Source organism: Paraburkholderia caffeinilytica, from assembly GCF_046030355.1.
GTDB classification, from domain to species: Bacteria; Pseudomonadota; Gammaproteobacteria; order Burkholderiales; family Burkholderiaceae; genus Paraburkholderia; species Paraburkholderia caffeinilytica_B.
In genome coordinates this window covers 173,015-279,419 of the sequence record NZ_JAQQCQ010000008.1, presented here as the reverse complement: position 1 = coordinate 279,419, position 106,405 = coordinate 173,015, and the positions used below count along the sequence as shown (strand labels likewise).

The 106,405-nt window shown below is 60.9% G+C and carries 85 protein-coding genes (1 of these 85 only partly in view); 35 read left to right on the top strand and 50 right to left on the bottom strand.

Annotated elements, in window-relative coordinates; all coding sequences use genetic code 11:
* Positions 1 to 88: 88 nt before the first annotated feature.
* Entirely contained in the window at positions 89 to 610 is a 522-nt protein-coding gene (gene uraD, locus PQQ95_RS15270) for a 2-oxo-4-hydroxy-4-carboxy-5-ureidoimidazoline decarboxylase (protein WP_408438226.1), read from the top strand.
* Between the two features lie 167 nt (positions 611 to 777).
* On the opposite strand, the gene PQQ95_RS15265 is transcribed toward uraD, so the two are convergent.
* From PQQ95_RS15265 to gcl, 13 genes are all read right to left on the bottom strand, one after another.
* On the bottom strand, positions 778 to 3,015 hold the full coding sequence (locus tag PQQ95_RS15265; protein WP_408438218.1) for an NADP-dependent isocitrate dehydrogenase: 2,238 nt from the start codon (positions 3,013 to 3,015) through the stop codon (positions 778 to 780).
* Between the two features lie 239 nt (positions 3,016 to 3,254).
* Positions 3,255 to 4,847, bottom strand: coding sequence for a malate synthase A (aceB, locus tag PQQ95_RS15260; RefSeq protein WP_408438217.1), 1,593 nt, complete (start codon positions 4,845 to 4,847; stop codon positions 3,255 to 3,257).
* 133 nt (positions 4,848 to 4,980) lie between these two features.
* Entirely contained in the window at positions 4,981 to 6,258 is a 1,278-nt protein-coding gene (locus PQQ95_RS15255; RefSeq protein WP_408438216.1) for a polyhydroxyalkanoate depolymerase, read from the bottom strand.
* Between the two features lie 183 nt (positions 6,259 to 6,441).
* Positions 6,442 to 7,185 carry an acetoacetyl-CoA reductase gene (gene phbB, locus PQQ95_RS15250; RefSeq protein WP_408438215.1) on the bottom strand — a complete coding sequence of 248 codons (744 nt, stop codon included), beginning with the start codon at positions 7,183 to 7,185 and terminating at the stop codon, positions 6,442 to 6,444.
* Between the two features lie 155 nt (positions 7,186 to 7,340).
* Positions 7,341 to 7,844, bottom strand: a complete 504-nt coding sequence (locus PQQ95_RS15245) for an ureidoglycolate lyase (protein ID WP_408438214.1) — start codon at positions 7,842 to 7,844, stop codon at positions 7,341 to 7,343.
* A gap of 20 nt (positions 7,845 to 7,864) precedes the next feature.
* The gene (gene alc / locus PQQ95_RS15240; RefSeq protein ID WP_408438213.1) at positions 7,865 to 8,866 is read right to left on the bottom strand and encodes an allantoicase; all 1,002 of its coding nucleotides are present in this window, start codon (positions 8,864 to 8,866) and stop codon (positions 7,865 to 7,867) included.
* 40 nt (positions 8,867 to 8,906) lie between these two features.
* Positions 8,907 to 10,085 carry an acetyl-CoA C-acetyltransferase gene (locus tag PQQ95_RS15235; protein WP_408438212.1) on the bottom strand — a complete coding sequence of 393 codons (1,179 nt, stop codon included), beginning with the start codon at positions 10,083 to 10,085 and terminating at the stop codon, positions 8,907 to 8,909.
* A gap of 131 nt (positions 10,086 to 10,216) precedes the next feature.
* A complete protein-coding gene (locus PQQ95_RS15230; protein WP_408438211.1) occupies positions 10,217 to 11,536 on the bottom strand; it encodes a C4-dicarboxylate transporter DctA in 1,320 nt (439 codons plus the stop codon).
* A 95-nt stretch (positions 11,537 to 11,631) separates the two neighbouring features.
* On the bottom strand, positions 11,632 to 12,915 hold the full coding sequence (gene eno / locus PQQ95_RS15225; RefSeq protein WP_408438210.1) for a phosphopyruvate hydratase: 1,284 nt from the start codon (positions 12,913 to 12,915) through the stop codon (positions 11,632 to 11,634).
* A gap of 47 nt (positions 12,916 to 12,962) precedes the next feature.
* Entirely contained in the window at positions 12,963 to 14,390 is a 1,428-nt protein-coding gene (gene pyk / locus PQQ95_RS15220) for a pyruvate kinase (protein ID WP_408438209.1), read from the bottom strand.
* A gap of 1 nt (position 14,391) precedes the next feature.
* Positions 14,392 to 15,675, bottom strand: coding sequence for a glycerate kinase type-2 family protein (locus tag PQQ95_RS15215; RefSeq protein WP_408438208.1), 1,284 nt, complete (start codon positions 15,673 to 15,675; stop codon positions 14,392 to 14,394).
* Between the two features lie 61 nt (positions 15,676 to 15,736).
* A complete protein-coding gene (gene glxR, locus PQQ95_RS15210; RefSeq protein WP_408438207.1) occupies positions 15,737 to 16,615 on the bottom strand; it encodes a 2-hydroxy-3-oxopropionate reductase in 879 nt (292 codons plus the stop codon).
* A gap of 51 nt (positions 16,616 to 16,666) precedes the next feature.
* Positions 16,667 to 18,445 (bottom strand): glyoxylate carboligase, encoded by a 1,779-nt coding sequence (gene gcl / locus PQQ95_RS15205; protein ID WP_408438206.1) that lies wholly within the window; start codon positions 18,443 to 18,445, stop codon positions 16,667 to 16,669.
* A gap of 173 nt (positions 18,446 to 18,618) precedes the next feature.
* On the opposite strand from gcl, the gene PQQ95_RS15200 reads away from it, so the two are divergent.
* The 7 genes from PQQ95_RS15200 to PQQ95_RS15170 all read left to right on the top strand — a co-directional run bounded on the left by PQQ95_RS15200 (position 18,619) and on the right by PQQ95_RS15170 (position 29,604).
* A complete protein-coding gene (locus tag PQQ95_RS15200) occupies positions 18,619 to 19,587 on the top strand; it encodes a LysR family transcriptional regulator (RefSeq protein ID WP_408438205.1) in 969 nt (322 codons plus the stop codon).
* Positions 19,588 to 19,744: 157 nt separating this feature from the next.
* The gene (aceE, locus tag PQQ95_RS15195; RefSeq protein WP_408438204.1) at positions 19,745 to 22,411 is read left to right on the top strand and encodes a pyruvate dehydrogenase (acetyl-transferring), homodimeric type; all 2,667 of its coding nucleotides are present in this window, start codon (positions 19,745 to 19,747) and stop codon (positions 22,409 to 22,411) included.
* A 100-nt stretch (positions 22,412 to 22,511) separates the two neighbouring features.
* Positions 22,512 to 24,110: a dihydrolipoyllysine-residue acetyltransferase gene (gene aceF / locus PQQ95_RS15190; protein ID WP_408438203.1), complete on the top strand. Its 1,599-nt coding sequence runs from the start codon at positions 22,512 to 22,514 to the stop codon at positions 24,108 to 24,110.
* A gap of 9 nt (positions 24,111 to 24,119) precedes the next feature.
* Positions 24,120 to 25,928, top strand: coding sequence for a dihydrolipoyl dehydrogenase (lpdA, locus tag PQQ95_RS15185; RefSeq protein WP_408438202.1), 1,809 nt, complete (start codon positions 24,120 to 24,122; stop codon positions 25,926 to 25,928).
* Between the two features lie 61 nt (positions 25,929 to 25,989).
* Entirely contained in the window at positions 25,990 to 26,520 is a 531-nt protein-coding gene (locus PQQ95_RS15180) for a phasin family protein (protein WP_408438201.1), read from the top strand.
* 136 nt (positions 26,521 to 26,656) lie between these two features.
* Positions 26,657 to 28,939 carry an NADP-dependent malic enzyme gene (locus tag PQQ95_RS15175; protein WP_408438200.1) on the top strand — a complete coding sequence of 761 codons (2,283 nt, stop codon included), beginning with the start codon at positions 26,657 to 26,659 and terminating at the stop codon, positions 28,937 to 28,939.
* A gap of 32 nt (positions 28,940 to 28,971) precedes the next feature.
* Positions 28,972 to 29,604, top strand: a complete 633-nt coding sequence (locus PQQ95_RS15170; protein WP_408438199.1) for a trimeric intracellular cation channel family protein — start codon at positions 28,972 to 28,974, stop codon at positions 29,602 to 29,604.
* A gap of 549 nt (positions 29,605 to 30,153) precedes the next feature.
* Here PQQ95_RS15170 and PQQ95_RS15165 read toward each other — a convergent pair.
* The 5 genes from PQQ95_RS15165 to PQQ95_RS15145 all read right to left on the bottom strand — a co-directional run bounded on the left by PQQ95_RS15165 (position 30,154) and on the right by PQQ95_RS15145 (position 37,082).
* Positions 30,154 to 31,329 (bottom strand): alcohol dehydrogenase catalytic domain-containing protein, encoded by a 1,176-nt coding sequence (locus PQQ95_RS15165; protein ID WP_408438198.1) that lies wholly within the window; start codon positions 31,327 to 31,329, stop codon positions 30,154 to 30,156.
* 33 nt (positions 31,330 to 31,362) lie between these two features.
* Complete coding sequence (locus PQQ95_RS15160; RefSeq protein ID WP_408438197.1) at positions 31,363 to 32,343, bottom strand: ABC transporter permease; 981 nt, start codon at positions 32,341 to 32,343, stop codon at positions 31,363 to 31,365.
* The gene (locus PQQ95_RS15155) at positions 32,340 to 33,851 is read right to left on the bottom strand and encodes a sugar ABC transporter ATP-binding protein (protein ID WP_408438196.1); all 1,512 of its coding nucleotides are present in this window, start codon (positions 33,849 to 33,851) and stop codon (positions 32,340 to 32,342) included. Before PQQ95_RS15155 ends, PQQ95_RS15160 begins: the two co-directional genes overlap by 4 nt.
* 66 nt (positions 33,852 to 33,917) lie before the next feature.
* Positions 33,918 to 34,838 (bottom strand): ABC transporter substrate-binding protein, encoded by a 921-nt coding sequence (locus PQQ95_RS15150; RefSeq protein WP_408438225.1) that lies wholly within the window; start codon positions 34,836 to 34,838, stop codon positions 33,918 to 33,920.
* A gap of 123 nt (positions 34,839 to 34,961) precedes the next feature.
* Complete coding sequence (locus PQQ95_RS15145) at positions 34,962 to 37,082, bottom strand: bifunctional rhamnulose-1-phosphate aldolase/short-chain dehydrogenase (RefSeq protein WP_408438195.1); 2,121 nt, start codon at positions 37,080 to 37,082, stop codon at positions 34,962 to 34,964.
* A 181-nt stretch (positions 37,083 to 37,263) separates the two neighbouring features.
* On the opposite strand from PQQ95_RS15145, the gene PQQ95_RS15140 reads away from it, so the two are divergent.
* Entirely contained in the window at positions 37,264 to 38,055 is a 792-nt protein-coding gene (locus PQQ95_RS15140) for a DeoR/GlpR family DNA-binding transcription regulator (RefSeq protein WP_408438194.1), read from the top strand.
* On the top strand, positions 38,052 to 39,437 hold the full coding sequence (locus PQQ95_RS15135; protein WP_408438193.1) for an FGGY-family carbohydrate kinase: 1,386 nt from the start codon (positions 38,052 to 38,054) through the stop codon (positions 39,435 to 39,437). The genes PQQ95_RS15140 and PQQ95_RS15135 overlap by 4 nt, the downstream gene beginning before the upstream one ends.
* Before the next feature lie 16 nt (positions 39,438 to 39,453).
* Here PQQ95_RS15135 and pmbA read toward each other — a convergent pair whose 3' ends face one another.
* From pmbA to PQQ95_RS15085, 10 genes are all read right to left on the bottom strand, one after another.
* Positions 39,454 to 40,824: a metalloprotease PmbA gene (gene pmbA / locus PQQ95_RS15130; protein ID WP_408438192.1), complete on the bottom strand. Its 1,371-nt coding sequence runs from the start codon at positions 40,822 to 40,824 to the stop codon at positions 39,454 to 39,456.
* Between the two features lie 45 nt (positions 40,825 to 40,869).
* Entirely contained in the window at positions 40,870 to 42,636 is a 1,767-nt protein-coding gene (locus PQQ95_RS15125) for an ABC transporter ATP-binding protein/permease (RefSeq protein ID WP_408438191.1), read from the bottom strand.
* 18 nt (positions 42,637 to 42,654) lie between these two features.
* Positions 42,655 to 44,088: a metalloprotease TldD gene (gene tldD, locus PQQ95_RS15120; protein WP_408438190.1), complete on the bottom strand. Its 1,434-nt coding sequence runs from the start codon at positions 44,086 to 44,088 to the stop codon at positions 42,655 to 42,657.
* A 68-nt stretch (positions 44,089 to 44,156) separates the two neighbouring features.
* Positions 44,157 to 45,452 carry a thioredoxin family protein gene (locus PQQ95_RS15115; protein WP_408438189.1) on the bottom strand — a complete coding sequence of 432 codons (1,296 nt, stop codon included), beginning with the start codon at positions 45,450 to 45,452 and terminating at the stop codon, positions 44,157 to 44,159.
* The gene (locus tag PQQ95_RS15110; protein WP_408438188.1) at positions 45,449 to 45,877 is read right to left on the bottom strand and encodes an ExbD/TolR family protein; all 429 of its coding nucleotides are present in this window, start codon (positions 45,875 to 45,877) and stop codon (positions 45,449 to 45,451) included. Before PQQ95_RS15110 ends, PQQ95_RS15115 begins: the two co-directional genes overlap by 4 nt.
* 1 nt (position 45,878) lies before the next feature.
* The gene (locus PQQ95_RS15105) at positions 45,879 to 46,613 is read right to left on the bottom strand and encodes a MotA/TolQ/ExbB proton channel family protein (RefSeq protein WP_408438187.1); all 735 of its coding nucleotides are present in this window, start codon (positions 46,611 to 46,613) and stop codon (positions 45,879 to 45,881) included.
* 31 nt (positions 46,614 to 46,644) lie between these two features.
* The gene (locus PQQ95_RS15100) at positions 46,645 to 47,382 is read right to left on the bottom strand and encodes an energy transducer TonB (RefSeq protein ID WP_408438186.1); all 738 of its coding nucleotides are present in this window, start codon (positions 47,380 to 47,382) and stop codon (positions 46,645 to 46,647) included.
* A 7-nt stretch (positions 47,383 to 47,389) separates the two neighbouring features.
* Entirely contained in the window at positions 47,390 to 49,918 is a 2,529-nt protein-coding gene (locus PQQ95_RS15095; protein ID WP_408438185.1) for a TonB-dependent siderophore receptor, read from the bottom strand.
* Positions 49,919 to 50,391: 473 nt separating this feature from the next.
* On the bottom strand, positions 50,392 to 51,369 hold the full coding sequence (locus tag PQQ95_RS15090; protein ID WP_408438184.1) for a FecR family protein: 978 nt from the start codon (positions 51,367 to 51,369) through the stop codon (positions 50,392 to 50,394).
* A 30-nt stretch (positions 51,370 to 51,399) separates the two neighbouring features.
* A complete protein-coding gene (locus PQQ95_RS15085) occupies positions 51,400 to 51,873 on the bottom strand; it encodes an RNA polymerase sigma factor (protein WP_408438183.1) in 474 nt (157 codons plus the stop codon).
* Positions 51,874 to 52,974: 1,101 nt separating this feature from the next.
* Between PQQ95_RS15085 and PQQ95_RS15080 the strand changes: the two genes are divergently transcribed.
* Positions 52,975 to 53,688, top strand: a complete 714-nt coding sequence (locus tag PQQ95_RS15080; RefSeq protein ID WP_408438182.1) for a TetR/AcrR family transcriptional regulator — start codon at positions 52,975 to 52,977, stop codon at positions 53,686 to 53,688.
* Positions 53,689 to 53,919: 231 nt separating this feature from the next.
* Here the strand turns inward: PQQ95_RS15080 and maiA are convergent, their stop codons facing one another.
* From maiA to PQQ95_RS15055, 5 genes are read right to left on the bottom strand one after another with little or no spacing between them, the layout of a single operon-like run.
* Entirely contained in the window at positions 53,920 to 54,552 is a 633-nt protein-coding gene (maiA, locus tag PQQ95_RS15075; RefSeq protein ID WP_408438181.1) for a maleylacetoacetate isomerase, read from the bottom strand.
* Entirely contained in the window at positions 54,549 to 55,700 is a 1,152-nt protein-coding gene (locus PQQ95_RS15070) for an alpha/beta hydrolase family protein (RefSeq protein WP_408438180.1), read from the bottom strand. Before PQQ95_RS15070 ends, maiA begins: the two co-directional genes overlap by 4 nt.
* A complete protein-coding gene (locus tag PQQ95_RS15065; protein WP_408438179.1) occupies positions 55,697 to 56,866 on the bottom strand; it encodes a hypothetical protein in 1,170 nt (389 codons plus the stop codon). The genes PQQ95_RS15070 and PQQ95_RS15065 overlap by 4 nt, the downstream gene beginning before the upstream one ends.
* A 43-nt stretch (positions 56,867 to 56,909) precedes the next feature.
* The gene (locus tag PQQ95_RS15060) at positions 56,910 to 57,827 is read right to left on the bottom strand and encodes an alpha/beta hydrolase (RefSeq protein WP_408438178.1); all 918 of its coding nucleotides are present in this window, start codon (positions 57,825 to 57,827) and stop codon (positions 56,910 to 56,912) included.
* Complete coding sequence (locus tag PQQ95_RS15055; protein ID WP_408438177.1) at positions 57,827 to 59,263, bottom strand: aldehyde dehydrogenase family protein; 1,437 nt, start codon at positions 59,261 to 59,263, stop codon at positions 57,827 to 57,829. Before PQQ95_RS15055 ends, PQQ95_RS15060 begins: the two co-directional genes overlap by 1 nt.
* 387 nt (positions 59,264 to 59,650) lie before the next feature.
* Here PQQ95_RS15055 and PQQ95_RS15050 point away from each other — a divergent pair, with 387 nt between their 5' ends.
* The 7 genes from PQQ95_RS15050 (at position 59,651) to PQQ95_RS15020 (ending at position 66,618) form a co-directional block, all read left to right on the top strand.
* Positions 59,651 to 60,754 (top strand): porin, encoded by a 1,104-nt coding sequence (locus PQQ95_RS15050; RefSeq protein ID WP_408438224.1) that lies wholly within the window; start codon positions 59,651 to 59,653, stop codon positions 60,752 to 60,754.
* Between the two features lie 58 nt (positions 60,755 to 60,812).
* A complete protein-coding gene (locus PQQ95_RS15045) occupies positions 60,813 to 61,223 on the top strand; it encodes a DoxX family protein (RefSeq protein ID WP_408438176.1) in 411 nt (136 codons plus the stop codon).
* Positions 61,224 to 61,280: 57 nt separating this feature from the next.
* Complete coding sequence (locus PQQ95_RS15040) at positions 61,281 to 61,823, top strand: cupin domain-containing protein (RefSeq protein ID WP_408438175.1); 543 nt, start codon at positions 61,281 to 61,283, stop codon at positions 61,821 to 61,823.
* Positions 61,820 to 62,602, top strand: coding sequence for an aspartate dehydrogenase (nadX, locus tag PQQ95_RS15035; RefSeq protein WP_408438174.1), 783 nt, complete (start codon positions 61,820 to 61,822; stop codon positions 62,600 to 62,602). The genes PQQ95_RS15040 and nadX overlap by 4 nt, the downstream gene beginning before the upstream one ends.
* Positions 62,603 to 62,652: 50 nt before the next feature.
* On the top strand, positions 62,653 to 64,062 hold the full coding sequence (locus PQQ95_RS15030; RefSeq protein ID WP_408438173.1) for an MFS transporter: 1,410 nt from the start codon (positions 62,653 to 62,655) through the stop codon (positions 64,060 to 64,062).
* A 397-nt stretch (positions 64,063 to 64,459) separates the two neighbouring features.
* The gene (locus tag PQQ95_RS15025) at positions 64,460 to 65,674 is read left to right on the top strand and encodes a cyanate transporter (RefSeq protein ID WP_408438172.1); all 1,215 of its coding nucleotides are present in this window, start codon (positions 64,460 to 64,462) and stop codon (positions 65,672 to 65,674) included.
* A gap of 173 nt (positions 65,675 to 65,847) precedes the next feature.
* Positions 65,848 to 66,618 carry an ABC transporter substrate-binding protein gene (locus tag PQQ95_RS15020; protein ID WP_408438171.1) on the top strand — a complete coding sequence of 257 codons (771 nt, stop codon included), beginning with the start codon at positions 65,848 to 65,850 and terminating at the stop codon, positions 66,616 to 66,618.
* A gap of 438 nt (positions 66,619 to 67,056) precedes the next feature.
* Here PQQ95_RS15020 and PQQ95_RS15015 read toward each other — a convergent pair whose 3' ends face one another.
* Entirely contained in the window at positions 67,057 to 68,169 is a 1,113-nt protein-coding gene (locus tag PQQ95_RS15015) for a porin (RefSeq protein ID WP_408438170.1), read from the bottom strand.
* A 378-nt stretch (positions 68,170 to 68,547) separates the two neighbouring features.
* On the opposite strand from PQQ95_RS15015, the gene PQQ95_RS15010 reads away from it, so the two are divergent.
* Positions 68,548 to 69,429 (top strand): LysR family transcriptional regulator, encoded by an 882-nt coding sequence (locus tag PQQ95_RS15010; protein WP_408438169.1) that lies wholly within the window; start codon positions 68,548 to 68,550, stop codon positions 69,427 to 69,429.
* A 93-nt stretch (positions 69,430 to 69,522) separates the two neighbouring features.
* Here PQQ95_RS15010 and PQQ95_RS15005 read toward each other — a convergent pair whose 3' ends face one another.
* A complete protein-coding gene (locus PQQ95_RS15005; RefSeq protein WP_408438168.1) occupies positions 69,523 to 70,929 on the bottom strand; it encodes a sodium:solute symporter family protein in 1,407 nt (468 codons plus the stop codon).
* Between the two features lie 677 nt (positions 70,930 to 71,606).
* Between PQQ95_RS15005 and PQQ95_RS15000 the strand changes: the two genes are divergently transcribed.
* The 7 genes from PQQ95_RS15000 to PQQ95_RS14970 all read left to right on the top strand — a co-directional run bounded on the left by PQQ95_RS15000 (position 71,607) and on the right by PQQ95_RS14970 (position 79,136).
* Positions 71,607 to 71,828 (top strand): hypothetical protein, encoded by a 222-nt coding sequence (locus PQQ95_RS15000; protein WP_408438167.1) that lies wholly within the window; start codon positions 71,607 to 71,609, stop codon positions 71,826 to 71,828.
* A gap of 62 nt (positions 71,829 to 71,890) precedes the next feature.
* Positions 71,891 to 73,468, top strand: coding sequence for an ABC transporter substrate-binding protein (locus tag PQQ95_RS14995; RefSeq protein WP_408438166.1), 1,578 nt, complete (start codon positions 71,891 to 71,893; stop codon positions 73,466 to 73,468).
* A gap of 139 nt (positions 73,469 to 73,607) precedes the next feature.
* The gene (locus PQQ95_RS14990; RefSeq protein WP_408438165.1) at positions 73,608 to 74,573 is read left to right on the top strand and encodes an ABC transporter permease; all 966 of its coding nucleotides are present in this window, start codon (positions 73,608 to 73,610) and stop codon (positions 74,571 to 74,573) included.
* On the top strand, positions 74,570 to 75,523 hold the full coding sequence (locus PQQ95_RS14985; RefSeq protein ID WP_408438164.1) for an ABC transporter permease: 954 nt from the start codon (positions 74,570 to 74,572) through the stop codon (positions 75,521 to 75,523). The genes PQQ95_RS14990 and PQQ95_RS14985 overlap by 4 nt, the downstream gene beginning before the upstream one ends.
* Positions 75,524 to 75,539: 16 nt before the next feature.
* Complete coding sequence (locus tag PQQ95_RS14980) at positions 75,540 to 76,529, top strand: ABC transporter ATP-binding protein (protein WP_408438163.1); 990 nt, start codon at positions 75,540 to 75,542, stop codon at positions 76,527 to 76,529.
* Positions 76,526 to 77,530: an ABC transporter ATP-binding protein gene (locus tag PQQ95_RS14975; RefSeq protein WP_408438162.1), complete on the top strand. Its 1,005-nt coding sequence runs from the start codon at positions 76,526 to 76,528 to the stop codon at positions 77,528 to 77,530. Before PQQ95_RS14980 ends, PQQ95_RS14975 begins: the two co-directional genes overlap by 4 nt.
* Before the next feature lie 136 nt (positions 77,531 to 77,666).
* Positions 77,667 to 79,136, top strand: a complete 1,470-nt coding sequence (locus PQQ95_RS14970; protein WP_408438161.1) for an amidohydrolase family protein — start codon at positions 77,667 to 77,669, stop codon at positions 79,134 to 79,136.
* Positions 79,137 to 79,236: 100 nt separating this feature from the next.
* Here the strand turns inward: PQQ95_RS14970 and PQQ95_RS14965 are convergent, their stop codons facing one another.
* Both PQQ95_RS14965 and PQQ95_RS14960 read right to left on the bottom strand, forming a co-directional pair.
* Positions 79,237 to 80,538 (bottom strand): chloride channel protein, encoded by a 1,302-nt coding sequence (locus PQQ95_RS14965; protein WP_408438160.1) that lies wholly within the window; start codon positions 80,536 to 80,538, stop codon positions 79,237 to 79,239.
* A gap of 224 nt (positions 80,539 to 80,762) precedes the next feature.
* Positions 80,763 to 81,137: an MAPEG family protein gene (locus tag PQQ95_RS14960; protein WP_408438159.1), complete on the bottom strand. Its 375-nt coding sequence runs from the start codon at positions 81,135 to 81,137 to the stop codon at positions 80,763 to 80,765.
* Between the two features lie 419 nt (positions 81,138 to 81,556).
* Between PQQ95_RS14960 and PQQ95_RS14955 the strand changes: the two genes are divergently transcribed.
* The 8 genes from PQQ95_RS14955 (at position 81,557) to PQQ95_RS14920 (ending at position 93,902) form a co-directional block, all read left to right on the top strand.
* On the top strand, positions 81,557 to 82,777 hold the full coding sequence (locus PQQ95_RS14955) for an MFS transporter (protein ID WP_408438158.1): 1,221 nt from the start codon (positions 81,557 to 81,559) through the stop codon (positions 82,775 to 82,777).
* Between the two features lie 409 nt (positions 82,778 to 83,186).
* Positions 83,187 to 84,053 carry a TetR/AcrR family transcriptional regulator gene (locus PQQ95_RS14950; protein WP_408438157.1) on the top strand — a complete coding sequence of 289 codons (867 nt, stop codon included), beginning with the start codon at positions 83,187 to 83,189 and terminating at the stop codon, positions 84,051 to 84,053.
* Positions 84,054 to 84,382: 329 nt separating this feature from the next.
* Positions 84,383 to 86,881, top strand: a complete 2,499-nt coding sequence (locus PQQ95_RS14945) for an acyl-CoA dehydrogenase (protein WP_408438156.1) — start codon at positions 84,383 to 84,385, stop codon at positions 86,879 to 86,881.
* Between the two features lie 121 nt (positions 86,882 to 87,002).
* A complete protein-coding gene (locus PQQ95_RS14940) occupies positions 87,003 to 88,415 on the top strand; it encodes a 3-oxoacyl-ACP reductase (RefSeq protein ID WP_408438155.1) in 1,413 nt (470 codons plus the stop codon).
* Positions 88,416 to 88,417: 2 nt separating this feature from the next.
* Entirely contained in the window at positions 88,418 to 89,338 is a 921-nt protein-coding gene (locus PQQ95_RS14935; RefSeq protein WP_408438154.1) for a MaoC/PaaZ C-terminal domain-containing protein, read from the top strand.
* Between the two features lie 181 nt (positions 89,339 to 89,519).
* Positions 89,520 to 90,821, top strand: coding sequence for an acetyl-CoA C-acetyltransferase (locus PQQ95_RS14930; RefSeq protein ID WP_408438153.1), 1,302 nt, complete (start codon positions 89,520 to 89,522; stop codon positions 90,819 to 90,821).
* 166 nt (positions 90,822 to 90,987) lie between these two features.
* Entirely contained in the window at positions 90,988 to 92,793 is a 1,806-nt protein-coding gene (locus tag PQQ95_RS14925; protein ID WP_408438152.1) for an AMP-binding protein, read from the top strand.
* Positions 92,794 to 92,843: 50 nt separating this feature from the next.
* Complete coding sequence (locus tag PQQ95_RS14920) at positions 92,844 to 93,902, top strand: DUF1571 domain-containing protein (RefSeq protein WP_408438151.1); 1,059 nt, start codon at positions 92,844 to 92,846, stop codon at positions 93,900 to 93,902.
* Between the two features lie 4 nt (positions 93,903 to 93,906).
* On the opposite strand, the gene PQQ95_RS14915 is transcribed toward PQQ95_RS14920, so the two are convergent.
* From PQQ95_RS14915 to PQQ95_RS14890, 6 genes are all read right to left on the bottom strand, one after another.
* A complete protein-coding gene (locus tag PQQ95_RS14915; RefSeq protein ID WP_408438150.1) occupies positions 93,907 to 94,326 on the bottom strand; it encodes a hypothetical protein in 420 nt (139 codons plus the stop codon).
* A gap of 103 nt (positions 94,327 to 94,429) precedes the next feature.
* Entirely contained in the window at positions 94,430 to 96,007 is a 1,578-nt protein-coding gene (locus PQQ95_RS14910) for an FAD-binding oxidoreductase (protein ID WP_408438149.1), read from the bottom strand.
* A gap of 39 nt (positions 96,008 to 96,046) precedes the next feature.
* Positions 96,047 to 96,529, bottom strand: a complete 483-nt coding sequence (locus PQQ95_RS14905; RefSeq protein WP_408438148.1) for a hypothetical protein — start codon at positions 96,527 to 96,529, stop codon at positions 96,047 to 96,049.
* 279 nt (positions 96,530 to 96,808) lie between these two features.
* Entirely contained in the window at positions 96,809 to 97,666 is an 858-nt protein-coding gene (locus PQQ95_RS14900) for an anti-sigma factor (RefSeq protein ID WP_408438147.1), read from the bottom strand.
* Entirely contained in the window at positions 97,666 to 98,208 is a 543-nt protein-coding gene (locus tag PQQ95_RS14895; RefSeq protein WP_408438146.1) for an RNA polymerase sigma factor, read from the bottom strand. Before PQQ95_RS14895 ends, PQQ95_RS14900 begins: the two co-directional genes overlap by 1 nt.
* Positions 98,209 to 98,223: 15 nt before the next feature.
* Positions 98,224 to 98,367, bottom strand: coding sequence for a hypothetical protein (locus tag PQQ95_RS14890; RefSeq protein WP_408438145.1), 144 nt, complete (start codon positions 98,365 to 98,367; stop codon positions 98,224 to 98,226).
* A 352-nt stretch (positions 98,368 to 98,719) separates the two neighbouring features.
* Between PQQ95_RS14890 and hfq the strand changes: the two genes are divergently transcribed.
* Positions 98,720 to 99,205 carry an RNA chaperone Hfq gene (gene hfq / locus PQQ95_RS14885; protein ID WP_408438144.1) on the top strand — a complete coding sequence of 162 codons (486 nt, stop codon included), beginning with the start codon at positions 98,720 to 98,722 and terminating at the stop codon, positions 99,203 to 99,205.
* A 20-nt stretch (positions 99,206 to 99,225) separates the two neighbouring features.
* Here hfq and PQQ95_RS14880 read toward each other — a convergent pair whose 3' ends face one another.
* The 7 genes from PQQ95_RS14880 to PQQ95_RS14850 form a co-directional block, all read right to left on the bottom strand.
* Positions 99,226 to 99,453 (bottom strand): hypothetical protein, encoded by a 228-nt coding sequence (locus tag PQQ95_RS14880; protein ID WP_408438223.1) that lies wholly within the window; start codon positions 99,451 to 99,453, stop codon positions 99,226 to 99,228.
* Between the two features lie 1,059 nt (positions 99,454 to 100,512).
* Positions 100,513 to 101,229, bottom strand: coding sequence for a DUF2968 domain-containing protein (locus PQQ95_RS14875; protein ID WP_408438143.1), 717 nt, complete (start codon positions 101,227 to 101,229; stop codon positions 100,513 to 100,515).
* Between the two features lie 47 nt (positions 101,230 to 101,276).
* Positions 101,277 to 102,668, bottom strand: a complete 1,392-nt coding sequence (locus PQQ95_RS14870; protein ID WP_408438142.1) for a sigma 54-interacting transcriptional regulator — start codon at positions 102,666 to 102,668, stop codon at positions 101,277 to 101,279.
* Between the two features lie 15 nt (positions 102,669 to 102,683).
* Complete coding sequence (locus PQQ95_RS14865; RefSeq protein WP_408438141.1) at positions 102,684 to 104,546, bottom strand: TadG family pilus assembly protein; 1,863 nt, start codon at positions 104,544 to 104,546, stop codon at positions 102,684 to 102,686.
* 1 nt (position 104,547) lies between these two features.
* Positions 104,548 to 104,925, bottom strand: a complete 378-nt coding sequence (locus PQQ95_RS14860; RefSeq protein WP_408438140.1) for a DUF3613 domain-containing protein — start codon at positions 104,923 to 104,925, stop codon at positions 104,548 to 104,550.
* Positions 104,926 to 104,962: 37 nt separating this feature from the next.
* Positions 104,963 to 105,814, bottom strand: coding sequence for a tetratricopeptide repeat protein (locus PQQ95_RS14855; protein WP_408438222.1), 852 nt, complete (start codon positions 105,812 to 105,814; stop codon positions 104,963 to 104,965).
* A 43-nt stretch (positions 105,815 to 105,857) separates the two neighbouring features.
* Positions 105,858 to 106,405, bottom strand: the 3' portion of a protein-coding gene (locus PQQ95_RS14850; protein ID WP_408438139.1) for a type II secretion system F family protein. The gene runs 466 nt beyond the window's last position; the window shows 548 of its 1,014 coding nt (coding positions 467-1,014); its start codon lies beyond the right edge, outside the window — the gene reads right to left on this strand; its stop codon occupies positions 105,858 to 105,860.

Sequence of the window (106,405 nt, the reverse complement as noted above, 5' to 3'; positions counted from 1 at the left end):
GTGAAGTAGCCGAGGCGTCATGCATGCCTACCGTATTGCCTGACTTTCACTCTCCCTTTCCACAACCAACAGGCGGCGGCAATACGCCCTGACGACCATGCGATACACTCTGGATCAATTGAACACCATGCCTGCCGACGCATTTATTGCAACGCTGTCAGGCATCTTCGAGCACTCGCCGTGGGTAGCGGAAATTGCCTCAAATCAGCGGCCTTTCGCCAGCGTCGAGGCACTGCATCGCACCATGTCTGGATCGGTGGAAACCGCAAGCATAGTGCGGCAACTCGCGCTCATCAATGCTCACCCGGAACTCGCGGGTAAAGCGGCGGTGCGCGGCGAACTGACTGCTGAGTCAACCCGCGAACAAAGCGGCGCGGGTCTCGATCAATGCACTCAGGATGAATTCGAAACGCTGCTGCGACTAAACGCGGCTTATCGCGAGAAATTCGGTTTCCCGTTCATTCTTGCGGTGCGCGGCCATGACCGGCACGGCATCATCGCCAGTTTCGAGGCACGCATGAACAACAATCGCGCCGAAGAATTGCGCACGAGCCTGGATCAGATCTACAAGATAGCGCGGCTGCGGCTTGACGATCTGATCGGTGGATGACCGCTGCAGGGGCGCGCTTTACTTCGGCGCGTACATCCCCCATACCGTGACACGATAGGCGTGCAACCGGCCAGACACAATGGAACCGTTGCACGAGATGCCGAAAGACACCGGTCTACGAGCGACAGAGCACAGGCTGCCCTGATTCACAGGGCAGCCGCAATGTCTTAAGACTGAGCCGCCGACAGCGCCGCATTCAACGTCTTGCTCGGACGCATTACGGCATCCAGCTTTTCGGTGTCGGGCTTGTAGTAACCGCCAATGTCTACCGGCTGGCCTTGCACGGCCGAAAATTCGGCCACGATAGCCTGCTCGTTCTCAGTCAGTTGCTTCGCCAACGGCCCAAAATGCGCGGCAAGCTCGGCGTCTTCGGTTTGCTCGGCCAATCCCTGAGCCCAGTACATGGCGAGATAAAACTGGCTGCCGCGGTTGTCCAGTTGCCCTGTCTTCGGCGACGGGTTCCGGTTGTTTTCCAGCAGCTTGCCCGTGGCAGCATCCAGTGTCTTTGCCAATATTTTGGCCTTGGCATTACCGGTCTTGATGCCCAGTTCCTCCAGCGACACCGCCAGTGCCAGGAATTCACCGAGGGAATCCCAGCGCAAGTGGTTTTCTTCCACCAGTTGCTTCACGTGCTTGGGCGCCGAGCCGCCCGCCCCGGTTTCGTACATGCCGCCGCCGGCCATCAGCGGCACGATGGACAGCATCTTGGCGCTGGTGCCCAGCTCCATGATGGGAAACAGATCGGTCAGGTAGTCGCGCAGGATATTGCCCGTAACCGAGATCGTGTCCAGCCCGCGGATGACGCGCTCCAGCGTGTAACGCATGGCTCGCACCTGCGACATGATCTGGATGTCGAGGCCGGTAGTGTCGTGATCCTTGAGGTAGGTCTCGACTTTCTTGATCATCTCCGCTTCATGCGGGCGATACGGGTCCAGCCAGAAGATGGCCGGCATGCCGGAGTTGCGGGCGCGTGTGACAGCCAGCTTGACCCAGTCGCGAATGGGCGCGTCCTTGACCTGACACATGCGCCAGATGTCCCCTTCTTCCACATTCTGCGTGAGAAGGACTTCGCCGGTGGCAAGGTCGACGATGCGGGCTTCGCCTGCTTCGTGTACTTCAAAGGTTTTGTCGTGCGAGCCGTATTCCTCGGCCTGCTGGGCCATCAGCCCGACGTTGGGCACGGTGCCCATGGTGACCGGGTCGAAGTTGCCGTTGGTTTTGCAGAAGTTGATGATCTCCTGGTAGATGCGGGCGAACGTGCTTTCCGGGATCACGGCCTTGGTGTCCTTCGGACGGCCGTCGGCGCCCCACATCTTGCCGCCGATGCGGATCATGGCCGGCATCGAGGCATCCACGATCACGTCGTTGGGCGCATGCAGGTTGGAGATGCCCTTGGCCGAGTCCACCATCGCCAGTTCGGGGCGGTGCTCGTGGCAGGCGTGCAGATCGCGGATGATTTCTTCGCGCTTGGAAGTGGGCAATGTTTCCAGCTTGTCGTACAGGTTGACGAGGCCATTGTTGACGTTCACACCCAGCTCGTCGAACAGCTTGCCGTGCTTCTCGAAGGCTTCCTTGTAGAAAATCTTCACTGCGTGACCGAAGACGATGGGGTGCGAAACCTTCATCATCGTGGCCTTGACGTGCAGCGACAGCATCACACCCGTTTTGCGGGCGTCTTCCATCTGCTCCTCATAGAAGTCGCACAGCGCCTTCTTGCTCATGAACATGCTGTCGATGATCTCGCCGTCCAGCAGCGACACCTTGGGTTTGAGCACAATGGCTTTACCGCTTTGTGTCAGCAATTCCATCTTCACGTCGCGGGCGTGGTCCACGGTCATGGACTTCTCGCCGTGGTAAAAGTCGCCGTGCTTCATGTGGGCCACGTGCGTGCGCGAAGCCATGCTCCACTCGCCCATGCTATGCGGGTTCTTGCGCGCGTAGTTCTTCACGGCGGCAGGCGCGCGGCGGTCCGAGTTACCCTCGCGCAGCACGGGATTGACCGCGCTGCCCAGGCACTTCGAGTAGCGTTGGCGGATGGCTTTCTCGACTTCGGTTTTCGGCTCCTCAGGGAAATCCGGCACGTTGTAGCCCTTCCCCTGCAACTCCTTGATTGCACCGATCAACTGATGCACCGAGGCGCTAATGTTGGGCAGTTTGATAATGTTGGTATCGGGCAACAAGGTCAGACGACCGAGCTCGGCCAGATTATCGGGCACCCGCTGCGCCTCGGTCAGAAATTCTGGAAATTCGCCCAGGATGCGGCTGGCGACCGAGATGTCGCTCGCAGTGACCTGGATTCCGGCCGACGCAGTGAACGTGCGAATAATGGGCAGGAAGGCACTCGTCGCCAGCAGCGGAGCTTCGTCGGTCAGGGTGTAGATGATCGTGGGTTGCTGGGTCGTCATACGTTGCCTCAAGATTGTGAAATGGATGGGCGAATTGCATCACAGGCCGACACGGGTATTGGAATTTTGCCTGACTTCGCCTTCCTGCGGGGGCTGAACCACGCTCCCTTTTCACATTACACTTGTATTGCAATCGCAGAATGAAAAATTCGCTTACATGCGAACCGTTTTACGACCATCGGTCCGCATCCCGTGCAGAACCGTTCGACCGGGACGCCCGGCTACCGGCACGTTTTGGGTTATATGTCCTCGTACAGCGGCAGCGTCAGGAAGTCGGTGAACTGCTCTGAGGTCGACATTTCTTCGAAGATTTGCGCGGCGCGATCGTACGGCTTCGTGTCGCCGCCGACCTCCTCCTTCACCTTGTCCAGTTCCTCACCGGTCAAGTTGCGCACCAGTTCGGCCGTGACCTTTCGGCCGTCGTCGAGCTTGCCCTTCGGCGAACGAATCCATTGCCACACTTGCGAGCGTGAAATCTCCGCAGTGGCGGCGTCTTCCATCAGGTTGTGAATCGGCACGCAGCCATTGCCCGCAAGCCACGCTCCCAGGTAGTGAATCCCGACGTTGATGTTGTTGCGCAAACCCGCTTCGGTGATCGGCCCTTCCGGACTGAAGCCGAGCAGATCCTTCGCGCTTACCTGCACGTCATCGCGCTGCTTGCCGATCTGGTTCGGCCTGTCGCCCAGCACCCTGACGAACTCTGCCATCGCGATCGGCACGAGCCCCGGGTGGGCGACCCAGCCGCCATCGTAGCCATCAGCCGCATCGCGCGCCTTGCCCGAACGCACCCCCGCCATTGCCTTTTCGTTCGCAATCGGATCGTTCCTGATCGGAATCAGTGCGCTCATGCCACCGATCGCCGGCGCTTCGCGGCGATGGCAGGTTTTCAACAGTAGCAGCGCATACGCACGCATGAATGGCACGGTCATTGTGATCCGCGAGCGGTCGGCCAGACAGAAGTCCTTGTCGTTTCTGAATTTCTTGATCGCCGAGAAGATGTAGTCCCAGCGGCCGGCGTTCAGCCCCGAACTGTGTTCGCGCAGTTCGTACAGGATTTCGTCCATTTCGAATGCGGCGAGGATCGTTTCGATCAGCACGGTCGCGCGAATCGTTCCGCGTGGAATACCGATGGCGTCCTGTGCCGCAATGAAAATATCGTTCCACAGACGCGCTTCGAGATGGCTCTCCATCTTCGGCAGATAGAAGTACGGGGCCGTGCCGCGGGCGAGCTGTTCTTTGGCGTTATGGAACAGGAACAGTGCGAAATCGAAAATGCCGCCTGATACGCGCTGACTATCGACCATCACGTGCTTCTCATCGAGGTGCCAGCCACGCGGACGCACGATTAGCGTCGCAAGCGTCTCGTTGAGTTGATACGATCTGCCGTTCTGTTCGAGCGAAATCGAGCGGCGCACCGCGTCCATCAGATTGAGTTGACCGGTAATCTGGTTATCCCAGCTCGGTGCGTTCGAATCTTCGAAGTCCGCCATGTACGAATCCGCACCGGAATTCAGCGCGTTAATGATCATCTTGCGCTCGACCGGGCCGGTAATTTCCACGCGACGGCATTGCAGATCGTGGGGCAGCGGCGCGATTTTCCAGTCACCCTCGCGCACGCTTTTGGTCTCAGCGAGGAAGTCGGGGCGCTCGCCCGCATCGAACTGCCTGGTACGCTCGACGCGCACCTGCAGAAGCGCCTGACGACGCGGCTCGAACGCCCGGTGCAGCTTCGCGACAAATTCGAGCGCTTCCGGAGTGAGGATTGCCTCAAAGCCCGGCCTGATCCCCACTGTGATTTCCATGCCCTTCGGCAGCGGCAGCGTGTTCGCCATGATGTCTCCTCTCCCTGATCAATCAGATTACAAAGATGCGAATGACAATGTGCTGATACACCGCTTGCGTACCGTCATGAGTCGTGCGCCGCCCCCCAACACACGCGCCGGTCACCCGGCACGAAAGACTCGCCTACGCCACGACCTCCTCGGGCTCGTGTCTGGGTACCTTGCTGTATGCGAGGATGAATTCGCGCAGTTGCGGATAGATGACGGTTCGCCAGCGTCGCCCCGAGAAAATGCCGTAGTGGCCGCACTTCTCCGCAGTGAAATGCAGCTTGTCCTCTGGACGAATACCGCTGCACAGATCGTGCGCCGCGCGTGTCTGGCCGTCACCGGAGATGTCGTCGAGTTCGCCTTCGATCGTGAAGAGCGCGGTCTTCCTGATGTCCTGCGGCTGCACCCGCTCGCCGGCCACATCCCACGTGCCTTCAGCCAGGCGGAATTCCTGGAAAACCACGCGGATCGTGTCGAGATAGTAGTCGGCGTCCATGTCGAGCACGGCGTTGTACTCGTCATAAAAGCGGCGATGTGCCTCGGCGTCCTCCTCGTCGCCGCGCAGCAGGCTCTGGTAGTAATCCCAGTGCGATGCTGCATGCCGCTCAGGGTTCGTCGCAACAAAACCGGCATGCTGCAGAAAGCCCGGATAGACCTTGCGACCGCCGCCCGGATAGTTCGGCGGCACCGTGTGAATCACATGGTTGTCGAACCATTCGAACGAGCGCTGTGTGGCGAGCGAATTCACCGAAGTGGGACTCTTGCGCGCGTCGATCGGGCCGCCCATCATGGTCATCGTGCGTGGCGTGTCTTCGCCGCGGCTCGCCATCAGCGAAATGGCGGCAAGCACCGGCACCGTCGGCTGACAAACGGAAATCACGTGCAGATTGCCGGCGCCAATGTGGCGAATGAAGTCCTGAATGTAAGCGACGTAATCGTCGAGATGGAACGTGCCCTCTTCGATTGGCACCATGCGCGCGTCGATCCAGTCGGTGATGTACACCTTGTGGTCCTGCAGCAGAGTGCGCACCGTGTCGCGCAACAGCGTGGAATGATGGCCTGACAGCGGCGCGCACACCAGCACGGCCGGCTCGACTTTCATCCGCGCGACCGTCTGGCTGTCATCGGCGAAACGCTTGAAGCGCAGCAGGCGGCAGAACGGCCTTTCCATGATCCTCTGTTCGATGATCGGAATGTTGTGGCCGTCCTTCACGATCTGACGCAGGTTGAATTCAGGTTTTTCGTAATCCTTGCCGAGCCGGTAAAGAAGTTCGTAGCCGGCCGACAGACGATTGGCACCTGGCAGATAGGCAAAAGGACTGGCGGGATTCGCGAACGAGTTCGAGACAGCTTGCGCCCCGGCAGTCAGCGGGCCCAGAAACGCACGCTGTAGTTCATGCCATTGGTAGAACATGGGTCCTCCAGTTGTCGGGACAGTGCGTGCGCGGCCACGTGCGGCAGAGCGATCAGGGTGACGTGGCTGCCGAAATCGCCCCTCAAGGGTCCAGACGGCGCATCATGCTCAGGTGCGCGTGTCTGGATAATGGCGGCCGACTGCATATTGACCTGCACAGGCCGGCAAACACCGGCCTATCTGCTACTGCATGTGCTGCCCGCCGTTGATCGCGATATTGGCGCCGGTGACGAACGCGGCCTCGTCGGAAGCCAGGTAGATGATCAAACCCGCCACTTCATCCGGCTTCCCAAGACGTCCCATCGGGATTTGCGGCAGGATCTTCGAATCCAGCACGTCCTTCGGAATGGCCGTCACCATCGCGGTGCCGATATAGCCGGGTGAAACGGTATTCACCGTGACACCCTTGCGCGCCACTTCGAGAGCGAGCGCCTTGCTGAAACCATGCACGCCCGCCTTGGCGGCGGAGTAGTTGGTCTGCCCGAATGCGCCCTTGGAGCCGTTGACAGAAGACACATTGATCACCCTCCCCCAGCCGCGCTCGACCATCGCGTCGACAACCGGCTTCGACATATTGAACAGACTGTCGAGATTGGTCCGAAGCACCGCGTCCCAGTTGAGTTTGTCCATTTTCTTGAAGGTCATATCCCGGGTGATGCCGGCGTTGTTGACCAGAATATCGATAGGACCAAGCCTGGCCTGAACCTCGGCGGCCGCTTTGGCGCAGGACTCGTATTCGGTCACATCGCAGGGCACGGCGACGATGTCATAGCCCTTCTGCTTCATCGTCGCCAGCCAGTCGCTGACCTTCCTGTTGCCTGGAGAATAGGTCGTGGCGACGCGACAGCCCGCGTCCGCCATCTTGGTACAGATCGCCTCGCCCAGGCCTCCCATGCCGCCGGTTACCAGTACCACTCGTTCAGCCATGATCGAACTCCTCTGAGATCAGTTATTTTTGTGACTCGATAGCCGCTCGTCGGTACCGCAGCAATAACAGCGCCGCCACACGATCAGCCATCCTGATTAAATGACTAACGAAACCAGCAACGAATATCCGGTCCTGTATCGCTGGCACAGTCCCTCTACACTTCTAGCGTGGGCTGCTCCTCTTCCGCAAACCAGAATTCGTCGCAATTCCGTTCTGGCCCACCGCGATCAACCACGATGAATTGCATTGCCTGCTTCGGCACCAGCAGGACGTGGTGCCACACCCCGCGGTGATAGTTCACCCCCTGTCTGCCGTTCGTGATGAAGGCACGTAGATCGCCCACGTTTACCGTATCGCCGCGCGGCGCGACCACCACGACAAACGGGTTGTCATCGAGCGGAATAAACGCCTGACTCGACAACTGGTGGCGCTCGACAAATCTCACCCTGGACGGAAACGTGTTCGGCCTGGCGCGCAGCCAGCTGATTAGCGTTCTGCCTCCTGCCTCCTGGGTGTCCACTTTCGCCAGGTCGTGATAGCGCTCGACCATCTTGTCGTTGATGTGAAAAAAGTCCCGGCCGTCATACTCGATAACATTCCCAAACGACGCGAATGCTTCGTGCGTCAGCGGCATCAGTTCCAGCGTTTGCGATGACATATCGTTCTCCTCCGGCGCGCTCACGCAATTTTGCCGAACAGACGCAAGCGGCTGATGCCGCCATCCGGGAAGATGTTCAGGCGCACATGGCTGACCGGTCCGATGCCCTGTACCTGCTCCTTGAAGGTGTGGATGGCGTCCATTTCCAGCTTCTGCTCGGGCAGCAGTACCGGCCAGAACATGCTCTGCGTGATCAGCGACTGCTCGGTTCCGCCGGTCACATGAGCCGCCTGAATGGAACAGCGGTCGGGATAGTTGCCCTTGAAGTGGGCCGTATCGACGACGATTTCCTCGATCGTACCGAGATGCCCCAGCTCGATGATCAACCAGTCGTTGCCCGGTTCGCGGCGGCGCCGCGTCTCCCAACCGTCACCCATATTGACGCCGCGTCCTGGCGTCAACAACGGATGCGGTGGCCCGAAGTGCGAGTCGTTCCACGCAATTGGGCGACCGCCGTTTTCCGCCGCGCAAAGGTCCAGCACGGCCTGCGGATCGCGTTTGTCCCAGTTGCATTGAACCTGTCCGTAAACGCGCAGGCGTGCGACGCCGCCATCCGGATAGATGTTGAGACGAATGTGGGTCCACGTGCGTTCATCCTCGACCGACACGTAGTGGTGGGAATTGCCTTGCAGGTTGACCGACGGCACAATCTCGTGCCATTCCGTCCTGGCGGTCGGATCGCCTTCGCTGTAGCAGGCGTCAAGCGACGCTGCCGGCGGATAGTTGCCAGTGAAGTGGCTGGTGTCGATATCCACGCCCTTGACGATGCCGGGCAGCCCGAGCTTGACGACGCAATGATCGTAGCCGCCACCTCTGCGGCGTCGTGTTTCCCAGCCGTCCATCCACTTGCCGTGATCGTCGAATTTGCCGACGATGAACACGGCCGGGTCGGGGCTCAACATGCGCTCGGCCGGCGCGAACCACTCGTCGGAGCAGGAGATCGGCCTGGCGCCGAGACGCGGTTGAGCCAGGTCGAGCCAACGGGTGACGAATTCCTGCGGGGTGTTCAAGGTAATGGTCATGTTTTCTGCTCGCTGTGTACTGTGAGTTGTGTGTTCAGTCCTAGCGCTCGATCGCGAGCGCCACGCCCATCCCTCCGCCAATGCACAGGCTGGCGAGCCCGCGCTTCGCGTCGCGCCGGATCATCTCGTGGATGAGCGTCACGAGGATGCGGCAGCCGGACGCGCCGATAGGATGGCCGATCGCGATCGCCCCGCCGTTCACGTTGATCCTGCCCGTATCCCATTCCATCTGTTTGTTCACTGCGATCGCCTGTGCGGCGAACGCTTCGTTGATCTCCATCAGATCCACGTCGCGCGGGGTCCAGCCGGCCTTCTTCAGACACAATTGAGAGGCCGGCACCGGGCCCATACCCATCACGCTCGGGTCTACGCCGGCCGAGGCATAAGCCTTGATGCGTGCCAGAGGCGTGAGCCCAAGCAGCTCAGCCTTCCTCGCCGACATCATCACGACCGCCGCGGCGCCATCGTTGATGCCCGAGGCGTTGCCCGCGGTGACCGTTCCGTCCTTCGTGAATGCAGGGCGCAGTGCACTGAGCGCCTCTACGGTGACGCCCGTCTTGATGAATTCATCGGTGTCGAAAGACAGAGGCGGCCCCTTTCTTGAAGGGATCTCCAGCGCGATGATCTCGTCCTTGAACCGGCCTTCCTTCTGCGCCGCCTCGGCCTTCTGCTGCGAGCGGGCCGCAAACTCGTCCTGCTCCTCACGCGAAATGCCGTATTGCTTCGCCACGTTCTCGGCCGTGATGCCCATGTGGTACTGGTTGAATGCATCCCATAGACCGTCGACGATCATCGTGTCGACCAGTTTCGCGTCGCCCATACGAAAGCCGTCACGCGAGTTGGGCAGCACATGTGCCGACGCGCTCATATTCTCCTGGCCCCCGGCGACCACGATGTCGGCATCCCCCGCCTTGATCGCCTGCGCTGCGAGGTGCGTGGCTTTGAGCCCGGAGCCACATACCTTGTTGATCGTCAGTGCCGGAACCGTGGGGTCGAGGCCCGCCCGGATCGACGCCTGGCGTGCGGGGTTCTGACCGACGCCGGCCGTGAGCACCTGGCCCAGGATGACTTCGCTCACCTGATCAGCGCCGATGCCAACCTTCGCGAGCAGATGCCTGATGACGTGCGCGCCCAGGTCGGCGGCGGCAACCCTGGCGAGCGAGCCGCCGAATTTGCCCACTGCCGTGCGTCCAGCGGCGACGATAACGACTTCATCCATTTCCTGCCTCCGTTAAAGAGTGACGCCACAGCCCGGCCATGGGCACGGGTGCAATGACGAATTCGAAGCTCATCTGTCTGACACCCGCGCACATGGTCTGGAACAAACTGTCGCCATGTGTCCGCGGCAATTCATTTCATCGTTCCCATGACCGGTATGAACTCCTCAGGATGTTCGTCGAGATCGACTTCCACCTCACCGTTCAGAACACGCCGTGCCTGTGCCTTGTCGATATCCTTCTCCCATACGGCGATAACCACGGTGGCCACACAATTGCCGATCATGTTGCCCGCTGCCCGCGCAATCCCCATGAACCAGTCGACCGCCAGCACCAGTACCAGCCCCAGCACCGGAATGTCGGGAATGGCGGAAAGCGTCGCCGCAAGAATCACAATGGCGGAACCGGGAACGCCGTGTGCGCCCTTGGAGGTGATCATGGCGACACCCAGGATGATGAGCAGGTGTCCGAGGGTCAGCGGCGTGTTGGTTGCCTGGGCGATGAACACGGCCGCCAGCGTGAGGTACATCGAAAAGGCGTCAAGATTAAAAGAGTAGCCGGTCGGAATGACCAGTCCTACGGTGGAGTCCTTGATGCCCAGGCGCTCCAGCTTCTTCATGATCTGCGGCAGCACGCTGTCTGAAGAGGCCGTCCCCAGCACCACCAGCAGTTCGTCCTTCATGTACCTGATCAACTTGAAGATATTGAAACCACACAGGCGCAAAACACCGCCGCTGATGAAAATGACGAAGAGCACCACGGCGAGATAAAACGTTCCGACCAGATAACCCAGTTGTTTGAGCGAGCCGAGGCCGTACTTGCCGACCGTGAAGGCAACCGCACCCAGTACCCCCAGGGGAGCGAGCTTCACAATGAAGAACATGATCTTGAACAGCACGTGCGAAATCTGCTCGATGAAATGCGTGACCGGTTTGAACGGCGCACCAAGCATGGAAAGCGCGCAACCGAACAGGATCGAAATCAGCAGCACCTGCAGGACGTCGCCATTGGCGAATGCGCCAATGAAGGTTTCGGGAATGATCCTCATGAAGAAATCGGACACCCCTGAATTCTTGACGTGGGCTGCCGTGGTCAGGTACGAACTGAGCGCCGCCGGATCGAGCGTTTTGGGGTCGATATTCATGCCGACGCCAGGCTTCAGGACATAACCAAGTACGACACCCAGCGCAAGCGCAATGGTGGTGATCACCTCAAAGTACAGCACGGCTTTTCCACCGACCCGCCCGACCTTCTTGAGATCGCCCGCACCGGCGATGCCATGCACCACGACGCAGAAAACGATGGGCGCGATCAGCATCTTGACGAGCTTGATGAAACCGTCACCCAGCGGCTTCAGCTTGACGGCGAAGTCGGGAACGAAGACACCAAGCACGATGCCGAGTATCAGGGCGATAACCACCTGACCAAATAGCGACTTGAAAAATTTAGGCATGTCTTCCTCCAGCGATATGATTTATTCTCGAGACGCGAGATAGCGCTTGATGCCGGTGTCCGCGCCTGCCGCGCGGCAGACACCGTGGCCGATGGCTATTTCAGGACCGGAAAGGCCTCGCGCCCGGCATATCGGGCTAAACTTCCCAACTCCGCCTCGATGCGCAACAGGCGGTTGTACTTCGCCACGCGGTCCGAGCGCGACAACGAGCCCGTCTTGATCTGCCCGGTTGCCGTCGCAACGGCCAGGTCGGCAATCGTGACGTCTTCGGTCTCCCCCGAACGATGCGACATCACGGTCGTATAGCCGGCGTTGCGCGCCATGTCGATGGCGGCCAGCGTTTCGGTCAGCGTGCCGATCTGGTTCACCTTGATGAGAATCGAATTGCCCACGCCCTCCTCGATCCCGCGTTTCAATATCCCGGCGTTGGTAACGAACACGTCGTCGCCAACCAGTTGCACCGTTTTCGTCAACTGGCCGGTCAAGTGCTTCCAGCCGCTCCAGTCCTCCTCAGCCATGCCGTCTTCGATGGACAGCACCGGGTATTTGCGCACCCAGTCGGCGAGATAGTCGGCGAACTGCGCTGAGCTGAGCGTCTTGCCTTCGGCGTCGAGACGATATTCGCCGCCGGAATAGAACTCGGAACTGGCAGCGTCGACACCGAGATAGATGTCTTCACCCGGCCGATACCCCGCTTTCTCAATGGCCAGCATCAGGATGTTGAGTGCTTCCTCGTTCGACGCCAGATTCGGCGCGAAGCCGCCCTCATCGCCCACCGCCGTGCTCAGGCCTCGTTCATGCAGCAAGTGTTTTAATGCGTGGAAGACCTCGGTACCGTAACGCAGTGCCTCGCTGAAGCTGGGTGCGCCTACCGGCAGAATCAGAAACTCCTGCACGTCCACCTTGTTGTCGGCGTGCGCGCCACCGTTGATCACGTTCATCATCGGCACGGGCAGAAGCGGTTCCCGGCCGTCGCCCAGGTAGCGATAGAGCGGCTGTCTCGCGTCGGCCGCCGCGGCGTGCGCCGTCGCCAATGAGACCGCGAGGATGGCATTGGCGCCGAGACTCGATTTGCCGGGCGTGCCGTCCAGCTCGATCATGGCCTGATCGATACCGGCCTGGTCGGCGGGGTCGCGTCCCTTCAGCAGACGGGAGATCTCATCGCGTACGTGGGCAACCGCCTTTCGAACGCCCTTGCCGCCGTAGCGCATCGGATCGCCGTCACGCAACTCGATCGCTTCGCGCATGCCGGTCGAGGCGCCCGATGGAACCGCCGCTTCGCCGCGTGCGCCGGAATCGAGCAAGACTTCCGCAGCCACCGTCGGGTTGCCGCGCGAATCGAGAATTTCGTAGCCGCGGATATCCTGGATCTTTGCCATTGACATTTCTTCCTCAGAAGCAAGTTAAGCCGCCGTTCACCACCGTTCTAGATCTGCGCAATGCGCAGCAGGTTGGTTGTGCCGGAGGTGCCGAAGGGCATGCCCGCCGAGATGACGATGGTCTGCCCGGCCTCGCCGAACCCCTCCTTCACCGCGGTCAGGCAGGCGAGATTGCTCATCTCGGGTACGCTCTCGACTTCGTTGCACAGCACCGAATGCACACCCCACACGAGGGCCAGGCGTCGTGCGGTGGCGAGCCGCGGCGTCATGCCGATGATCGGCGCCTCAGGGCGTTCGCGCGCCATGCGCAGCGCGGAATAGCCGGAGCTGGTATAGGCGACCGTGGCGGCCACATGCAGCAGCCCTGCTACCCGCCGCATCGCGCAGCCGATGGCGTCCGCCAGATCCGCGCGCGGTGCCGAATGCGATGCTTCGATCGCTTCGCGATAGTGCGGGTCCGCCTCGGTCTGGGCGATGATGCTGCTCATCATGCTCACCGCCTCCACCGGATATTTGCCCGAAGCCGATTCGGCCGACAGCATCACCGCGTCGGCGCCGTCATAGATGGCGGTGGCCACGTCGGAGGCTTCGGCGCGCGTAGGCACCGGCGCGCTGACCATCGACTCGAGCATCTGCGTGGCCACGATCACCGGTTTGCCGGCCTTGCGGCAGGCCCGCACGATACGCTTCTGGATCGCCGGCACCTGCTCGGCGGGCATCTCCACGCCAAGGTCGCCGCGCGCCACCATCACGGCGTCAGTCTCCGCAACGATCTCATCCAGACTCAGGATCGCCGCGGGCTTCTCCAGCTTGGCGCAGATCCCCGCGCGGCCCTTGACGATCTCCTTGATCTCGCGGATATCCTCCGGACGTTGCACGAAAGACAGCGCAATCCAGTCGATTCCCAGCGTGAAGCCGAAGTCGAGATCCTTGCGATCCTTCTCGGTCAGCGCGGACAGCGGCAACACCACCCCGGGGACGTTGACGCCCTTGCGGTCCGACAGCGCGCCGCCATTGATGACGCGCGTCTCCGCAAAATCGCGACCGCAGCGTTCGACACGCAGGCGCACCCGCCCGTCGTCGAGCAGCAGATCTGTGCCCTCGGTGAGCGCGGCGAAAATCTCAGGATGAGGCAGCGCGGCGCGGGTCCTGTCACCCGCCTTGTCGCGGTCGAGATCGAGCCGGAAGCTGTCGCCGGCCGCCAGTTGGATAGGCCCGTCGGCAAAGGTGCCGACCCGCAGCTTGGGTCCCTGCAGATCGAGCAGCACGCTGATCGGCCGCCCCAGATCACGCTCGATCGCGCGGATGGTATCGAGGCGCTGCTTGTGGTCTTCGTGCGTTCCGTGACTGAAGTTGAGGCGAAAAACATCCGCGCCGGCATGGAACAGGGCTTCTATGGTTGCCCGGTCTGCACTCGCCGGCCCCAGCGTGGCGACGATCTTGGCATTGCGGTTGCGGCGCGTGTCGGTGCTCATATCAGTTCTCTCTTGCGACGTTTTCAGTGAGGAGGATGGCGCGGAAATCGTTCACATTGGTCAGCGTCGGCCCGGTCACCATCGAGTCGCCGAGCGCCTCGAAGAAACCGTGGCCGTCGTTTTCGGTGAGCGCATCGCGAGGTTTGATACCTTGAGCCCAGGCGCGGGCGAGCGTATCGGGAGCGACAAAAGCGCCGGCAATTTCCTCCAGGCCGTCCACGCCGTCGGTGTCTCCAGCCACCGCGTGGATGCCGGGGTGAGCGCCAAGTGCAATGGCGAGCGAAAGAAGAAACTCGACATTGCGTCCGCCGCGCCCTTCGCCGCGCACGGTGACCGTGGTTTCACCGCCTGAAAGCAGCACACACGGCGGCTGGAACGGCTGGTTATGCTGCGCGACCTGCAACGCGATGCCGGCCATCACTTTGCCGACGTCGCTGGCCTCGCCCTCGATGCTGTCGCCCAGGATATGACTGGCGAAGCCGGCTTCGCGCGCGACTTGCGCGGCGGCTTCCAGCGCCATTTGCGGCGTGGCGATCATGCGCGTGTCGATGCCCGCGAGACGCGGATCACCCGGTTTGACGGTTTCGCTTTCGCCACTTTCGAGTAGTGTGCGCACCCTCAACGGCACCTCGATACCATAGCGCCTGATGATTCCGAGCGCATCGGCACAGGTAGTCGGATCAGGTACCGTAGGGCCGGACGCGATGTCCATCGGGTTATCGCCCGGCACATCGGAAATCAGCAGCGTGACGACTTTCGCGGGATGACAGGCGGCGGCAAGCCGCCCGCCCTTCACTGCCGAGAGGTGGCGGCGCACGCAGTTCATCTCGCTGATGGTGGCGCCCGATTTGAGCAGCGCGCGCACGACCCGCTGCTTGTCCTCCAGCGTAATGCCCTCATGGGGAAGCGCGAGCAACGCCGAGCCGCCGCCGGAAATCAGACATAGCACCAGGTCGTCGGGTGCGAGGCCCTGCACCCGTTCCATGATGCGCGTGGCCGCGGCCAGTCCGGCCGCATCAGGCACCGGATGCGCCGCTTCGACGATCTCGATGCGCTGGCACGGCACAGCGTAGCCATAGCGCGTCACCACCAAACCGTCCAGCGGACCGTCCCAATGATCCTCGACCGCCCGGGCCATCGCCGCCGAAGCTTTGCCGGCCCCGATCACGATCAGCCGCCCCTTGGGCCGCGCCGGCAGATGCGGCGGGATGCAATGCACCGGCTGGGCAGCGTTGACGGCGGCATCGAACATCCTGCGCAGCAGATCGCGAGGTGACGGATTCATGGTTGCTCTCTATGTCGCATAGGTCGGGATAGGAATAGGTTTGGATACCTATGCATACTCTTTACCCGATCTCGTGATTGGCCATGAGTTCCAGCGCACGCACGAGTGCCGAGTGGTCCCAGCCAGCGCCACCGTGCGCGACGCACGCGTTGAACAGCTCCTGTGCGGTGGCGGTGTTGGGCAACGACACGCCAAGCGTTTTACCGGTTTGCAGCGCGAGGTTCAGATCCTTCTGGTGCAATTCGATTCGAAAACCCGGCTCGAAGGTACGTTTGACCATGCGATCGCCGTGCACCTCGAGGATCCTCGAGGACGCGAAACCGCCCATCAGCGCCTCGCGCACCTTAGCCGGATCGGCGCCGGCCTTCGATGCGAACACGAGTGCTTCGCCCACCGCCTCGATGGTCAGCGCGACGATGATCTGGTTGGCGACCTTGGTGGTCTGGCCGTCTCCGTTGGCCCCTACCAGCGTGATGTTCTTGCCCATCAGCTCCAGCAGCGGCCGGGTTTTGACAAACGCGGTTTCAGGGCCGCCCACCATGATCGACAACGTGGCGTTCTTCGCCCCCACCTCACCGCCGGACACCGGCGCGTCCAGGTAGTCGCAGCCGAGCGCGTTGATGCGTTTGGCAAACTCCTTGGTGGCGATCGGTGAAATCGAACTCATGTCCACGACGGTCTTACCGCTGGAGAGTCCTTCAGCCACACCGTCCTTGCCGAACAGCGCCGCCTCCACATGCGGCGTATCGGGCACCATCGTGATGACGACCTCGGCCTGCTGCGCCACCTCCTTGCCGTTCGCACATGCAATGCCGCCCTTTGCCACCAGCGCCTGGGGCACGCTCGGGATGCTGTACAGATAGACCTGATGCCCGCCGGCGATCAGATGCTCCGCCATGGGGGCGCCCATAATGCCCAGTCCGATGAATCCGAGTTTCATGTGTCTGTCTCCGTGTCGGTTTTTTATAGGGATTACGCCGTTCGCACGCCGTCAGTCCAGCAACGAGGTCGCGGTGGGTGCGTCGGCGGTAGGGTCCTGGGCCAGATCTTCAAACTCGGTGATGTTGTCGATCTCGGTGCCCATCGCAATGTTGGTCACGCGCTCCAGAATGACTTCCACGACCACCGGCACGCGGTATTGCTTCAGCCACTTCTGCGCCTGCTCCAGTGCGGGCTGAATTTCCTCAGGCTTGAACACACGGATCGCCTTGCATCCCAAACCCTCGACGACGGCGACGTGATCGACCCCGTACTCACCGATCTCCGGCGCATTCGCGTTTTCGAACGACAACTGGACGCAATAGTCCATCTTGAAGCCACGTTGCGACTGGCGAATCAGACCTAGATACGAGTTGTTCACGAGCACATGAATGTATGGCAGGTTGAATTGCGCACCCACCGCCAGCTCCTCGATCATGAACTGGAAATCGTAGTCGCCCGACAGCGCGACCACCTGACGCGACGGGTCGGCCACGCACACACCCAAAGCCGCCGGAATGGTCCAGCCGAGCGGGCCCGCCTGACCGCAGTTGATCCAGTGGCGCGGCTTGTACACGTGCAGGAATTGCGCGGCCGCAATCTGTGACAGGCCGATGGTGCTGACATAACAGGTCTCCTTGCCGAAGACCTTGTTCATCTCCTCATACACGCGCTGCGGCTTGACCGGCACCTGGTCGAAGTGCGTTTTGCGCAGCAGCGTGCGCTTGCGTTCGCGGCACTGCTCGAGCCACGCGCTGCGATCCCTGAGCTTGCCGGCGGCTTTCCATTCCTTCGCCACCTCGACGAACAACGCGAGCGCGGCGCCGGCATCCGAAACGATGCCCAGATCCGGGCAGAACACACGGCCGATCTGGGTCGGCTCGATGTCCACATGCACGAACGTGCGCCCTTGCGTATAAGTATCGACCCCACCTGTATGGCGATTGGCCCAGCGATTACCTATCCCCAGCACGAAGTCGGACGCGAGCAGTGTTGCGTTGCCGTAGCGATGCGAGGTCTGCAAACCGACCATGCCGACCATCTGCGGATGGTCGTCGGGGATAGTGCCCCAGCCCATCAGCGTAGGGATGACCGGCACACCGGTCGCGTCGGCGAATTCAACCAGCAGCTCAGATGCATTCGCATTGATGATGCCGCCGCCTGCGACGATCAGCGGGCGCTCGGACTCGTTGAGCATCGTCAGCGCTTTCTCGATCTGCGCACGCTTGGCACGTGGCTTATAGACCGGCAGCGGTTCGTAGGTGTCGATATCGAACTCGATTTCAGCCATTTGCACGTCGAATGGCAGATCGATCAGCACGGGCCCCGGGCGTCCGGAACGCATCAGATGGAAAGCCTGCTGGAAGGTGCGCGGCACAAGCGCCGGCTCGCGCACGGTGACCGACCACTTGGTCACCGGTTTGCTAATGGATTCGATATCCACCGCCTGGAAATCTTCCTTGTAGAGACGGGCACGCGGCGCCTGACCGGTAATGCACAGAATGGGTATCGAGTCGGCCTGCGCAGAGTAGAGACCGGTGATCATGTCGGTACCCGCCGGGCCGGAGGTACCGATACAGACACCGATGTTGCCGGCTTCCGCGCGGGTATACCCCTCGGCCATATGTGAAGCACCTTCTACATGGCGTGCCAGCGTATGCGTAATGCTGCCACGGCGCTGCATAGCCGCGTACAAGGGGTTGATCGCGGCGCCCGGAATCCCGAAGGCATGGGTAATTCCCTCTTTCTCCATCACTAATACGGCAGCGTCTGCGGCAGTCATACGGGACATGGCAATCACCTTCTCCGGATTGGGGGGGTTGAGGCTTTAGCGGATGTTAAGTCCGCCCCCGGAGGCTCCACAATGCGAGCAAATTGCATAACAGTTATTCCAGGTCAGCGCAGGAAAGCGCCGCACAAGGGAGCGAAGCTTTGATGTAATGACGACTCAAATGGAGCGTAGACATGGATCGCCTCATGGAACTGCAAATCTTCATGCGTGTGGTCGAGATGGGAGGTTTTTCCAGGGCCGCGCGGGAACTGAAGCTGACCCAGCCTACCGTTACAAAACACATCAACTCCCTGGAAAGCCGGCTCAGCGCAAGGCTGCTCAACCGGAACCAGCGCGCGGTCAGCGTCACGGAAATAGGCGCCCGGTATTACGAGAAATGCAAAAATGTCGTGCGCGACTATGAAGAAGCACAGGAAGTCGTGTTGGGTCGGCAGGCCTATGTGCAAGGCCTCATCCGCGTGGGGACGTCTCTCACGTTCGGACGGCGGATCGTCTCTCCGCTGCTGGTCAAATTCATGCAGGTGCATCCCAACCTGCGTGTGGATGTCAACCACGACGACCGATATGTCGACCTGGTCGCGCTGGGTCTCGATGTCGCCATACGTCTGGGCGCGCTAGCCGATTCATCCCTGGGCGGCCGTTACCTCGGATTGAACCCATGGGTCATGGTCGCGTCGCCGGCTTATCTTGCGCAGCATGGTGAACCGAAGATCCCAGCGGACCTGTCCGGACACGCCTGTCTTATCTATAGCAGTGTTCAGGAGGACGACTATTGGCGTATGCGGACGCCATCCGGCGAGCGGGTGTCGGTGTATCTCAACGGACGCTTAAGGTCGAACAACCTTTCCTCGCTGATCACGGCCGCACGTGCGGGCATGGGTATCACGATCGTCCCGCATTACGTCGCAGCAGACGCCATCTGCGCCGGTGACGTGCGGCAGATCATGGCCGACCATGTGCTTCCCGATCAGGAGATACATGCGGTCTATCCGTCTCCCAAACTGGTCCCCGCCAAGGTGACCGAGTTGATCCTGTTCCTGAAGGAGGCATTCCAGAACGAATGGTGGCTGAACCCATCGTCGTTCGATCAGATGACTCCGCCGAACCATGAAAATATAGCCCTGCCCAGCCTCCAGACGTAGCGATATCCTGCCCGTTTCCGCGGCCACCTGAATAATAAAAATCAGTCTTGTTAGGATGACTACCTTTAATCAAACAACATCTTGATCAGATTATTCTCGCGCGAATTCTTCGGAAAAGCGCGCTTCATCTTCGATCCGAGCAGGGAGTGAGACACTTATGGAAACGATGCCCGACAAAGACCCTCTGGAAACGACTGAATGGCTCGACGCCCTGAAGTCGGTACAGCAACACCGCGGAATCGAGCGGGCAAACTATCTGGTGGACAAGCTGGTACAGGACGCGAGGCGCGAAGGCGCCTACATTCCGTCGACGCTCACCACGGCCTACTGCAACACCATCCCGCCGGAGCGGGAAGAGAAATCGCCGGGCAACCGCGCCATCGAGCACAAGATCCGCTCGGCGATCCGCTGGAATGCCGTGGCGATCATCCTGCGCGCCAACAAGGAATCCTCCGAACTGGGCGGCCATATCGCCAGCTTCCAGTCTTCGGCCCTGCTCTACGACATCGGTTGGGGCCACTTCTGGCATGCGCCCACGGAACAGCACGGCGGCGACCTGATCTATGTGCAGGGCCACGTCTCGCCGGGCGTCTACGCCCGGGCCTTCATTGAAGGCCGTCTGAGCGAAGCACAATTGCTCAACTATCGCCAGGAAGCTGCGGGCAAGGGGATTCCCTCTTATCCGCATCCGTGGCTGATGCCCGATTTCTGGCAGTTCCCTACCGTCTCGATGGGGCTGGGGCCGTTGATGGCCATCTATCAGGCGCGCTTTCTCAAGTATCTCGAAGGACGCGGCCTGGCCAAAACCGAGGGGCGGAAGGTATGGGCATTTCTCGGTGACGGGGAATGCGACGAGCCTGAATCGCTGGGCGCCATTTCGCTCGGCGGACGCGAGCGGCTCGACAACCTGGTCTTCGTGATCAACTGCAATCTTCAGCGGCTCGACGGTCCGGTGCGCGGCAACGGCAAGATCATTCAGGAACTGGAATCCGTATTCCGCGGTGCCGGCTGGAACGTGATCAAGGTTGTCTGGGGAAGCGGCTGGGACCGCCTGCTCGCCAAAGACAAGAGCGGCCTTCTGCTCAAACGCATGGAAGAATGCGTCGACGGCGAATATCAGGACTTCAAATCGAAGAACGGCGCGTACGTGCGCGAACATTTCTTCGGCAAGTATCCGGAATTGAAGGAACTGGTCGCCGACATGAGCGACGACGAAATCTGGCGCCTGAATCGCGGCGGCCACGACCCTGCCAAGGTGTTTGCCGCCTACGCCGCCGCCTCGAAACATCGCGGCCAGCCGACCGTCATTCTCGCCAAGACCGTCAAAGGCTATGGCATGGGCGAATCGGGCGAGGGGCAGATGATCGCCCACCAGGCGAAGAAGATGACGCAGCAATCGCTCACGCAGTTCCGCGATCGTTTCCAGATTCCGATCAAAGACGAGCAGCTTGCCGACATGCCATTCATCAGCTTCGCCGAAGACAGCGAGGAGATGAAATACCTGCGTGAACACCGGGCCGCGTTGGGCGGTTACCTGCCGCAGCGCCGCCGCAAGTCGGACACGCTCGAGATTCCGCCGCTGGCAGCGTTCGAGCGGCTGCTCAAGGATTCGGGCGAGCGCGAGATTTCCACCACCATGGCATTCGTGCAGATGCTGGGAACGCTGGTGCGCGACAAGCAGATCGGCAAGCACGTGGTGCCTATCGTGCCCGACGAATCCCGCACGTTCGGCATGGAAGGCATGTTCCGCCAACTCGGTATCTATTCCGCGGTCGGGCAGCTCTACAAGCCGCAGGATGCCGATCAATTGATGTATTACCGCGAGGACAAGTCCGGTCAGGTCCTGCAGGAAGGGATCAACGAGGCCGGCGCAATGTGCTCGTGGATTGCAGCGGGAACTTCATACAGCACCAACAACGTGCCGATGATCCCGTTCTACATCTACTACTCGATGTTCGGTCTGCAGCGCGTGGGCGATCTGGCGTGGGCCGCGGGCGACATGCGCTGTCGCGGCTTCCTGCTGGGCGGAACGGCAGGCCGCACGACGCTGAACGGAGAAGGACTGCAGCACGAGGACGGTCACAGTCACATCCTTGCGTCCACCATTCCCAACTGCCTGTCTTACGATCCGACCTTCGCTTACGAGGTGGTGGTCATTGTCCGCGACGGCATGCGCCGCATGATGCAGGAGCAGCAGGATGTTTACTACTACATCACGCTGATGAACGAGAACTACCCGCAACCCGCCATGCCGGAAGGCGCCGAGGAAGGCATCGTCAAGGGTATGTATCTGTTCAGGGACGGCGGCAAGCCCAAAGCGAAAAATGCGGCGCACGTGCAACTGATGGGCTGCGGCACGATCCTGCGTGAAGTCATCGCGGCCGCCGACCTGCTGCAGGAAGACTTCGACGTGAGCGCCGACATCTGGAGCGTGACCAGCTTCAACGAACTGCGCCGCGACGGCATGAGCACCGAGCGCTGGAATCTGCTGCATCCCACCGAGGCGCGTCGCAAACCCTACATCGAAACCTGTCTCGAAGATCACGCCGGCCCGGTGATCGCCTCGACCGACTACATGCGGAATTTCGCCGACCAGGTACGCGAGCACATCCCGAGGCGCTACGTCACGTTGGGCACCGATGGGTTCGGACGCAGCGACTATCGGGTCAAGCTGCGCGAGTTCTTCGAGGTGAACCGCTACTACGTCGCCGTGGCCGCATTGAAAGCACTCGCGGACGACGGCGTGATCAAGCCAGCGAAAGTCGAGGAAGCCATCAAAAAGTATGGGCTCGACACCGAGCGCCCCGATCCCTGGACTGTCTAGAAACGCAGATTCTGCGCTCAAGCTTAGACAAGCCGCGTGAGGTGGCGCCGCGCACGGCGTCACCTCACGCAGTAGAAATCGAATCGTTCGTGGGGAAGACATGGCGACTATCAAAGAAATCAAGGTTCCGGACATCGGCGACTTTAACGATGTACCGGTCATCGAGGTCCTGATTCAAGCGGGCGACACCATCAAGGTCGAAGACCCGCTGATCACGATCGAATCCGATAAGGCCACCATGGAAGTGCCCTCATCGGAAGCCGGCGTCGTCAAGGAAGTGAAGATCAAGGTGGGCGACAAGGTCTCGCAGGGGGGGCTGATCCTGTTGCTGGAAAGTACGGATGCCGGCGAGCCGGCGGTGGCAAGCGTGCCCACTGTATCGCCGCCGCCGGCAGCGGTCAGTGCGCCGGCCGGTGTGGCGGAGGTGCGCGTGCCGGATATCGGCGATTTCACGGATGTGCCGGTCATCGAAGTGCTGGTCAAGCCGGGTGATAGCGTGAAGGCGGAAGACCCGCTCATTACGCTGGAATCGGACAAGGCGACCATGGAAGTGCCTGCCCCGCTCGGCGGTGTGGTGCAGGAAATCCTGGTTCGGGTCGGCGACAGCGTATCGGAAGGCGCGGTCATCCTGACACTCGTCACGGGCGCTGTGTCTACCGTTACGAGCAGCGCGCCCGTTGCCGCAACGTCGCCGACAACGAACGCGTCCCCCGCCACCCCGCTGCCGTCACCCGTTGCCCCAACAGCCGCCGCCGGCGTGATCGACGAAACTGCATTCCGGCTTGCTTATGCCGGCCCAGCCGTGCGCAAACTGGCGCGCGAGCTCGGCGTGGATCTGGGCAAGCTAACCGGCACCGGTGACAAGGGCCGCATCATTAGGCAGGATGTCGAAGCATTCGCCAAACGTGGCGACTCGGCCCCGACCCCATCTGCAAGCGCCTCCGCGTCGGCAAGCGGCGCCGGACTTGACCTGCTGCCGTGGCCCAAGGTCGACTTCACGAAATTCGGCGCGATCGAGACGCGGCCGCTCGCGCGTATCAAGAAGATCTCGGCAGCCAACCTGCACCGCAACTGGGTGATGATCCCGCACGTCACCACCCACGACGACGCCGACATCACCGACCTCGAAGCGTTCCGCGTGCAGTTGAACAAGGAAAACGAGAAGGCCGGCGTGAAGCTCTCGATGCTTGCCTTCATGATCAAGGCGGCGACTTTCGCGCTGAAGAAATTCCCCGAATTCAATGCCTCGCTGGACGGCGACAACCTGATCCTGAAGCAGTACTACCACATCGGCTTTGCGGCCGATACGCCCAACGGCCTCGTGGTGCCGGTGATCCGCGACGCGGACAGGAAGGGCGTCATCGAGATCGGCAAGGAAATGGGCGAACTGGCCAAACTCGCTCGCGAGGGCAAGCTGAAGCCGGACCAGATGCAGGGCGGCAGCTTCACGATCTCGTCGCTTGGCGGCATCGGCGGCACGTATTTCACGCCGATCATCAATGCGCCCGAGGTCGCGATCATGGGCGTGTGCAAGTCCTACTGGAAGCAGGTCTCGCCCGACGGCAAACAGTCCGCATGGCGGCTTACGCTGCCGCTCTCGCTGTCCTGGGATCACAGGGTCATCGACGGCGCCGCCGCCGCGCGCTTCAACGTCTATTTTGCCAACCTGCTCGCCGATCTGCGGCGCGTCCTGGTCTAAGGGGAAACCATGTCAAATGCGATCGAAGTCAAGGTTCCCGATATCGGTGACTTCACCGACGTGCCGGTCATCGAGATTCTGGTGAAGGCCGGCGATCAGATCAAGGCCGAAGACCCGCTGCTCATGCTGGAGTCGGACAAGGCCACGATGGAGGTGCCGGCGCCGCGCGACGGCGTTGTCAAGGAAATCCTGGTCCGGGTGGGCGATAAGGTATCCCAGGGAACGACGATCCTGACGCTCGAAGCCGACGGCGCCACGCTCGCCGAATCGCCGCAGGAAAACGTCAGCGGAAGCGGCGGCCCCACTGCGGCCGCCACGCCAACCGCCCCCACCGCACTCCCGGTTGGCGTGCCACTGCCGGCCGGCTCCTACGCCGGTGCGGTCGATATCGAGTGCGAGATGCTGGTGCTGGGTGCCGGACCCGGCGGCTATTCAGCCGCGTTCCGCTCGGCCGATCTGGGGATGAAAACCGTGCTGGTCGAGCGCTACGCGACGCTAGGCGGCGTGTGCCTGAACGTCGGCTGCATTCCGTCGAAAGCGCTGCTGCACACCGCATCGGTCGTGGATGAAGCGAAAGCCATGGCCCATCACGGCATCTCGTTCGCCGCACCGGAGATCGACATCGACAAATTGCGCGGCTTCAAGGAAGGCGTCGTCCGAAAACTGACCGGCGGCCTCGCCGGCATGGCCAAGGCGCGCAAGGTCGAGGTGGTGCGCGGCAGCGGCCGCTTCCTCGACCCGCATCATCTCGAGGTGGATGTCACCGAAGGCAGTGGTCAGGACAAGACTGGCGCAAAGCAGGTCGTGCGCTTTCAGAAAGCGATCATTGCTGCCGGCAGCCAGGCCGTCGCCCTGCCCTTCATGCCCGACGACCCACGTGTCGTGGATTCGTCCGGCGCGCTGGCGCTGCAAGCGATACCTAAGCGGATGCTGGTGATTGGCGGCGGCATCATCGGTCTGGAAATGGCCACTGTCTATTCCACGCTCGGCACTCGCATCGACGTGGTCGAAATGCTCGACGGCATGATGGCGGGCGCCGATCGCGACCTGGTCAAGGTGTGGGAGAAAGTGAATGCGCCGCGCTTCGACAACGTGATGCTGAAAACGAAAACGGTAGGCGCCAAAGCAACGCCGCAGGGCATCGAGGTGAGCTTCGAAGGCGAGAAGGCGCCCCGCGAGCCGCAATGCTATGACCTCGTGCTGGTGGCCGTCGGCCGGCGTCCGAACGGCGGGAAGATCGGCGCAGAACACGCCGGCGTGGCGGTCGGCGAGCGCGGTTTCATTCCGGTGGACAACCAGATGCGGACGAACGTCGCGCACATCTTTGCGATCGGCGACATCATCGGCCAGCCGATGCTCGCGCACAAGGCCGTGCATGAGGCGCATGTGGCTGCGGAAGTAGCGGCTGGTGAAGCGAGCTACTTCGACGCGCGGCAGATTCCGTCGGTGGCCTATACGGACCCTGAAGTGGCCTGGGCTGGCAAGACCGAGGAGCAGTGCAAGGCCGAAGGCATCAAGTACGGCAAGGCGGTGTTCCCCTGGGCGGCCAGCGGCCGGGCGATTGCCAACGGGCGCGACGAAGGCTTTACCAAACTGCTGTTCGACGAAGCGACGCACCGCTGTATTGGCGGCGGCATTGTCGGCACGCATGCGGGCGACCTGATCAGCGAAGTATGCCTCGCCGTCGAGATGGGCTGTGATCCGACCGACATCGGCAAAACCATCCACCCGCATCCGACGCTCGGCGAGTCGATCGGGATGGCCGCAGAGGTATTCGAAGGCGTCTGCACCGATTTGCCTCCCATGAAGAAGAAGTGAATGGCAAAACAAAAAATGATCCTCCCCAACTGCAATACCGCCCTAACCCTGAGGAATGACCATGCTCAAATCGCCTGAAGACCTGTCAGCCGCTACCAGAAAGCAGGTGGAGAATTCCACGCGTTTCGTCGAGCTTTCTCTGGACGGTGCGGAACGTCTGATTCGCCTGCAGATGGACGCCGCTCGCCGCGCGCTGGACGAGAGCGCGGAAATCGCCAGTGCGTTGTCCGGGACGACCGATCCTCAGGAAATCGCTTCCCTGCGGACGAGGCTCGCCGCGCAGAATACTGAGGCCTTGCTCAGCACGTCGAAAGAAGTCTACGAAACCGCCATGCAGTCGCGAAATCAACTGATGGAATTGCTCAATCAGAGTCTCGGTGGAATCGGCAAAGACTTCCCGGCTGCCGCGCAGAAAGCGTTCGCCTCATTGCCCGCGGGCGAGTCCCCGTGGAATGCCTTGCAAATGGTCATGGCGGCAGCCAGTAGCACTGCGGAGCATCTTTTCAAACTGGCCAATCAGGCGACAGCAGTGAGCGGCTTCCCCGGAGCAGAAAAAGCAGCGTCGGCTTCAGGGACAAGCAAGGAGAGCTAGGGCGCTGCCCGATCTCAGGGACAAGGCTCGCGCCAGACAAAGCAATCGGCGCGGCCTCGAAAATAGTCGAGAGCGCGTTCTGCCGATTCACGGGCGGCAAGAAAGAGGCGACAACGCCCCCATTGGAGAAGACACCATGTCAGATAACCTGCGCGATGCGGCGCTCGAATACCACCGGCTTCCGACACCCGGCAAAATTTCGGTCACACCGACCAAGGCCATGGCAACCCAGCGAGATCTGGCGCTGGCCTACTCGCCCGGCGTGGCGGAAGCGTGCACCGCGATCGCCGACAATCCCGGCGAGGTCTACAACCTCACCGCGCGAGGCAATCTTGTCGCCGTCGTAACCAACGGCACGGCCGTGCTCGGGCTAGGCAATATCGGCCCGCTGGCCAGCAAGCCGGTGATGGAGGGCAAGGGGTGCCTGTTCAAAAAGTTTGCCGGCATCGACGTATTCGACATCGAGATCGACGAGCAGGACCCTGACGAACTCGTCAAGATCATCGCCAGCCTGGCGCCGACGTTCGGCGGCATCAACCTCGAAGATATCAAGGCGCCAGAGTGCTTTTATATCGAGCAAAAGCTGCGCGAGCGCATGAAGATCCCGGTGTTTCATGACGACCAGCACGGCACGGCGATCGTCGCAGCTGCGGCCGTCCTCAATGGCCTCAAATGCGTCAACAAGGAGATCGGCAGCGCAAAGCTGGTGTGCTCCGGCGCGGGCGCCGCCGCCCTCGCCTGCCTCGATCTGCTGGTCAGTCTGGGACTGCACAAGGAAAACATTCTGGTGATCGACAGCAAGGGAGTCGTCTATGCCGGACGCAAAGAATCGATGGATCCGAGCAAGGCACGTTACGCGCGAGAGACTCATCTGCGCACGCTCGCTGACAGCATGGATGGCGCCGACATCTTCCTGGGACTGTCGGCGGGCGGCGTACTTAAGCCTGACATGGTCGAGCAGATGGCGCGCGACCCTATCATCCTCGCCATGGCCAATCCCATTCCGGAAATCATGCCCGAAGAGGCCAAAGCTGTGCGGCCGGATGCCGTCATAGGCACGGGCCGCTCGGATTACCCGAATCAGGTCAACAACGTACTGTGTTTTCCGTTTATCTTCCGTGGCGCGCTCGATGTGGGCGCGACGACGATCAACGAGGAGATGAAGCTCGCCACGGTACGCGCGCTCGCGGATCTCACGCATGCCGAAATCCCCGATGTGGTCGCCAGCGCTTATGGCGCCCAGGGTCTGCGCTTCGGTCCGGAATACCTGATTCCCAAGCCCTTCGATCCGCGTCTGATCGAGCGCATTGCGCCGGCGGTCGCCAAGGCGGCGATGGACAGCGGCGTCGCGACGCAACCAATCGCCGACCTCGAGGCCTACCGGCTCAAGCTGCGGCGTTTCATCTATCAGTCCGGCAGCAGCATGGAGCCGGTATTCGCAGCGGCAAAAAAGACCCCAGGACGGGTGGTCTATGCCGAGGGCGAGGAAGAGCGGGTCTTGCGCGCGGCGCAGATCGTGGTCGACGAAGGTATTGCGTATCCGGTGCTGGTTGGCCGCCTGAACGTCATTGCCGAGCGCATCGAGAGCTTCGGACTGCGTCTGAGGCTCGGCGAGAATTGCGAATGCGTGAACGTGCTCGACGATCCCCGTTATCAGGAGACCTGGAACGAGTACTACGCTCTGGTGACGAGAAAGGGCGTGACGCGTGCGCTCGCAAAAGACGAGATGCGCAACCGTACGACGCTGATCGGCGCCATGCTGGTGCGACGCGGCGAAGCCGATGCCATGCTGTGCGGCACCTATGGCACTTATGCCGACCACCTCAAGTATGTGAACGACGTGATCGGCATGCGCCCCGGCGTCAGCACGTTCGCCGCACTGCAGATGCTGATCCTGCCGGACCGCCAGCTGTTTATCTGCGACACGCACGTCAACCTCGATCCGTCCGTCGAACAGATCGCGGAGATGACGCTGCTCGCCGCTGAAGCCGTGCGGCGTTTCGGCATCACGCCGAGCGTCGCGCTGCTGTCCCATTCGAGTTTCGGCAGTTCGAACGCACCGTCGGCACTGAAGATGCGAGACGCGTTGGCGCTGGTTCAGGAACGGGCCCCCACGCTTGCGGTCGACGGTGAAATGCGTGGCGATGCCGCGCTATCCAAGACCATTCTCGACGACGTCTGTCTGGAATCGCGCCTGGTGGAGGAAGCGAACCTGCTCATCATGCCCAACGTCGACGCGGCGAACATCGCGCACAACCTGCTGCGGATGGCGGCCGGTGGCGGCATTACGGTCGGCGCCATCCTGCTGGGCGCGGCGAAACCGGTTCACATCATGACGCCGTCGTCGACCGTGCAGCGCATCGTCAACATGACCGCGGTCGCGGTGGTCGATGCGGCTTCGGAGCGCCTGCAGCGATGATCGATCTTGCCAGCGGACCTTCGATTGTCAGCGTGAGCGCGACGGCGGTCGGCGCACTCAGCGGCGCGCTGTTCGCCGTTGAGCGCCGGTTCGGCCTGAGCGGCGTGCTGTGCCTCGCCTTCAGCACAGGCGTCAGCGGCAGCCTGATGCGCGATGTCCTGCTGCAAAACGGCCCCTCGGTGATACTCACCGATGTCAGCTTCCTGCTTGCGGTTCTGGTGTGCGCAACCGTGGGATTCTTCTTTTCGACGATGATCAGATGGGTGCATCCATTGCTCGTCGTATTCGACGCGCTCTCGATCGGGTTCTTCGCGGTACTGGGCGCCACCAAGGCCCTTCATGCGGGACTAGGCCCGCTAGGGGCTATTCTGATCGGCCTCATTAACGCGATTGGAGGCTGGGTGCTTCGCGATATCCTCGCAGGCGACAGGCCTCAACTCGTGCTCCCAGGGCCGATTTATGCGATCGCTGCAGGTATCGCAAGTGCACTCTATGTGGTGCTGGTGGTCAGCCTGCAGATCGCCACAGCACCGGCCGCGTTGATTACCATCGTTGTCGGCTTCTCGATACGTATGGCGGCACTGAAATACGGCTGGAACGCTCCCACGCCAATCGATCTGACACCGCGCATCCGGCGTTCCAAATCCACGGAAAAAGCACGCTAGTGCGGGTTGACAAGCGGCGGAAGAATGACGGGTTCCAGCATGGCAGGCGCGGCCCTCTTATCGCGCACGGTCGCGAGGTCGCCGGATTTGCGCTGGTCCCGGCACTTTCGCCATGGTTGTGGGCGGCCTGCGCGGGCCTGGATCTGGGCGGCTTCTTCTCGTTGAGCCTGAGCATGGTCGATGCACCTCGCTGTGATCGTGGCGATGGGAGCGCTGACCGCTGTGTTCTCGCCGGCCAGCTATCGGCGCAGCATGGAAGGTGTGTGACGCTTATCAGGTGAAAAAAACCTCATCGATAAAAGGTTGGGGTTTGCGGACTCGCTGTTAGCCGTCGATCCTATCGGCCCCCCGCTCCGCAACTCGGCGCAGTGTGCCCTCGTGGCTTCGTTGCGCGCCAGTGCGAACGCGGAAGAAGCTGAGATCCTCTCGAATGTCCGTAACCAGGACTGCAATTAATCGCCAGAATGTGTCGAGCACGGAGTTGAATACAGTCCCCGCAAAGCACAAGCCACGGTCAAGTAACGGTTCCTGGAGGTCACCCGACGAAAATTATTCGTTCTGCAGTTGGGTGGAAGCCTCCGATGCAGCGCGTCCCAATAAAGCCGACGGTCTGAGCAGCACCTTGATCGAGTCGAGGGAGTTGGCCACGGTGATAGCCCTCTCCCAGTCAGAGAGCGTGAAGTTGTGGGTGACGATGCCTTTGGACGTGACCAGCCCACGCGCCATCAAATCAATCACCACGGGGTAGCAGTATGGCCCCAGGTGCGCACCACGCACATCCAGTTCCTTGCGGTCACCGATGATCGACCAGTCTGCGGTGGTATCGGTGCCGAAAACGCTGAACTCCACAAAACGGCCCAGCTTGCGAATCATGCTCAGGCCTTGGGTCACGCCGACCGGCGAGCCCGTGGTTTCCAGATAAACGTCGCACCCGTAACCGTCCGTCAGCTCCCTGACGACCGCTTCAGCGTTTTCGACCCTCGGGTTGATCACCACGTCGGCGCCGAATTTTTTGGCCAGTTCCAGTCGTTCAGTCACAAGATCGATAACCACCAGCTTCTTTGGCGTCTTGAGGTGCGCGGCCTGCACCATCATGAGACCCAACGGCCCGGCGCCCGCGATCACTACCACGTCGTCGAACTGGATGTCGCCGCGGTTCACCGTGTGGATCGCGCAGGCGAAGGGCTCGATGATGGCGGCGTCCTCCAGCGCAATGCCGTCCGGGATCTTGTGAACCCGTGAGGTCGGCGGCAAGCGCATGTAGTCGGCCATGCCGCCGTCGGCCACCACGCGCTGGAAGCCGAAGATGTTGTGCACTTCGCACATCCAGTACTTGCCGGTCCTGCAGAACCTGCACTTGTCGCATGGCACGATCTGCTCGGCGATCACACGGTCGCCCTTTTCCACGCCAAAGTGCTCGCCCGCGCCCTCGCCAAGCTCTTCGACGTAGCCGAAGAACTCGTGCCCAGGGATCACCGGCGGCTTGACATAGGCGGGCTGGCCTTCGCCACCCCAGAACATCTTGGCGCCCGAGTAGCACTTGCAGTCCGAAGCGCAGATGCCGCAGGCCGCGATGCTGATGATCAGTTCGCGCGGGCCGGCCTTCGGGCGTTCGACCGTTTCGAGCCGGTAGTCCTTGGGACCGTGGCAAACCACCGCCTGCATAGCGGCGAGTTGACCGATGGCGCTGCCCGAAAGACCTTTTTCGAATCCGTGATAAGTCATTTTGAAAATCCTGTTGGGGCTGAAAAAACTGCTTCAACGCCGGGTTTCGCGACTGATGAAGATGGCCAGCAGCACGATGCCGCCCTTCACGATCAACTGCAGATAAGGCGAGACGCCCATGATGTTCAGGCCGTTGTTGAGCACGCCCAGCAGCAATGCGCCCACCAGCGTGCCGATGATGGCGCCGCGCCCGCCCGCGATCGAGGTGCCACCCATGACGACCGCCGCAATAGCGTCGAGCTCGAAACCCACACCCACGCCGGGCTGCCCGCTGGTGACACGCGCCGCCTGGACAATACCGGCAATTGCCGCAGTGAGACCGCTCAATGCATACACGAGCAACTTGTAACGCGACACGCGAACGCCGGAGAGCCGGGTCGCTTCCTCGTTGCCGCCAATCGCATAAACATAGCGGCCGAACGGCGCCATGTTGAGCAATACGAAAGCTATTCCGTAGGTCAGCAGCATGATGAGAATTGGCACCTTGACACCGACCAGCACACCGCTCCCGAGAAACGAGAACGAATCAGGCAAGCCATCGATCGGATAGCCGCCCGTGTAGATCAGCGCCAAACCGCGCGCGACGCCCATGGTGGCCAGCGTCACGATAATCGGCGGCATCCGTAGATACGCCACGCAATAACCGTTGAACATGCCGAAGACCGCGCCGACCATGACGCCCAGCAGCACGGCCACGAGCATCGGGATACCGAAGCGCACCATCAGTCCCGCGCACAAGGTCCCCGACAGCGCCACCACTGCGCCCACCGACAGGTCGACCCCACCGGTGAGGATCGCCGCCGTCATGCCCACCGCGATAATCCCGTTGATCGACGACTGCAGCGCGATGTTTTGCAGATTACTAACGGACAGAAAGTTGTCCGTCGCCAGGATCATGAACGCGGAGATCACGATCAGTCCCACCAGCGGCAGGAAGGCCGTCGACCTGCGCAGGTGGACGAAAAAACCACCGGCGGGTGCCGGCAGTACAGGATGGTCGGCTGTTCTGCTCATGATACGGAATTCCCTGCGGTAGCGTGACGCATGATGTCGCCAGGATTGATGGAGTCGCCTTCCAGCGTAGCCACGATGGACCCGCGTGAGAACACACAAACGCGGTCGCACATGCCGACAATCTCGGGCAGTTCGCTCGAAATCATGATGATCGACTTGCCCTGCTTCGTGAGCTCGCGCATCAGGTCGTAGATCTCAGCCTTGGCGCCCACGTCGATGCCGCGCGTGGGCTCGTCGAAGATCAGCACGTCGCATTGATGATTGAGCCAGCGCGCGATCACCACCTTTTGCTGATTCCCACCCGACAGCGTGGCCACCCGCGATTCGATGCTGGGCGCCTTCACGCCAACACGCCGGCACAATTCGCTGGTCGACTTGTTCTCGGCCGCCCGGCTGATCAGCGCCTTCTTGCCGTACTTCCTGAGGTTGTTGATCGAAACGTTGAAGCGGACCGTAAAATCCGTGATTAGCCCTTCGACCTTGCGACTTTCCGGCAATAGACCGATGCCGCTCGACAGGGCTTCCGTTGGATCTCTCAACCGCGATTCAGTCCCGTTCAGTAGCACTTTTTTTCGGTGCACCGGCTCGGCTCCCATCATCCCAAGGGCCAGTTCCGTGCGCCCGGAGCCGACAAGGCCAGCAAAGCCAAGAATCTCCCCTTCATACAGGTCAAAGCTATTCACCGGACCACCTTTGGCGAGCTGTATCTCGGGCACTTCGAGCACTTTGCGCGCGCCCGGTGCCGGTGTCGGCTTGGTGGGAAAATTTTTCTCGATCTTGCGCCCCACCATCATCTCGACCAGTTGCGTCACATCTATGGCGGCTACATCGGCAAAGCCTGCATTGGTACCGTCTCGCAGCACGCTGATGCGATCGCAGATCTCGAAGATCTCCTCCAGGTGATGCGAGATGAAGATCATCGACACACCCTTGGCGCGCAGTTCGCGCATGACCTTGAACAGGTGTTCCGCCTCATTGGGCGTGAGCGTCGCGGTCGGCTCGTCGAGCACCAGGATACGGGCCTTGAGCGACAACGCCTTCCCGATCTCGATGAACTGCTGCTGCGCTACCGAAAGCTCGCAGATCGGCACGTCGAGGTCGATCGCCACACCCAGTTCCTCGAACAGATCGTGTGCGGCCTTCTTCATCCCGGCCTTGCTCAACAACCCCACGCTGTTGGTCCGGTAGCGTCCGAGAAAGATATTCTCGACCGCCGTCAGATACGGAATGAGGCTGAACTCCTGGAAGATGATGCCGATGCCGGCCTCGATAGCATCTTTGTAGCCGGCAAACTTCCGTTCAGTACCTTCGATGTAGATACGCCCCTCGTCGGCCTGGTAGATGCCGCACAGGATTTTCATCAATGTCGACTTGCCTGCACCGTTCTCGCCGAGCAAGGCGTGCACTTCGCCCCGGCGAATCGACAGATCGATCCGGGAGAGGGCTTTCACGCCGGGAAAGCTCTTCGAGACGCTTTCGAGCCTCAGTATTTCGATGGTATCGTTCATCGCGGTGTTCTCGTGATCGCCGTGTGCGCGGCGAGAAATCTCACCCCACACACGGCGCCCCTTGAGTTACCAGGTGAAGGTTTTGGCGCCTGCGGCGTCGATGAGCCTCACGTCCACCGGCACCGTGGCGGGTACGTTTGCCCCCCAGTATTTCGACAACGCGATGCCCATGGCAATCCGGATTTCGTCGCGTGGGAATTGCGCCGCGGTCGCGATCAGTTTGGAGCCGGGTTTTTGCATCGCCTTGATGACTTCCGGCGCACCGTCCACACTCGTGAGCTTGACATCCTTGCCGCTGCTGTCGATTGCGGCGAGGGCACCCATGGCGCCGCCGTCGTTGACACTGAAGATGCCTTTCAGGTTCGGGTTGGCCGCCAGCATGTTTTCGGTCACCGTCAGGGCAGTGGCGCGCTCCTGCTTGCCGTTTTGTGTTGTGACAATTTTGATGCCGGGATACTTGGCGAGCGATTCCTTGCAGCCTTTTACGCGCTCAAGGATCGGGATCACAGGAATACCGTCGAGGATGGCCACGTCGCCCTTGCCGCCGATGCTTTTGGCCAGATAGTCACACGAGATGCGCCCCGCGTCAGCATTCTTGGAGCCGACGTAGGAGTCCACCGGGCCTTCTGCATTCGCATCGACCGTGACGACCACCACGCCCGCTTTCTTGGCCGCGCGAACAGCAGATTGCACGCCGGTGGAATCGGTGGGGTTGAGCAGCAGAATATCGATTTTCTTCTGCAACATATCCTCGACATCATTCATCTGCTTGGCTACATCGTGACGCGCATCGGTCACGACCACCGTTGCGCCGATCGTACCCGCCATCTCCTCCAGGCTTTGCTTCATCAACACGAAGTACGGATTGTTCATCTCCTGGAAAGACACGCCGATCCTGATCGGCTGCTTCGGCATCTCGGCATGGGCGGCCGATATGCCGCAGCTCAGCACGGCAGCAACAAGCGTGCTGTGAATGAGTTTTTTCATGGTTGTCTCCGGTTTGTCTAGTAGTGGATCGCGCGTTGCGGCCAGATGGCATTCCGGCTTGCCGCGCGAGAAAAAAACGAACAACAGTGCTGCCATACGTACACCGACGGCATGTTCAGCCGGTCATCGGGTAAAGGCGCCGGCGTTGCCGGCATCCACGTTGAGGATGTTCCCGGTCGATTTGGCTGACAGATCGCTCGCGAAGAAGTACACGCCCTCCGCAATGTCCTCGGGCAGCACGCTGAGCTTGAGCATGCTTCGCTTGCGATAGAAATCCTCGATGTCGTCCGTCGCGACCTTGTTGGAGGCAGCGCGCTCTTCTTTCCACTTGCCGTCCCATATCTTCGATCCGCGTATCACCGCATCGGGGTTCACGACGTTGACCCGGATGCCATGCTCTGCCCCTTCCAGTGCGAGACAGCGTGCCAGATGAATTTCCGCGGCTTTGGCTGTGCAATAGGCCGCCGCGCCCGCTGATGCCACCAGCCCGTTCTTGCTGGCGACGAACACGATGCTGCCGCCCACACCCTGCTCGCGCAGCAACTGATACGCTGTACGCGCCACCAGGAAGTAGCCGGTCGCAAGAATGTTCATATTGCGGTTCCATAGTTCGAGGCTGGTGTCCCCGATGGCCGCCGACGAAGCAATGCCCGCGTTCGACACCACCAGATCGAGCCCCCCGAAGCTCGTCAACGCGGCAGCCATGGACGCCTTTACCGCGACCTCGCTAGTCACGTCGGTCACGGCGCTTGCCACCATGTCCTTACCGAAACGCTGACGGAAATCTGCCTCGGTCTCGGCCAATGCCTCGGCATCGATGTCGGCAAGCAGCACGCAGGCGCCCTCTTGCAGAAAGCGCTCGGCGGTCGCACGGCCGATGCCCCCCGCCGCGCCCGTGACCAGCGCAATGCGGCCCGCCAGGCTTTTCGGCTTGGGCATGCGCTGCAGCTTGGCTTCTTCAAGCAGCCAGTATTCGATGTCGAAAGCCTCCTGCTCGGGCAACCCCACGTAGCGATCGACGCGCTGCGCCTCACGCATCACATTGATCGCGTTGATGTAGAACTCACTCGCGATGCGTGCCGTGGCCTTGTCGCGTGCAAAGCTCAGCATGCCGACACCGGGGATCAGGTAGATCACCGCGTTCGGGTCGCGCATGGCCGGGCTGTGGGGACGCTTGCAGCGTTCGTAGTAGGCCTTGTAGTTCCGGCGGTATTGCTCAAGCGTAACGTCGAGGCCCGCGATCACCTCGTCGAGATTGTCCTTTTCCGGGTCGAAGGCAAGCACCTGCGGATAGATCTTGGTACGCAGGAAATGGTCGGGGCAGGAGGTGCCCAGCGCAGCCAGGGGAGCCAGTTCTCTGCTGCAGACGAATTCGAGGACCTCGGCGCGATCGTCGAAATGGCCCTGCTTGCGCTGGCCGCCCGCCGTACTCCCGCTGATCTTGCCGCGCAGCGCTGGCACGATTCGCCCGACGACCCGCAGTCGCGCTTCCCTGTCGAGCGGCGCTCGCACGGCACCGCCGAATGCCGGGACGTTGCGATGTCTGGTCAGCCACGCATTAGCTTGCGCGATCACACGCACCGTGTTTTCGTAGCACTCCCTGGACGTGTCGCCCCAGGTGAAAAGGCCGTGGTTCTGCAGCACCAACCCCTTCAGGTTGGGACGGTCTCGCGTAATCTCGCCGAGTTTCACGCCCAGGTCGAAGCCAGGGCGTTGCCACGGCACCCAGGCCAGCTCGCCGCCGAAGATGTCGTGTGTCAGTTGCTCGCCGTTCTGGCTGGCAGCAATGGCGATCACAGCGTCGGGATGCATGTGGTCGACATGCGGCTTCGAGATGTAGGCGTGCAGCGCGGTGTCGATGCTCGCTGCGCGCGGATTCAGGTTGAACGTGCAATGGGAGGCCATCGCGACCATCTCGTCCTCGTGGGCCAGTCCACGGTAGCGCGACTTGAGCGCTTGCAGCTTGTCCATGTAGAGCGTGGCGAAGCCATCGAGCTTCATGCTGCCTACGTCCCCACCCGAGCCCTTGACCCACAATACCTTCGTCGGCTGCCCCGTCAACGGGTCCGGCATCTCGATCTTGCCGGAGGTATTGCCGCCACCAAAGTTGGTGATACGCAAATCGCTGCCCAACAGGTTGGAGCGGTATAGCAAGAGCTCGGGTTCGGACATCGACGCAGCACGCGCGTCGTCCCAAAGAGAGGCAATCGCCGACGAAGCGGCAAGAGCGGTAGCGGTCTTCATGGAAGCTTTGTCTCGCAGGTTTGTGGATTGGTGGAAGCAAGTTTGTCCACAAACCGATCAATTTTCAATCACATTCCAATCAACTTTATGATTGTTTTGACTGCGGGTTTTCCATTATTCGTGAATTGATGATTACTTTGTGCGCGAATGACATAATCCGGTGGCACACGGAGGACATGCCTTGATCAACCATACGCGACGCAAGAAATTGCTCAGAATCCTCGCCGAGCAGGGTGGCGCCACAGTCGCTGACCTTGAAGGTGCGCTCAACGCCTCGGCTGCCACTATTCGGCGCGACATCGCGGTGCTCGCGGCTAGCGGGCAACTCGTCAAGGTGCACGGTGGCGCGCAGCCTCTCGCGCCGGACAAGGCAGGCGGGCTCGCGGGCGCAAATTTCTGGGAGAACATGGCGCAACATCCCGGGCGCAAGCGGGCCATCGCTCGGCGCGCAGCCACGATGTGTCTGAACGGCGAGACCGTGATCATCAATGGTGGCAGCACCACGCACATGATGGCGGTGCACCTCACCGACAGCCAGCTCACTATCCTGACCAACTCGTTCCTGATGGCTCAGGAGTTGCTGACTCAGAGCCGAAACGAAATCCTGCTACCAGGCGGCAAGATCTACCGGGAACAGAACGTGATTGTGAGCCCCTTCGAGAACGATGTGATCCAGAACCACTACGCGAGCAAAATGTTCATTGGCGCCGCGGCCGTATCCCCGCTCGGCCTGCTTGAGAGCGACCCGCTTCTGGTGCGTGCCGAGCTCAAGTTGATGAAACAGGCCGACCATCTGATCGTGCTCGTCGACAGCTCCAAGTTTCAGGGTAAGCGTGGCGGGCTCATCGTGTGCCCGCTTTCGCGCGTCGGCACGCTGATCACGGACAGCGGCGTCACCACGGAGACCGTCGAGATGCTGCGGGGTCAAGGGATCGATGTGATTGTGGTCGATGCCGACCCGGTACTGTCATGACCCCCGCTTTGGGGAGTCCGCGCTCCGGCAGGGTCGCGGTATTCGACATTGGCAAGACCAATCTCAAGCTGAGTCTTCTCGATGAGGATGGAACGCCGCTTGCGGAATCGCGCCGCGCCAATCATTCCGTACACGCGAGTCCCTACCCGTTCTTCGACGTCGACGCCATCTGGGACTGGTTGCTTAACGAACTGACGCGATTGCCGGAGCCGCACCGTATAGGCTCGATCATCACGACGACGCACGGCGCGACGGTTGCACTGCTAGGCGAGCACGGCCTCACCTTACCCGTGCTCGATTACGAGTTCACCGGTGTGAACGAGGTCGATGCCGCCTATGCATCGCTGCGGGACGATTTCGGCGTCACGTTTTCGCCTGCGCTGCCGGCTGGATTGAACGTCGGCAGGCAGCTGTACTGGCAGTCGCAGCGGTTTCCCGATGCCTTCGCGCGCACGCGCACAATCGTGCCTTACCCGCAGTACTGGGCATGGCGGCTGTCGGGGATTGCAGCGGGCGAAGTCACCTCATGGGGCTGCCACACCGACCTATGGGACGTGACACGCGGCCGGCTGGCGCCCATGGTAAACAAACTTGGGTGGCAATCGCTTTTTCCACCACTGCGCGAGGCCGGCGCCACTCTCGGCGAGTTGCTGCCTGATGTGGCAGCGCGGACCGGTCTGCCTGCGGACTGTCGTGTTGTGTGTGGCATCCACGACAGCAATGCGTCGCTGGTCAAGCATTTCTACGGTGTGCCGTCGCCACAGATGCCGATGAACGTAATCTCATCCGGCACCTGGGCGCTTGTGGCCGGTATTGGCGCCCCCCTGTCGGTACTCGACCCACGTCGTGACATGCTAGCCAATGTCGATGCCTGGGGTCGCGCCGTCGCCTGTGCGCGTTTTATGGGAGGCCGTGAGTTCTCGGTGCTAAGTGCGGGACAGGCCGATGATTGCAGTCAGCAGGATATTGCAACCCTTGTCGCACAGCGAACGCTCGCACTGCCCAGCTTCGCGCCGCTAGGCGGTCCATGGTCGACCCGGCGCGGTGAAATCCGCGGGCCACAACCGGCTTCAGCACAGGAATCCTATGCACTGGCCACGTTGTACACAACCATTGTCACCGACGACTGCCTCACTCGCCTGAAAAGCAGCGGCGAGATCGTGATTGAAGGCGCCTTTACTGCCAATCGCCATTTCGCGGCATTACTTGCAACATTGAGACCGGAGCAGGTGGTCTGGGTTTCCGAAGACCGCTCGGGAACCACAGGCGGCGCCTATCTGCTGGCGTGCCAGCCTTCGACCTACAACTCTCCCCGTTCGCGTGCGCTACCGTACTCGATTCCAGGTTTGTCGGACTACGTGAGCTGTTGGCGCATGGCGTAGGGGATCTTCGACGCGTCTAATTCCCCGCGATCGTCATCTGTTCGATCAGTACCGAACCGATTTCCCTGGTGCCGCGCACCAGCGTATCGGCGCCGATCGCGACGATGCCCTGGAACATCTGCTGCAGGGTGCTCGCCACCGTGATTTCCTCAACCGGATACTGGATCACGCCGTTCTCGACCCAGAACCCCGAGGCACCGCGCGAATAGTCGCCGGTCACGTAATTGACGCCCTGTCCCATCAGTTCAGTCAACAGCAGGCCCGTGCCGAGCTTCTTCAGCATGGCTTCGAAATCGTCGCCGGCGCGCGTCCTGCTGCTGCGCAACGCGAGATTGTGCGCGCCGCCGGCATTGCCGGTAGTCTGCATGCCGAGCTTGCGCCCCGAATAGGTCGACAGGAAATAGCCCTCCAGCACGCCGTCCTTGACCACGCGGCGTGCGCGCGTCCGCACACCTTCCTCGTCGAACGGCACACTGCCCATCGCGCGCGGGACGTGCGGATCCTCGATCACCTGCACGTGCGGCGCGAACACCGCCTTGCCCAGGCTGTCGACCAGAAAGCTCGTCTTGCGGTACAGCGCGCCACCGCTGGTTGCCTGCACGAAGGCGCCCAGCAGGCCGGCCGCGAGCGGTGCCTCGAACAGTACCGGCACCTTGCGCGTATCGAGCTGGCGCGCGCCCAGGCGCGCCAGCGCGCGTTCCGCGGCATAGCGGCCAACCGCTTCGGGCGCGGCCAGATCGGCCGCGCTGCGCTTCGAACTGTACCAGTTGCCGTGCTGCATGTTGCGGCCGCTTCCCGCAATCGGCGCGCACGCGATGTGATGGCTCGAATGCGGATAGCCGGCGAGAAAGCCGCGCGAAGTGGCCAGCACAGACTGCGAGTGCTGGGCCGAGACGCTCGCGCCTTCCGAATTGCGGATCTGCGGGCCCGCCGCAAACGCGGCGCCCTCCGCGCGACGCGCGATCTCGACCGCCTCGTCCGCCGACAACTGCCACGGATGGTACAGATCCAGGTCGTGCGGCGCTGTCTCCAGCAGTTCGGCCTCGGCGGGGCCGGCGGCATTGTCCGTGGCCGTGAAGCGCGCGATGTGGTAGGCGGCGGCAATCGCATCGTGTACTGCCCCTCGCGAAAAATCCGAGGTGCTCGAACTGCCGCTTTGATGGCCTATGAATACGGTGACGCCTATCCGTTTATTGCGATGGTGTTCGATCGTCTCGACCGCGCCACGGCGTACCGACACGGACAGCCCATTACCCTCGCTGACGCCAATGATGGCGTCCGTTGCACCCAGTGTCCTCGCGTAACGGAGCGCATCGGTCGCAACAGCTTGCAATTGCGCCTGCGTGTGCAACAGCCGGCCAATCTGTTCGGGTTCGGCAAGTTTCATGTGTATGATCAGTTCAAGAAAATAACGGTCAGGTAACAGCAACGTTCAAAGCACATCCTCGTCCTTGAGACGATCCGCCTCTTCCCGTGCCTGCTCGACGTCAAGCAGACGCACTCCGCCATCCGTCCGCAATTCGAGCACCCGGGTGTGATAGGCAAACAACGACGGACGATGCCCGACGCTCACGCAGGTCGCACCACTCGCGGCGAGCGCCCGGTAGAGTCGCGCTTCCGTCGTCACGTCCACCGCGCTCGTCGCTTCATCCAGACAGACGTAACGCGCGCGCGCAGCCAGCGCGCGCGCGAAACCAATCCGCTGCTGCTCGCCGAGCGACAGCACGCGCGACCAGTCAATCACGCTGTCGAATCCGCCATGCCGGGACGCAAGATCAGGCAGGGACACCTGCACGAGGAATGCCTGAAGTTCGCTGTCGGTGAACGCACGCTCCGTCGCGGGATACAGGATCTGCTCGCGCAAACTGCCGAGCAGCATGTATGGCCGCTGAGGCAAAAACAGCACTTCATCGGCATCCGGCATGGTGATCGTGCCACTACCCACGCGCCACAGCCCCGCCATCGCGCGCAGCAGCGAACTCTTGCCGACGCCCGTCTGCCCCATGATCAGCAGGTCTTCGCCAGGCGAAAGCGTCAGGCTCACGTCCCGAAGCAGCGTACGCTCCCGTCCGGGCGTCTGGAGCATGAGATGCTCGATCCGGATTGTCCGGCCGTGACGAAACGTGATCGCATTTTCCTCGTTACCGCCTTCCCTCTCGAGCGCCTGCGCTTTCTCGACGATCTGCGCCAGCCGCACCACGTGAGGCGCCGCCATCGCGAATGTCGGCACGAATCCTGTCAGCCTCTGGATCGCATTCAACAGCAGGCTCGCAGATGCCGTTCCCTGGGCAATCGTTCCAAACGTGATTTTTCCGGCGAAATACAGCGGCACCAGAACCAGCACCGGTAGCAGCGTCCAGATCAAACCCAAGCCGGTTTGCGCGAGATTCATGACGAGTTGATACCGCAAGGTCGCCAGTGCGATGTGGACGACGCGCTTCAGCCGGTTGTCTACGCTCGCGCCCTCCGCCTGCTCGCCACGATACAGTGCGATGGTTTCCGCGTAACTCCGTACATGCAGGATGCCGAAGCGCAGATCGGCTTCCGCCACGGTCGAATCAAAGTTCAGGCGAATATACGGGCGGTACATCCACCAGGTGATCACCGCGGTCGCGATGCCATAAACCAGGACGCCATAAAACAAAGCGGGCGCGATCGATTTCAGGATCCAGCCTTGCACGGTCAGGCCTGACGCGGTAGACAGCAATACCCAAGGCAACATAGTGGCCATATCGCAGAATGGTCCGGATTCCTGCTGGATTCGCTGATCGACATTGTCGACATCGCCATCCTGCTCGATCCGGAAATACGCGCGGCCAGTCAGATAGCGTCGCACCAGATCGTGCGTCAACCAGGCACGCCAGTGCAACGTCAACCTGTTGTACACGAAGTCGAAAAATATGCTGACCACGCCACCATTGACGACAAGCCCAACCAGCGTGGCCAGCGTGAACAGGTGCCAGTAGGACAGCTCATGGCGCGACACCAGCGCATCGCTCATCTGTCTGGTGAGGAACGACAGCTTGGCGCCAAGGGCGGTCTCTGCAAGAGAAAAGGCGATGCACGCCCCCAGCACGAGCCATGAACACCACGCGCCCGGACGCGTCCAGTATGGACGGGCCAATCCGAGAAGGCGCCGGAAAAACCGGCCGTTGATACTGTAGTCCTTAGGATCCTGAATCGCTGCGGCAGGAAGCATTGCGAATATTCCCTACCGTCAGGTGGTGATGCCGCCGACCGTCATCTGGTCGATCCGCAGCGTCGGCTGACCGACGCCCACCGGCACGCTCTGGCCTTCCTTGCCACACACGCCGACGCCCGAATCGAGCTTCATGTCGTTGCCGATCATGCTGACGAACTTGAGCGATTCCGGCCCGCTGCCGATCAGCGTTGCGCCCTTGACCGGATAGGTCACCTTGCCGTTCTCGATCATGTACGCCTCGGAAGCCGAGAACACGAACTTGCCGTTGGTGATGTCGACCTGGCCGCCGCGGAAGTTCACCGCGAACAAACCGTTCTTCACGGAAGCGATAATTTCCTGCGGGTCCTTGTCGCCATTGGGCATGTAGGTGTTGGTCATGCGCGGCATCGGCAGCGCTGCGTAAGACTCACGGCGTGCGTTACCCGTTACCGGCATTTTCATCAGGCGCGCGTTCAGCTTGTCCTGAATGTAACCCTTCAGGATGCCGTCTTCGATCAGCGTCGTGCACTGCGTCGGATTGCCTTCGTCGTCGATGTTGAGGGAGCCGCGGCGGTTCGGCAGCGTGCCGTCGTCGACCACCGTGACGCCCTTCGCCGCCACGCGCTCACCGATACGTCCTGCGAACGCGGATGAACCCTTGCGGTTGAAGTCGCCTTCCAGACCGTGGCCGATCGCTTCGTGCAGCAGCACGCCGGGCCAGCCCGGTCCGAGCACCACGGTCATCGCGCCGGCCGGAGCCGGGCGGGCGTCGAGGTTCACCAGCGCCGCATGCACAGCGTCATCGACGTAACGCGACAGCACTTCGTCAGTGAAATAGCCATAGTCGAAGCGGCCACCGCCGCCACCGCTGCCGATTTCGCGGCGGCCGTTCTGCTCGGCGATCACCGTGACCGAGACGCGCACCAGCGGCCGGATGTCCGCGGCGAGCACGCCGTCGCTGCGCGCGACCAGCACCACGTCGTATTCGCCGGCGAGGCCCGCCATCACCTGGATGATGCGCGGATCGCGGCTGCGCGCCATCTGTTCGATCCGTTCGAGCAGCTTGACCTTGGCGGTCGCGTCGAGCGACGCGAGCGGATCGGCGGGCAGGTACAGGTCGCGCCCCGAGATGCCGGTGAGCGACTTCGCGACCCGGACCTTGTGCTTGCCACCTCCCGCCTGCGCGATCGTCTTCGTCGCGGCTGCCGCCTGGCGGATGGCCTGCGGTGATAAATCGTTCGAGTAGGCGAACGCGGTACGGTCGCCGGACACGACGCGCACACCCACGCCCTGGCCGATGCGGAAACTGCCCGATTTGACGATGCCCTCCTCGAGGTTCCATGCCTCACTGCGGGTCGCCTGGAAGTACAGGTCCGCATAGTCGACGCGGTGCGTGAAGATGTCGGCGAGCGTGCGCGTGAGCAGACTCTCGTCAAGGCCGTACGGCGTGAGCAGAATGTCCTTCGCCATTGCGATGCTCTGACTCCCTGGTACCGAGCGACCGACGAGTGGATTCCGTTCCGAATGAAGGGACGTGGTCATGCCGTCACCGTTCCGGCTGCCCGCGCATACATCATCAAACGGGCAAACAGATAGGCCGCTATCTGTCGGGATGTATCCTTCTTGCGCGCCACCAGCGCGTCATGGCGAAGCCATAATTCCGGATATTGGACGCGGCTCTGTTGATTGAGTAATCGGACATGCTCGAAATACCTGCCAAGCCATGCGCGCGAACCTGCTGCGTCCTCGGGTTGATCTCCCAGATCGGCGGAGGCCTGGGATTCGTTTTTTCTTTGTATTTCCTCTATCTCCAACACTTCAGCAATGGGCAAATTTTCAGCATTCCGATTTTTTTCGAAAAGCAAACGGATTATTGTAAAAATCTCATAGGATGCACTCTCTTCATTCAACGGGATGGTCAATGACTCAAGACTCCGACTGATCCTATCCTCCTGCTCACTTCCTTTCCCGATCAGCAAAACCGCCTCTCGTTGCAGGCTCTGCCATTCAGAAATGGGAATTTTCTCACCTGCATTCTCGCGGGTATGCAGCAGTTTGATTCTTGTTGCGAGATCGTGTGCATCCCCGTCGAAATACTGGGACACGTCCCAGGGGGACTTATGCATGAAGTCGTATAACACTGCGGCCGTCACCGAACTCAAATTGACTCCCACCGGCAATGCTTCGATCCATTCGAGCATTTGCGCGTGCGCTTGCGGATTCTCGTCAGTCGGATTATCCCAGTCGGCAACCACATCCCACAGCATATCCAGCAATAAACCGAAGTCGGCCGGCGCACCCACCGACGCCTCGAATTGCCCATCTTTCTGCGCGCCCGACAGCACTAGTGACGGCCTGGATTCTGGCGTAGCAGGTGCTTCACTCCATCGCGTTACGCACGCGGCCTTGATATCCTCGCTCGCACCAAAGCTGCGCCAGATATGCTCGGACTGCGTGGCAGATTCCACCGGCAGCGCTGACAGCTCGTCAGTGCGGACCGGAACATCCAGCCCAGATTCGCCGAGCCATTTCCCGACCATCGTGCGTAGCCGGATCGTCGAAGGACCGGTGCACCGGCCAACCTCCTCCCCCTTCCTGTAGAACACCAGCGTGGGAATGCCACGAATGTTGAACCGATTACACGCGTCTTCCGATCCAGTGGTGTTCAATTTCAACACCTTGAGCCGCCCCTCGTAATCCGCCGCGAGCTGTTCAACACTCGGTGCGAGAGCGAGGCAAGGTCCACACCATGGAGCCCAGAAGTCCACCAGCACTGGCAACTCGCAATCGCTGTCTGCGTCGAAAGTCTCGAGCGTCGTGTCGGTAATCGTCATTTTTGCGTTCCCTCTGTTTGTGGTTGAGTAATGAAATCAATCTTCGTCAGGCCCGCGCGCTGCGCGGCGGACAGTAAATCGGCGACTGCCTCGTATCTCGCCGCCCGATCCGCATAAAGCTGGATCTCGGGCTGCGGCTGTCGTTCAGCGGTTTCCGCAAGTTTCGCCTGCAGCGCCGGTTGATCAACGACCATGGCGTCCCAATGGATCACACCCGCCGCGTCGACCTGCACCGTCACGTGTGCCGGTTGCACGTCGTTCGGCGCGCTGACCGCCCTGGGCAGATCCAGTTTGACCGCGTTGGTGACAGCCGGAAGCGTCACCATGAAAACGATCAGCAATACCAGCATGACGTCGATCAGCGGCGTCATGTTGATGTCGCTGACGAGGCCGCCGTCCTCGAGGTCATCGGTGAAGTAGGCCATGTCAATTCACCTGTATCTTCTTGAACGCCGGTTGGGCGGATGCCGTAGCGACGCCCGGGCGCGCACTCGGGCGACGGGTTTCGCCGCTCATCAGAAAGGCGTGCAGATCGTGGCAAAAGCGCTTCAGCCTGGCGGCAACGCCCTTGTTGCCGCGTGCGATCGCGTTGTAGCCCAATACGGCCGGAATGGCCACGGCAAGGCCGGCGGCCGTCATCACCAGTGATTCACCCACCGGCCCCGACACCTGCCCCAGACTCGACTGGCCCGCGACGCCAATTGCCAGCAACGCGTGATAGATGCCCCAGACGGTGCCGAACAGACCGACGAAGGGCGCCGTGCTGCCAACCGAGGCGAGCACCCCCAGGCCCCTCGAAAGCCGGGCGAACTGCTCTTCGAGCGCGATACCCAGGCTGCGCCGCAACCATTGATCGGGCGACAGCACGTCAACCAGGTTGTAGGCGCCATGCCCTTCATGGGCTTCTCTTCCTGCCGCTACCAGTTCGACATAGGGATTTCCTGGAACCGGACGGCCAAAGGTCTGCAGTGCCGCATCCAGCTCGGTAGCCTGCCAGAAATGCCGTTCGGCGATCCGGCTCTGACGCCTGAAGTGGACAAGCTGCGCACCCTTGAAAAATATCACCGCCCAGGACAGGACCGACATGATGGCGAGGATCAGGGCGATGGCGTGGGTGACCTCGTCCCCTTGCGACCAGACATGATTCAAACCGTATTGCATACGACGTTCTCCGTGGAATATGAGCGGATCTTCAGTTGTTCAATCCGAAGCTGACTGGCTGCGTGGCATGTACCTCGACCGGCACGCCATTCTCGACGTAGGGATCACAGTGACCCGCGAGCAGCGCCCCCTGGGCCGCGGCATCGAGTTCCTCATGGCCGCTGCTGGTGGCGATGTCGGCGCGAGCGACACGGCCAGTTCGGTCGATCGTGACGCGCAGCGTGACCGTGCCCTCATGAGCCAGACGCCGCGCGATCGGAGGATACGCAGGCTGGTCGAAGCGGCAGGTGACATGTGCGACGTCCCTCACCGCCTGGGCGCCCGGCAGGTTCATTGCGGGATTGACCGGCGCGGGCGCGGTAGTTGCGGCAGCCTGTGCGGGAGGCACGATCGGCGCGGGCGGCGTGGGGGTCTCGTCTTCGTTCACAGTGCGCGCAGTCGGTGTGGCGGACGTGAGCAGCGGCGGATGTCGCTGCACGACGTGTCTGATGACTGGCTGCGACGGAGTCGTTACGGCAGGCGTTGGTCGGATGGGCCGGTTCGGAGCAGCGACCAGTGTGACCCGAAGGCCATCGCTGGATACGGGGCGGCCCGCAGCGGCCAGCGTGAAGTGCACCGCGGGCCGCCACAGGAAAAACAGCAACGCAGCGACGTGCAGCACGAAGGCGATCCCGACCGACAAGCCTGGCTGGCGCCAGTCCGTTGGCCGGCCTGTCGGAGCACGATCGGAAGGCACGCGCGGGTCATTGAATGAAGGCAACGTAGACATGGCCTGCTCAGAAATCGTACGTCGTGGTCAGGTAGATCAGACGGCCCGGCTCAATCTCGCCGCTGCCACCGTCGCCATACAGGTACCGGTTGAATACGTTCTTGACCGCCAGCCGCGCCGACCAGCCCTTTCCAACGTAATAGACAGTCGCATCGACGCGTGCCTGCCCCGGTACGTAAAGCATTTGGCCTGTCGTCGGGTCGGGTCCTGCCTCGGTGTTTCCACGCGCCCAGAACCCGGCTCCCACCCCCCATCCACGCAACGATGCCCTCTGAAAATCATAAGTTATCCAAAGACTTCCGGAATGCCTGGATGTCCCGTTATAAGCATACGGACCGACCTGGCTGGGCAACACGTAATCGTTGTATGAATAGTGCGCAATAACGTTCCAGCCAGCGATAATTTTCCCGGATAAATCAATCGATACCCCTCTTGCCGTGTCAGCACCGGGAATGACGATTTCATAAATACTGGAAGGCACCTGCATAACTTCGTTGATGTACGAATTACGATGCACGGCTATGCTGCCACTGAGTTTGTCATCAAACAGGTCGAATTTCAGGCCTGCTTCGAGGGAACTCCCCGTCAAGGGCGGTGCCACCTCGCCCCCTTCCAGGAGAAACCCATTCTGGGGTGCAAAGCTGCGTTGTGCATTGACAAACAGCCCCACATTACCTGTCAGTTGGTAAAGGGCACCCACGTTGGGTACCCACGCGGCATAGGTCGGATTCGCATTCGACCAGTATCGAGGACGGGTCATGCTGACCAGAACATGAAGCCGTTGCCAGGTAATCTGGTCCTGAAGATAAAAGCTGTTGTAGTAAGTATTACTGATGGTTTTATTCCACGTTCCAAGTGGTTCGGTATCGATTGAAATTGGGTTGACAGGCGGAAACGTGTTGATATTGGAATTGTTGAATTGCGACGAATCACTTCGCGATATCTGATAGCTAACTCCACCAAGCAGCGTGTGCTGGATCGGACCGGTGTTAAATTTCGCCTGTAGATTGTTATCGAAAGTGGTGCTGTAGCTATGGTTCGTCGACGCCTGACCGTAGTATTGGGTAGAATCTGGCGATAGCTGACCCCAAAGGGTCGCGTAGAAAGGGGTGCTCGACGACTCGGCGTCATATCGCGCCGTACTGTGAAAGGTCAGATAGGAATTGATCTTCTGCGTCCAGTCATAATGCACACTCGTATCGTTGCTCGACGTGTAGGCTTGCTGGTTACCAAGACCCGGGTAGAACACCAGGGGTCCGGTCGCCGTAAAAAGGGCGTATGGCGTAAACGGCGTTCGATAGGTGTGCTGTTCGAATCCGACAATCAGGTCGGTACCGCCGCTTTGCCATCTCAACGATGGCGCAACGTAAAAATCGCGCTGGCCGAGCATCCCCCCATACGATTCTCCAGCCGTCTCTCCCGACACGATGAATCGGTAGGTCAATCGGTTGTCGTTTGCGATGGCGCCGGCGAGATCGAGTGACCCAAGCCAATCCCCATATGATCCCGTTTGCAACGAGATTTCATGGACGGGGGTTGCCTGAGGTGTCTTTTGCACGACATTGACGGTGCCCCCAGGGCTGCCAACGCCTGAAATGATTGCATCCGCACCCTTCAATACTTCGATACTGGAAATGGCTGCCATTGGCAAAGTCAACGCGGCACTCGAATCCGGGGCAAGATTCCCGTTCATCGTCACTGAGGCCTGAAAACCATCGATCATGGGTGCGCCACCTGCTGCCAGTCCAGCCTTGTTCCTGATCTCGACGCCACTTACGTTATGTAGCGCATCGGCGACGGACTGGGTCTGCTGGCTCTTGAGCACATCATTCGTAACGACCTGGACGGATTGCGGAATCTCGTCAAGCGGCGTGTCGGTCCTGGTCGCCGAGCGCGTCGATGTCGCCGCGAAGCCCTGATCCGGCTGCGCGGCTGTGCCCGCCACTGTGATCGTCGCCAGCACAATTTCACCCGTGCTATTCGCGGACGGAGCGGCGACCGGACTGGATAGACGAATCACGTAGGTCTTTTCGCCCGTTTTCTGCGCTGTCAGGCCGCTGCCCTGCAACAGCCTGTCGAGCGCGTCTGGAACGCTCAGCGTGCCGGAAATGGCGGGTGCGTTGCGGTTTGCCACCAGGCTTGCTGCGGCGAGAATGTTGACGCCGCTTTTACTCGCCAGTTCAGACAGTGCAGAGGACAACGGTTGAGCAGGCAAGCTCAATAGTGTCTGTGCATACAGGCTGATGCTTGCCATGCCCAGCGCTCCAGCAACCAGCTGGCACGCGGCACCTCTCGTCCACCTCGACTTCATGAGTAAATCCCCGATCCTGTTCGACTGGCTAGACCAGACGTTGTGCATGGCATATTGGTTGTAAAAACGCAGAAGCGTGAAAGGAAGATTCATCAATCTGAATCCGCCAATTATTAATATGCAATCCGAAATAATATTATTTATTTCGTCCTGCATTCCCGCGCCGCTGACATTACGAAGTGCGTCTTCGACAGATTGTTTTTCCGACTCTTGACGACGTCCCATGCAATCGCCGGTAATGCTGGCGTAATCGCGGACCCGATGCGGGATTAGGACGCCAGCGACTTGACCAACACGATCACGTATACTTGGTCATCACGCCGCCCGATCCAGCTCGTTCAGCATTACCGCGCTTGTGTCACCTTTCTGCAGCAAAGCCGGCAGTGCCCTACTCAAACGCGGTTGCGTTTCTTCGACCTGATGCCGACCCGCGCAACCCCGGCCACGCTCCAGATCGCCAACCATCCTGCAAGTGTCATGCTCTGTTTCTTTGCGCCCTTTTCCTTATCCCGCCATTCCGCACGGTTGACGCAAACCGCGTCATCCGTGTTCAGTAGATAAAGGCGAACGACAGACCCAATCAGTAGGGGGTCATTGGGGAAAAGATTTCTATTGATGAGACATTTTAATTTTCGAAATCTATCAACTACTGTGCAGGCGGCCTTCTGCGTCGATCTGAAAGCGAAAAGTTAGTCGCGCTACCGCGATGCGATTACTGCGGCCCCATCCGCCCGAAACGTCACGTTAACGGGCGCCACGTGGGGCAATGTCCGGAGCAACTGGTCGATATCTGCGGTCGAAAATCCCCCGCTGATTCTGGCTCGCCCGGCACGGTCATCGGCGAGGATGATCGGCGCCACTCGATAACGCCCGAGTTCGGATACGACGTTCTTCAACGACGCGCCGTCGAAATCCACGCGTCGATCTTTCCACGCCACGAGCGCGTTGGGATCCGCTGTTGCAACATCCGCTCCTGACGTACGAACGGCTTGATTCTGGGCAAGCTGGATGGGTTGCGAGGGCGTCGGCAGGCTGATCGCCACCTGTCCCTCGAGCACCGCGACATCGACGCCGCTCGTTCTGCGGCGAACGCTGAATGTCGTACCGATATCCCTGATTTCCGCATCCCCGGCCCGAACGAAAAACGGCCGCCACACGTTATGTGAAACCTTGAATAGCGCTTCGCCGCGCTCCAGCACGATTTCGCGCGAGCGCAACCGGTTAAGGTACCGGATCGACGTATCGGTGTTGAGCAACACTTCACTTCCGTCATCGAGCGGCAAGGTCGTTTGCTGCCCGATTGAAGCGGCACCGGTGCGCTGGGACAGGACAGGATTGATACTCCAGACGGCAACGGCGGCAACAAGCAGAAAAGTACCTGATACCCAGGTGATCGGGGTCCGGTATGACAGCGCACCCCGATGGGCCGGAACGACCGCGGGCGCAGGGGCAAGCACGCGGACATAACGCTGGCGCAGCTTCGCCGCATTCCAGCCTATCTGGTCGTTGACCTGCTCCTGACGCGAAATATAGTCGCGATGCGCTGCGCTGTTCTGCTTCAATGCCTCGAGCTTGCCACGCGCATCTGCCTGCTCCTGCCCCTCGCCATGCCACAATGAGACAAACAAAGATTCGATCTCGTCTTTGTCCGGTTGACTTAACGGCATAACCGTCATTGTTCCTGTAATGGTGCCAGCAAAATCGCCTCAGTCCAACCCGTCCCGGCATACCCGCATCGCATCCACCAGATACTGACGGACGACCGAAGGTTGAATGCCCATCTCGCTTGCCGCGTCCTGATAAGTTAGGCCATATAGTTTACACAGGATAAACGCTTCCCGGCAACGCGGCGCCAATCGGTCCAGCACCGCACACAACTGCCTGATCGATTGCCGCCCTGCCGCCTCGTCTTCGGGGGTGATTTCGCACCTGGCATGTTCGTATGGTTCGTCCAGAGCGACCGGCAAGTGTTTCCGCCGTCGTCCATGGTCGATCTGGAGATTGGCCGCAATCCGGACCAGCAATCCGACTGGCGACACCACGCCATCACCATGTTCGTGCATATACCTAAGGGTCCGCTCAAACGACTCCTGTGCGATGTCCGCCGCGTCATCCGGACCGAGTTCAAGCGCAAGCCTCCTGCGTAAGCGCTGATAACCCTGTACGAGTTCCTTGACCATTCTGATGCCTGCGAGGAGATTTTTCAGTTCGGGTCATAATCCCTCTACTTAATTATCTGGTCAAACAATAAAATGCAAATTGCTTAGTAGGTCGGAAGCGTATTCTTGTCTGTCACTCGATCTTTGGTAGAGACAATCAGCCTCGGCTTTTAGTCATGGCAGTACCGGGTCCTGATCTGCACATAACCGTGTTTCCCGGAGGAGGATCACTGGCGCGAGCCAGATAATCCAAAACTGGGCAAGCTTGACCACATTACGCAAGAGTGGCGGCGCCTGACCCGTGCAGGGTAGTCCTGGGCCACGCGGTCCGACAATTTGACACCATCTGTATGCATGCTGCTTCGGCGGAGGACTGTGGGTCCGACCATCTGCTCATTGTGAGCAGGAATATGCACCTACGCAGGATGCAAAAGACGGAGATCAGATTTGCCTTACGAAGCCTGGAATGCCCAACGCTGCATCCGGATTTCGGGATCCTGTGAAACGTCTCGGTCTTCCCGCGTATGGCGTATCCGTTCAGTTTTTCGATCGCCTCCGCTCGCGAACGGGCCCGTAGATCAGCATCAGCTTCCACCCAATGGGCGGCCGCCCGTGTGGCGCGTTACGCTCCAGGGCGTGAACAACGCCAAGCGGCAAGGTCGATGGTGTTCCTATGTGCCAATCGGTGGCAACGCCGTCATTTTCTGATGGCACAGTTCAAGCGTAGCAGTCATCGGGCAGCCTGCCGTGTCACGCAGTTCTACACGGTGAAGTCCCTCGACCTGGACCTGCTCCACCTCACGTGCGATAGTGTGTGGACCATCAGCGGTCACGCTGTGAACGCAGGTCCGAACGAGGAAGTGTGTGCACAGATCACGTGCGGTACAGAACAGCTCGCAAGTGTCGCTTTCCCGATCGCCACCATGAACGCGACGGGCGGATTCCCCGAGCAAGGTATTCGACTGACCCAGCGCAGGTCACCGGAACTATTGCAACCTGTGCCATGAGACAATATATCCAGACGCAGTTCAAGCTAACTGCAGTTCTCCACGCGTACGTAAGGCACCCTCAGCAGACATGAGGACGCACGTGGAGACGCTTCTGGAAGATAACGAGGTTTAGATGACCGACAGGGAAGAAATCGAGCAGTTGGCTTCAGGCATTCCTGCTACGAAAAAAGTGACAACCCGGCGGAAAAGTTCGGATGGAACGCGGAAGATCATCCTTGACGCCGCTCTCGAAGTGTTTTCCGAAAAGGGTTACGACGGTGCCCGAGTCGACGAGATAGCATTGCGAACCGGCCTGAACAAGAATGTCCTTTATCACCATTTCGGAAACAAGGATGAGCTTTTCAAGGCAGTGCTCGAGCACATGTATCAAGTGATCCGGGAGCGCCAGAACGACCTGCAGAGTCGCGACCTTGATCCCGTAAGCGGTATGCGAAAACTTGTGATGTTCACGGGAAGAATCTGGGTTCAGCACCCCCAGTTCCTGCGATTACTTCACAGCGAGAACCTTCTCGAGGGTCGGCACGTGAAGCAATCGGACGTCATATACAACATGTATAGTCCCCTTACTGCCACCATCAACGATCTGTTGACTCGCGGACAGGCAGCGGGGGTTTTTCGGGACAACATCGACCCCGTCGACCTTTATATTTCAATATCCGCGCTTACCGCTCACTACATATCGAACCGCTACACCTTCGAAGGAATTTTCAAGATGTCGTTGATGTCCCCCCAGCGGATCAAACATCGACTCGAGCATGCGGCGGACATGATCCTGCGCTTTCTCCTTGTTGATCCAGCAGGGCACGATGGCTCCAAGGGCTGCTAAAAGGGATTCCGAGGAAAAGATTTCTTCCAGTAACACAACAGTATTTTCACCACGCGGAATTAGGCGCCCCCTAATCGGGCGCCCCTCCTGTTAGCTGTCTTTCGAACTGTCACCGGCTCCGCACGAGGCACGCCGTTATCGCCATCCCATTCCAGGCAGGATCGCGCCGATACGCCTCGGTATAAGGGCGCATCGCCAGATCATTCGCGGCAACGCCGGGATGCGCGCTGGCTACAGGGCCTCGGCTCGAGCTTTTATCATCGCTTCGACCTCCGAACATCGCCCGGCGATACCTGCTAAAACGGGAAATTGCGCTATCGAAAAGCCCTGGCGTTCTGCGCTGACAACCTGTGCGGCAATACAGATGTCAGCGAGAGTAAACTGCTCGCCCGCTACGAAACGCCCATGCAGAGCCTCTCGCCCAATGAACGTCTCGACCGCGCCGAAACCCGTCGATAACCAGTGCGGAATCCAATGACGGTCTATTTCGGACTGTTCGATATTCAGATGGTCCCGCAAGCGCCGGATAACCCTCATATTGTTAAGCGGATGCATTTCGCTCGCAACCATCTGGGCGACCGCTCGCACGTAGTAGCGAGCATACGGATCAGCGGGTAGCAAAGGATCCGCTGGAAAGGATTCCTCCAGAAACTCGATAATCGGTAGCGATTGAATGATGACCCGCCCGTCGTCCAGGCGAAGACTGGGAACCAGATGCTGGGGGTGTAATGCCCCATAATCCGCCTTCAGGTGTTCCGATTGAGGAAGGCTAACGCTTTCCATCTCGCAATCGATCCCTTTGAAGGCCAGTGCAGTACGCACTCGCAACGACGCAGACGAGCGGGAGAAATGGTAAAGCTTCATCTACCCCGCTCCGTATCCGTAGCGGAGTCTGCGACGGTCCTTCTTACCCATTCCACCACGGTGGGAACGGTTTGAGGTGTGTACCCCATATGTCCGCCCGGGAAAAGACGAACGGCCTTGGGCTTCCCGGATTGCAGCAGCAGCATGAAATCTTCAAGTGACTGTTGCTGATCGTCCTTGCCATTCACCAGAAGCATGGGGGGATGGGGTCTGTCGAGCAGTCCTGCATCGAGCAACGACAATCCACTCGCGGCCTCAATGTAACTCTCGTAGTCTGTTTTGCCCACGCAGCGCGCCCGCGCAACCTGAATATCCATCAGATAGCTATCGGCTAGCTGCGACTTCAGCAGCCAGTCACGTTCGAAGCTGTAGTGGACCGGACCTGCCCAGTTGACCACAGCAGCGAGACGGTCCGCGTGTTGATATGCCAGCTTCGTTGCCCAATAGCCGCCCCAAGACATTCCCACCAAGGCGACCCGCGTGGCATCGAGCTGCGGTTGTCGCTCGATCCAGTCAAGCACCGGCAGGAATTGGCGTTCACCGTCCTGTGTCGCCAGCACCGGCGACTCGCCAGTTCCCGGCATGTCCATTGTGATCACCGCGAATCCAGCCTGGAAAAATCGCTCGTTTATGTCTTGTCGCTCTTCTTTCCAGGTGTCAATCCCACTCCAGCGGATAACAACAGGCTGGGGACCGGCCTGTACATGCTTGCGCACATAAAATGCGACCTGGCTACCCTCGCCGGCTCGACCGTCAAACGGTACCGATACTCGCTCGATCCCGGGGGACAACAAGCTGCCGCCCTTGATAAAGCATTCTCTCGACCGGGTATAGCACTCCGCCTTCCTGGCATGATTCGGTACGGGATAGCGACCCACATGGTACAGGCCGTATGCCTGGAAATACGCTTCACTTGCTGCTTCGAACCGTCCGGCCTTTTCATGCTGTTGCGCGAGCTCCTCCAGCCTGGAGCCCGCGGCCGACCAGACCGTCCCCCATTCTTCACCGTCGAGACTCTTAATCCTCTCGATTGCAAGTTCTGCCTCACGGACATCCGTCACATGAAACGGTGCTTTCCGGCCCTTCAGGCGCTCCCGAAGAGAAGCCTTGACCTCTTCAACCGTCTTTTCTTTCGGCCGGACGTTCATTGTTTCGCTCCAGATGCATCGCTTTCGGACACTTCGACAATCCACTTCGTCTCGCGAAGCTGATTCGCGGGATCAACAACCATCCGTATTGGCTTTGGCGAATAGCTCGTGAGTCGATACATATCCGCAGTAGACACGCTGGTGTGCGAAACCCCGGCCTCGGCCATGGAAAACGAACCGTTCTGCATTTCGTAAATCGCATGCTCCGTCTCTACCCGGACAGGTCCGACAAACTGAAGCCAGAGCTCGTCCTCGTCGTAACCTCGATGGGGCGCAGGCTGGCGCCCCGGGTTGGAGTAAACCCGCTGCCGGAAGGTCGCACTGTCCCATAGCAGCGCGCTGCGCACAGGAGGGAGATCATTGGCGACCGCCGATGTACTCTTGAAGTGTTCGAAGGGGCGGATCTTGATCGGCGCACGTCCACGGTCAGCCTTGCCGACCATCCAGTCGTGGGTTCGCTCAAACCAGAAATCGTCGCCTGGCAGATCTTCCCAGCGCGTCAGGTGCTCGGGAATTTTCCCATTAGCGGCGCGCGAGAGGGAAGGAGCGAGGCCGTCAGCATCAGAGGGGTCACCCTCCGGATAGATTCGAAATCTCAGTTGCTGCTCGCCTTCAGCAGCAGGTAGATGCACGCTCACCAGTTCGCGGACCGTGTACTCGACGCGCCGGCAACTTGGGCTTCCGGTTGTTCGATGCGCTACCATCGCCGGAACCAGAAGCGCTTCTCCGGGACGAACCTCGAAAACGCCGAAGTTCGTTTCGACTACGCTCACACCGGCGAACTGGACGAGAATCGTATCGAAGTCACCGGCACGCTCGAAGTGGCGTTCACCACCAGAAATGTGAGCCACGCTGACCCGAACGTGCTCTCCTGCGTAGAGCTCCATGCGCGCAACGCCGCCCTTCTCGCGATCGACTTCAGGCAGAAAATCGAATGGTCTCAGCTTCCGCCAGTCCTGACGCCCCGTACCCGGCACAATGCTGCTACTCAGATCCGAAGATAGCTGCGCTTCCCACGTAATCTCGTCCTCCCTACCCCAGAGCGTATAGAAGCATCGTTCGACTCCCGGTGTCCCGACAGGTGCACTTTCTGGTGCTTCGTCGGCCTCCTTCATCATCGTCTCAATGAGACTTCTGTGAACGGTTGTATCGAGCTCACTCGCCATGATATCTCCTGATATGAATGGTCAATTCGTTTACCTAAGGAAACTACACGCCCGGTCGTGGAGCATGCCGCCGGATGAAATTACGGATGCGACTTCCGAGCTCGTCGTCGTCTGTATTCAGATGCGCAACTATCGACGTATGATTGTGCCGGTTGATCCGGACAACCTCGGGTGCCCTGCCCGACGCTTTCGCGATGCGATATGCGAGCTCAAGGCAATACACATCGATGAGAGGATTCTCGTATTCAGCAAAGGCAATAAACACCGGCACACGGGCCCGCCCAGCGTATGTGACCGGTGAACGCGCTTCATAGGATGCCGGGTCCGATCCGTAGTAAGCCTGCACTTTTTCCGCGTTGGGGTTCCGAGGCTCAGCATCTGCGCGCACGCGCCCACTTATGACGACAAGGCCGCGCACGGATTGCTCACCGGGTTGTTCAAATCGCGGATCGAGCACGTAACTGGCCACGTGTGCTGCCCCAGCTGAATGCCCGATTACAAAAATTGCTCGTGGATCCCCTCCGTATTCGGTGACGTTTTCCGTTACCCAGCCCACCGCCCGCGAAACATCCTCAGCCCCAGCTGGGAAAATCGATTCAGGGGCCAGCCTGTACTCCATGTTGACGCCAACACACCCATGTCGAGCAAAGTAATGCAGTACGTTCGAATATATTTCCGGGGAACGGTTGCGGTCGCCTTCTACAAAGGCGCCACCATGAACGAACAGAACGACGGGGAGACCCGCTGCATCTTTCGGCGCGAATACGTCAAGATGCTGGCGCGGGTGGTGACCGTAGGGCAGGTCACGCGTGACGTTGACGCCTGATTTGTCCGCCTTTTCAAGCAGGGGCGAGAACAGCTCCACCATTTGGCGGACATGCGCTGACACGTTCGACGCCCAGGTCGGACCGACCTGTTCCAGCGCATCCCATACATCTTGAGGTATCGATACGTGACTCATCACATCGTTGCCCGGACACGAATGCCGACAAACTTGAGCTGCGACATTTCTTCAATTGCATAGCGCACACCTTCCCGCCCGTACCCGGAGTCCTTCACGCCCCCAAACGGCACCGTGTCCAGTCGAAACCGGCTTGGTTCGTTGATCCACAGCGAGCCAACATCGAAAGACTTCGCGAATGCGAGCGCACAGTCCAGGCTCGCCGTGAAGAGTGCCCCCTGCAGGCCAAACGGCGAGTCGTTTGCCATGCTCAGCGCATGCGATGGCGACTCCGCAGCATGCACCGTGACCGCTGGACCAAACACTTCATCCTGCCACAACGGTGTATCGAATTCCGCGTTGACTATGATAGCTGGACTAATGACGCAGTTCTCGCGACGCGGCGTCAGGGCATATCGGGAGCCTTTTGAAATTGTGTCGGCCAGCATCTTTTCCACCCGATCGGCCGCAGCGACCGAAACCATCGGCCCAACGTCCGTGGTCTCCAGGCCGGGATCTCCTACGACAAGTTCGGAGGCCGCCGAAACAAAGGCTTGCAGGAACGTGTCCATTGCACATCGTTCCACGATGACCCGCTGGGCAGAGATGCACTGCTGCCCGCTAGCTTCAAACGCTGCACGGGCAATACTCCTGGCCGCGTCCTTGAGGTCAGCGTCGGCCAGCACAATGTTAGCCGCGTTCGAACCCAGTTCAGCAACGAACTTCTTGGCGCCTGCCGCACGCACCAGTGCATTTCCCGCAGGACTACCACCCGTGAATGTCACGGCGCGCACTAGCGGATGGCGGACGAGTGCAGTCGCTGGTCCACGATCTCCGGTCACTACGTTGAGCAGCCCCGGTGGCAGCCCCGCCGCGGCAAACAACTCGGCTATCTTCAGGGCCGCGCGGGTTCCCGCAGGATGAGGCTTCACCACGACTGCATTGCCCGCCGCCAGTGCCGGCACGACCTTTTGTATCAACAGGTTCACAGGTGCGTTGAATGGAGTAATCGCAGCCACTACCCCATAGGGCACCCGATTGGTGAAGCCCATGTGGCCATGACCAGCGTCGGTCGCATCCAGAACCGGAACAGTACATTCGAGCGACAGAATCTGAGCGGCACATAGCCTCACAAATGCTACCGAGCGACGGACCTCAAACGTCGCACTTCGTCGAGGCTTGCCGATATCCGATACCAGCAGTTCGACAATCTCGTCGACATGCGCTGATAACGTGTCGGCACAGTTTTCCAGCCAGCGAGCGCGTTCAGCCACGCTTCTATCCCGGTTCCTCAGAAAAGCCCTATTCGCATTTCGCGCCGCCAGGTCGACCACTACGGGGGAAACGTCCGTTATGGCGCAGACACTTCCCATCGTGAACGGATTGATCAGGGTCAAAAGTTCGCCATCGGCCGGGATCGGCGCTCCATCAATAAAACTGTGCGGCGCTGCTTCCATTGCCACGCATCCTTGAAAGGTTATCGGAAATTTTCTTAGTCAATTGTTGTCTAACTAGTCAATTTGGTCAATAAAAAATAATGTCTCATGCCACTACAATCGTAGCGACCGTCTCACTGACGCTCGTCGATATCAACATCGTTTACCCTTAAATTTTCGCAAAAAACCTCTAAATTCAAGATGTTAAATGGACTTTCGGCCTCGTAAATCCATTGAAGCCAGCCACAACGAAACTGGACATCAATTTTTTCCGGATATACTTTGCTTGACTATTTAGTCAATCAAAGCGTGGAGACATGGCGGCAACTTGCGGCGATGCTGGCAACTCATACGTATCGCCGAATAGACAGGCGCAGCCCCAAAAAAGGAAAAAAGGAGCCTCACATGATGGTCAGGAGATATGGATTTCGACGAAGCGCAACGATTGCGACAGGGATCGCGAGCTGCGTGTCAGGCTTGGCAGCAGCGCAAAGCAGCGTCACGTTGTACGGAAGCATGGATGCCGGCGTTCAGTACGTGAGTAACAGGGCGGGACAACACGAATGGGGCGCGGAACAGGCGTATACGCAAACTGATCGCTGGGGTCTATATGGAGTTGAGGACCTTGGTGGTGGCAACAGGGCGATCTTCAGGCTCGAAGATGGTTTTTCCACGATCACCGGCGCGCTGGTCAACAGTAGCGCCGTGTTCAATCGGCAGGCATATGTTGGCCTAAGCTCAAACAGTCTTGGAACCCTCACGCTTGGACATCAAACGCCGTTTAACTTTGACTGGCTTGGCCCGTTCAGCACGATGTACCTGTCACCGAGCTGGTACATGGCGCATCCAGGCAACATTGACGAACTGGCGAACACAAGCGCTGTCCAGATAAATAATTCTGTCCGATATGTATCACCGAACTTCTACGGTCTCACGCTCGGGAGCCTATTTGGGTTCAGCAATTCGAGCAACTTCGGGTCTGGCAGGCAGTACAGTCTGGGCGCAAAGTTCACGCGAGGGCCGTTTGCGTTTTCCGCCGTATATTCCAACGAAACGCAACGCACGCCGAATCTTGCAACCGGCCTGGGTTTGACGGAATTTCAGGGCATCAATCTGATAACCGGAACCTACACGGCGAACCATGTTGACAATATAGGTGTTGGCGCATCGTACACGATAGGCAATTTCCTCTTTCACGCCGTGTACACCAACGTGAAGCTACAGCGGGCAAACCTGTCGAGCAGATACCAGTCCTACGACGGCGGTGTGAGTTATCAGGTGTCACCGTACAACAGCATCGGAACCGGAATCGCGACGACGACGCTGTCGGGTATGCGATGGGACCAATACGTGGTTTCCGATGTCTATTCGCTCTCAAAGTCGACGCAGCTATATGCAAGCGTTGTGTACGAACATGCAACAGGTGGCGCGGTTGCGTCACTTAACACAATTGGTCCGTCTTCAAACGGAAAACAGTTCGTACCTGTAGTTGGCATGCACCATTCATTTTGATCTTTCCGGGTCGCGCGTAGCGATTCGGATCATGCGTAAGCGCCCACCAGGAGAAGCCATGAATCTGTCAGCAAGACTCGCTCAATCGATTATTCCAAGAATCTTCCTTTCACTGCTTTTCATTTACAGCGGCGTGGGGAAGTTGCTGGCCGTCGACTCCACGATGAATTTTATCAGCGCCAATGGCGTACCGTTTCCAGCGATCGCGTTTTCGGTCGCTCTAGTGATGGAACTCATCGTCAGTACTCTTGTTATCGTCGGCTACCAGCTCCGGTTCTCAGCGGGAAGTCTGGCGATCTATTCAATTGCTACCGCACTCATGTTCCATCACGGCCTATCGAACCAGCTTCAGGCTATCCAGTTTCTCAAGGATGTCGCAATCGCGGGTGGCTTTCTTCAACTGGCGGCCTCGAAGGCCTGCTTCCCGACCGCCGTCAACGAACACGGCCCTCAACGGGCGACTTCGTAACTCGTGGTGCGCAATCAGTGCATTCCAACTGACTCAATCGAAAAAAGGAAATCTGACATGGCAATTACCCGTCACCAACGGCCGCAGGAACTCACCGGTGTCTCGACCGAAGAAATCGCGAACCGGTTTGTGGCCCGCTTCAGGGATCGAAACGCCGACTGGCACGCGTTTGCCGACGCAAAACTTGACGGCTATCGTCGGGCTCAACATCGCTTCATTGGTGCTGGAGGATCCGGCAAACATTCAGACACGTCTGTCATCCCCGCCCGGGGCTTTACCTTGAGCGTCATGTATGTTCCTCCCGGCGAGGGTAACGCCGCACATACACACGAAGTGGAGGAGGTTTTCTTTGTTCTGAAGGGTTTCCTCGATGTTTTCGTCAGTGACGAGAACGACGACATCGCATGGCGACGTCTTGGGCCATGGGAGTGCATCTCGTGCCCTCCCGGGATCATCCACGGATACGTGAACAAGAGTCTCGAACCGGTCTACTTCCAGGTCATGCTCGGACGCTCGAAGCCTGAGACGATGGGATATGCCGATGACCAGCTGTTTGAGGGCCGCGACAGCCATCTGACGCAGACAGAGGGCGGCAAATGAAAATCGGACTTGCCGGGGTAGGCAGCGTGGGGAAGTTTGTTATCAACGAGGTGAATGTTCTTCAGAAGGTGCCCGGATCTATCGTTTCAGCCATCTACAGCAAAGACCCCCAGCAGCTGGACGAGTTTGAGGATGTATGCAAGGGTAGATTCTCCGAGCTTGGCGAATTCCTTTCCGAAGACATGGACCTCGTGGTGGAAGCCACGACGGTTGAGGCCGCCCGATTTCTCACCCCCGAAATCCTGGAGAGCGGTCGTAGCATGCTTTTATTGAGCGTCGGTGCGCTGGTAAACGACGAATTCCGCCAACAGACCGAAGCCTTATGCCGTCGCTTCGATGTGAAGGTTTACGTACCATCTGGCGCAATTGGCGGTCTCGACGCCATACGCGCGGCAGCCGCTCTCGGCGGACTGAACGACGTGTCCATCACGACGACAAAGCCTCCTGCGTCCCTTGACAGGGCACTCTCCAGTGGGACCCAACAGGAGATCTTCAATGGGTCGGGAGCGGAGGCAATTGACCTCTTCCCTAAAAACGTCAACGTGGCTGTTGCCCTTGCGCTCTCTGGACTTGGCACGCAAGAGACTCGTGTACGTGTCGTGGCAGATCCGTCCACAAGCCGGAACAGACATTTCATTGAAGCTGAAGGTGAATTCGGACAGCTGACCGTCGATCTGCGCTGCGGGCCCATGGCCGGAAATCCACGAACCAGCGCCCTTGCTGCGGCCAGCGTAATTGCTGCGCTTCGAAATCTGGACTCACCAATCGAATTCGTTTGAATTCAATTCCACACATAAAAATCTAAAGCACTCCCCCATCAGGAACCAATATGCTGGCAAAAGAAGGTTACGAAGCGCAAGCGTTGCTCGACCGTTTCGACCGGATTCCTTATTCCCGTTGGCATATAAAGGCCCGTGTCATTCTGGGAACAGCAACATTCTTCGACGCCTTCGATGCGCTGACTATTGCGTTCGTGCTGCCGGTGCTGATTGAAAGCTGGCAACTTCATCCTGGCCAGATTGGCCTTCTCATTTCCTCAGTTTTTATTGGTCAATTTTTTGGCGCTTTGCTGTTTGGCTGGCTGGCGGAAAAGATCGGTCGCATCCCGAGCGCCATTCTCGCAATCGCGATCATTTCGACAATGAGTCTGGTTTGCGCGTTTGCAACAAATTATGCGAGCCTGGTTACAGCGCGTGTAGTGCAAGGCATTGGACTTGGCGGGGAAATGCCGGTCGCGGCGGCTTATATCACCGAGATTTCTGGCAGAAAGGGGCGCGGCAGATTCTTTCTGCTCTATGAACTCGTCTTTCCGCTGGGCCTGCTTCTGGTTGGCGTGGTTTCCGCCATGGTTGTTCCAACCATTGGCTGGCGGGCGATGTTCCTTCTCGGTGCAGCGCCAGCGGTCCTGATCGCCTTCGTGATCAAAAGCCTGCCCGAATCCCCGCGCTGGCTGATTTCCAAGGGACGCCTCGCCCAGGCAGAGAGCGTAATCAGCACCGTCGAAGCAAGTGCTCGAAGAACGGACGTGACGTTAGACACGAACACAGTCATGCATTTTCCGCAATACACTTCGCCCCGCCCTGCTTCCGGCAATACCGCGTCAACGATATCGCTTTTTAGCCTGGTCTCCGGTCTATGGTCGACGTCGTACCGTCAACGATCAGTTATCCTCTGGATACTCTGGATTACGGCCTATGTGGTAAATCTAAGCCTGGTGACCTGGCTCCCGAGCCTCTATAAAACGATCCTCCATCTCAGCACCAGAGACTCCCTGCTCGCCGGACTAGTACCCAATGTTTTTCAGGTCGTTGCCATTCTTGCCTGTGCTTTACTCGTCGACCGCGTCGGTCGCTCAACATGGTTTCTTGGGGCATTTCTGGCTTCGGCAGGTCTACTGCTGATTTTGTCCATCTTCTCCCATCAGCTGCTCGCTTCGACATACGCGACAATTCTTCTTGCTTCGCTAACTTACGCGTTCACCGGAACAAACTGCATTTTGCTATACCTTTATACGACGGAGGTTTACCCAACACGCCTTCGAGCTTTTGGTGTAGGTGTCGCGACATGCTGGATGCGCGCAGGCGCTGCGATTTCTCCTTTGCTCATCGGTGCTTTGCTAGGCCGATTTGGCATCACAGCAGTTTTCGGCCTGTTTGCTGGACTGTGTATCGCTGGCGCCGCCGCCACATTTTGGGCCCCCGAAACAGGAAACGAAAAACTCGAGGATCTTTCCGCCTGAGCAAGTATTCCCTCGCACATTTGCTTTGCGTATGGGAAAGCATCGTAATGACGTTACCGATTCAGACAACCGTCCGCAGGCATGGAACTGAAGCGCCCTTGGATCTTCCGGAGGCTTCCATGGTTCTATCGCTGTAAACTGAACTACTTTGGTGGTCGGCCCAGAGACGAGCGGTCACCGGCGCACGTCAAGCTATCTCGCTCCACTTTCGCAACAAGACTTCGCAGCACAACGGAATCCGTTAGCGCCAAACCCATCGCATTCACCACTGGAGATCAGTTGGATATTTAATTTCCCACTGAAGGCGTAGACCCTTACCCTTTCGACAGGGCTGATGACCCGACCAGTTTTCAGCCTCCGAGGAGCATCCGAATGATTGATAAAAAGGGCGCGCGTTATGCCTGATATCAGCGCGGCAAGCGCAGGCCGCCCATCGCGCACGGTCGCAACCAGACGCGGCGCACTGGTCCTGCTGATGTTGATGGGCCTCAACCTGCGCCCCTTCCTGACCTCTGTCGGCCCCGTGCTGGATATCGTACGCAACGACATCGGCCTTGGCTTCCGGGCTGCCGCGATGCTGACCACCCTGCCCTTCGTCCTGATGGGCGTGGTCGCCGGCGTCGGGGTCGGACTGGCACGCCGTTTCGGTGAGAAAACCACCCTGACCGCCGCGCTGCTGTTGCTCGCCGCCGGCTGCGCGTCGCGCATATGGGCGAGCGATAGCGCAAGCCTGATCACCGGTGCCGGCATCGCCGGCGCCGGGGTCGCGGTAATCCAGGCGCTGATGCCGGGCCTCGCCAAACGCTGGTTTCCCGAGCGGGTGCCGCTCGCGATGGGACTTTACTCCGCGGCGCTGGTCGGCGGCGGCGCATTCGGCGCGGTGGCAAGCCCCTGGCTCGCCGCGCATGGCGGATGGCATCTCGCGCTCGCCTTGTGGGCTGTGCCGGCACTCGGCACGCTCGCGCTATGGCTCACGAGTGCACCGCACGGCGCAGCCCCGATTGGCGCGGCGCGGATTCCGCTCACGCGCTTCTTCGGCAATCTGCGAGCCTGGCAACTCGCCGCCTATTTTGGTCTCGCCAACAGCGGCTACTCGAGCCTGGTCGCGTGGCTGCCATCGTTTTACCGGCAAATCGGCATGAGTCCCCAGACGAGCGGCAATCTGCTCGCCGGCATGGCTGTGTTTCAGGCAACAGGCGCGCTCGCGATGCCGATGCTCGCGCGCCACGCTCAGGACCGGCGCTGCGCCTTGTGGCTGACCCTGACGCTTCAGGCTGCTGGCTTCGCCGGATTTGCGGTGCTGCCGGCGCTTGCGCCATGGTTGTGGGTGGCTTGCGCGGGCCTGGGTCTGGGCGGCTTCTTCTCGTTGAGCCTGATCGTGACCCTCGACCATCTGACCGACGCCCAGCGCGCCGGCGCGCTGGCTGCGTTCGTGCAAGGGGTGGGTTTCCTGATCGTCGCAACCGGCCCCTGGCTGGTCGGCTGGTTGCGTGACGCCGGCGGCAGCTTTGCCACCGCATGGTCGATGCACCTCGCCGTGATCGTGGCAATGGGAGCGCTGACCGCCGTGTTCTCGCCGGCCAGCTACCGGCGCAGCATGGAACGCGTGTAACGCGCACCCCGTGAAAGGAATCTGATCGGGCGCGAGCCGGACACGAATCTGACGTCGTGTCCGCCTCGCGCCCGATCGCAGGTTATGCAGCGGGGCCAGCTGCTGACTGGAATCACAAGAAGGCCACTGTACTCTAAAAAATAAGTAATGTTCATCATTTAACTGGAGACTTCATGAAGAAACTTGCAATTGCAGTCGCACTCGCCGTTGCGGCCAGTGCCGGGTATGCGAAGGACCTGACGACCATCCGCTTCGGCGTTGACCCCAGCTATGCACCGTTCGAATCTCTCGCGCCTGATGGCAAGCTGGTGGGTTTTGACATCGATCTCGGCAACGCGATCTGCGAAAGGCTGAAAGTCAAATGTGTCTGGGTCGAAAACTCGTTCGACGGGATGATTCCGGCACTGAAAGCGAGAAAATTCGACGGCATTCTCTCGTCGATGAGTGTCACGGATAAACGTGCGGAGCAGATCGCTTTCACCGACAAGATCGACAATGTGCCTCCGCGGCTAGTGGCCAAACGCGGCTCAAACCTCCTGCCGACCCCCGAATCGCTGAAGGGCAAGAGTGTCGGCGTGGAGCAAGGCTCGACCCAGGAGACCTACACCCGGGCCTACTGGGAACCGAAAGGCGTCATCATCCGCGCCTATCAGACCCAGGATCTGGTCTATCAGGATCTGCTCTCCGGCCGTCTGGATGCCGCGCTGCAATCATCGGTGCAGGCCGACCTGGGTTTCCTGAAGACAGCCAATGGCCGCGACTACGCGTTCGCCGGCCCCGCGCTGCATGATCCGAAGACGCTGGGTGTCGGCGCCGCCATCGGTGTGCGCAAGGAAGACAACGATCTGCGTCAGCAGATCAACAAAGCGCTGGCCGACCTGCTTCAGGACGGCACGTACCAGCAGATTTCCCGCAAGTACTTCTCGTTCGACGTTTATAACTAGCAGAGACGGGCGGATTGCCGACGAGGCAGTCCGCCTGCACGTGCGGGGCCGGCAAGCAGCACCCGCTGCTGCCTTTGTGCGGGACTTGCCGAAAGGCGGCCCGCTACACCAGTACTTCCTCTTGCCGCGGCGGGCAAACACGCCAATCCCAAGCGCGAATGCTACGAACAGGAGGATAACCATCAGCACCGCGTTCATGGTCGCCCCCCTGCCTGGCTGTCCGCGTTCATCACTTCGTCGCGGGTATCGAGACAAAGGATGAACGCGAAAACGACGGCCGTGGCCGCCGTCCAGATCAGGTTCCAACGCAGCAGGAATCGCATCCCTGACAGCATTGGCAAATGCTCCACTAGCGCGCCGCCGGAATACATACCAACAAACGGCGGCGCGGCGAGGAGCGCATCACATGAATCTTGCGCGAGTGACGTAAGTGCTCAATCAGAACTTATGGCGGATGCCGACAACCGACAGGACCTGCGTCGCTGTCGACGACGGCGCGGTATCGCTTTCGATCCATGCCTGGCCGATGCTCGACGAAGCCTTCTGATAGGTCACGTTCACGTAGAGGTCGGTCCGCTTGGACAGCAGATACTTCGCGCCCAGGGTCGTCTGGTTGAAGTGCCCCGACAGCTCCCCTTGCGTCACGTGCGTATACACCTGCGAAGCTGCAAGAACCACGAACGGCGTGACGTAATAGACCACGGTGCCTTCATAGTTATCGAAACGCAGCGACGACGCAGCCGGCACGTCGAATCGTGAGCCGGTGTACAGCAGTTCGAACTGCGCTGAGCCCAGTGTGTAGGTGCCACCCGCGCCCCAGATCTGCTGACGCGTCGCGCTGCCTAGCGGCGTGTCGAACATCGACTCGCTGCCGTAATAATTGTCGGACGCAACTGCGCCCACTGCGCTGCTGGCGGGATTGTTCATTCGTGTATAGGCAGCGCCCAGGCTGAACGGACCATTCGCATAGTTGAGACCGGCGCTCCAGCTGTTGTTCGACGCGAAACCGGTCGAATTCGAAAAGGCGTACAGCAAGCTGGCCTGCAGGCCGGCGAAGCTCGGCGATACATACTTTGCCGAGTTGTTAACACGGAACGTGTTGTTGATGTCGTCGTTGTCGTGCGGGTGAACAGAATAGTCGGTGAGTACGCCGCCGCCTTGCATGTAGCCGAGGATATCCTGGACGGGGTTGTACTGACGGCCGAACGTCACCGTACCAAACTTGTCGCTGCTCACGCCTACGTACGCCTGACGGCCGAACAGCCGGCCGCCTTGCCCGAGCTTGCCGTTGTCGATGTTGAACCCGTTTTCCAGCCGGAATATCGTCTTCAGTCCGCCACCCAGATCTTCGGTTCCCATCAGGCCAAAGCGCGGCGCCGATTCATTGCCGCTCGTCGCCTCCCAGTTCGAATGGCCTTGCTGGTTGTTCGTGTAGGTCACACCGGTATCGACGACGCCATACAGCGTGACGCTGGATTGCGCATGAGCCGTGCCGCCCAGCACGACGCCCATGCTTAGGCCTGCGAACGCCATTCCAATCTTGCTGTTCATTCGTCTTATCACTTATCTCTCTCCTCTTTGAAACGGGTTATTTCTGTGGTGATCGGGGATTTATTTCGTACTGCGACATGGCCATCTCACCCGTCTTCGCTTGAACCTGGTTCGACCCGGGCATCGAAGCGTGGAACTGAGACACCACTTCGTCAGTCACGGGATGTTATCCAGACCGCATCACATTCAAAAATGAAATGTTCAACTGATCGTCAGTTGTAAATCAAATAGTGACGAAGTACGCTTACGGTCTCCCCAGAGCACGCTCACGAACGTAAGCGAAGCGTAGGTTTGCAGTGAGTTCAGAGCGCGTGAGATTGCCGGGCAGGCCCATGCGTGGTACAAGTCGGCCAGCCCATTCGAACACCAGATAGTTCAATGACAAACAGTGCAAAAACCCGTAGACCGCTGTTCGATCTGGATCTGCTGAAAGCGATTGTCATGGTCGCCGATTGCGGCACCTTCACTGCGGCTTCTGCGCGGCTCCATTCGACCCAGTCAACCGTCAGCCAGAAAGTGCGGCGGCTGGAGGAGATGGCCGGACACAAGCTTCTCGATCGCGGAAGCCGCGACGTGCGTCCAACCGACGCCGGCGAGACATTGCTTGGATACGCGCGCCGGATGCTGGCGCTCAATGACGAAATGATCGAAGCACTGTCGGGGGCGACGGTGGGTTTGACGGTCCGATTGGGCGTACCTGAAGATTTCGTCGGCGGACCCACCACACATACGCTTGCGACGTTCAACCGCAAGCATCCACAGGTGAAGCTTGAAGTCACCAGTGGATTGAGCCGCGATCTGGCCAATAGCTACGATCACGGCGACCTCGACCTGATCCTTGTGAAGCAACGGCGCAACAGCCGTGAAGCGGTGGCGTGCTGGCCCGAGCAATTGAGGTGGATCGATAGCGCGAAGAACCCGTCGATCCAGCTCGAACCCATTCCGCTCGTCGCGTTCCCGCCACGTGGGTTATATCGCGACGATATGATCAATACGATTGAAGGACTCGGACGCCGCTGGCGGATCAGTTTCACCAGTTCGAGTCTGAGCGGTATTCAGGCTGCCGTTGCCGATGGCCTCGGCATCAGTCTTCTTCCTGCGCGCGCCGTCACGACAGAACACGTCGTATTGACGCCGAAAAGCGGCATGCCGCCCATCGAGACAATGGACATCGCACTCCTGCATCGGCCGACGGCTGATCCGGTCGTCAAGGACCTCGCGCGTGCGCTTGCCCGGATGCTCGGCGCGCCGCGGCGCTGACCGGCCCGGTCTGCGAAGAGGTCTCCCTGAACCGGGCCGATACCAGGGAGACCTGGCAGTCGCTAAGTCACCGCCGCGCAACTGCGCAGCGCACTACACTCGCCCGTGCGGTGTGTGCCGTGGCGCGTGCACGCCGGCGAGTTTCTCCGCACCGTTGACCAGCACCATCACGGCCACATTCGCTGTCAGGCAGAGCAGTCCCAGGTTGAAACCGCCCAGATCGACTTGCGTGGTATAGAGAACGATCGCCAGCACCTGACCCGTCAGGATGCCGAGTGCGACGGCCACCGCCCGAACCCTGAGCGACAACAGAATGATCAGAACACCTGGGAAAAACTGCGTCACGCCGTAAAGCGTGGTGTTCACGAGCGTCAGCATCAGATTCGGCGTGAGAAGCGTCATAACAATCGACACCAGCAGATAGACGGCGATCACGATTTTGGCTGCGTGTTTTTGCCGGCTCTCGGGCAAGTGCGGCAGCAGGTTACGCGTCACGATCGGGCCGATGGCGAGGCATAGTCCAGCCAGCACCAGGAGGCCCGACAACGACGCAGCGGCGGCCACCAGCCCGAGCAGCCAGTCCGGCAGGAGCCGCGTGGCGGCTGCGAAGAACGCCTCGTTGGGTGAGGCCAGATGCAGGTTCTGGCTCAGTGCGTAATAGGCAGCCAGCACCAGAAACGGATACATCAACATGTACAGCGGCATCACCATCTGTGTGCGCCGGATCGTGTCGCCGCTCTTCGCCGTGAAAAAAAACTGCACACCGACGGGCAGCATGTAAAAACCCAGCGACTGGAACAGGATGGTGCTCATCGAGAAGGTCAATTGCCGCGCGTTCATGGTATTGGCAACGTGCAGGCTCGCAACCTGCAGCACGTGCGCGACGCCTGCTTGCCGGACGACCGCCACGCCGGTAATCACAATAGCCACCACCATCAGAATGTCCTTGAGGATGGCAATGTAGGCCGAAGATCGCACCCCGGAAATCGCAACATAGGTAAACGCCAATAGCGCCGCAATGAGGATCAGGCAGATGGGCGGAAAATTCCAGCCGAGGCCCTTGAAGGCCGCCACGAGGCCGGTGAATTGCAATTCGCCCCAGGGCAGCAGGAAAAGGATCGCGGATGCCGCGACCACCAGTTCCAGCAAGCGGCTGCTGTAATAGCCTTTAAACAGGTCGGGCAGCGTGATCGCGTTGTAGCGCTTGCCGGCTGTCCAGATTTTCGGGCCGATGAAATAGCCCAAGGGATAGGCCAGCAGGATATACCCGAGAAACCAGACGCCATACGTCGGCCCCTTTGCATAAATGCCCCCCGGAAAGCCGACCATTGTGCCGATGCTGTAGATCTCGCCGGCGGTCAGAAAAAACACCAGGCACGTCCCGAACTGGCCCGAGGCGACAAAGAAATCGTGGACGTCCTGCTTGCGATGCCCTTTCTTCGAGCGCAGGGCGAGGTACAGCGAAAGAAGAATGAAACCGAGAAAAACCGCTGTGGCCATGTTGCGTCTCCTTAATACTAATGTCTCCGTCCTTGGGGCAACGCTTTGAGGTTCGTATTGGAATGCGTCGATGATTCAATATGCGCGCGCCAATCTGAGCGCGGTTAGTACCAGTTGTCGCGTGTCGATGAGTCCACTCGTTCCGCAGCGCTGTTCACTGGAACGAAAACGTGGCCCGCAAAAGGACTGAATCGCCAAGGCTCGACACTCAAGCCGGCTCCGGGACGATAAGGACTTCGGCCGCACGAGCCTTGAACGGCGCGGGGCTCCGGGCGAATATCCAGCATGACCGTATGGTCAGGTTAGCTGCATAAAATCCAGCACAGTAACGGTGTGTCCGACATGGTCATTAAGAATACAACTGCCGACCATTCAAATATTTAACATCCGGACTTGCCGGGATGGATCTAGTCTGTTGGCGTCAGAAGAAAACCCTCGCCGCGACATGAAGTCCAGACGCGCCGGGCGGGCCGATCGTCAATATCGGCGCGGCAATGCAGGGGACCGATGCGTTGACTCCGACAAGGCACATGGCCAATACATTCTCCAATTGCCACGAGTCCGTAGAGACACACCGTTCAGCACGTTGTTAGTAACCCAGGCAATTACGCTAGTGTCATTGTCAACAATCCGGTGCTATCTTGCGTTGCATTGCGAACACGGCCATCAGGAACACGATGAGTAATCCTAATGTTGAACCCTGTGACAACCACAACACAGCGTCTGATGAAGGCGCCCACGACACCAGCCACATCAGCGGAAAAGCGCGGAGCCAGCAGCGCGCGGCCGACCATCGTCTGATCGGGCGCATCCCCAACCGCGGCGCCTTCGTTGCCCGCCCCGGCGTCGAAATCGCGCGCGGTGCGTATGGGTTGCGCCGCGCATCGTCCGCAGCCTGACGGGCTGCAATTGCCGGGACTGACTAGTTTCCCGACCTGTTCTTTCGTAGAAGGAGTGCCCAATGAAAAAGCGACTGATGGCGCTAGGCGTCGCGCTGTCCCTGAGTTTCTGCTCCGCCGGCCTGCTGGCCAAAACCTTCACCTGGACCGCGTCGGCCGACGCGCTGTCCATGGATCCGTACTCGACGAACCAGACGTTTACCAACGCCTTCATGAATAACATCTATGAAGGCCTGGTTCGCTTCAACGACAAGCTCCAGATCGAGCCGGCCCTGGCCGAATCCTGGAGCACGGTATCTCCGACGGTGTGGCGTTTCAAGCTGCGCCATAACGTGAAGTTCCACAACGGCGAAGCCATGACGGCCGACGACGTGGTGTTCAGCTGGAAGCGCATGCTGACGCCTGGTTCGATCGCCAGGCTGAATCTCGGCGACGTCAAAGATGTTCGCAAGGTCGACGCCTACACCGTGGATGTCGAGACCCGGGCGCCCTTCCCGCTGCTGCTCAACGAGTTGCTGAACCTGCTTGTCATGAGCAGGTCCTGGAGCGAGGCGAACCACGCCACGGAAGCCAGCGACCTTCAGCAAAACAAAGAAAACTACGCCAACCGCAACACCGACGGCACCGGCCCCTTCATGCTCAAGTCGCGCGAAGTCGACGTCAAGACCGTACTCGTGGCCAACCCTGATTGGTGGGACAAGCCGAAGCACAACCTGACCGAGGTCGTTTTCACGCCGATCCAGGCTGACGCCACCCGCACCTCGGCGCTGTTGTCCGGCGCGCTGGATGCCACCGTCAACGTTCCGCTGCAGGACGTGCAGCGCATCAACAACTCAGGCTCCTTCACCGTGGTCCAGGGTCCCGAATTGCGCACCATGTTTCTCGGCATGGACCAGTTCCGCGACCAGTTGCTCTATTCCGACGTGAAGGGCAAGAACCCGTTCAAGGACCTGCGCGTGCGCAAGGCAATGTACCAGGCCATCGATGTCGAAGCGATCAAGCGCTCGGTGATGCGCGGCGTGTCCTGGCCAGCCGGCATGATCCTTTCGCCCCAGTTGAACGGCGCGCCGAAGAACCTGAACACCCGGCTGCTGCCCTTTGACGTCGCGGCGTCGAAGAAACTGCTGGCCGAAGCCGGCTACCCCGACGGCTTCACCGTCGGCATGCAGTGCCCGAACAATCGCTTTGTATATGACGAGCAGATCTGCCTGGCAATCATCTCGATGCTGGCCCGCGTGGGCATCAAGATCACGCCGCAGTTCGAGCCCGGCGCCAAATGGCTCGTACGCATGAACACCATGGATGTGTCGCTCTACCTGATGGGTCATGCCGGCTTGCCGATGGCTGACGCCTACGCCGAGTTGTTCGACACGGTCGCCACCCGCTCCGCTACCCAAGGCGGCCTCAACGCCGGCCGCTATTCCAATCCCGCTTTCGACGCCCTGTTGCCCAAGATCGCCTCCGAACTCGACCCCGCGAGGCGCAATGCACTGATCGCCGAAGCCGTCGCCATCGAGCGCAACGATGTCGCCTACATCCCGCTGCACCAGCAGCCCATCACCTGGGCCTCCCGCAAGGGCGTCGAACTCCGGCAAGGGCCTGACAACCAGATGCGCCTCTGGCTGGTCACTGTGCCTTAAGCCGGCGCACCGGCCCGGCTCCACGCGGGGCCGGTATTGCCCGACAAACCAACCCCACTACCGGGCGCGTAGACATATCGTCGAACGATGTGCGGCGCCCCACCCCCCAATGTTCCGGGTTTTGCCGAGGGTAGCTTCGATGCTCCGTTTCCTGTCAATCCGTCTCTGGAACGCCTTGCTGGTGATGATCGGCGTGTCCTTCATCTCTTTCCTGCTTTTCAACTACATTGGCGACCCGGTCAATAACCTGCTGGGCGACACCGCCACGATCGCGCAAAAAGCAGCGCTGCGTGCGTCGCTCGGACTGGACCAGCCGCTCGTCGTCCGTTTCGTCAAGTATCTCAGTCTGGCCGCGCGTGGTGAGTTCGGCGTCTCCTATCGCAATCTGGAGCCCGTGGGACAGTTGTTATTGACGCGCCTCCCAGCCACGCTGGAACTCAGCGTTTGCGCCGCCATTCTGGCATTGGGCATCGGCATCCCAATGGGCGTCTATGCCGGCATCCGGCGCAATTCCTGGCTTGCACAGATCATGCAAGTGGTTTCATTGGTCGGGATCTCAATGCCGTCTTTCCTGACCGGCATCATTCTGATCCTGATCTTCTCGGTAGAACTCAACTGGCTGCCCGCGTTCGGCCGCGGCGAGGTAGTGCGCATCGGCCACTGGACCACGGGACTGCTGACGATCAGCGGCTGGAAGTCGCTGATCATGCCGTCGATCACGCTGGCGCTGTTTCAGCTCACGCTGTTCATGCGCCTCGTGCGCGCCGAGATGATGGAAGTGCTGCGCACGGATTACATCAAGTTTGCCCGCGCCCGCGGCATTGCAGACCGCTCCATCCACTTCCGTCATGCGCTGAAGAACACACTGATTCCGGTAATCACCGTAGCCGGCCTGCAACTCGGTTCGCTGATCGCGTTCTCGATCATCACCGAGACCGTCTTCCAGTGGCCAGGCATCGGACTGCTGATTATTCAGGCGATCACTTTCAGCGATATCCCGGTCATCGCCGCCTACCTGATGCTGATCGCACTGCTCTTCGTGATCATCAATGCCGTCGTCGACCTGCTGTATTTCCAGGTCGATCCTCGAGTGAGGCTCTCATGAATACCACGACTTTGAAAAACGCCGCGGGCACGCAGGCGCCGTCGGCCTGGCGCCGCTTCGCCGACAGCGATTTCGTCTACAGCTTCAGGCGCACACCCACGGCGGTAATCTCGGCGGTGATGCTCCTCCTGTTCGTGCTGGTGGCCGTGCTGGCCCCCTGGATTGCACCGCAAAACCCGTTCGATCCAGCGGCGCTCGACCTGCTCAACGCGCGTCTGCCGCCCGCCTGGCTCGAGGGCGGTCAGACGAAGTTTTTTCTAGGCACCGATGACCAGGGCCGCGACCTTCTGTCGATACTGCTGAACGGTCTGCGCATTTCGCTGGTGGTGAGCGTTTGTGCCACGCTGTTCTCGCTCGTGATCGGCGTGACGCTCGGCCTCATCAGCGGTTACGCCGGCGGCCGCATCGACAACCTGATCATGCGGGTGGCCGACATCCAGTTGAGCTTCCCGACCATCCTGGTGGCGCTTCTGATCGACGGACTGTCACGCGCGCTGCTGCCGCCCGCGCTGCACGAGCAACTGGCCCTCGTGGTCGTGATCTTCGCCATCGGCATCTCCACCTGGGTGCAATACGCGCGTACGGTACGCGGCGCCACGCTGGTGGAAAGATCCAAGGACTATGTCCATGCCGCGAGGCTGATCGGCATGGGACCGCTACGCATCCTGTTTCGCCATGTCCTGCCTAATGTCCTGGGTCCGGTGCTGGTGATTGCCACGCTGTCACTGGGCATGGCCATCCTGACCGAAGCGACGTTGAGCTTTCTGGGACTCGGCGTGCCGCCGACTTCCCCCTCGCTGGGCACGCTGATCCGCATCGGCAATGAAGTGCTGTTCTCGGGCGAATGGTGGGTCACGGTGATGCCGAGTGTGTGCCTGGTGTTGCTGGCGCTGGCGATCAACCTGCTCGGCGACTGGCTGCGTGATGTCTTCAACCCCAAACTCAAGTGAGCCGAGCGAGCACGCCATGACATCCAATGCCTCCCCCGTGCTAACCGTCCAGGGCCTGCGTGTCGAGATCCCGACACGCCACGGTACGCTGCTTGCACTCGACGACGTTTCCTTTTCCATCTCAGCCGGCGAAACGCTCGGCTTTGTCGGCGAGTCGGGCGCCGGCAAATCGCTGACCGGCATGGCCATCCTCGGCCTGCTAGAACCGCCCGGCCGCGTCGCCAGCGGCGAAATCCGCCTGGGCGATCGCCGTATCGACCAGTTGCCGCAGCGCGATATGCGGCACGTGCGAGGCAAGCAGATCGGTGCGGTCTTTCAAGATCCGTTGATGAGCCTGAACCCGCTGCTGCGAATCGGCGACCAGCTGGTCGAAACCATTCGCACGCACTTGCGGGTGTCACGCGAAGATGCCGTGCAGCGCGCACTGTCGCTGATGCGCGAGGTCGGCATCCCCGCGCCAGAAGCCCGTTTCAATGCGTACCCGCACCAGTTCTCGGGTGGCATGCGGCAGCGCATCGTGATCGCGCTGGGCCTGTGCGCCGAGCCGCGCCTCGTCGTCGCCGACGAGCCGACCACGGCTCTCGACGTGTCCATCCAGGCCCAGGTGCTGCAGTTGCTGCGCAAACTGTGCCGCGAGAACGGCACATCCATGCTGCTGGTCACGCACGACATGGGCGTGATCGCCGAAACAGCGGACCGCGTGGCGGTGATGTACGCCGGCCGCATCGTCGAGATCGGCCCGGTCGAGGACGTGATCCGCGCGCCAATGCACCCTTACACACGCGGCCTGATGGGCGCCATCCCCTCGCTCGACCGCGTAACCGGCCCGCTGGCCCAGATCGATGGCGCCATGCCGCGGCTGAATGCGCGCCCGCCCGGCTGTGCCTTCAATCCGCGCTGCAGCAGCGCCACGGATCAATGCCGCGCCGAGATTCCCCGCCTGAAAACGTACCGGCACAGACAGGTCGCCTGCTGGGTTGCAACAGTCGAACAGGAAACCGCATGAACGCCCCGTATCAACCCATCGCCGTAGCCGAGGTCAGCTTCGCGGCACAAGACGTCACGCGCCACTTCCCCGTCAGCGGCGGCTTGCTGCGCGGTGCGCTGGGCCCGGGCGATTCGGTGAAAGCCGTCGATGGCGTGAGCTTCGCCATTCGTCGCGGCGAAACCTTCAGCCTGGTCGGCGAATCGGGCTGCGGCAAGTCCACGCTGGCGCGGCTGGTAGCCGGGCTGGACAAGCCAAGTTCGGGCAGCCTCCGTTTCGCCGATGCGGACCAGCATGGGCACCGCATCCAGATGGTCTTCCAGGACCCGTATGCGTCGCTCAACCCGCGCTATCGCATCGGCACCGCGATTGCCGAACCGATCCGCTTCCAGAAGCTGCTGCCGGAAGCCGAAGTCATGCCGCGAGTGCACGAACTGCTGCAACAGGTCGGGCTGGCGCCGGCCGACACCATGAAATTCCCGCATGAGTTTTCAGGGGGACAGCGCCAGCGCGTGTCGATCGCGCGAGCTTTGGCCGGCAACCCGACCTTCCTCGTGTGCGACGAACCCACCTCCGCACTCGACGTGTCGGTGCAGGCGCAGATCCTGAACCTGCTGCGCCGCCTGCAGGCGCAACTCGGCCTGACCTGCCTTTTCATCAGCCACAACCTCTCGGTCATCAACTACGTGTCGGACGGCGTCGGTGTGATGTACCTGGGCCGGCTCGTCGAGATCGCACCAACACGTCTGCTGTTCGAAGCATCCAAGCATCCATACACGCGCTTGCTGCTTGCGGCCCAGCCGCGGCTGGACACGCGCGGCCGCGACGTGCCGCCCATCACCGGCGAAATCCCCAACCCGTTGAACCCACCGTCCGGCTGCACTTTTCACCCGCGCTGCCCGCACGCGAACGGGCGTTGCCAGAGCGAGAAGCCGGAACTGGCCGCGCAACCCGACGGCTCGCAGGTTGCCTGCCATGCGGTGCAGGAGCGTCGTATCCCGGTGCAGTTTCATACACCCTGAAAATTTCCGGCCATGTCCAGTACCCAGCCCCCTTTCACCATCGACCCGCTGATCGAACATGGCATCGTGATCAGCCACGGCGGGATCGTTGCGCGCGACGACGTGTTCGTCGGCGCCTAACCGGGAGAACAATCCAATGCGAACCTTGCTGAAGGCGTCCTGCGTCATCGGTTTCGACGGCCGGTCTCATGTGTTGTGGCGAGATGGCGAAGTGGTCTTTTCCGGCGACCGCATCGAATTCGTCGGACGCGGCTTCCCCGGCCCCGTGGACCGCACCGTCGATTACGGCCAGGCCGTGATCAGTCCTGGCCTGATCGACCTGGACGCGCTGGGCGACATCGATTCCGGGGTCCTGACGGTGGACAACGGCAGCAAGCTGGACAACGGCCGCCTATGGTCCGCGGACTACCTCCGCCGCGGTCCTAAGGATGCCTACACGCCGGAAGAAGAACAGTTTAAGTACCGCTTTGCGTTCACTCATCTCATCCGCAACGGCATTACCACGGCATTGCCCATCACCTCGATGTACTACCGCGCGTGGGCCGAACGCTATGACGAATTCGCCGGCGTGTCGGCCCTCGCGGGCGAACTGGGCCTGCGGGTCTACCTCGGGCCCTGCTACATGAGCGGCACGACCTATGTCCGCGCCGATCGCTCGCTCGGCCAGTGGTGGGACGAAGCCCGCGGACTGGCGGGATTCGACGATGCCCTGCGATTTTTCAGGGACTTCGATGGCGCCCAAGGGGGCCTGGTGCGCGGCATGTTCGCGCCTGACCGGATCGAAACCTGTACGCCCGAACTGCTGGCGCGCACCGCGGCGGCCAGTGCCGAACTGGACGCACCGGTACGGCTGCACTGCTGTCAGTCGGCTTATGAATTCGAGACCGTCAGGCAGTTGCGGCAACACACGCCGCTAGGCTGGCTGGAGTCGCTGGGATTACTGACGCCTCGTGCGATCCTGCCGCACGGCATCTACCTCAGCGGCCATCCGGCGGTATCTGTGCAGGGTGCGGAGGACTGGGAGCGGCTGACGGCGTCGGGCGCCACCATCGTGCACTGCCCTGCGGTATTCGCACGCAACGGCGAGGCGCTCGATTCCTTCGGCAAGTACCATGCGGCCGGCATCAACCTGGGCCTGGGGACCGACACCTGGCCGCCGGACCTGCTGCACAACATGCAACTAGGCCTGTACCTTGCGAGGCTGATGGGCAAGAGTGCCACGGGCGTCACCATGGCCGATCTGTTCAATGCCGCGACCCTGGGCGGAGCGCGAGCCTTGGGCCGCGATGACCTGGGCCGGCTGGCGCCGGACGCGCAAGCCGACATCGTGGTATTCGACCTGAAGGCACCGCACCTCGGCCCGATTTTTGATCCGCTCAAGAATCTGTTTCTCGCCGGGCGCGGCACCGACTGCCGCGCCAGCTACATCGCCGGACGCTGCGTGATGGAAGACTTCACGGTGGCCGGTACTAACATGTCCGCGTTGCAGGCCCAGGCCGACCGGCAGTTCGACAAGCTGCTGGCCAACCAGCGGCAGCGGCGGTTTGATGATGCGGCACAGCAGCCACTGGTCATTCCGGTATTTCCTTGGGCTGACGACGTCTAAGGCGCGGCGGCTTTGCAGGCTGGCGTGAAGCGATTCATAGCGGCCTGCAGAGCCAGGAGACGCAAGAAAGCCTATCGCGCTTTGCCCGCCCAACCCCAATTCAAACCGGAACCAAACTGCATCGCCGGCACCCACTTCGCGCACGCCTGAAACCCAACGCGGCGCCCCCGACGGCGAACAACACCGGAATCAGAAAGTCGTGACTCACTCGAGTAAATTCAAAGACGAGAACCACCGCGGTAATCGGCATCTGCATCGAAGCAGCCAGAAACGCCGTCGCGCCGACCACGGCGAAAGCGCCTGACGAAGCCCCCGGCCAGAACACGCTCCAGGCCCCGCCGAGCACGATCGCCAGCAAGGCGCCATTAGCGAGCCCCGGCGTCAGCAGACCACCTTCAGCACCCGCACGCAAACTACTCGCGACAATCACCACTTTCAGCACCAGCAGCATCGCAGCGAGACTCATCGTCAAGCCGCCATCGAACGCCAGTCCCGCAGGTCCTTTGCCATTGCCGGGCAACTGCGGAAAATGCATCGCCAGCACGCCGATGATCGCGAAGTTCAACAGCGACAACACCGGCAAACGCCAATCCCTGGGTGCATCCGCACGCGCGCGTTTCGTCAGCGCAGTAAAGCCCCATGCCGCAGCGCCGAAAATCGGCCCGGACACCACAGACCACACCACCAACGATGGGCTCACCGTCAATGACGGCACCAAGTACTGATGCTCGTTGCCCAACCCGAATTGCGCGACCAGCGCCGCCACCGCGGACGTCATCACGGCAGGCACCCATGCTTTCCAGCCAAACGTTCCCAGCAGAACTTCGAGCACGAACACCGCGCCGCCAAGCGGCACGTTGTAGACGGCGGCCAGACCCGCGCCGGCGCCGCATGCGACCATGATCCGGCTCTGTTCGACCGATAAGCCCGCGCGGTGCGACAGCCACCCGGCCAGCATCGAGCCGATCTCGCGTGGTGCGACTTCGCGCCCGAGCGGCGAGCCCAGCGCTACCGTCACAATCTGGAGCAACGCATGCACGAGGGTGCTCAGCACGGGCATACGCGGATCGTCGGACTTGACGGCCTGGCGAATGCTGACAAGCGGTCGTCCGAAGCGATATAGCAACCACCAGCCGAGTCCCGCCACCAGTCCGCACAGCGTCAGGACTAATACGCGGCGCTCAGGCGCGGCATGGGTGACGCCTTGCAGAAAACTCTCGCTGCTGATCACGTGCGTCACGCTGTAGCTGTAGGCGAGGTGTTGAATGGTATGCAGCAGCAAGGCGAGCAACATGCCGCCGAGACCGGCGCCGATACCCGTCAACAACGTGACGACGGCCAGTGCCGCAAGTGGGTGGCGCGCGCGGCGCCGCGACTCCGAAGTGATTGATTTGACTGACATGATGCGTCGACAGAGGCGAAATTAATGGGATAGCAGTCATCCTATTCCGCAGCGCAACATGCGTCCAATTGATTTTTCTTTAAGACTCATGCGCTATACGCATATATTGAACACACCCGCCTCCTTCCACGGAAACGTGAGCGCTTGAGCCCAGTTTGAACCCATCCGGATCGAGGGCGCCGACGGGCCTGCATCCATCGGTCTCACCCTACGCTTCGTCTTACTCAGCTCACCGATACGAAAAACATCGCCACCACGCAAGCGACGCCGACAAACCACACCAACGAGCGCAACGGCGCCAGATTCGCCACATACAAGATGCCGTGCAACACGCGCGTAACGACAAAAGTAATCGCCAGCCAGTTGATCCACGGGTTCGAACCGCCCGCCTGCCCCGCGACGACGATCGCAGCGGTGAACATCGCCAGCGCTTCCCACGCGTTCTGGTGTGCGGCGTAAGCACGCGCGCGCCAGCCTTCGAGGCTCGCGAGATAAGCACGCGGCACGCCATTGTCATAGCGCTTGCTGACCTTCGCCAGCATGATCCACGGAAACGGCAACACCACCACGATGAGCAGGCATAAATGCGGAATCGTCATTCGTCAGTCTCCTTATATGCGCGGCGCGAATGCCGCGAGCCGCTGTTATACCCGCGTGCATCCGCTGTCGCCAACCTGAATCCCACGAGTGCCGCCTCTACAGACAGACACCTGACCCTCGACATGCGACAGTCAGATTGACCGGTTTATCCGCTTCGCCAACATAAAAAATACATTACAAACAACAAACAACGGATCAGACGCAATTAATACAATAATTACATTTAGCCGACATTAACCATGCATTGAGATTCGCACTGGAATTCGCTCCAGGGATTAATACGGATAAACGCGGCTTCAACCATGCAAGCGTTTAACGCTCGGCGTACACTCGCTCGGAGCCCACACCACAGGCCGCACGGGGCTGCAGAGCCGCCCGTCGTCAAACACGGGTTATTGGAGACTCAGGAGAACAATCAATGAGCTGGACACGGGAACAGAGAAACGTCACGATCGCCGCCTATCTGGGCTGGACCCTGGACGCATTCGATTTCTTTCTAATGGTGTTCGTATTGAAAGATATCGCGGCGGAATTCAATACAAAAATCCCCGCGGTTGCCTTCGGCATTATGCTGACCCTGATGATGCGCCCGGTCGGCGCGTTGATTTTCGGCTGGCTTGCCGACAAATACGGCCGCCGCCCGACGTTGATGGTCAACATTGCGTGCTTCTCGCTGCTGGAATTGCTGTCCGGCTTTTCGCCTAACCTGACCACCCTGCTCGTGCTGCGCGCGCTGTTCGGTATCGCGATGGGCGGCGAATGGGGCGTGGGCGGCGCACTGACAATGGAAACCGTGCCGCCGAAATCGCGCGGCATCGTCTCGGGTCTTCTGCAAGCCGGCTACCCGAGCGGCTACCTGCTCGCCTCGGTCGTGTTCGGCGTCTTCTATCAATACATCGGCTGGCGCGGCATGTTCTTCGTCGGTGTGCTGCCGGCGCTGCTCGTGCTGTATGTGCGTGCGCATGTGCCGGAGTCGCCGGCCTTCAAGACGCTCGAGAAGAAAACGCGTCCGGGTCTCGTTGCCACGCTTAAGCAGAACGTCGGGTTGTCGCTCTACGCGATCATCTTGATGACCGCGTTCAACTTCTTCTCGCACGGCTCGCAGGATCTGTATCCGACCTTCCTGCGCGTGCAGCATGGGTTCGACGCGCATACGGTGTCGTTGATCACGATCACACTGAACATCGGCGCGATCTGCGGTGGTCTGTTCTTCGGCTGGTTCTCGGAGAAGATCGGCCGCAAGCGCGCGATCTTCATCGCCGCCTTGATCGCGTTGCCGGTGTTGCCGCTGTGGGCTTTCTCCACGACGCCCGTGCTGCTCGCGGTCGGCGCCTTTCTGATGCAGATCTCCGTACAGGGCGCTTGGGGCGTGATTCCAGTGCACCTGAACGAGATCTCGCCCGATGAAATCCGCGCGACATTTCCGGGCCTCGTGTATCAACTCGGCAATCTGATCGCGTCGGTGAACGGCCCGCTGCAGGCGAGCGCCGCCGAAGCACACGGCAACAACTACGCCTTGATCATGGCCATCGTGATCGGCATCGTCGCGGTGGTGATCGCCGCGTTGATTCCGTTCAGCCGCGAGCGCCGCGGCATCGACATGACGCAGTCGGCCAAACAGGTCGCGGCACAGCTTTAAGCGTTCGAACTAAACAGCTATTTCGCCGGCGCGTTATCGGGCACAATAGCTGCAAAGGCGGCTCGAACCGCCAGAAAGCCGCATAAGCAGCCATACTGGCGCCAGCCAAACGCAAAGCAGGATGCGCGCAAAGCTGGCGGCAAAAAAGCAGACGCAAGGCCAAATACAGGTAGCAAGCAATACGAGGCCGTTCCGATTTCGATCGGAACGGCCTTTTTTTTCGCGCGGTTTGACGCGCCCGCGCGCTTTGGAAAGACGGACCTTCGTCAGGTCTTCTAGAGGAGTTAGTCGACAAAGAACCCTTGATCGCAGTCCTCGTCCTTCTTTATCCTGAAAAAAACGGCTGTTTCAAATAAACATTTGAATCGCTTGTTTGCGGGCCGGATGCCCGGCAACTGGGAGACGCAACATGGCAGTTCGCACAACAGGCCGGCATGCCGGCGACACGAAGTCCCGCATCCTCGACGCCGCCGAAACGCTTTTCATCGAATGCGGCTATGAGGCCATGTCCCTGCGCCAGATTACTTCGCGGGCCGAAGTGAATCTCGCGGCAGTCAACTATCACTTCGGCAGCAAGGAATCGCTGATTCACTCGATGCTGTCGCGCCGGCTCGACCGGCTCAACCAGGAACGGCTCAAGCTGCTCGACCGCTTCGACGCCATGCTCGGCGAGCGCCTGACCTGCGAGCACGTGCTCGGCGCCATGTTCATTCCCGCGCTGCGGCTGTCGCGCGATCCGCGCGTCGGCGGCAAGGCGTTTTTGCGCCTGCTGGGGCGCGCCTATACCGACCCGTCGTCGTTCATTCGCGACTTTCTGAATGCGCATTACGAGTCCGTGGCGATCCGTTTCTTCGATGCGTTCCAGCGTGCACTGCCGCATCTGCCGCGTGAAGAGCTCGGCTGGCGTCTGCACTTCGCAATCGGCGCGCTGTCCGGGGTGCTGGCCGGCACCGATACCGACAGCCTGATTTCGGAGTTCTCGCAGGGCAAGTCGATGAATGATCTGCAACTGATCGCGCGTCTTGCTTCGCTGATGGTGGCCGCGCTGAAAGCGCCCCTGCCCGACGGCACGCAACTGGCCACGTTCGCCGCCGTGCTGGGCGACGCCACCGATGGCAATCCGGAAGGCCAGACAGAAGGCACGAACCCTGCTGCGGGCACGCTACAGGCGTCGGGCGGATTGGAACCGTCCTCGCCCGCAGTCTCGGAGGGCGACCTCCGCGGCGGCAACGTGGAGGCGAGTTCGTTTCTGCCCGCGTTGCACGGCACGGCTTGAAACGAATGGCGCGGACGGTGCTGCCACCAACCGTCCGCGCGCAAGATAATCATGAATATCGCGTACCCGAGCAATACGTCTAAGTCCCGCACCTTCCCGCACCTAAAGGACGTCGCATTGTCGAACTGCAGACACGATATGAAAAGCGAAGCAGGCGCGACTCGAAAACCGCTCAAGGGCGCCTCGCCGGAGACGCGGCCCACGGCGGCCTGAAAACCGCCGAACGCGCGACGTAGCAGCAACACCGCCAGTTAGAAGACCAACAGAACGCGAGCCGTCCGCGCCCCGTGGATGCGTTCGCACGCACCATCGAAACAGGAGGAAACGTCATGCCGTGGTTCATCCTAGTGCTCGTCATAGCCGCTCTCGCGCTCGTCTACGTTCAGGCGCGCACCTCATGGTGGCTTGCCTTCATGATCGTCTGGGTGGCCGCCGCGCATGTTAGCGGAGCAGCGGGTCCGGTCGCGACGACGCTGCTCGCGATCGTCTTCGTCCTCCCCGCCCTCGTCCTCACGATCAAACCCCTGCGGCGTGCATGGCTCACGAAACCGGTGCTCGACATTTTCCGCAGGATCCTGCCGGAGATGTCGCCGACCGAGCGCGACGCAATCGAAGCCGGCACCGTGTGGTGGGACGCGCAACTGTTCTCCGGACGCCCGCATTGGGACACGTTGCTCGGCTATGGCCCGGCCACGCTCACCGCCGAGGAACAATCGTTTCTCGACGTCGAATGCGAGCAGCTATGCGATCTCGCGAACGACTGGGAAACCACCATGGTGTGGCAGGACCTGTCGCCGGAAACCTGGCAGTACATCAAGGATCGCGGCTTTCTCGGCATGATCATTCCGAAGCAGTACGGCGGCAAGCAGTTCTCCGCTTACGCGCATTCGCAGGTCATCATGAAGCTCTCCACGCGCTGCTCGGCCGCCGCGGTTTCGGTGATGGTGCCGAACTCGCTCGGCCCGGCCGAATTGCTGATGCACTACGGCACCGAAGAGCAGAAAAACCACTATTTGCCGCGCCTCGCGCGCGGCGACGACATCCCCTGCTTCGCGTTGACGAGCCCTTACGCCGGCTCGGATGCCGCCGCAATTCCCGACGTGGGCATCGTCTGCAAGGGTATCTTCGAAGGCCGCGAGACGCTGGGTTTTCGCGTCACGTGGGATAAGCGCTACATCACGCTCGGGCCGATCGCGACCGTGCTCGGCCTCGCGTTCCGCGCGCTCGATCCCGACCGTCTGCTCGGCTTGGAGAAAGAGCCCGGCATCACCTGCGCGCTGATTCCGACCGACCATCCGGGCGTCAACATCGGCCGCCGGCACTGGCCGCTGAACGCGGTGTTCCAGAACGGTCCGAACTCGGGCAAAGACGTTTTCATTCCGCTCGACTGGGTGATCGGCGGCCGTGCGCAAGTCGGCAACGGCTGGCGCATGCTGATGGAGTGTCTGGCGGCAGGCCGCGCGATTTCGCTGCCGTCGTCGAATGTGGGAATGGCGAAGATCGCCGTGCGCGGCACCGGCGCCTATGCCGCAATTCGCCGCCAGTTCCGCACCGCCGTCGGCAAGTTCGAAGGCGTGCAGGAAGCGCTCGGCCGCATGGGCGGCAATCTCTACGTGATGGACGCCGCGCGCCGCCTGTCCGCGCATGCGGTGGACCTCGGTGAAAAACCATCGGTGATTTCGGCGATCGCGAAGTATCACATCACCGAGCGCGCCCGCATGGTCATCAACGACGGCATGGACGTCGCCGCCGGCAAGGGTATCTGCATGGGGCCGTCGAACTTTCTCGCGCGCGCCTATCAGCAGGTGCCGATCGCGATCACCGTGGAGGGCGCGAACATTCTCACACGTTGCCTGATCATCTTCGGTCAGGGCGCGATTCGCTGCCATCCGTACGTGTTGAAGGAAATGGCCGCCACGCGCGAAACGGATCGCAGCAAGGCGCTGCGCGATTTCGATGCCGCCTTCTTTGGCCATATCAGCTTCACGCTCTCCAACGTGGTGCGCAGTTTCGTTTACGGCGTGACGGGCGGCGCGTTCATCGCCAAACCGCGCACGGCGTACGCGCCGCTGCTGCCGTACTATCGCGCGGCCACGCGCCTCTCGACGGCTTTCGCATTGCTCGCCGACGTCTCCATGTTCGTCCTCGGCGGCGATCTGAAACGGCGTGAGCGTATCTCCGGGCGTCTCGGCGACGTGCTCTCGCAGCTCTACCTGATCTCGGCAACGCTCAAACGCTTCGAGGACGAAGGCCGTCAGGAAGAAGATCTGCCGCTGGTGCGCTGGGGTGTCGAAGATTCGCTGTACAAGGCGCAACACGCGCTCGACGGCGTACTCGCGAACTACCCGAACCGGCTCGCCGCGGGTCTCGTGCGCGGGCTCGCTTTTCCGTTCGGGCTGCCGCATCGCGAGCCGTCCGATCGCCTCGGCACCCAGATCGCGGAGTTGATGCAAACGCCGGGTGCGGCGCGCAACCGCCTCGTGTCCGATTCGTACGTGCCGCATCCGGATGTCGATGCGCTCGGCTACGGCGAGCTCGTGTTCGAGTTGAACCCGCGCTTCACGCAGATCGACCAGAAACTGCGCGACGCAGTCAAGCAAGGTCTGCTCGAACCGATGCCGCAGAGCCTGCCGCAACTGGCCGCGTGGACCGAAGCGGCACAACGCAAAGGATTGATCGACGCCGACGATCGCCGCGTGCTCGACGACTACGCGCGCTATGGCGCGGAGGTCGTGAAGGTCGACGACTTCCCGCCCGACTTCGACATGCTCGCCAACCTGCAAAAGCGCAAGGACGCACTCGAAAAAGCGCTGGAGCTGGCGGCCTGAGCGCCTTAAAAAAACATCCAGGCGGGGCATCCCCAGATGCCCCAAACTGGGTGCACACTGACACACGTCCGGCGTCTCCAGAGGACTTCCTTCGGGCGTGGCCAGCGGAGCAACGAATAATATGAACGACTCTTATCTGAACTTCGTCAATTCCCCGTTCGGCGCGCGGCTCGCGCGCTCGTTAGGCCTGCCGAAGCCCGAGGTGCTGCACCGCTATCGGGCCGACCGGCCCGAGTTCGACGGGCTGATCGCGATCGGCGCGGGCCAGGAACCGCGTCTGCTCGACGCGCTCGCGAATCTCGTGACGCGCGTCGGCATGACCAGCGTGGCGCATGAAAGCGCGGGGCTCTGGGTGCCGCTCGCGAACCGCCATGGCCTGATGACGGGCCGTTTCGAACCGGCGGAATCCGGTTCGCACGGCAAGCTCTCCGCCCTGCTGTTCGATGCGAGCGGTATCGAAGACAGCAGCCAGCTCGAACCGCTGCACGGATTCTTCCACGACACATTGCGCTCGCTCGGCAAATGCGGCCGCATCATCGTGCTGGGCCGACCGCCGGAAGCCTGCGCGAGTCCGCGCCAATGGACCGCACAGCGCGCGCTGGAAGGCCTCACGCGTTCGCTCGGCAAAGAAGCGCGGCGCGGCATTACCTCGAATCTCGTCTACGTGGAGCAAGGCGCCGAGAACGGCATCGAAGCGACATTGCGATTCTTTCTCTCGCCGCGCTCAGCCTATGTGTCGGGCCAGGTGGTGCGTATCGGCACGCGCGCCGGCGCCGATGCCTTGCCCGCGTTCGACTGGAATCAACCGCTCGCGGGCCGGCGTGCCGTGGTCACCGGCGCGGCGCGCGGCATCGGCGCATCGATCGCGAGCGTGCTCGCCGCGGAAGGCGCGCATGTGATCGGCATCGACATCCCCTCGGCGCGCGACGCCCTCGATTCGACGATGCGCCAGCTGAATGGCACCGCCCTCGCCTTCGACATCGCCGCGCCGGAAGCGCCCGCGCAGATCGCCGCGGCGCTCGACGAACAGGGCGTGGATATCGTCGTGCACAACGCCGGCATCACGAAGGACAAAACCATCGCGAAGATGACCGACGCCGCATGGCAAAGCGTAATCGACATCAACCTGTCGGCGCAGGAGCGGATCGACGACGCCTTGCTCGCAGCGGGCATTCTGCGCGACGGTGGCCGCATCATCGGCGTGTCGTCGATCAGCGGCATTGCCGGCAATCTCGGCCAGACCAATTACGCCACGTCAAAAGCCGGCGTCATCGGCCGGGTGCAAAGCATGGCGCCGCATCTGCGCGCGCGCGGCATCACGATCAACGCGGTCGCGCCCGGCTTTATCGAAACGCAGATGACCGCGAAGATCCCGCTGACCATCCGCGAAGCCGGCCGCCGCATGAATTCGATGAGCCAGGGCGGTCAACCGGTGGATGTTGCACAGACCATCGCGTGGCTCGCGCATCCGGGATCAGCGGGCGTGAGCGGCCAGATCGTGCGCGTGTGCGGACAAAGCCTGATTGGAGCGTGACCATGCATGAGCCGGGTGATCCGTTCCGGAGCGGTCACGCAGCGAGCGTGGCCCGTCCGAAGACCGTCGTCATCGACTCGTTGCCCGCGCCGGCGAAGCTGTATGCGCGCGCGTTGTCCGGCATCGTCAAACGCGGGCGCGACACCCACCTGCCGGCGTTGCGCCTCGTGCGCCCTGCGGTGGCGCTCGACCCCGGGCCGATCTGGCGTTATTCGCGGGTCTGCGGCTTCATTCCCGAGCACGGCGTGCCGCTCACGTATCCGCATCTGCTGGCCTTCCCGCTGCATCTGCTGATGCTCACCGACCCGGCGTTTCCCTGGCCGGCGCTCGGCCTCGTGCATCTGGCGAATCACGTGCGGCTGCGCCGGCCGCTCGCTTACAAGGACATGTTGCGGATCGAGGTGGAATTCGGCGCGCTGCTGCGCCACGACAAGGGCCAGGCGTTCGTGCTGCATACCCGCATGTATCGCCGCGGCGAAGCGGTGTGGGACGGCGACAGCGTCTATCTGAAACGCGGCGTGCCGGCGAGCGGCAGTCCGCTCGATCCGCTGCAACTCGGACACGATGCGCTCGAACGCATTTCGCGCTGGCAACTGGCACCGCAACTGGGCCGTGACTATGCGAGCGTGTCCGGCGATTACAACCCGATCCATCTAACCGCGCTATCCGCGAAGGCGTTCGGCTTTCCGCGCGCCATTGCGCATGGCATGTGGACGCTGGCGCGCGCCGCCGCCGCGCTGCAGCCGCCGAAACCGCTCGATGAGGCTACCTTGAGTGCCGAATTCAAATTGCCGATGCTGCTGCCGGGTGAAGCAACGCTGTGGAGCGCATCGCCTTCGCTGATTGAGCGCGACATCGAGGTGCGCGACATTGCTGGAGAAAAGCCGCATTTGCGTGGCCGCATGCAGTGGAAGCTGTTATGAAGCACGCCAAGGGACGCGCAGGTTTTAGTCACAGTCCGGAATTCAAGCTGGCTGAAAATTGCCGCTGATCCAGCAGAAGCACGAAGAAGCACACGCAGCACGAACGCAAAGAAGCCTTACTCACCATTCGCACCGTTCCGCACCCTTTCAACAACCCGGGAACGACTCAAAGGAGCCGAGCATGTCCAACCCGCTGCCCGCCGTGCGCCGCGTCGCCATTATCGGCGGCAACCGGATTCCGTTTGCCCGCTCGAACACCGCCTACGCGACCGCGTCGAATCAGGACATGCTGACCTTCACGCTGCAAGGCCTGATCGACCGCTATAACCTGCACGGCGAACGTCTTGGCGAAGTAGCAGCCGGTGCCGTCATCAAGCACTCACGCGATTTCAACCTGACGCGTGAATCCGTGCTGTCCACCACGCTCGCGAAAGAAACGCCCGCCTACGACGTACAGCAAGCCTGCGGCACCGGGCTGGAAGCGGCCATTCTCGTCGCCAACAAGATCGCCCTCGGACAGATCGAGGTGGGCATCGCGGGCGGTGTCGATACGACATCCGATGCACCGATCGGCGTCAACGAGCGCATGCGCAAGATCCTGCTCGAAGCGAATCGCGGCAGGAGCACCGGCCAACGCGTCGGCGCGCTGGCCAAATTGCGGCCCGGCATGTTTTTCAAGCCGCTTTTGCCGCGCAATGGTGAGCCGCGCACCGGGCTCTCGATGGGCGAGCATTGCGAGCTGATGGCCAAGCGCTGGAACATCTCGCGCGAAGCGCAGGACGTGCTCGCTTACGACAGCCACCGCAAGCTCGCTGAGGCGTATGCGCGCGGCTTCGTCAACGATCTGATGACGCCGTATCGCGGCCTCGCGCGCGACAACAATCTGCGCTCCGACCTGACGCTCGAAAAACTCGCCGGCCTGAAGCCGGTCTTCGATCGCGACGCGGGCACGCTGACCGCCGGTAATTCGACACCGCTGACGGACGGCGCTTCCGCCGTGCTGCTCGCCAGCGAAGAATGGGCGGCCCAACATGGCCTGCCGGTGCTGGCCTATCTGAGCTGGTCCGAAACCGCCGCCGTCGATTTTTTCGACAAGAAGGAAGGCCTGCTGATGGCGCCCGCCTATGCCGTGCCGCGCATGCTGGCGCGCGCCGGGCTCACCTTGCAGGACTTCGATCTATACGAAATTCACGAAGCGTTCGCCGCGCAGGTGTTGTGCACGCTCGCGGCGTGGCAGGATGACGAGTATTGCCGCACGCAGCTCGGTTTGCCGGGACCGCTCGGCGCGATCGATCGGGCAAAATTGAATGTGAACGGCAGTTCGCTCGCCACGGGCCACCCGTTTGCCGCCACGGGCGGCCGCATCATCGCCGGACTCGCAAAGATGCTCGCGCAACTCGACAAGCCGGCCGGCACCGCGCGCGGGCTGATCTCGATCTGCGCGGCGGGCGGCCAGGGCGTGGTGGCGATTCTGGAACGCTGATTGTCGTATTTGCCTCGGCGCGTGTTCCAATGAACACCTGGTTTCGAAGGCTGCAGCAATGACCGCTTTCTTTGATTGCCGCGTTGATGACCACTTTGATGATTTCAATGACTGGCTGCAAGACCAGTCCATAAACCGATGAAGCAACCGCTTCAGGAGACGACCGATGACCCAGCCCACGCAAGCCCCGCTCCCGCCCGCCGCGGGATCCACACCGCTCGCGAATGCAGCGGACCCGGCGCCCAGCCAGGCGGCGAATCGCGCGCCCAACACTGACGGCATCTGGTACGCGTCGTATCCGGCAGACGTGCCGCACGAAATCGACGTCAACCAGTACGAATCGGTCGTGCAGTTCTTCGACGAATGCATCGCGCAGTTTCGCGAGCGCGTCGCGTATGTGAGCGTCGGCGCGAACATGACTTATGGCGAGCTCGGCCGCAAGGCGGCTGCGTTCGCCGCCTATCTGCAGAGCATCGGCGTGAAGCCTGGCGAGCGTGTTGCGATCATGCTGCCGAATACGTTCCAGTATCCGGTGTCGCTGTTCGGCGTGCTCAAGGCGGGCGCCGTGGTGGTCAACGTGAATCCGCTCTACACGGTGCGCGAGCTCGCGCACCAGCTAAAGGACAGCGGCGCGCAAACCATCATCGTGTTCGAGAACTTCGCAAAGACTGTCGAAGACGCGCTGCCCGGCACCAGAATACAGAACGTCATCGTGACGGGTCTTGGCGATCTGCTCGCCGACGGCCTGAATCTGAAGGGACGTCTGCTGAATTTCATGCTGCGCCACGTGAAGAAGATGGTGCCGAAATACAACCTGCCGAAAGCGGTGCCGCTGCTCGACGCGCTCTCGATCGGTTACACGCGGCCGCTCACGCCCGTCCGTCCCACTCACAACGACATCGCCTTCCTGCAATACACCGGCGGGACCACCGGCGTGGCCAAAGGCGCGATGCTCACGCACAGGAACATCATCGCCAACCTGCTGCAGGCAAAAGTATGGTCCGAGGGTCAGTTGAGCGGCGATATCGAAACGGTGCTCACGCCGCTGCCGCTCTATCACATCTATTCGCTGACGGTGAACGCGCTGATCTTCATGGGCCTCGGCGGACGCAACATCCTGATTGCCAATCCGCGCGACATGAAGCGCGTAATGATGATCATCCGTCACGAGAAATTTACCGGTATCACCGCGGTCAACACGCTCTACAACGCGTTCCTCGACAACGAGGAGTTCTGCAAGCGCGACTTCTCGAACCTGAAACTCGCGATGGCCGGCGGGATGGCCACGCAGAAGTCGGTCGCCGATCGCTTCAAGGCGGTCACCGGCAAACCGATCATCGAAGGCTATGGACTGACCGAGTGCTCGCCGATCGTGTCGATGAATCCGGTGGACCTGACCAATCTGCGCGACTTCGAAGGCTCGATCGGATTGCCCGCACCGTCCACGCAAGTGCGTTTCAGGAAGGACGACGGAACGTGGGCGAACATTGGTGAAGCGGGCGAACTGTGCGTGAAAGGTCCGCAGGTGATGAAAGGCTACTGGAATCGTCCCGAGGAGACCGCCAAGGTGATCGACGACGAGGGCTGGCTCGCCACCGGCGACATCGGCGTGATGGATTCGCGCGGCTTCATCCGCCTGATTGACCGGAAGAAGGACATGATCTTGGTGTCGGGCTTCAACGTCTATCCGAACGAAGTCGAAGACGTCATCGCCATGCTTCCGGACGTGCGCGAGGTTGCCGCAATCGGCGTGCCGGATGCCGCGCAAGGCGAGCGTGTGAAGGTGTTCATCGTCAAGCGCAATCCGTCGCTGACCGCGGAACAGGTGATCGCCCACTGCCGTAAAAATCTCACGGGATACAAGGTGCCGAAGCTCGTCGAGTTCCGCGACGAGCTGCCGCAAACCAACGTCGGCAAGATTCTACGCCGCGCGCTACGCGACGAGGAACTCGCGAAGCAAAAACCTGCCTGACAGGCAAGGCGCTCGACACCATGTCTTGCGCCATCCTTTCGGAGAGATTCATGAAGCACAGCCTGTCCGCATGCTCAGGCCGCTTGCGCCGCTCGAGCCACTCGAGCCGCTCGCCGGCCTTCATGCGCCTCGCCCGTTTTTTGTCCGAGGCCGCCGCGCTGCGCGCGTCTCTAACGGCCTCACTGCGCGCGGCTTCGCGACGTGGCCTTCTGATCGGCGCGCTGCTGGCCGGCGTCGCGGCGCTGGCAACGCCGCCGGCGTTCGCGCAGAACGACGACGCGCCGCCCGCGCTCGACACCGCCAGCGCCAACGCCGTCAAGGCGCCCACCACGCCGTCGTCGCAGGTCGGCAAGCTCACGCTCGATCAGCAGGTCAAGTGGCTGCGCGCCGCGCAACAGAGCGGCGCCATGGAGAAGCTCGACGACGCGCAACTGGTCGCCCTCTTCCAGTCGCTCGATCCGCTTGCCTTGCCGCGCTACATCAAGGAAGGACCGAACGGTTTTCCGTCGTACGAGTTCACCATGTCGCGCTCGGAACGCATTCACGGCCAATGGCCCGACAAGCCGGATCACATGCTGGTTCGCATCGCCCACGATCCGCTGCGAATCTACGCGAAGTGGCTGCCCGACGGCGCACACGCCGGCCAGGAAATCATTTACGACGAGTCCAAGCGCACCGACGAAATGTATGGACACCTCGGCGGCATCATGAATGTGATGCCGTTGTGGACCTCGCTGAACGGCGCTCTCGCCCGCGCGCAATCGAACCACCAGGTGCGCGATCTCGGCACCGAGTACATTGCCGGTCAGTACCTCTCCGAAGGCAAGAAATACATCGAGGCCGGCTTGCCGCGCTCGACCCAGGTGGAAGTGAAAACGATCGACGGCGTGCGCGTCGTGGCGTTTACGTTCGAAACACCCAATGGCCAGCCGCAGTTCTATGCGAAGAAAGAAACGCTCGGGCTGGATCTGCGGCATCCGTATTTCCGCACCGTCGAGTCTTATGACAACGACGGCAGGATCTTCGAGAAGATCGTCTTCGAAAGCATCACGCCGAAAACATTCGACGACTCGACCTTCGATCCGAAGAACAAGGCTTATAAGTTCTAGGGCGCTAGCGGATAAGGCGCGGCGTCAGCGCGAAGGCGATATGCGCGATCGGCCCCGCGCCCTGCTCGTAGCTGTGCTCGACCAGCCCGCCTGCGCGGGTGGCAAGTTCTTTGAGCACGAAGTAATCGGAAGCGCGTGTGAGGCCGATCAGCGACGCCGGCGTTTGCGCGAATGTTTGCGCGGACGTTTGCCCGAGACGCGGCGCAAGTGTCGTGTACCAGAGCGCGCCGATGTCATCGCCAGCTTCGAATACGGGCAGCTTCATGTGTGCGACGTAGTCGGCGAATGCGGGGCCGCCCGCGAGGGTGGAATCGATCACGGCGAACGTGTTCTGGCGAGCGGCTGTCTGCGTGAGCCACGGCCATGCGCCACCTGCCGCGGTCGAAAGCCATGCGCCGGTCATCATGAAAGTGCGTCGGTCCATTGCCTGATCACGCTATCCGTTCACGCGCGCTATTTGCGTCGTTCGCATCATTCGAATCACCCACATCATTCAGGCCGCTCAGCCATTCGCTTCACATACGGCCTCACGTATAGCCTCGTCGGTCGCGCCACGCCGCCGGCCAGATCCCCTGCTTACCCGGCGCAAGAATGCCATTCGGGTCGAGGGCGTCCTTGATCGTTTCCGAGAGGCGCAGCAATGCGCCGTCGTTGAAACTGTACTGCGCCGCCGCGAAATCCATATACGCGAGATGCGCGCGATATTCGCCGTAACCCGCCGCGCGCGCATCGCTCATCAGCGAACGCAGTAACGCGCCAGCCTGCTCGACCTGATTCGCGTCGTCGCGGTCGAAGATCGCCGCGAAGATGTGATGCAGATGGCGCACGCCCGCCGTAAAACCGCCGTAGTAATCGAAGCCGTATTCCGCCGCGCGCGTCTTGACCATCGTGTATTGGCGCAGTGCGTCGCGCCCGGTCGCCGGACACACCGGCGCGAAGTCCACATGTGCGCCGGCGCCGCCGCGCCAGTCGAGCATGCGGAACGCGCTCATCGCCGGAATGCCGGCCAGGTTGCGATCGCCACCCGCAGTGGGTTGCGCATCGCCCGCATAGCGCGTCGCCGAGAGTTTCGCCTGCGGCACGCGAGCGAACGCGCGCTGCACGATCGCGTAGCGCGCGTCGATCAATTCAGGCGTTCCATACAGCGCAAAATGCAGATTCCAGCGGCCCACGTTCAACTTGTCGAGCATCGCCGCCACCGCGCTGTCCGGCATCGCGCCTTTGCCTTCGTACCACTGCTGACGGGCCGACAGTCCCGCGGCCCGCCGCAAACCACCTTCAATCACCGCGTGGTTGCGGATCGTTTCATCAAGCCGCAACGGCCTCAAGATGTCGACGATCGCCTCGAGATCCGCTTCGTGCCGGAACTGGATTTCGCCGAGCAGATACGCGGGCGGCGCAGGCATCAGCCAGACACCGAGCTTGGTGACGATGCCGTAGTTCGACTGCATGAACATTGCATCGAAGGAAGGTCCATAACCTGGCTGATACAGTTGCCACGCGTTGCCGATTTCGATCCCGCCCATCCCGGTGCGCAGCACATCGCCGTTGGCGAGCACCACTTCCATGCCGCATTGCGCCGCCGCGTGATCGCCATACGCGGTATAGCCAAAGCCGCGTTCGAGCGTATTGCCGACCACGCTGCCCCAACCCGCCGCAGGTGGATCGACCCAGAGCCTGTAGCCTTTTTCGCGCAGATGCGCGTAGAGATCGAAGTAGCTGACGCCCGGTTCGACCAGCGCATAGGCGAGTGTCTCGTTCACTTCGATGATGCGGTTCATCCGCTGCAGATCGAGCACGACCGAACCCGCCAGCCGCGGCGCGGCGCCACCGTATGCGAAGTTGCGTCCGGTCGAGACCGTCCACAACGGAATGCGAAATTGATTGGCAATCCGCAACACCGCGCGAATCTCTTCGACCGACGCCGGCAGCAGCACGGCCGACGCAAAGAACGCTTCGCGCTCACCCGGCGCGAACGGATCGAGGTACGCAGCAAGCCCCGCAGCCGAGGTCACCACCTGCGACTCACCGACGATCGCGCGCCAGCCGGCGAGTGCGCGATCGAACCCGGCGGCGGAAACTTTCGGCGGCAAGCTACGCGTCAAGATCTCTCCTTTGCGGCGATACGTGCGCGCGGCGGCAAGCTAGCGGTGCATCCCACCGCCCCCGCCGTGCGACATGCCGCCCCATACGTGCGCCGACGCGCCGCCATGCCAGCCGCCGCGCCCACCCATTCCATACGATCCGCGCACATAACGCACATGATCCATGTGATGAAAATGATGAAAGTGGTCGACAAAAACGAACGACACGCCACCGAATAACACCGGCGGCCCCCAGTACCATGGATCGTAGTAATACACCGGCGCCGGCGCCAAGGCTAGCGCGGCGGCATCGTCTTCGACGATCTGCCAGCTGCCGTCGGGCTGCAGGCAGGCGCGACCGCTGACCTGCTGCATGACGCCGTCGATTTCCGCCTGACCCACGACGAAGCGGCACGTCGAGGTGTCAGTCGACGGCGCACTCGCATCCGATTGTGCCGCGGCCGGCGCGGCGCTCGCGGCGTACAGGCACAGACACGCCAGGCCGGAACGCAGCCCCGTGCCGAACTGATGAAAATTAAGCATGATTTCGCTACCTCGACGCGCCGGCGTTGCGACTCGCAAAAAGCGTATCGACACCGTAAAGACCCCGTCGGTTTGCCTCGCACCAGACCGCGCCGTCCCAGCGCGCTTGCAAGGCGGGACAGCTGATCCTGCAGCAAGTAAACGAAGCGTCGCGCGACGCTATTCCGATGGCGCGCGCGAGCGCACGGCGTTTCTGTTACCACGTGTTGCAACGGAATCCGCTGGCCCGCGTTTTGCCGGTTTTTTGCCGGATCCCGGGGGCTCACCGTGCGTTCAGCGTTACTGCCAGGCCTCCGGCTTGCCGCCCAGCGCGCTGCACACTTCGATCGCCATCGAGCGCAGCTTGTCTTCCGAAATCGGCCCGGACAACGCGTAGCCCATGCGGTCGCTGACCCAGTAGAAGGTCCGGCGGTTACCGTCGCGGAACAGGCGGAATGCGGTTTCGTCGCGAGACATACCCGTGATGTACAGCGTGAGGCGCGCGCCGCTGGGATTCTCATACATGAACTGCGCGGCCGGTCCTGCTTCGCCGGGCAACAGACGCCCCCCCACCAGCGAGTAACCGTACTCCTGCAGCGACGGCACCGACAGCGGCCGGTTCAGCCGCCTGGACAGCCAATTGATCAGATGCTCTTCCTCGTTCGCGGCGACTTCGACGGGATGACGCCGTTCGGGCGTGTACACCGCATAAGCGATATCGGCGCGCTCGGCAAAACTCGCCGGCTGACCGCCGAGGCCATTCCACGCGCCACCCGTCAGACGCGGGGCGAGCGGCCCCAAGGCGAGCGCGACACCCGCACCGGCCGCGAGCCAGCAGGCAGCGAGGCCGACGCGCTGCCACCACGGCGTCGACCGCCGTACGACGATGAAGGCCGGCTCGTCGGCGTCGCTTTGTCCGACACGCTCGCTGCGTTCGTCGCTCCCGTTACGCGCGTTGTGCTGTGGCGCGCTGCACAGCGCCTGCAGCGCCGCTTTCTGCGCGCGCCACGCGGCCACTCTCGCGGCAGCTTGCGGCTGCTGCGCCAGTTGCGCCTCGATTGCGGCGCGCTCCTCAGGCGGCAATTCGCCGTCGACGAACGCCGACAGGGCCCGCAGATCGGGCTCCTCAGGCAAGCTGGAATCGTGGTCGTTGTTCATCACGGATTTCTCACTACTTTCAGCGGCGGGACTTTACGCGCCAGCCCCATGGCGCCCCCTTCACCCGGCCCCTCCGTCATCAGCACGCGCATGTGTTCCCGCGCGCGCGACAGCCGCGACATGACCGTGCCGATCGGCACGCCGAGCGCTTTCGACGTTTCCTGATAAGACAGTTCCTCCACGCAAACGAGCAGCAGCACTTCCCGCTGCTCGACCGGCAGGCAATATAGCGCACGCTGCAGATCGCGCAACACCAGACCGTCGACCTCGCCATGCGGCGCTTCGAGATTACGCCACGGCGCACTTTCATCGTCCACGGCAATTTCGCGGCGGCCGCGCAACTGGTCGATGTAAAGATGCCGCAGAATCGTCAGGAGCCACGCGCGCAGGTTGCTGTTCGGACGGAACGCCGACCAGCGCGCGAGCGCGCGCTCCGCCGTATCCTGCACGAGATCGTCGGCCCAGGCGCGGTCGCCCGTCAGTGCGCGCGCATAGCGGCGCAACTGCGGGAGCCACGAAATCACTTCCGCTTCGAAATTCACCCGGCGTGGCAATGCTCAGTAGCCACCGGCGCTGCCCGTGTTACTGCTCCCACCCGAAGCGCTGCTGTCAGTCGCGGAGGTGCAGGCGCTCGTTACGAGCGAGCCCAGCGCAAGCGCAAGCAGCACGAAGGCCGAGGAAAGGATACGGGATGCTTTCATAGTGAGTCTCCTGATGAGCGCCCGGCCGGCGCCTGCGAGCCGGGGAACCCGATCGGCCACGTGCGGTATGCAGCGCTGCCATGCCTGGATTAACGTGGGCAGGCTGTGATTTATTCCACGTGCGGCACCGGCGCGCACCAACTTTTTCCGCCATCCCCATCTGACGCGCCCGAACGTGGCGAAGAAGACGCGATTCGTCGGCAGATTCGTAACTCAACGTTACAGTCAATAGTTATCAGATGCTTATGTGCGCGCAAGCCGTTATAGTGGACGCAGTTCGCCCGCAGAAGCGTTCTGCCCCCACACAGGGTAGAATCCCGGCGAACAACCGTCTTTCTAACCTGAATTGTCCATGGCTTCCGCAGAATCGCATCCGCAAAACGACTTCATGAACGCTGCGCGCAAAGAACGAAAGCGCGTCGAGATCTATCTTGTCAACGGCATTCGCCTGACAGGGTGCATCGAGTCGTTCGATCAGTATCTGGTGATGCTGCGCACGCCTGTCGGCCTGCAAGGCATTTACAAGCGCGCGATCTCCACGATCCAACTCGACACCGGCACGCGTCCGGCGCCGCGCGCCGGGGGGCGGCCTTCGCACGGCGAGCACACCACGCGTGGCCCGCACGGCTCGCGTGAACCGCGAGAACACCGTGAGCCGCGTGAACCGCGCGAGTCGTATGGCGCGCCGTCTTCGGATCGCCCTGCGTCGTCCGATCGTGGCAGCAGCACGTCCGATGGTCCGGTGGTCGTAACGCGCCGGCGGCGTCTGTTCGGCACGGGTGGCGGCGACGGCGGCAACCATGGTGGCAGCGGCGGCACCAGCGGCGGCAACGAATAAAGCGCCGCCATAGCGGCCGGCTACTCCGACGGATGGCCGAGCCGCTGCAAGATTTTTTCCAGTCGCATTATCTGCAAGTCAGTCAGCTCGAATCCACATTTGACCGCCAGCACGCGGCGCCGCCAGTACACGGCGTCCAGCATGCGTAGCGCCGGTTGCCGTGTTGCCCAATCCAGATGTTCCAGTTCGGCTTCCACCACGTGTGATGCGTTGAAGCGTTGCGCGCGCGCAGGGTTTTTTCGGTCCATGTCGTTTGCTGCCTTGTTGTTCGCTGCTTCTGTTGGCTCCCCTCCCGAGCCTGGACGTTGCCCGTTCACGGTATGCCGTGTGGTTTTCTTTGGCCGGTGCGGCCGGTAGATGCTTTTGTTGTCAGGCGACACTCGGAAAACGACTTGATGCGGAATGGTTTTTAAGTTTTGTTTTTTGGCTTGTTGTTTTCTTCTGATCTCGTTTTGGGTTTTGAAGGAATTGCTTACGGTGTGGGCGTTCAGGTCGTTCCCGCTGATGCGCTGCCGGGCCCGCTTTGCGTTATGCTGAGTTGTCGAGTCTTTTCTTCTCTCGTGGAGCACGTCATGACCAAGCAGAAGCAACATGCGCCTCATCATAAGGAAACGGCTCAGCCAGCCGCCGAGTCTTCGGATAGCCGGCTTGATGAGGCTCTTGAAGAGAGCTTTCCTGCTAGTGATCCGATTGCTGTCGATATGACTGAGCCGCGGCAGTCGACGGGGGAGCAGGTGGCTTCGGGGGGGAAGAAACGGCATTAGGTTGGCGGTTTTTTTTGCCTTGGGCGGCGGCGTTTTGGGGGCGCTTGGGGCGTTGGCCTTTCCTTGAATTGCTATTGGTCTATTAGCGTTCGCCCCTGTGCGGGGCAGGCACTTACTTTCTTTGCCGCCGCAAAGAAAGATAAGCAAAGAAAGCGGCTCACACCGCCAGCTCATAAGCGGGGCCCCCGCACAGTTACGGTAGTGGTGCATCTGGAATCCGTGCCCCTGCACCTTCTCGCGCTTGTGACAAAGGTGTCATCAGCTCCCACTCCGCACTACGTGCGTCGCGGATGGGTCTGCCAGGGAAACCTGCGGCGGATGTGGAAATGCCTGCTCTTGCGGCACGGATGTTTCGAAAAGGGATGTCCGCTCGTGCGGCTGGGATGCTTCGGAAGCGAAGCTCTCTACTGCGGGGATAGGTGACTTGCGTTACTAAACGGTTTGACGCTCAGTTTTTTTACGTCCGGCCTTTACGTTCGATGGGCGGGCGGCGCTTTCAAAGGCGCCTTGCCCGCCCATCGTCCGGTCTTCCCGTCATCGCGTTCAGTGCGACGGCAGGCCGGTTTCCAGTTGACGCTGCAGTTCGCGAACCTGGCGTTGCGCGGCGCGGAGCTGGTCTTGCGCGGCAGCCTTCTGCTGCGCAAGCGCCGTTGCTTCGGCACGGGTCTGCTGCTGCTGGTTCGAAACAATCGTCTGCTGCTGATGCGCAATGTCGAGGTCGGCCTGCAAGCGGTTGGCGCGGTCCTGCGACAAGGCAATCATGCGCTCCGTGAACGCCTTCTGCGCTTCCAGCTGCGTGCGCCGAATCTCGACGTCCGACAGTTGCAGCGTCTGACGCACAAAATCCTTGTAGATCATGTCGGCACGCGTGGCGTCCTGCGTCTTGATGACGCGCCAGAAGTTCTTCTGTTGGAACAACGCCACGTAGTACGTCATCTCCTTGCCGTAAAACAGCAAGCTCGCTCCGTAACTGCCGTTGTACGTGGTGCGCAATTCGCTCAGATCCGAGCCCCGGATCATCTGCTGCAATTCCGCCACATTGCCCGCTGCAGACTGCTTGGCTTCGTCCGGCGTCAACGCGCTCGTCTGTGCCTGTCCAGCCGCTGAATTGGCCGGCAAAGCCGTCGTCGTGCCCGGTTGGGAAACGACGCCAGCGCTCGACCCGCTATCCGGCAGAGCCTGAGCATTCACGCCCTGCACGGCCCCCATCGCGATGAACGCTGCCAGGGCAATCTGCCGTAGTTTCGACTTTCGGTCCATGTAAATCCTGCTTGAACAGTTTTTGTTTTAGTACAACCGTCTCATTATTACTCACTTTCACGTGTTTCGGGCTCTTCATCAAAAATTTGGTATTTGCGCATCTTCTCCCACAAAACCTTGCGGCTGATCCCCAGATAAAGCGCCGTGTCCTGCCGGCGCCAACCGTTGGCGTCGAGCGCGGCCAGCACGCGGTTGCGCTCGGCCATGTCCCATTTGCTGCGATCCACCAGCACCTCGGCGGCGCTCTCCGCCGGCACCGGCTGGCTGGTGCGCGCAAGCGCGAGCAGCCGCTGCAGGCGCGCCGCGTCCCACGCGCCGATCTGACGCACCGTCACGCCGATCCGCTCGGCCAGGTTGCGCAGTTCGCGCACATTGCCGGGGAAGTAGGTGTCGGCCACCGCGTCGGCGAGCCAGTACGGCAGGTCCGGCAACGCGGAGAGACGCTCGCTGCCGACGATCTGCGCGATGAAAGCCTTGAAGATCGCAATCTTGTCGACCGCGCCCCGCTCTTCGAGGGACGGTATCTTCAACTCGATCACTGCAAGCCGATAGTAAAGATCGGCGCGGAAAGTGCCGTCCTTGACCAGTTGCGGCAGATGTTTGTTGGTCGCCGCGACCAGCCGGAAGTCGAGCTTCACCGGCGTGGCCGAACCGATGCGCGTGACCGCGCTGTCCTCGAGCACGCGCAGCAGCTTGACCTGCTGATAGAGCGGCAGATCGCCGATTTCGTCGAGGAACAGCGTGCCGCCGTCGGCCTGTTCGAAGTAGCCCTTATGCGCGACCACCGCGCCCGTGAACGAGCCTTTCGAGTGGCCGAAGAACAGCGATTCGAACAGCCCGTCCGGAATCGCACCGCAGTTCACCGCGACGAATGGTCCCTGCCCGTAGCGGGTATGTTTTTCGTGCAGCAGCTGTGCGATGCGCTCCTTGCCGACGCCGGTTTCGCCGTGCACCAGCACGCTCGTATCGCAATCGGCAAACGTGTCGACTTCGTGCAGCAGCGCCTGCATGCACTCCGAATTGGCGATCATCGCATCCGACTCGTGCGTCTTGGCGCTGTGTGCGCGCAATTGCAGCACCAGCTTCATGACCATGCCGCGCAATTCGGCGCACGTGAAGTCGAGCGGCAGGATGTGCGAATAGTCGGACGGGTAAGTCGCCGGATCATGGTCGCGCGGCGCGGCGCCGACCCACACGACGGGAATGCCGTGCGCGGCCTGCCAGTCGCGCATGAGCAGCGCGCCGCTGTCGATCACGGAAACGCTGATGATCGCGAGCGACGGCCGCAGCGCCGTCCGCTCAGGCGAGATCGCGATATCGTCCGCGCGGATCACTTCGACGTCGAAGCTCGCCATGCAGCGCGCGACCCGGTCGACGATGTCGGCCTTGCCTTCCCAGACGTAGATATCGAGTTCCTCGATTTTGGGGTTGGTTCTCATCTTGTCTTGGTTACGCTAGTTGACCAGTTGCGAGACGCCGCATGTCAGCGACATATTGTGGACCGTGGCGGTGCCGACTTGTACGCCCAACAATGCAAGCGTCGGGACGAGGACGGTGTCGAGCAGATTGAAAACGGGTTGCAACAACGGCGTCAGGATGCCGGTGACCGCTGTCAGAATCGGCTGCAGCAGCGACGAAATATCGATCAGGTTGTTGAGAAGCGAAATGTCCAGCGCGCCGGGCAACGCGTTCAACAATTGCGAACTGAAGATGGACAGCGCGCTGCCGACCTGGTTGGAATTGACGCTCGCCACCGCGTCGAAGCTGCCCGACGAGCCGTTGATGACAATCGGCGTAGAACCCGGCGTCAAGGCCAAGGGGCCGACGCCGTGCACGATGACGTTGGCCACCTGCGCCGTCAAGCCAAGCAGTGTCGCCGTGACGGAAGCCAGTTTGATCGGGGACGCATAGACCGCCGCGGTGACGGCCGGGGTGACCGGTATCGTACATTGCACACTGCCGCCAGACAGACAGGCCGCCGCGATGCCCGGCGTCACCTTCAGCGTTGCGTTGGTGGCCGCTTTAGTGCTTTCGCAATCGACCGCCGTGAGGCTCGCGGTGCCGGGCGCAACGGCCAGCGTGACCACGAGCGGCGTGCTGAGCGCGGAGATCGACGCGGATACCAACGGCGGCAAGCCCACGGTCAACGTCGGCAGCGAAACCGGCGCCAACGTGACGATCGCGTTGACCACGGCGGTACGTGCAACGGTGCGTGGCGCGGACGATCCGTTGACGACCGTCGTGCCGCCCTCGCCCACCGCCAGCACCGGTGGATTGATGACCTGTAACGAGAGTCCCAGCACGCCGGGCAGGCTGGCTGCCACGTTGATCACCGGCGCGTTGCCCACCGAACCACCCGGACTGCGCTGCGCGAGCTGCGCGGCGACCAGCAACGCGTCGAACGCATTGATGGTCGCAGTAGTCGCGGCATTCGGGTTGGCCAATCCAAGCGAGAGAAGCCCGGGCGCCGAGGTGCCACTGTCGCCCACGGTGATGTTCTGGCCACCAGGAATGGCGACGGCCAGCGTCTGCAAAATTGCCGCATTGACGGTATCGCCGCCAGCCTGCAACGCCTTGACCATTGCCACCATCAGGTTCTGATAACTCACCGTGGTGGCGAGCAGGCCTTGCATGTTCGCCGCGCCCAGCGCCACCATCAGATCTTCCAGTTTGATGTGCGCGGTGGCGAGACTCTGCGTGTCTCCCACGCTGAGTGACACGCTCGTCTTCAGTAACCCGCCAAGGATCGCGTTCAACAATGCCGATTGTTGTGTGTTGATCGTCGCGATGCCGGTGCCGAGCGAGAACGCGTCGATGTTCGACGCAAACGCTGTGGCGGTTGCCGTCACGGTGCGAGAAGGTCCGAGGAAGAAATAAGGTACGACCTGACTCGTCTGCACCTGCACCGCATTGAGCGGGTTGCCGCTCGTGCCGAAATAAGTCTTGGAACTCGTGTCCCAGCGCCCGCAGGTCGTGGTGAGGATGGTCTTGGTGCCGTCGGCGTTGAAACCGTTGGACGTAGCATTCTGCTGCGCGGCCGTAGTCGCCGTCGTGCAGCCGCCAGACGTACTGATGACCTGGACCGCAGCCATTGCCGCCAGATCCGCCGTACGCTGCAATTGCCTGCGCACGAAATACACATTGCCAATGTCAATTGCGCCAAGCGCCGTGATCGCGATGACCAGCCAGATTACCGCCAGAACCGCGATCGCGCCATGCTGGCGATGTGCGCAAGACATTGACGCACCGACACGCCGAGCGCATAGCCGTCGCGGATAGCGGACGGTCGTGGCAGTGGCGGATGACTGTTTGCGCATATCAGTTTGAACCGCCTGAGCCGGTTCCGCCGGTTGCACCCATCGCGCCTCCATTCCCGCCGCCACCGTTGCTATTCAACGCCGACCCATACAGATCGGGAATCCTGCTTTTAAACGATTCCATGTAACGACGGTAGGCAAGCCCGGCCTCGGCGCCGAGCATCGGCACCGAGGGCGCGGCCTCCGTATTGCTGCTTTGCAGATCAAGCCACGCGCGTGTCGAGTGACCCACTTCGCTGCCCCGGACCGGCGGCTGCGTGGCCTCAATCGGCTGAGCGGCGTCGCTCGTCTGCGCAATGGCTGGAGCAGCCATGCCCATCGCCACAGCGAAGCACAGCAGCGATGCCACCCGGCTCCGCTTCGTTGTTCTCTCTTTCATCCCAACTCCCCTGATTTTCCGATCGATCACGACACGCTCATTGCGAAAAACGCTGCAACAAGCGCGGCGCCGGCTCGATGCCTTGTGCGCTCGCGACCGTGCCGGTGCTCGCGCCCGCTTGCCCGAATTGCTGTTGTGGTTGCGTCGGCGATCCATGTGCCTGCGCGCGGCCGGCCGCAGCTATCTTCGCCGCATCGCTACGAATTGCCGCCCGCACGTCCGGCGTGAATTTCTGCTGATTCATCACCGCCTGCGCCTGCGCCAGGTCGCCGTTCGCAAGCAGATAGAGCACAATATTGCTGATGATCTTCGGGCTGTTCTGATCGAGTTCGGCCGCCTTCATGAGTGGTACACGCGCGCCGTTCACATCGCCGTCACGCAGCCGTGCGTAGCCAAGATCCGACAGAGTTACCGCATCGGTCGGTGCGAGTTGCGCGGCCTGCTGCAGTTCCTCAGCGGCATGTGAAAAGTCACCGGCAGCGCCGGAGATCAGACCAAGCCCGCGATATCCGCGCATAGCGAGCGGCGTCTTCAGCAGTTGTCCGTAAGCCGTCGTGGCAGCGTCGGACTGATCCGTCATGCGCAACGCGTCAGCACGCAGCAGAATCGTGTCGGGGCTCACGCCGTACTGTTTTTCGTACGCGTCGATATGCGCGAGCGAAGCGAAATAAAGCCCCTGCGACTGCATCTGATCGATCAGTCCGAGATACATGCCGGGCGTATCCGGCGCGGGATCACGATTGGCCTGCGGGGCCATCGCCGCACGCTCGGCCTGCGCCCCGACGCCATAACCTGCAACGTCTTTCGACGCACATGCGCCGAGCAGGGAGAACGCGGCCAGCACGACGGCGCAGCACATGGTGCGGCGACCGGTTCGAGCGGCGCTCATCAGGAATTCGAACGAAGATGGACAGTGAGTCATTGCAAAATCCTTACCGATGCATCGTGCGCAATGAATGTTGGACAGCCAGTACGCCCGGGCCGGCTGTAACGATCATCAACGCGGGCAACAACGTGATGATCATCACGCCGGTCATCTTCACGGCGAGACGGCCAATGCGTTCGCGCAACATGGCCCTGCGCGATTCGCGCAGGCGGTCGCCGAATTGCTTGAGCGGTTCCTGCACAGCGCCGCCATGCCTGTCGACCTGGATCAGGAGCCGTACGACTGCGCGCAAATCTTCGTTGTCGTAACTCGAAGCGAGCCGGTTCAGCGATTGCTCGCGAGTTCGGCCGGTTGCAAACTGACGCTGCGCGATTTCCAACTCGCTCGAAAGGACTGGCAGCATCGTTCGGAAATCATTGACCATTACCTGCAAGCTCTGGTCGAGCGACAAGCCCACGCCCTGTAACAAGCGCAGCAGATCGACCAGTAACGGCAATTCGTCGACCACACCAAGGCGTCGCTTGCCGGCACGTCGCGTCAAGATGATCTTCGGCACCATGAAGCCCACCATGACCGAAAAAAACAGCAGAATGA

What these genes read in the sequence shown, in the direction of transcription:
- PQQ95_RS15265 (WP_408438218.1), bottom strand. Translation starts at nt 3,015, where the DNA reads ATGACGACCCAGCAACCCACGATCATCTACACCCTGACCGACGAAGCT.
- aceB (WP_408438217.1), bottom strand. Translation starts at nt 4,847, where the DNA reads ATGGCGAACACGCTGCCGCTGCCGAAGGGCATGGAAATCACAGTGGGG.
- PQQ95_RS15255 (WP_408438216.1), bottom strand. Translation starts at nt 6,258, where the DNA reads ATGTTCTACCAATGGCATGAACTACAGCGTGCGTTTCTGGGCCCGCTG.
- phbB (WP_408438215.1), bottom strand. Translation starts at nt 7,185, where the DNA reads ATGGCTGAACGAGTGGTACTGGTAACCGGCGGCATGGGAGGCCTGGGC.
- PQQ95_RS15245 (WP_408438214.1), bottom strand. Translation starts at nt 7,844, where the DNA reads ATGTCATCGCAAACGCTGGAACTGATGCCGCTGACGCACGAAGCATTC.
- alc (WP_408438213.1), bottom strand. Translation starts at nt 8,866, where the DNA reads ATGACCATTACCTTGAACACCCCGCAGGAATTCGTCACCCGTTGGCTC.
- PQQ95_RS15235 (WP_408438212.1), bottom strand. Translation starts at nt 10,085, where the DNA reads ATGGATGAAGTCGTTATCGTCGCCGCTGGACGCACGGCAGTGGGCAAA.
- PQQ95_RS15230 (WP_408438211.1), bottom strand. Translation starts at nt 11,536, where the DNA reads ATGCCTAAATTTTTCAAGTCGCTATTTGGTCAGGTGGTTATCGCCCTG.
- eno (WP_408438210.1), bottom strand. Translation starts at nt 12,915, where the DNA reads ATGGCAAAGATCCAGGATATCCGCGGCTACGAAATTCTCGATTCGCGC.
- pyk (WP_408438209.1), bottom strand. Translation starts at nt 14,390, where the DNA reads ATGAGCACCGACACGCGCCGCAACCGCAATGCCAAGATCGTCGCCACG.
- PQQ95_RS15215 (WP_408438208.1), bottom strand. Translation starts at nt 15,675, where the DNA reads ATGAATCCGTCACCTCGCGATCTGCTGCGCAGGATGTTCGATGCCGCC.
- glxR (WP_408438207.1), bottom strand. Translation starts at nt 16,615, where the DNA reads ATGAAACTCGGATTCATCGGACTGGGCATTATGGGCGCCCCCATGGCG.
- gcl (WP_408438206.1), bottom strand. Translation starts at nt 18,445, where the DNA reads ATGTCCCGTATGACTGCCGCAGACGCTGCCGTATTAGTGATGGAGAAA.
- PQQ95_RS15200 (WP_408438205.1), top strand. Translation starts at nt 18,619, where the DNA reads ATGGATCGCCTCATGGAACTGCAAATCTTCATGCGTGTGGTCGAGATG.
- aceE (WP_408438204.1), top strand. Translation starts at nt 19,745, where the DNA reads ATGGAAACGATGCCCGACAAAGACCCTCTGGAAACGACTGAATGGCTC.
- aceF (WP_408438203.1), top strand. Translation starts at nt 22,512, where the DNA reads ATGGCGACTATCAAAGAAATCAAGGTTCCGGACATCGGCGACTTTAAC.
- lpdA (WP_408438202.1), top strand. Translation starts at nt 24,120, where the DNA reads ATGTCAAATGCGATCGAAGTCAAGGTTCCCGATATCGGTGACTTCACC.
- PQQ95_RS15180 (WP_408438201.1), top strand. Translation starts at nt 25,990, where the DNA reads ATGCTCAAATCGCCTGAAGACCTGTCAGCCGCTACCAGAAAGCAGGTG.
- PQQ95_RS15175 (WP_408438200.1), top strand. Translation starts at nt 26,657, where the DNA reads ATGTCAGATAACCTGCGCGATGCGGCGCTCGAATACCACCGGCTTCCG.
- PQQ95_RS15165 (WP_408438198.1), bottom strand. Translation starts at nt 31,329, where the DNA reads ATGACTTATCACGGATTCGAAAAAGGTCTTTCGGGCAGCGCCATCGGT.
- PQQ95_RS15160 (WP_408438197.1), bottom strand. Translation starts at nt 32,343, where the DNA reads ATGAGCAGAACAGCCGACCATCCTGTACTGCCGGCACCCGCCGGTGGT.
- PQQ95_RS15155 (WP_408438196.1), bottom strand. Translation starts at nt 33,851, where the DNA reads ATGAACGATACCATCGAAATACTGAGGCTCGAAAGCGTCTCGAAGAGC.
- PQQ95_RS15150 (WP_408438225.1), bottom strand. Translation starts at nt 34,838, where the DNA reads ATGAAAAAACTCATTCACAGCACGCTTGTTGCTGCCGTGCTGAGCTGC.
- PQQ95_RS15145 (WP_408438195.1), bottom strand. Translation starts at nt 37,082, where the DNA reads ATGAAGACCGCTACCGCTCTTGCCGCTTCGTCGGCGATTGCCTCTCTT.
- PQQ95_RS15135 (WP_408438193.1), top strand. Translation starts at nt 38,052, where the DNA reads ATGACCCCCGCTTTGGGGAGTCCGCGCTCCGGCAGGGTCGCGGTATTC.
- pmbA (WP_408438192.1), bottom strand. Translation starts at nt 40,824, where the DNA reads ATGAAACTTGCCGAACCCGAACAGATTGGCCGGCTGTTGCACACGCAG.
- PQQ95_RS15125 (WP_408438191.1), bottom strand. Translation starts at nt 42,636, where the DNA reads ATGCTTCCTGCCGCAGCGATTCAGGATCCTAAGGACTACAGTATCAAC.
- tldD (WP_408438190.1), bottom strand. Translation starts at nt 44,088, where the DNA reads ATGGCGAAGGACATTCTGCTCACGCCGTACGGCCTTGACGAGAGTCTG.
- PQQ95_RS15115 (WP_408438189.1), bottom strand. Translation starts at nt 45,452, where the DNA reads ATGACGATTACCGACACGACGCTCGAGACTTTCGACGCAGACAGCGAT.
- PQQ95_RS15110 (WP_408438188.1), bottom strand. Translation starts at nt 45,877, where the DNA reads ATGGCCTACTTCACCGATGACCTCGAGGACGGCGGCCTCGTCAGCGAC.
- PQQ95_RS15105 (WP_408438187.1), bottom strand. Translation starts at nt 46,613, where the DNA reads ATGCAATACGGTTTGAATCATGTCTGGTCGCAAGGGGACGAGGTCACC.
- PQQ95_RS15100 (WP_408438186.1), bottom strand. Translation starts at nt 47,382, where the DNA reads ATGTCTACGTTGCCTTCATTCAATGACCCGCGCGTGCCTTCCGATCGT.
- PQQ95_RS15095 (WP_408438185.1), bottom strand. Translation starts at nt 49,918, where the DNA reads ATGGGACGTCGTCAAGAGTCGGAAAAACAATCTGTCGAAGACGCACTT.
- PQQ95_RS15090 (WP_408438184.1), bottom strand. Translation starts at nt 51,369, where the DNA reads ATGACGGTTATGCCGTTAAGTCAACCGGACAAAGACGAGATCGAATCT.
- PQQ95_RS15085 (WP_408438183.1), bottom strand. Translation starts at nt 51,873, where the DNA reads ATGGTCAAGGAACTCGTACAGGGTTATCAGCGCTTACGCAGGAGGCTT.
- PQQ95_RS15080 (WP_408438182.1), top strand. Translation starts at nt 52,975, where the DNA reads ATGACCGACAGGGAAGAAATCGAGCAGTTGGCTTCAGGCATTCCTGCT.
- maiA (WP_408438181.1), bottom strand. Translation starts at nt 54,552, where the DNA reads ATGAAGCTTTACCATTTCTCCCGCTCGTCTGCGTCGTTGCGAGTGCGT.
- PQQ95_RS15070 (WP_408438180.1), bottom strand. Translation starts at nt 55,700, where the DNA reads ATGAACGTCCGGCCGAAAGAAAAGACGGTTGAAGAGGTCAAGGCTTCT.
- PQQ95_RS15065 (WP_408438179.1), bottom strand. Translation starts at nt 56,866, where the DNA reads ATGGCGAGTGAGCTCGATACAACCGTTCACAGAAGTCTCATTGAGACG.
- PQQ95_RS15060 (WP_408438178.1), bottom strand. Translation starts at nt 57,827, where the DNA reads ATGAGTCACGTATCGATACCTCAAGATGTATGGGATGCGCTGGAACAG.
- PQQ95_RS15055 (WP_408438177.1), bottom strand. Translation starts at nt 59,263, where the DNA reads ATGGAAGCAGCGCCGCACAGTTTTATTGATGGAGCGCCGATCCCGGCC.
- PQQ95_RS15050 (WP_408438224.1), top strand. Translation starts at nt 59,651, where the DNA reads ATGGTCAGGAGATATGGATTTCGACGAAGCGCAACGATTGCGACAGGG.
- PQQ95_RS15045 (WP_408438176.1), top strand. Translation starts at nt 60,813, where the DNA reads ATGAATCTGTCAGCAAGACTCGCTCAATCGATTATTCCAAGAATCTTC.
- PQQ95_RS15040 (WP_408438175.1), top strand. Translation starts at nt 61,281, where the DNA reads ATGGCAATTACCCGTCACCAACGGCCGCAGGAACTCACCGGTGTCTCG.
- nadX (WP_408438174.1), top strand. Translation starts at nt 61,820, where the DNA reads ATGAAAATCGGACTTGCCGGGGTAGGCAGCGTGGGGAAGTTTGTTATC.
- PQQ95_RS15030 (WP_408438173.1), top strand. Translation starts at nt 62,653, where the DNA reads ATGCTGGCAAAAGAAGGTTACGAAGCGCAAGCGTTGCTCGACCGTTTC.
- PQQ95_RS15025 (WP_408438172.1), top strand. Translation starts at nt 64,460, where the DNA reads ATGCCTGATATCAGCGCGGCAAGCGCAGGCCGCCCATCGCGCACGGTC.
- PQQ95_RS15020 (WP_408438171.1), top strand. Translation starts at nt 65,848, where the DNA reads ATGAAGAAACTTGCAATTGCAGTCGCACTCGCCGTTGCGGCCAGTGCC.
- PQQ95_RS15015 (WP_408438170.1), bottom strand. Translation starts at nt 68,169, where the DNA reads ATGAACAGCAAGATTGGAATGGCGTTCGCAGGCCTAAGCATGGGCGTC.
- PQQ95_RS15010 (WP_408438169.1), top strand. Translation starts at nt 68,548, where the DNA reads ATGACAAACAGTGCAAAAACCCGTAGACCGCTGTTCGATCTGGATCTG.
- PQQ95_RS15005 (WP_408438168.1), bottom strand. Translation starts at nt 70,929, where the DNA reads ATGGCCACAGCGGTTTTTCTCGGTTTCATTCTTCTTTCGCTGTACCTC.
- PQQ95_RS15000 (WP_408438167.1), top strand. Translation starts at nt 71,607, where the DNA reads ATGAGTAATCCTAATGTTGAACCCTGTGACAACCACAACACAGCGTCT.
- PQQ95_RS14995 (WP_408438166.1), top strand. Translation starts at nt 71,891, where the DNA reads ATGAAAAAGCGACTGATGGCGCTAGGCGTCGCGCTGTCCCTGAGTTTC.
- PQQ95_RS14990 (WP_408438165.1), top strand. Translation starts at nt 73,608, where the DNA reads ATGCTCCGTTTCCTGTCAATCCGTCTCTGGAACGCCTTGCTGGTGATG.
- PQQ95_RS14985 (WP_408438164.1), top strand. Translation starts at nt 74,570, where the DNA reads ATGAATACCACGACTTTGAAAAACGCCGCGGGCACGCAGGCGCCGTCG.
- PQQ95_RS14980 (WP_408438163.1), top strand. Translation starts at nt 75,540, where the DNA reads ATGACATCCAATGCCTCCCCCGTGCTAACCGTCCAGGGCCTGCGTGTC.
- PQQ95_RS14975 (WP_408438162.1), top strand. Translation starts at nt 76,526, where the DNA reads ATGAACGCCCCGTATCAACCCATCGCCGTAGCCGAGGTCAGCTTCGCG.
- PQQ95_RS14970 (WP_408438161.1), top strand. Translation starts at nt 77,667, where the DNA reads ATGCGAACCTTGCTGAAGGCGTCCTGCGTCATCGGTTTCGACGGCCGG.
- PQQ95_RS14965 (WP_408438160.1), bottom strand. Translation starts at nt 80,538, where the DNA reads ATGTCAGTCAAATCAATCACTTCGGAGTCGCGGCGCCGCGCGCGCCAC.
- PQQ95_RS14960 (WP_408438159.1), bottom strand. Translation starts at nt 81,137, where the DNA reads ATGACGATTCCGCATTTATGCCTGCTCATCGTGGTGGTGTTGCCGTTT.
- PQQ95_RS14955 (WP_408438158.1), top strand. Translation starts at nt 81,557, where the DNA reads ATGAGCTGGACACGGGAACAGAGAAACGTCACGATCGCCGCCTATCTG.
- PQQ95_RS14950 (WP_408438157.1), top strand. Translation starts at nt 83,187, where the DNA reads ATGGCAGTTCGCACAACAGGCCGGCATGCCGGCGACACGAAGTCCCGC.
- PQQ95_RS14945 (WP_408438156.1), top strand. Translation starts at nt 84,383, where the DNA reads ATGCCGTGGTTCATCCTAGTGCTCGTCATAGCCGCTCTCGCGCTCGTC.
- PQQ95_RS14940 (WP_408438155.1), top strand. Translation starts at nt 87,003, where the DNA reads ATGAACGACTCTTATCTGAACTTCGTCAATTCCCCGTTCGGCGCGCGG.
- PQQ95_RS14935 (WP_408438154.1), top strand. Translation starts at nt 88,418, where the DNA reads ATGCATGAGCCGGGTGATCCGTTCCGGAGCGGTCACGCAGCGAGCGTG.
- PQQ95_RS14930 (WP_408438153.1), top strand. Translation starts at nt 89,520, where the DNA reads ATGTCCAACCCGCTGCCCGCCGTGCGCCGCGTCGCCATTATCGGCGGC.
- PQQ95_RS14925 (WP_408438152.1), top strand. Translation starts at nt 90,988, where the DNA reads ATGACCCAGCCCACGCAAGCCCCGCTCCCGCCCGCCGCGGGATCCACA.
- PQQ95_RS14920 (WP_408438151.1), top strand. Translation starts at nt 92,844, where the DNA reads ATGAAGCACAGCCTGTCCGCATGCTCAGGCCGCTTGCGCCGCTCGAGC.
- PQQ95_RS14915 (WP_408438150.1), bottom strand. Translation starts at nt 94,326, where the DNA reads ATGGACCGACGCACTTTCATGATGACCGGCGCATGGCTTTCGACCGCG.
- PQQ95_RS14905 (WP_408438148.1), bottom strand. Translation starts at nt 96,529, where the DNA reads ATGCTTAATTTTCATCAGTTCGGCACGGGGCTGCGTTCCGGCCTGGCG.
- PQQ95_RS14900 (WP_408438147.1), bottom strand. Translation starts at nt 97,666, where the DNA reads ATGAACAACGACCACGATTCCAGCTTGCCTGAGGAGCCCGATCTGCGG.
- PQQ95_RS14890 (WP_408438145.1), bottom strand. Translation starts at nt 98,367, where the DNA reads ATGAAAGCATCCCGTATCCTTTCCTCGGCCTTCGTGCTGCTTGCGCTT.
- hfq (WP_408438144.1), top strand. Translation starts at nt 98,720, where the DNA reads ATGGCTTCCGCAGAATCGCATCCGCAAAACGACTTCATGAACGCTGCG.
- PQQ95_RS14880 (WP_408438223.1), bottom strand. Translation starts at nt 99,453, where the DNA reads ATGGACCGAAAAAACCCTGCGCGCGCGCAACGCTTCAACGCATCACAC.
- PQQ95_RS14875 (WP_408438143.1), bottom strand. Translation starts at nt 101,229, where the DNA reads ATGGACCGAAAGTCGAAACTACGGCAGATTGCCCTGGCAGCGTTCATC.
- PQQ95_RS14870 (WP_408438142.1), bottom strand. Translation starts at nt 102,668, where the DNA reads ATGAGAACCAACCCCAAAATCGAGGAACTCGATATCTACGTCTGGGAA.
- PQQ95_RS14865 (WP_408438141.1), bottom strand. Translation starts at nt 104,546, where the DNA reads ATGCGCAAACAGTCATCCGCCACTGCCACGACCGTCCGCTATCCGCGA.
- PQQ95_RS14860 (WP_408438140.1), bottom strand. Translation starts at nt 104,925, where the DNA reads ATGAAAGAGAGAACAACGAAGCGGAGCCGGGTGGCATCGCTGCTGTGC.
- PQQ95_RS14855 (WP_408438222.1), bottom strand. Translation starts at nt 105,814, where the DNA reads ATGAGCGCCGCTCGAACCGGTCGCCGCACCATGTGCTGCGCCGTCGTG.